Source organism: Thermodesulfovibrio sp. 3907-1M, assembly GCF_040450955.1.
Lineage (GTDB): Bacteria > Nitrospirota > Thermodesulfovibrionia > Thermodesulfovibrionales > Thermodesulfovibrionaceae > Thermodesulfovibrio > Thermodesulfovibrio autotrophicus.
Genome location: NZ_CP144373.1, coordinates 1 through 115,343, shown reverse-complemented (window position 1 = coordinate 115,343; position 115,343 = coordinate 1). Strand labels below are relative to the sequence as shown.

The following is a 115,343-nucleotide window of genomic DNA, read 5'->3' as shown; positions in this document are numbered from 1 at the left end:
TTCAATCTCTTTTTTACCACTGTGACACCTGTTACATACTTCTTTGTTTGCTATCTCTGTCTTAACTGGTGCAATAAAGTAATGACAGCCCTTACAGTCTTTCTTTTCCATTAAACTTCTGTGACAGCCCTGACAGCTCATCTGAGAGCTCTGCGAATGATAGGCAGTAAGGATATTTACAAATCCTCCTTCCTCCCTACCTTTTAGATTATGACATTCTTTGCAACTTTTCAATGTTTCATGATGACAGCTTCTACAGGTTTTATTATTTTTTTCGTGGAATTCGTGATTAAAGGGAACTCCTTTCATTTTTGATTCTTCAATGTTTATGAAGACAGTCTTTGGCTGATCTCTTTCAGGTCTTGGTATGTCTTTAAGCTCTTGCACTGCTTTATATTTTCCCGTATGACACTTTGAACACTGCATTGGTCCTGCTTCCTTAGATTCTAATTTATTATGCAAATGACAGTTTAAACACAGGCTGTGAAAGGCTTTTTCAATTCCCCAATTGCCCTGTTTAGCTATTTTTACTATTTTTGAAAGTTCAGGTCCTCTCTTCTTATTCAGGTCATGACAGTAATAACAGGACTCTTCAGTTCCTTTTTCATAGACCAATGCAAGTTCTTTGTTTTTCTCTTCAATGTCATAGGTATGATGGCAAAGACTACAGTCTTTTTTATTTTTTTCTACGTGTTTGCCATGAAGGGAAAAATCAAACTCCACTGAAGGATATTTAACTGTCATATCCTCATTTCCCTTCTTATGGCATTCTCTGCAGGAGAGAATTACAGGACCTGTTTTTATTTTTTCAAAGCTTAATTTTTGATGACATCTCAAGCACTGCTCATGATAGGCATTTTTAAGCAGTTGAGAATTCTTTCTATCAATGTTTTTAGGAAACTCAAAGAAAAACTCGCCGAATTTGTCCTGAACATGGCACTCCTGACAGAGCATCTCATCAGGCTTTTTAAAAGCCTTTGCCAGAGCTTCAACATGCCTTTGATGTTCAAATAAAACCGTGCCATACTCAAGTCTGCCAAATACTTCTTTATGAGCAATGGCGATGATGTCCTTACCTGCCTCCAGGCTTTTACTGACAGGCTCTGAATGTAGCGAAGTATAGATACCTAATCCAGAGAAAGCTACAAACAGCAAAACTCCTATGAACCCAAAATTCCTCATGCTCTCATCTCTTCAGGAATTTCCATCTGCTCTGCAATCATGTCTGTTAAAAATTTTACATGAACTCCAAGCTTGTAGTAGTCATTCAAATCTTCAATTCCCTTATGACAGGTATGACATGGTGCAATCACTATTTTTGCTCCCGTATCTCTTATCTGCTCTGCCTTTATCCTGCCACCTTCAATTCTTGCCATCTTCCATGGTGGACCAGCATCAATCATTCCTCCGCCGGCAGAGCAACAGTAGTTATGGTCATCTTTTGGTGTCATCTCTATAAAGTTTTCACAGAGAGTGTTTACAATGTATCTAAGTTTTTCTCCCAACCCCCTGTATCTGATTATGTTACAGGGATCCTGTAAAGTTACAGGTTCTTTAATTTTTTGGCTGATTTTTATTTTACCGCTTTTTAAAAGTTCATAGAAAAACTCAACGCCGTGCAGATAGGGAATTGGATTTTCCTTCCATCCCATAAGTCTTGTTCCTTCGTATATGCCTGTTCTGTAAGCATGTCCGCACTCTCCCATAACAATTCTCTTAACATTCAGTTTAAAAGCAACTTCATAGTGAGTTCTCACCACTTTCTGAAGGGTTTCATGATCCTGAGCATAAAAGGCTTTGTTTGTATAATCCCATCCATCACAATCAGGCATTGTCCAGTCAATCTTTGCCACATTCATTATCTTTGCCATATTAGTAAGGAGCCCTGTCATGTATTTTGCCTCAAGCCCATGAGCAAGATAAAGAACTTCAGCGTCCTTTTTGCCAAGAGGAATTCTCGCATTTTTAACTTCTGCCCTTAACTCATCTTCAAGCCATTGAACTGTATCAAGCCATTCATCCTGCCTGAACCATAGCATATTCGTTGTCTGCATGTGACTCAATGCCTGATCCTGAATATACTGAGGCACTGCACCAATCAGGCAGCATATTCTTCTTACAAGGCTTATTAAATAGGCAATATCAATCCCAAAAGGGCAGAACTGAACACATCTTCGGCAGAGATTGCATTCAGAGAAGGCAATTCTTGCATATTTTTTTATCTCATCTTTGCTGACATTCCCCTTTTTATTGAGTATATCCCATATTGTTTGCTTTACTTTTGCTGCAGGTGCATAGGTTGGATCACCTTCATGGGCAAGATAGTGATGACAGGAGTCTGTGCACATGCCACATCTCATACAGGTCTCTACAAAGCTCTTTAGTCTTGCTGAGGCTTCTCTTTTTAAAACCCAATCAATAGCCCTTTTTATCTTTGACTCATCAATTCTGTTCAGTGTTTCATCAATCCCAATGTCTGTTACAGGTTTTCTTTCAAACTTTACCATAACTACCTCAATAATCCCTTGAATGTCTTACTGCACCAAACTCACTTCCTGTGTGAGCTCTTGTAAGGAAAAACATAAAAATGTGACTGAGCCTTGTAAAAGGAATAGTAGCAAGCATGACTTCACCCGTAATCATATGAATTGTGAGCATTAATTTATACTCCAGTAAAAGCTCATAATGGGCAAGAAATCCTGTTATAAAAGTTGAAGCTACAATAACAATTGTCAGATAATCTCCACTTCCAGTTAGAAATCTCACATCTGGTTGAATTATTCGACGAATAACAAGTAGAATTAGAGCAAATATGACAATCAATGTCATGGCATCAGCCAGACCCTGAGGAATACTCCACCAACTAATCTTCCATGAATCATACCACAGCTCAATGTGCCCAGCTAAAAATAAAGGAGTTAAAATAACGCATGTGTGAAAAACAAAACTGAGCAATGTAAACCAAGGATGTCTTCTCATACTTATGCTTCCAAATGGTATGAGCCAGTGAATTAAAGAGCGAAGAGTGTATTTAAAGCTCAGATAGGGATATATAACCTTTTCTTTTTTTGCAAGCTGAATAGTGTTATACACACGATAAAATACTCCTACAAAAAATACTATAAAGGCAAGCCAGACAAGGGGTCCTCTTGCCAGAGTGTAAATTGAAGGATCTCTGAAAAACTGCTCCATTACCTTAAAATCTCTCCAATTGAAAGAATTTTTCTATAATACTTTCCATTTTTAATACATCTCACTAAAATTTTCTCTCCATCAGGACTAAAAACAGGCTCCCACAGCATATCAAAAACATCCTTTCCAATCTTTCCATCAAGCACTATAAAAAAAACTCCTTGCCTTTCTGCTTTTGCAACGATGTGAGAACCATCAGGGCTGAACTGAGGTGTCCATACTCTTTCAAAGCCTTCATTCCATGCAACTCCGTCAACAGCCACTGTCCATAAATTGTTTTCCCTTACTACAGATGCCACTTTTTTACCATCAGGGCTGAATTGGGGAGGCAGAACAGCCTGAGAGAATGTCCTTGTCCATGCAACTCCGTCAACAGCCACTGTCCATTTACCAAACTCTGGTGATACAACAGCAGCAATTTTTTTTCCATCAGGACTTACTGTCTGATGCCAGAGTTGAACAAAATATTTATTCCACAAAGGCTTTCCATTCAAGACAAGACTCCATCCCTTTTCTGTCTTGACTGGCACGCAGATATCACTTTCATTTACAAAAACAGGCTCCCATGCATTGGGAAAAATCTCATTCCATAGATTTCCATCCACTGCCACTGTAAACTCCTGCTGGGAAAGCCTCGCTGTAGCAGCAGCCCTTCCTTGACTGCTAAATGTTAATCCATAAACAGAGATAAAGTTTTTATCCCATGCAATACCATTTACTGCTACAGTCCAGACACCTTCTTTGAAACTGAAAATATCAAGCAGCTGAGGATTTTTTGTTCTTACATAACAGGCGGTTTTGCTGCCATCAGGAGCTATAAACAAATCCCTTGCATCAAAAAAGAGATTATCCCATACCTTTCCATTTACGCAAACTCCATAGGAATCTCCCTTTTTTACATTAAAGGCTACGCATGAGGCGTCTTTGCTGAACTGAAGATTCCATGCATAATCAAAAGTTTCATCAAGCAAAACCTCATCCTTTGCCATTGTCCATTCATAATTCTTCAAAACAAGGCAGGCAACAGAACCATCAGTAATAAGCCTTAGAAAACAAACCCTTTCAAAGGTATCATCCCAAGTTTTCCCATTTATGCAGGGCGTGACCCTTTTGTCTTCTATTTCAACAACAGCAGCTATCTTTTCTCCATCAGGGCTTACAATAAACTCATGGACAAGGCAGAATTTATCATTATATTCACTGACATCACAGACAAGCTTTTCCTTTGTTTCCCAATCCCAGTTGAACATGTTAATCGTTATCTATTAAAAAACAGATTGAAAAAAAAGTCAAGAGTTTTTGATTATTCGGTCTTGAATTTTTTTAATTTTTATGATATGTTTTAATATGTTACAATTAGATAGCCATATTATTATGGCAACTCTTTTTATGCTATTCAAAAGATTATTAAATTCTACCCCCCCCCCCCCCCCCGAAAAAAACACGATAAATCAATAACTTATACTCATAAATTTTATACATTATCTTTTATTTCAATTTTTAAAATTCTGAATATTGTGTCTGCACATCGCTATTTATGGCACGAGTTAATAAAAAACGAAGCTGTTCAATAAAAATGATACGATGACAGGGTATGGGCAGGCTCGGAATAACAGGGCATGTAGCGGTGCGGAATGACAAAAAAGGAGTGACATGACAAAAATTAATGTGGAAGTAATTAAAAATTAGAGAACTTCAAGTTCTTGATTTTCAAGAATTTGTAAGTTTTTAAACAGACTCAAATAAATAAAGAGGAGGTAAAAAAATGGCATTGGTTAAAAAACCATCAACAACAGAAGGAGCAAAAACAGTTACTTTAGCAGCAAAAGAAGCCGAGGCACAGAGAAAAAGAGCAAGAACCTTAGCCAAACAGCAACAGATAGCAGAAAGAATTGCGGCTGCCACAAGCGAGCTTGCATCAGGCATTGCAGAAGCATCCTCGGCAGTGGAAGAACTTAAAAGCTCAGCACAACAGATTGCTGCAGGTGCTGAACAGGCATCAGGTGCAGCTCAGGAATGTCTTTCAGCATTCAAGCAGGTTGCAGGAACTGTTACCAAGCAAATGAAGAATGCAGAGATTTCTCAAGCAAAGGTTGAAAATGCTCAAACACTTGTTTTAAGGGTAAACAATGATGTTGAATCGCTCGTTAAAAATGTTGTTTTAGCCTCTGAAAGACAGATTGAGTCAGTAAAAAAGGTTGCTGAACTTGAACAGCAGTCAGCAAACATAGGTGAGATAGTAAAGACTGTAGCAAAAATAGCAGACCAGACTAATTTGCTTGCTCTTAATGCAGCAATAGAGGCAGCAAGAGCAGGTAAACATGGTAAAGGCTTTGCAGTTGTTGCCGATGAAGTTAGAACCCTTGCTGAAACATCTGAAAAAAGTGCAAAACAGATTCAGGAGCTTGTCTTAGAGATTCAGAAAGATATAAAAACAATTGCTGATGGTATAAACTCCTCTGCCAACAAAGTGAAAGAAGAGGCAGAAAAAGGCAAAATAGTAAGCGATCAACTTGCCCAGATTAGAACTGATATGGCTGAAATAGTCAAAAGTGCTCAGGAGATAGCAACAGGTGCTCACCAATCAGATGTTGCCACGCAGCAGGCTTTGAAAGGAGCAGAGGATATAGCCGCAGCTGCAGAAGAACAGTCAGCAGCTGCAGAAGAAGTGGCAAAAACAGTTGCAGAACAAGCTCAGGCACTTCAGGAAGCTGAGCAGGCAGCCCAAAATCTTTCAGAGCTGGCTGAAGATTTAAAGAGTTCAACAGACATTACAAAGAGTGCAGAAGAGGTGGCATCAGCTGCTGAGGAACTTTCAAGTGCTCTTCAGGAGATAAATCGTTCAGCAGCACAGATTTCAGCTGCTCTTGAACAGGTAAGAAAGGGAGCACAGAATCAAGCAAGTGCTTCAGAGCAATTAAGTGCAGCAGTAACTCAGATTGAAAAGGGTCTTCAGGTTGCTGAGAATCGTGCAAAGGTTTCTCTTGAAAAAATAAACGCCATACAGAGACTTCTTGCTGATAATAAAACCACTGTTGAAGCAATGGTAAAAGGAATCATCCAGTCTGCAGAAGAAGCAAAGATAAATCTTCAAAGAATAAAAGAACTGGAATTATTATCAAGAAAAATAGACAAAATCGTTGATGCCATAACAATGGTTTCTGTTCAGACAAATATGCTTGCTGTAAGCGGTGCAATAGAGGCAGCAAGAGCTGGTGAATTTGGCAAAGGTTTTGCAGTGGTTGCTTCAGACATAAGAAATCTTGCCCAGGATTCAGCCATAAATGCAGAAAAAATTAAAGATATGGTTAAGGCAATACAGGATCAGGTGAATATTGTAATGGAAGACATTGAAGAAATATTGAAATCAGCCGTTGAAGAAACGGAAAAAGCAAAGATTGCCACTGAAGGTTTAAATACAATAGAAAAGGATATAAAGGAAGTAAGAGCCGGTTCAGAGGAAATACTAAGCTCTGCTACTGAAATAGTTGTTGCCATTGGACAGGTTAAGAAAGCTGTAGAGCAGATTGCAGCAGCGGCACAGGAAGCAGAGAAAGCAACAGAACAGGCAGCAACAGCGGCAAAACAGCAGGCTCAGGGAGCAGAAGAGCTGGCAGCGGCAATTGAAGAAATAGCATCTCTTGCCGATGAACTTCAGTCAGTTGCTTAATCAGAGGAGGAAGCTATTATGGAGACAGAGGTCAGTGTTAATGAGTTTGTTACTTTCTTGATTGCATATGAGACATTTGCAATAAATATGGCTCCTGTGCAGGAAATAATCCGTGTGCCACAGATGGTTAAAGTTCCAAAATCTCCTCCATCTCTCATGGGACTTGCCAATCTGAGAGGTAAGGTTCTTCCTGTTATTAATCTTAGAACTGTTTTCAGAATTAATGAAAAGGAGATTGATGAATCAAGTAGGATTATTGTTGTTGATTTAGGTGAGACTCTGGGTTTTCTTGTTGATAGGGTTGCAAGTGTAATAGATGTGGAGGAATCAAAAATAGAAGAATCTTCTGATATACAGAGCATAGTTAAATCAGAGTTCCTTAAGGGAGTTATAAAGGACGTAGCAGGCTTTAATATGGTCATGATTATTGATATTGAAAAGGTTATTGAAAGAGAGTTTTCAGAAATTTTGTCAGAAAAATCAAAGGAATACGCTTTAACCACAGAAAGGGGAAAAAAAGAGGAAGTTTTTGCTGAAGAAAGACAGCTTGTAAGCTTTACAGTAGCAGATGAAGAATACGCTATTCCTATAGAAAACATTCAGGAAATTGTTCAGATTCCTGAGCATATCACTAAAGTGCCCAATGCGGAAAAATCAATAATTGGAATGATGAATCTGAGAGATAAAATTTTACCTCTTGCAAGCCTGAGAGCTTTATTTGGTTTGCCTGAGAGAGAACTTAATGAGCAGTGCAGAATCGTTGTGCTTTCACTTGGAAATCTCTCAGTTGGAGTGGTTGTTGACAGCGTGAGGGAGGTATTAAGAGTTCCTGAATCTCTTATTGAACCAATTCCTTCAATACTCATTAAAGATGAGGTAAGTTCAGAGATTACAGAGATTTGCCGATTAGAGGGAGGGAAAAGACTTGTCTCAATGATATCTGTTTCAAATCTCTTTAAACGAAAGGATATAAAAGAAGCATTGAGTGCTGCAAAGGATGAAAAAGAAATGGAAGAAAAAGACAATATTGAAGAAGAAAGAGAGGATGAGGAGCAGTTCGTTGTTTTTGAACTTGATGAGCAGGAGTATGCAGTGCCAATAGGCAGTGTTCAGGAGATAGTAAGAGTTCCTGAAGAATTAACCCATGTTCCTAAAACTCCTGATTTTGTTGAAGGAGTTATAAATTTAAGAGGAACGGTTCTTCCAGTTATTGACCTTCGTAAAAGATTTGATATTGAAGAGAAACAGAGAGACGAGCATCAACGCATAATGGTTTTTATTATTGATAATGTCTCAGTTGGCTTTATTGTTGACTCTGTAAGTGAAGTCCTGAAGATTCCTCACTCTCTTATTCAGAAGTCTCCTGAGTTATCTCATGAGCAGGCTAAACTTTTCAGCAGAGTTGCAAATCTTGAAAAGCAGGGAAGAATAATACAGATTATTGAACCAAAGGAATTACTTAAAAAGGAGGAAATAGAGGAATTAGAAGAATCGGAGAATAAAGAATGATTAAAATTCTCATTGTTGATGATTCTGCTTTAATGAGAAAACTTTTACGGGAGATTTTTGAAAAAGAGGGAGATTTTCAGATTGAGCTTGCCAGAAATGGAGTTGAAGCAATAGAGAAAAATCTCAATTTTCAGCCTGATGTTATCACCCTTGATATTAACATGCCTGAGATGGATGGCATTACTGCTCTTGCTCACATAATGGCTCAAAGACCAGTTCCAGTTGTAATGGTTTCTTCATTGACAGAAAAAGGAGCCCTTGCAACTTTTGAAGCTCTAAATCTTGGTGCTGTTGACTATGTCACAAAACCAGGAGGAACAATCTCTTTAAATATTGATGAGATCAGAGATGAGCTTGTAGCAAAGGTTAAAACAGCAGCCCGTGCCAGATTAAAAACGAAAGCACTAGTAAGAAAAATCAGGGAGGAGAGGGAAAAGATTATCAAACCTTCTACCCCAAAAGAAATAAAAGCAGATGAAAGGCTCGTGTTAATAGGTGTTTCAACTGGTGGACCAAGGACTCTTGAGGAAATCATTCCAGAACTGTCTGCTGATTTTCCAATTCCCATAATAGTAGCTCAGCATATGCCTCCGACATTTACTAAATCCTTTGCTGAAAGGTTGAATTCTATTTGCGAGCTTGAGGTTTTAGAAGTTGACCGTCCTTTACCAGTTGAAAGAGGCAAAATATACATTGGAAAAGGTGGAACAGATGTTGTCGTTGCAAGAAGGTCTGATAAATTAATTGTCCATCCAAAGCCAGAAAATCCTTCTTTTCTCTGGCATCCCTCTGTGGAAGTTCTTGGTCGCTCTGTGCTTGAACACTGCGATCCCAAAAAGGTCATTGCTGTTATGCTTACAGGAATGGGTTATGATGGAGCTGATGCCTTCACCGAGATTAAGAAGAAAGGAGGAAAAACAATTGCTGAATCAGAAGAATCAGCAGTTGTTTTTGGAATGCCAAGAGAGCTCATTGAAAGAGGTGGAGCTACAGTTATACTTCCTGCTGAGAAAATAGCAAAACAGATTATCTCATGGGCAAAAAACAATGTATGAGGTGAAAAGTTATGCCAATAAAAAAGAGAGAAGAGAATAAAGTATCTGATATAAAAAAAGAAAGAAGAAGTATTGAAAGAAATTTTGATGGTTTAATAGTTCAGCTTTCAAGCTCAAATCCCACAGAAAGGAGATGGGCTGCAAGAGACTTAACTCAGTATGAAGGGGCATCAGGTTATTTAATAGCACAACTCATGAAAGAAAAAGACATCTCAGTTCGTGAGTTAATAATAAGTTCCCTGATTGCAATTGGTGATGAAAAAGCTATAGAAGGACTTATTGACTGCTTAAAAAGTGATGATGCCCACTTGAGAAACTCTGCAATAGAAGCATTAAAACAGATACCTGACAAAGTGGCTCCACATATAGAAAGGCTTCTTAATTCTTCTGAACCAGATGTGAGAATCTTTACCATAAATATTCTTGAGAGTCTAAGACATCCCGATGTAATTAAATGGCTGATTGAGGTTATTGAAAGAGACGAAAATGTAAATGTTTGCGCAACTGCTCTTGATCTGCTTGCTGAGATAGGAACAGAAAAGGCTATCCCAGCTATAAAGAGAGTTAAAGAAAAATTCAAAGATGAGCCATATATTCAGTTCGCAGCAGATTTAGCTTTAAGGAGGATAGGTGAACGCTAATTGTAAATTAAAAACTGAACCTGAAATAACGATATCTGATGATGATTTTGAAAGATTCAGAGAGTTTTTTTATAGAAAAACAGGGATTTATTTTGACGAAAATAAAAGATACTTTGTTGACAGAAGACTTATTGAAAGAATAAAAGCAACTGGACACAACAGTTTTAAAAACTACTTTATCTTTTTAAGATTTGAAGCCTCAGGCAAAGAGCTTCAAACTCTAATAAATAGTTTAACAATTAATGAAACTTATTTTTTCAGAGAAGAGTATCAGTTTAAATGTATGGTAAATAGAATGCTTTCTGAAATTGTATCAAGGAAAAAACCTGGAAGCACTATTAAAATATGGTCTGTGCCCTGCTCAACAGGTGAGGAGCCCTATTCAATTTGCATCTATCTGCTTGAATACTGGAAGGATATTGATAAATGGGATGTGGAAGTTATAGCCTCAGACATTGATACCTGTGCTCTTGAGAAGGCAAGATCTGGTGTTTACTCTGAACGCTCCGTGCAAAATCTTCCTAAAGCAATACTTCAAAAATATTTTAAAAACATTGGCAATGGCTACTATAAAATTTCTGAGGAATTAAGAAGCTCTGTTGAGTTTATGAAAATAAACATAGTTGACAAAATAGAGATGAAAAGATATAGAGAGTTTGACATAATATTCTGCAGAAATCTTCTTATATATTTTGATGATCTATCAAGAAAACTTGCTGCAGAAAATCTTTATGATGCTTTAAATCCTGGTGGATTTATCTGTCTTGGACATTCAGAATCAATGAGCAGAATATCTCCAATTTTTAAAGTCAGAAAATTTCCTGAAGCCATTGTTTATCAGAAACCTCTTGAGGAGGATATATGAAAAAGATTCTGGTTGTTGACGATGCAGGAACAGTAAGAATGTATCACAAAAAAATTCTTGAAGATGTAGGCTTTGAAGTTGATGAAGCTGTAAATGGTCTTGAAGCTCTTGAAAAAGCACTCATAAATGATTATGACCTCTACATCGTTGATATTAACATGCCAAAACTTGATGGTTACAGCTTTGTTAAAAAATTGAGAAGCAGTGAAAGTGTTAGGCAGTCTCCTGTTATTATGGTTACAACCGAGGCAGAAGAAAAAGATATGCATAAAGCTTATGAAAATGGAGCAAACTTTTACATTGTTAAACCTGTTAACCCTGATGAACTTATAAAAGTATGCAAACTATTTTTGGGAGAGACCTATGAGTAATCCATTGCTTGAGCAATTTATCATTGAAAGCAGAGATTTTTTACAGACAATTAGTGAGATAATCATAAAACTTGAAGAAAAAGAAGATGCAGGTCTTCTTAATGAGCTTTTCCGTATTGTTCACACCCTAAAAGGTAATTCTGGCTTATTTGATTTTCCTTCAATGACAAAACTTTTACATGCAGCAGAAGATTTGATGAATCTTGTAAGGGAAGGAAGTTTAAGTTACAGCTCTCATATCGCAGACATTTTACTTGAGGCAATGGATATAGTCTCAATAATGATTGATGAGATAGAGGCTTCAGGTTCACCTTCTTTATCCTCAGTTCAATCAGCTGAAGAAAAGGCTAAGAAAATAAAAGAGAGTTTTCTTAAAACATCTCCCAAAAAAGAGTCAGAAATTAAAGAAAAATCTGAAAAAAAGGAACATATACAGTTAGAGCATGTCTTTGATTTTTCCGTTATTCCTGAAGAATTCCGCATGAAAGCAGTAAAAGAAGCTTTGAATGGTAAAAAGATTATTTTAATTCACTATACTCCTGAAGCTGAATGTTTTTACAAAGGTGAAGACCCATTTTATTTCGTAAGAAATGTTCCTGATTTAATCTGGGCAAGATACTATTTAAGGGAAGAAGTTCCTGATCCATCATTGATGGATATCTACCGTTGCATTACCGACTTTGAGATTTTATCAACAGCAGAAAAAGAAGAGCTCACAGAGTATTTCAAGTATGTGCTGGATCAGGTTAAATTTATTGAGATTGATGTAACTTCTCTCATATTTCCACAGGGAGATAAAAACGGAGGTCCTGTTTATGAAGATTTTATAAATGATGCAAAAACTTATTTAAAAGAGGAAAATACTATAGCACTAAAAAATGCCGTAACAACACTTCTTGAACTTTCCTCCTCCGAGCTTTATTTTGCCTCAGCCTTAAGATGGATATTGCTCCTTATTGAGCATCTACCAGAAACAAAGGATTACATTGAAGCACTTATTGAAGCAATAAAAACTATGTCAATGCCTGTATTCACTTTTAAGGAAAAAACAGCAAAAGAAACAGAGCTTCCCGATGATTTCATAAAGGTTATTAAAATTCAAAAGAAGGTTTTAGAGAAAGCCAGGCTCAGAGAAGACAGAATAATAAGAGACAACATCCTGAAAGCTGTTACGGATGTCATAGAAAACGCTCTATTCTCCATAAAAAATACAAAACTTTTAAATGAGTTTAAAACTATAAAGCAAAGTCAAGAAAACATTGATTCAATCATAAAATGGATAGATGATAAACTCCCCGAGAGTCATTACCAGAAGGAAACAATCTCAATAGCGCCTCCTTTAAAGAAAGAGCAACCTCCAGCAGACAGAACCACTTCTGATGTATCAGAAGCTCCTTCTCAGAAAGAAGCGGCTGTAGCGGTATCAACAAAGGTTTTGAAGGTTGATGAGGCAAAGATTGACAGGCTTATGAATTTAATTGGAGAGCTTGTAGTTGCCAAAAACACTCTTCCCTATCTTGCAAGGAAGGTTGAAGATCTTTATGGAATAACAGAAATTATTAAGGACATAAAAGCATACTATAGCGTCCTTAATCGCATAGCTGAAGATATGCAGGATGCAATAATGCAAGTAAGAATGATTCCTGTTTCATTAGTCTTTCAGAGATTTCCAAGACTTGTAAGGGACCTGTCAAAGAAACTTAATAAAAAAGTGAATCTCATTATTGAAGGAGAAGAAACAGAGGCAGATAAAAATGTTATAGAAGCCCTCTCTGACCCTCTCATTCATTTAGTAAGAAATAGCCTTGATCACGGGATTGAATCCCATGAAGAAAGAACTGCCAAAGGAAAGCCTGAAATTGGAACGATTATTCTCAGAGCAAAACATGAAGCAGATCATGTATTGATAGAGGTTATTGACGATGGGAAAGGCATGGACCCAGAAGAAATTAAGATAAGAGCCTATAAAAAAGGAATTATATCTGAAGAAGAGCTTGAGAAGATGAATGATGAAGAAGCTTTAAATCTCATCTTTCATCCGGGGTTTTCAACAAAGGAGATATCCTCAGAGCTTTCAGGAATAGGCGTTGGTATGGATGTTGTAAAAACAGCTGTAGATAAATTTAGGGGTTCTGTAAAGGTAAAATCTGTTAAAAATCAGGGAACAACTATTTCTCTCTCCTTACCTCTTTCAATGGCAGTTTCTCATGTAATGATAATAGAATCAGGTGAGAGAAGATTTGGAATTCCTATGGATTCTGTTGCTGAAACAGTAAGAGTGCATAAGGAAAGAATCCATACCTTTAAAGGGAAAATGACAACTGTTTTGAGAGATAGAGTCATCCCTCTTTTTTATCTTAATAAACTACTTGATATAGAAAAACCTCACATTTTAAATGAAGATGGAGAATATGCTGTTGCTGTTCTTAACATTGCAGGTCAGTTAACAGGCATAATAGTGGATAGATTTCATGGCACTGCAGACATAATTCTTAAACCCTTTACAGGATACATGGCAAATCTCAGGGTGTTTTCAGGAACAGCAATAATGGGTGATGGATCAGTTTTATTAATAATAAATCCAGAGGAGTTGATACATGGCAGTGGAAATTAAAAACAGCACATTGAAATTTATTGATTTAGTAACAGTTGAAGATGCAGAAGCTATATTTAACAAGCTTTTAGAAAAAAAGAAAATCAAGATTGACATGAGCCAGTGTAAACACATTCATACTGCTATTCTACAGCTTTTAATGGTTTTCACTCCAGAAATAATAAAACTTCCAGAAGATAAGGATCTAAAAAAATGGATAATAAAGGAATGACTATTTTTCTGTCATCCCGAGCCTGCCAGAGGCAGGCGAGGGATCTCCACTTGGTAAAAAAAGAGGTTACGGAAATACAAAAAAGGAGGGATATCGGATGAGTAAAACAGTTCTTATAGTAGATGATTCAGCAACAATGATAATGAGCCTTAAGGCAGCTCTTGAAATGCATGGATTTAAAGTTGAGACAGCCTCAAACGGACAGATGGCGCTTGATAAAATAAAATCAGGGCTTAAACCCAATCTCATAATTACTGATATAAACATGCCTGTCATGGATGGACTTGAGTTTATAAGACAGGTTAAGCCGCTGCTGAGGTTTACTCCTATACTTATTCTTACCACTGAAAGTGAGCAGAAAAAAAGAGAAGAAGCCAAAAAACTCGGTGCCACAGGATGGCTTGTAAAACCTATATCTGGAACAGATTTAATAAATGTAGTAAAAAAAGTGCTACCAGGAGCTTAGAATGAAAACTCTTTTTTTATTAATAGCCCTCTTTATTGGGGGGGGGGGGGGGTAAAATGCAATATTTATTGGGAGGTAAGCGAAAAATGAGAGAAGTCATTAAAAACTACCTCATTTTTACTCTTCCCTTTGCTTTTCTGGTTAGCTTAATAGGGACAATGGTATATGAATATTTCCCATTTTTTGATAAACCATGGAAAATATTTATCACATTTTTTTTCCTTATGCTTCTCTGTTTATTTCTTTGCGGATATCTTACGATAAAGATAGCAGGTCCTATTAAAAAGCTTTACAGCTCAATTGAAAAAGAGTATGGAATCATGCAAAACAGGATTATTAGTCATGAATTTTCAGACAACCAGATGCTAAAGTTAAATGATGTGTATAAACTTTTCTCAGAGCATATTTTTTCAACAATAGAAACTACTGAAAAAAGTAGTATAGAAGTTATAAAAGGACTGGAATATTTATATGAAAATACCAGAAAACAAACAGAACTCATTGAAAGCTCTGTATCTTCAGGGCAGAATCTTCTTACAGTCATTGAAAAACAGATGCAACATAACACTGAAATGATAAAAATTTTACATAGCCTGATTGAATCACATCAGAAAAACTTAGAAGATAATTTGAATCGTGTAAAGTCCTTAGTGAATGAAGTAAACAATGTAACTCCACTTATGGACAGTATAAAGGACATCGCAGAGCAAACCAATCTTTTAGCATTAAATGCAGCAATTGAGGCAGCAAGGGCGGGTGAGCAGGGCAGAGGTTTTGCAGTAGTTGCTGATGAAATAAGAAAACTTTCAATGAAAACAGAGAGCACTTCAAAACAAATTATAAGCCAGATTAAAAAGCTTTCAGAGACAATGAATAAAGAATTTGAAAGCTTAAAAAGACAAATATCTCAAAGTGAGCAATTAAAACAATTACATGATGCCGAAAACACTGTAAAAGAAATGGAATCATCATTCAGCTCTGTTGGAAGCTTGATATTTGATATAATTCAGAAAATTCATGAGCAGAATGAAGTGGTCTTGAAAACTGTTACAGATTTACTGGGTAAGATTCAATTCCAGGATGTAATAAGACAGAAACTTGAGAGAGTGATAGAGGACTTAAAAGACCTTTCTGAGTACAATACAGCAATGCTAAAATGGTTATTAAACCCTGCGGAAGCAGAAAAACCGGTTGAAATACAAAAACTTCTTGATACATTTTATCAGAGATATGTTATGCAATCACAGAGAGAAATTCATGAAGAAGTCGTAAATAATTCTTTGCAGAAAAAGGAAAAAGCTGCCAAGATTGAGTTATTTTAAAAATGTGCACAATAATTACAGTAACAAACAGAAAAGGTGGAACAGGTAAAAGCACTACTGTTGTGAATCTTTCTGCAGAGTTTGCTTTAAGAGGGAAGAAAATTCTTGTCATTGACCTTGACACGCAGGGGCATGCCACTATTGGATTGGGATTGTCTCTTAATAAAAATCTCTATACAATTCATTCTATTTTATGTAACTCTGAAGTTTCTATTTTAAAGGCTGTATTTAAGACAGACTGGGAAAATCTTTTTATTATTCCAGCTGATCCTTTATTTGAACATGGAAGAGTCTTAAATAACAGAGCTTTAAGGGATGTAATTGAAAAAGCAGGGTTTCACAGAGAGTTTGATTTTATCCTGATAGATACACCACCATCTCTTGACAGTTTGTTGATTAATGCACTCGTTGCCTCTGATTATGTACTGATTCCCTTTTTGCCACATTTTTTGTCCACAGAAGGAATAAAAAGTCTTGCAAGATTGTTTTTTAAAATCGCAGTTAGAGAGAATCCGTCCCTTAAATTGCTTGGACTTATTCCTGTAATGATAAATCAGAGAATTCAGCAGCACAGAAAAGTTACTGATTCAGTATCCAATCAGTTTGGAAAAAACAGAGTTTTTCATGGTATCAGGGCAGATATAAAACTTGTTGAAGCTTTTGAAAATCATACACCGGTTAAGTTATATTCCCCTAACAGTCGTGGTGCTTTGGATTATGAAATTCTGGCTGATGAGATATTGTTAGAAATTGAAAAAAGAAAGGGACATAAATAATAAAAACTTAACCCCTTTTAATTAATTCCTTCTTGACAAAATTAGAATTTATGTTCAATAATTAGAATTATCTAATAAAATTGGAATAATATATGTGGCACTTATAGAAAGTGTAAATAAGGAGGCTTATAATGAAAACATTGCTTGATATAAATAACGGTAAACGAGTAAAAATTCTGAAAATTTCAGGCGGAAGAGGGATAAGGCAGCATCTTCAATGCCTGGGCATTCATATTGGTGATATTGTAACTTTGAAAAAAAGCTCTTTTTTGGGTGGTCCTGTTCTTCTGGAAGTAAATGGGTTTGATGTAGCACTGGGGAGAGGAGTTGCTTCAAAGATAGAAGTGGAGGAATTGGAATGAAAATCGCCTTTATAGGACAGCCCAATGCTGGCAAAAGCACAATTTTTAATGGACTCGCAGGATATAAAACAATGACTGCAAACTTTCCTGGGCAAACAGTCCATTATACAGTAAGTAAAGTAAAGGTTGGAGACGAAACCTTTGAAATAGTTGACTTACCGGGGATTTATTCTCTTACAGCTATTGATATGGCTGAACTGGAATCAAGAAAATACATTTTATCAGGGCAGGCAGATGTCGTTATAAATGTAATTGATGCCTCCACTCTTTCAAGAAGCCTTGAACTTACACTGCAACTTACTGAACTTCAGGTTCCAATGGTTATCTGTTTAAACATGATAGATGAAGCTCGTAGAAAAGGTATTGAAATCAACAGTGAGAAACTCTCTCAAATTTTCGGTGTTCCTGTAATTGAAACTGTTGCCAATAAAGGAATTGGGCTTGATGCCATTTTTGTCTCTGCAAAGCAGGCTTATCATAAAAGGCTTATCCCAAAAATTCAACCTTTCCACAAAGACATAGAAGAAAAAATTGAAGAAATTGAACAGATCATTACTGATGAATTTTTAAGAAACATCCCGAGAAGATATATGGCTGTGAAATTACTTGAAGGAGACAGAGAGTTATTTGAAGAAATTGAAAAATTCCCGGAGATTATAGAAAAAATTAAAACTATAAGAGAAGAAATTAAGAAAACCCATGGAAGGCATGCTGATACTGTCATATCCTCTGAAAGACATGCTCTTACAATGAATATATTTGAAGATGTAGCAAAGGTTGGACAACCTTTAAAATCCTTCAGAGAGCGGATTGATGATCTGCTCACAAACAAATATCTTGGATATCCCTTATTGTTTTTAATTCTCTTTGGAATTTTCTTCATAGTTTTTGAAGTGGGAAAAATCATTGAAGAACCTATTACAGATGCTTTTGATTCCTTGAGTCAGAAATTGCCAGGGTTTATTGAAGAAAACACTTTATTATACTTCATTGTTAAAGGATTGATTGAGGGCTTTTCAGGAGGAGTTGGTGTTGCCATTCCTTACTTAATACCATTTTTTATTGGATTAACTGTGCTGGAAGACATAGGTTATCTGCCAAGAATGGCTTTTTTGATGGATACAATAATGCATAGAATTGGACTGCATGGAAAAAGCATTCTTCCCTTTGTTGTTTCATACGGGTGTAATGTCCCTGGTGTTATGGCAACAAGAATACTGGAGTCTCCAAGAGATCGTTTTATTACAGCAACTCTTTCTGTTTTGATTCCCTGTGCAGCAAGAACAACTGTAATATTTGGACTGATTGGAGCATACATTGGAGGACTGGCTGCTGCAGGACTTTATCTTTTTAATCTTTTTGTAATCATGATTTTGGGTGCTGTATTAACAAAATTTATTCCTGAAGTTACTCCTGGCTTAATAATGGAAATTCCTCCATTGAGAATGCCAGCATTAAAAAATGTTTTTATGAAAACATGGCTGAGACTAAAGGATTTTATGCTTGTTGCCTGGCCCCTGCTGATCATAAGCAGTATTACTCTCAGTTTTCTGGAATACTTAAAGATAGATTTAATTTTAAACAAAATATTTGCTCCTTTAGTGAGCTTAGTTCTTGGACTGCCTGAGCAAACAGGAATTACGCTTCTTTTTGGAATTCTCAGGAAAGAACTCTCAATGATAATGCTTTTTCAGGCAATGCATACGACTGAACTTAACACTGTGATGACAGATCTTCAATTAATTGTATATACCATATTTACAATCTTTTACATACCCTGCGTTGGAACAATGGGAGTATTGTTAAAAGAACTTGGATTTAAGAGAATGATTTTAATCTCAGGATTAACTATAGTTATAGCATTAATACTGGCTGTGATTTCAAGAATAATTCTGTCAATGGTCATTTGATAAAAATCTAAAAATTTGGTATCTTTAAATTAAGGAGGCAGCAAAAAATAGCTAAAGTTTACGGCAATACAGCAGGATTAAAAAAAAGCACTATTTATGCAATAGAAAAGCTTTACAGAAAAAAACAGCCTGTAGAAGTCTTTATAACTCCTGAATTAGCAAAATCTCTATGTGCTCTATCCTTTGAAATTAACAGACAGATCGGAGTTTTAATTGACAGAGCAGGTAACATAACCCATGTTATAATTGGCACTGCTCACTCCATCTTAATACCTTCACTTGAAGATTTTAATATAGGTAAAAAACCTTTAAGAGGTTTAAGATACATCCATACTCACTTAAATAAAGAAATGCCTGACAGAGAAGATATTACTGATCTGAGACTTTTAAGATTTGATGCTATGGCTGTTTTAACCCATGAAAAAGGATTGCCTGAGCTCATTCATGTTGTTCATCTTTTACCTTATGGGAAAGAAAATCAAATTGAAGTTATTTCATCAAATTTTTACTCTCTAAGGTTTAATTTTAAAGAATTTATCAATAATCTTGAAGCAGAAATGGATAGAGCAAGGGCTATTGATGTAAACGACCCACGAGAAAAGGCTATTCTTATCAGTGTTTCCACAGCGCCAAAATACATTCTTGAAGAACACATGGAGGAATTAGAAGAACTCGCAAAATCAGCAGATGTGCTCGTAATAGATAAAATCATTCAAAGGGTAAAAAGAGTAAATCCAAAATACCTTCTTGGAGAAGGCAAACTCAGAGAATTGATTATCAAAGCAATGGATATGGGAGCAACTCTTCTTGTGTTTGATCAGAATTTAACGCCATCTCAAATAAGAGCAATAACTGATATGACAGAGTTAAAGGTAATAGACCGTAGCCAGCTTATACTTGATATTTTTGCCAGAAGAGCCCACACAAGGGACGGAAAAGTTCAGGTAGAGCTTGCTCAATTAAGATATATGCTTCCAAGGCTTACAGGTAAAGGAACAGCCATGTCAAGGCTTGCTGGTGGAATTGGAGGAAGAGGTCCTGGAGAGACAAAACTAGAGATTGACAGGCGGAGAATAAAGGAAAGGATTCACCATCTTGAAAATGAACTTGAGAAACTTACACTAGCAAGACTGGAAAGAAAAAAACGGAGAAAGGAGCTTTCAATTCCCATTGTTTCAATCATAGGTTATACAAATGCTGGTAAATCTACACTTCTTAATGCACTTACAAAAAGCAGTGTTTTTGTGGAAGATAAAATGTTCGCAACCCTTGATACATCTTCAAGAAGATTGAAATTTCCCGAAGAAAAGGAGCTTATAATCACTGATACAGTTGGTTTTATAAGAGACTTACCAGAGGACCTTGTTGCAGCATTTAAGGCTACACTGGAAGAGCTGGAAGATGCCTCTTTACTTATTCATCTTGTTGATATTTCCAATCCCCAGTTTGAAAATCACATTGATTCTGTAAATAAAATCCTCAAAGATTTGGGACTTGAGAGAAAACCTGTTATTCTCGTCTTTAACAAAATTGACAAAATTCCGTTTTTTGAGGTTAAGCAAATTTGTAGCAGATACAATGCAATAGGAATCTCGGCAAAAGACAGGAAAACACTTATTCCATTAATAGATGAAATAAAAAACAGGCTCTGGGAGGAAGTTACCTGTAACGCTCCACTTTAAATTTGTAAATCTCCACATCAGAGTCATAGGGATCAATACCTGCCTTAAGTTTGGCTATTCTCAATTGCTCATCAACAGTATTTACACCATCTATGTCAGGAAGAAGTAGTCCCTTCTGCCATCCTTTTACTACAATAACTCCGTATTTTTTAGGGTCAAGTTCATCAAGACTATTTACAGGCTCTGGAGGGCTTAATATATCCACTGAATATTCCAGATCTTCAAGCTCCTGAGGCTGAACAGGAGGGAAACGAGGGTCTTCAGTTGCTGCAGCTATAGCATTCCTCACTATTTCTGTGTATATATTTTCAGTGGCAGGCAAAAATGTTCCGATGCATCCACGAAGTTGACCTTTTTTCTTTATGGAAACAAATACTCCTGCTTTTCTTTTCATCTCAGGAGGAATATTTTCAGGAATAGCAGGCATTTTCCCTTTTCTTACATACTCTTCCACAGTTTTCTTAGCAAGTTCCACATAGGGATGCATAATTAAGTATATACTAAATCATGGATACAAATTCAATGATTTAACCATCAATATAGGTTACAGACCTTAATAGTTTGACAATTTAAACATTTTTATGATATATCAATAAAAGATTGGGGAGTCGTCTAACGGCAGGACGGCAGACTCTGGATCTGCTTGTAGGGGTTCGAATCCTCTCTCCCCAGTATTTTTAAGGTCCCATCGTCTAGCCAGGTTTAGGACGTAGCCCTCTCAAGGCTAAAGCACGGGTTCAAATCCCGTTGGGACCGTTTTAATTTGATAAAATAAAACTAACTATGAAAAAATGGATTGGTTTAATAATTTTATGTTTCCTTTTTCTGAGTTTTAACCTCTCCTATGGAGAGACCTTCTCTATCTCAAAGGATACAACAATTATTGGAAAACTGCAAACACATATAATAAAGAACAAAGAATCACTTATAGAAATTGCAAGACATTATGATTTAGGCTATAATGAAATAGTAGATGCCAATCCTCTACTGGATCCCTTTGTTCCTGGAGATGGAAATAAGGCAATAATTCCAACTTTCTGGATTCTACCTGACAGACCAGATAATTTTCAGGGAATAATTATAAATCTATCTGAAATGAGACTTTACTATTTCCATAAAAAATCCAGAGAACAGATGGTTAGCACATTTCCAATTGGAATTGGCGATGATGGAGTTGAAACTCCTGTTGGGAAGTTTAAAATATCTCATAAAATTGTTAATCCTCCATGGTATGTTCCTGAGTCAATCAGAAAAGAAAGACCAGAGCTTCCAGCAGTTGTTCCTCCAGGACCTGAAAATCCTCTTGGGACACATGCAATGAGACTTTCTGGCTTGAGTTATCTCATTCACGGAACAAACAGACCATGGGCTGTTGGAAGAAAAGTTACTCATGGTTGCATCAGACTTTACCCGGAAGACATTCCAAAACTGTTTGATATGGTTGCTGTTGGAACAGAAGTATTAATTGTAAGACAACCTGTAAAAGTAGGAAAAATTGGCAATGATGTTTATGTGGAAGTTCACAGGGATGACCAGCTGAAAGATTTTGATTATCTTAAAAATGCAATGGAACAGCTTGCTAAAAAGGGACTTCTGAAATATGTGGATACTTTCAAGCTTTATAATGCAGTTAAACAAAAAAGCGGAATCCCCACCTCAGTGAGCATTAAAAATAAAGAGCCACAGATCATACCTTCTGATCTGTGGCTCTAAAAAATTCAAACTATTTCTTCTGCTGAAGCTCAAATGCCTTTCCTGCTTTCTGTGAAGCAGCTTCTGCTCTCTTTGCAGCATCCTCTGCTCTTTGTGCAGCAGCCTCTGCTCTCTTTGCAGCATCGTCAGCCTTTGTGCAGCAGTCATCAATTTTCTTGTCAAGAGCATTAACCTTTGATTCAAGATTGTTTACCTTACTTTCAAGCTTACCTATTCTGTCAACAAGGGGATCAATCTCCTGCTTCACATAATCCTTACTAGCGCAACCAAAAGCAAAAATAAACATTGCTGCTACCATAACAGTTAAAAGCTTTTTCATTCTTTCTCACCTCCTTTCCTGAAAAATATTAATTAATACAACTTTAGCTCAAAATTAAAAATTTTTCAAGCCTTTTTTAAATATCCTTCTATAAGAATATCATCTGATATTTTTTTTATCTTTAAATCCTTTATTTCAAAGGCTTCGTTGAGATTTTTATAAATTTTTCCTCCCACACTTGGATAAGAATCTGCACCACCTATTATCTTTGGGGCAATAAAAATCATTAATTTATCCACTACTCCGCTCCATAAAGCATAACTATTTAATGAAGAGCCTCCTTCAATCATCAAAGAGGTAATCTCTCTTTTACCAAGCTCTTTCATGAGCCATTGAAGATCAACTTTTTCAGAAGAAAAAGAGATAATTTCTACTCCTCTGCTCTGTAGGATTTTTACTTTATTGTCATGTAATTTAGTTTCATGTACTACGGCTATTGTATGTGGTGGAGGGCTGTAAACATGATAATCTAAAGGAATCTTAAGTTCAGGGTCTATAATAACTCTTAATGGATTTTTGCCTCCTTTTATTCTTGATGTAAACATGGGATTGTCTTTCAACACAGTTCCACAGGCAGAAAGCAGAGCATCAACTCTTGAACGTATGAGATGCACAAGTTTTCTTGATTTTTCTGAAGTAATCCATTTAGATTCACCCCGAGGAGTGGCGATTTTACCATCCATTGTCATTGCAATTTTAAGAATTACAAAGGGAGTTCTGGTGGTTACGTATTTTATATAAAACTCGTTTAATTTTTTAGCTTCTTCTTCAAAAACTCCTTCAATAACCTCAATTCCATAATTTTTCAGTAATTCTATACCTTTTCCTGATACCTTTGGATTCGGATCTCTCATTGCAACAACAACCCGTCTGATCCCTGAATTTATTATTGCGTCTGTGCAGGGTGGTGTTTTTTTGTCTCTGTGACAGCATGGTTCAAGCGTTACATAGAGGGTTGCACCATCTAAAGACTCTTTTGCACTCATTATAGCTTCAGCTTCTGCATGGGGTAAGCCTGCTTTTTTATGATATCCCTCTGATATAATCTTTCCATCTTTTACAATCACAGCACCAACCATAGGATTTGGAGAAGTTCTCCAGTTTGCCTTTTTTGCAAGAAACAATGCTCTTTTCATAAAGAATTTGTCATCCAACATATTTCCATTGTAACATATGAGTCATTATTTTTTTCTGGTGCTTGCCATAAGGCATTGATTTTTTTAAAACTGATTCTGTATAATACGGAAGTCATGAATTTATTCACCCAAAGAGAACAGATAAAGGGAATTTTAGAGTCCTTGCTGTTCATCGCAGAAAAACCTCTTTCAATAAAAATTCTCCATACCCTGTTAAACATTCCTGAAAATTATCTTAAAGAGATAATCAATCAACTTGCTGAAGAATATAGAACCAGAAATTCAGGAATTATGATTATCAAAATTGAAGACTCCTATCAGATGGTTACAAATCCCCAGTATGCAGAATGGATAAAAATGTTTAAGCAGCATACAAACAATAAACTCTCCGAACAGGCACTTGAAACACTCGCTATCATAGCTTATAAACAGCCAATTACCAAAGCTGAAATAGAAAGAATAAGGGGTGTAAATTCTGATTATGCAATAAAAACACTGATTGAAAAAAAACTTATAAAAATTGTAGGAAAAAAGGAAGTGCCTGGCAGACCCTTTCTTTATGGAACAACAAGGGAATTCTTGAAAACTTTCGGTATTTCAAGTTTAAGTGAACTGCCAACAGTTGTTGATTTTAATAATGTTAACGCTGCATAAGGAGGTGATTTATGAGTAAAATATTTGTTTTTTTAATAATTTTAATTCTTTTTCCGTGCCTTGTCTTTGCCCAGACTTACGCAGTAAAAAGAGGTGACAGCATTTATAAAATTGCAAAGAAATTTAATGTTTCCGTTGATGAAATAAAAAAGGTAAATAATCTAAAGAGTAATAAATTGCAGACAGGAATGAAATTACAAATCCCAGAAAAAAATAATAAAATCACAAAAAAATCACAACAGACAGACTACCACATCGTTAAAAAAGGTGAAACACTTTTCAGAATTGCAAAAAAATATAACATATCAGTGGAAGAACTTAAGAGACTTAATGGATTAAATAGCAACAAACTCAGCACAGGGCAAAAACTTATTGTAAAAGCTCCAGAAAAACCAAAGGAGAATATTTCAATAAGGGAGGAGGAAAAAGTTCCTGTCTTAGCTTCTGCTAAACCAGACATAGATGAAAAGGTGGAAGAAATAGAGGAGATTAAGGCATCAGAAGACCTTTCTCAGATGAGCATTACTGAGAGATTGCTTCTTTTTGCCAAAAAGATGCTTCATCTACCATACAGATTTGGTGGAAATAGTTTTAGCGGACTTGACTGCTCCTTTTTTGTTAAAAAAGTTTATTCAATGGTTGGAATTGAACTGCCAAGAAGTGCAAGAGAGCAGTTTACTGTGGGAGTTCCTGTAAAAAAAGATGAGCTTCAACCAGGAGACCTTGTGTTTTTCAGAACTTATGCAAAATTTCCATCCCATGTGGGAATTTATCTGGGAGACAACTTATTCATCCATGCATCAACGAGGTCAAAGAAAGTAACAATTGACAGTTTAGAAGCGCCCTACTATCTGAGTAGATTTATTGGTGCAAAAAGAATTCTTGGAATTGATAAAGAATCTATTGAAAAAGCCATTGAAGAAGTTAAAAAGCAGGAGAATTAATTAGAATAAATTATTTTTCCCATATCACGAATATCATATCCACCAAGTAAGCTTACTGCTTTTTTAAACTCTTCGTCTTCCCCTATGACTTTTAAAACTGCCTGAATTATTGGCAATTCAAGAAAGTCCTGAGGAATCAAAATATCGTATCTTTCTTCAGTAACAGGAATAAAATCAAGTCTCAATGCCTCTGCAGCAGAGAGAATTCCCAATCCCACATCAGCTCTTCCTGTAAGCACTGCTGAAGCTACTGCCATATGAGTGTATTCATCTCTATCATAACCTTTAACAGTATCAGGGGAAATTCCGAGCTCTTTTAAATGTTTATCAAGAAGAAGTCTTGTTCCTGAGCCAGCCTGTCTGTTTATGAAAACTACATCTTCACGAGTAAGATCTTCAAATCCTTTAATGTTTTTTGGATTGCCTTTTTTAACAATAAAACCCTGAATTCTATAAACAAGATTGATGAGAACAACTTTTTTCTCTGGCAAAAGCTTTTTTATAAAAGGCACATTATACTCCCCGGTTGCTTCATCAAGAAGATGAGTCCCGGCAATGTGTGCTTCACCTTTTTTAATCGCAACAAGACCACCCATTGAACCAACATGAGCAGAGGAAAGAGTTACATGGGGAAATCTTTTTCTTAAAAAGTTATATAAAACATCAAGAGTATTGTCATGACTGCCAATGCAGACTACGGTATTGTTAATCTCCTCTTTGCTGCGCCATAAATACACTGGTACCTCAGAACCCTGAGAGAATCCTTCTGAGCCTCTGGGAACAACAACATATCCATCAGCTCTCACAACGCTCATTAAAAGTCCAGCACCTCTTCCCATTGGAGTTACAATGTAGTTTTCTCCTACCCTACCCACCTTCACTCTAACGAATTCATCAACCCCTATGCTTGATGATATCTGTCTTGAAAGTAATGCCTTAAGTTGTTCTTGTTTTTTTGTTGATACACCAAGATAAAGCTCTATCAAAGGTTTAACAAAAAGGTCAAAGCATAAAAAGGCTGATACAGGATAACCGGGTATTCCTAAAACAGCTTTCTCTCTAATAAATCCTGCAATAAAGGGTTTACCAGGTTTTATGGCAACACCATTTATAATAACCTCACCGAGTTCATTGATTACTTTATAAGTAAAATCTTCTTTTCCGTATCCAGAACCAGCATTCAATAAAACAATGTGACACTCCTTTAAAGCATTCAAAATTGCATTCTTTATCTTATTTTCTTCATCTGGAATCACTGAATAAATTTTAGCTTCAGCTCCCAGCTCATTTACAAGACTACCAAGAACTGCTGAATTATACTCTATAAGCTCAGGAGGATTTGGCATTCTCTCTTTAATTGTTTCAGCATCAATTAGTTCTGAACCTGTTGGAATGATTCCAATAACAGGCTTCCTTCGTACTTTTATCTCTGTTATTCCGCTTGCAAGCATTGCTCCAATATCAACAGCGCGCACAACATGACTTTCCGGAATAATTAACTCTGTCGCAACAATATCTTCTCCAATAGGTCTTACATCATTGTAAGGAGGCACAGAAGCATAAATCTCTATGTATCCATCCTTTATACTGACATCTTCCACTGGTATTACAGCATCAAAATCCTCTGGAAGTGGGTCTCCTGTTTCAATCCAGTGAGCATCAACACCAATTTTGAGCCTTACTGGTTCTCTCTCAGTTGCAGAGAAGGTATCGCGAGCTTTAACAGCATATCCATCCATTGCAGCAGAATGAAAATATGGTGAAGAAAATCTGGCAAAAACCGGCTCTGCCGTGACTCTTCCTAAAGCAGATTTAACAGAGATGGTTTCTACATCAATGGGAAGACAGCGCCTTTCTTTAAAAGCATTAAACAGTATTTCCTTTGCTTCCTCAAGCGATAAAAGCTCGTGAAAAACCTTTTTCCTCATTATTCAATTATTCTCAATCCAATGAAATTTGGAGAACGCCTTATGTAGCCTCGCTTCTGCACAACTATATCAAGAGGTAAACTGACTATGTCAATCAAAAAGGGATCTCTGTACTTTATATAGTGATTTTCTTTAAAGCTTTTTATGTAAGTATTACACTCAAGACAGAGTTCAGCTCTTATTTCCTCGTCATCAAGAAGAATTTCTATTCTGGTTGAATCTTTATTAAAACAATAGGGACATCCAATTCTGAAAAAGCTTCCTCCATGCTCACAAAGTGGACATATCATTATTTTTTCATTATTCTCTGTAATCATTGCAAGGGATGAATCTGTTCCACAAACTGGGCATTTTCCTGTATCCATAAAAGATACCTGCTCGCCTTCTTTTCTTAAAAAGACAAAAAAGGGTTTACTCAAAATGAAAAGCATTCTTTGAATGTCTTCCTTTGAAAGCTCTTCACTATGAAGCTGAAGAGACCAAAGGGTTGCAGGCTCTTTTAAAGGATTTTTTCCGCTTTTTAAAATTTCATCTTTCAAAAATGAAATTGATTCATAGGGAATCTGAAAAACCGATGAGAAGTTTTTAAGAACAATATCTATCACTGAAGTCCCGCTGTCAAGCTTTAGCACTTCTTTGTCCTTTTTGCATTGCTCGGTTAAATTTTTTATCTTTTGATAAAATTCAAGAGGGCTTTGCAGATGTGGCTTTTCTCTTATTAGTTCTTCTATTTTCATGTATCCTCCATGTTTATGGAATTTCTGGTGGTTTTATATGTAAATCATCACCAGATAAAGCTTCCACAAGAAAGGTTTTAAGTGCTTTCTTTTCATAATCGGTTAAATTAAGGGGTTTCAACAACTTATTCCCCTTTCCTCCGCCTTTATTAAAGAAATCAATTACCTCCTCAAGGCTCTTAAATATACCATTATGCATATAGGGTGCAGTTTTTGCAACTTCTCTTAAGGTAGGAGTTCTAAAAGCTTTGTAATCCTTTCTTTTCTTCGTTTTAAAGTATCTTCCAAGGTCTTCTTTCACATTCATGTAGTCTGGATATTTATTAATTTTAGCCACATAACGCCTTGTGGTTATGAACTTTGGCTCATTAACATATTTTGGATTTTCTGGAACCTCCAGCGCATGAAATTCCTGATCACTGAGATAAGCTCCATAATGACATTCTATACATTTTCCTTTTCCTGTAAAGATTTCAAGTCCTTTTTTAGCTTCTGGGCTCAATGCATTTTCATCTCCCCTTAGATAACGGTCAATTGGTGCATTTCTGGATATCAGAGTTCTTTCAAAGGCTGCAATTGCTTTTGCAATAAGTTTTATATTTACATCTTTGCCAAAAACTCTCTTAAAGGCTTCTCTGTATTCGGGAACAATTCTTATTTCTTCCTCTAAAAAATCAAGATTCTGGTTCATTTCAAAAGCTGACATAATTGGAAATTCTGCCTGTTCTTCAAGAGTCTTTGCCCTTCCGTCCCAGAAAAGATACTTTGCATAGGCTACATTCATCAAAGTTGGTGCATTTCTGAAGTTTCTTGTTGTTGGGTAACTGAGAGATATTTCAGAACCATCGGTAAATGCTTTTTCAGGATCATGGCAATTGGCACAGCTTGTAGTTCCATCTCCTGAAAGTCTTCGGTCAAAGAAAAGCTTTTTACCGAGCTCAATTTTCTCTGTAGTCTGTGGATTGTCTTTTGGAACAGGCACAGGAGGTAGCGATTCAAGTTGTTTTTTCTTTTTGTCAGAGGCAAAGCTGTCAATATGGAAATAGATAAAGAAAACAAAAATAACGCAGAGAAAGTAAATAATGCTATTTTTTAGTAGCACTTTTAAGTTCCTGTAAAATAATTTCCCTGAAATAATCATAGTCTCTTACTCCAAGAATTTTTACTCCATTGATATAAAAAGCAGGAGTTACGTAAAGTTCCATCTCATTGGCGAGTTTCAAATCTCTTTCAATTATTGAAGCACCTTCTTGATTGTCTATTGCCTTTACAAATTTTTCAATATCAAGATTGAGCTCTTTTGCGTAAGCTATTAAAGATTCCCTGTCAAGCTTTGGAGATCTTTTTATTAATAACTCATGCATTTCAGCAAACTTGCCCTGTTTCCATGCTTCAACTGCTGCCTCTGCTGCAATTCTTGAATAGTCTCTGTAGCGATATGGGAAAAACTTAATCACAAGTTTTACCTTTCCTTTAAACTCTTTAACCAATCCTTCAATGGTCGGACCAACCTCAATACAATGCGGTCATTGATAGTCAATAAATTCAACAATGGTAACGGGCGCATTCTCATATCCAATATAAGGTGAGTTTTCCAGAGGCAAACTGTATCTTTTTTCAGCTGCAAAGGCACTGGATAAGAGAGACAAACCTAACAAAACAAACAAAAGCTGTTTAATAATTTTCATATTTTTTCTCCTTAATATTCAATAGTCTGTTCAAAAACTTGCAAGCCCATATTTACCTACATCTTCACCAACGAGGAAACACTGCTCTGCCTCAGGATGACAGAAAAATTGTCATTCCGAGCGAAGCGAGGAATCTCCTCCACTTTTTTCTGTATCGGAATAACAGAATAAAGCTTGACTCATATCAAACAGCCTCACTTAATTATAACACAATATCAGTCTCATAAATTCGCAAAGTTTTATATCTACGGGCATTTATTATCTGGGTCAGGTTAATTGTATCAAAGTTGTCTTCAAGAATCCATGAAAATTCCACTTTTTTAAATCCATATTTTTTTGCACCTCTGAAAGCTTCTCTGAGCATTATTGATTCCACACCCTTGTGTCTCATCTCTTTCTTTACTCCAAAAAGAAGAAGCCTTATTGATTGAATTTTTCTTCTGTAATACAGAGCCTTCATTATTGCCCATGGCGTCAATCTGCCTTTGATTTTTCTTAATACTTCATTAAAATCAGGAATGGCGCCAAAAAAACCTACTGGCTTACCATCTTTTTCAGCAACTATAACCAGTTCAGGTAATGCTACAGGTTTAAGCTTCATAGCCATGTAGTCAATCTCTTCCTTTGTTATTGGAATAAATCCCCAATTTGAAGCCCATGCTTCATTATAAACTTCCATAAATGCATAAAGCTCTTCGGTTAAATTTTTCAATTTCACTGTTCTTGCTTTGATTCCCTGTCTTTCTGCGAAACTGGCAATTCTTTCAATTTTTGAAGGAAGTTTATCAGGAACATCTGCCAAAAAACAATAAAGATCCTTTACTTTTTTCATTCCATATGATTGAGCAAACTCGTTATAATATGGCGGATTATATGGAATCATTATCATTGAAGGAGTATCAAATCCTTCATAAAGAAATCCGCATTCTTCATTTGTTGAAAGATTCATTGGACCACGCATTATGGAAAGATTATTTTCTTTAAGAAACTCCTTTGCTTTATCAAATAAGGCATTGGCAACAGCCTGCTCCTTTATGCACTCAAAAAGTCCAAAAAAACCTGCATTGTCCTTATGATACTCAAGATGAGCATAGTTAACTATGGCAGCGATTCTTCCAGCAGGTTTTCCACCTTTGTAAGCAATATAAAATTTAGCCTTCGCTCTTTTAAAAAAAGGATTTTTCTCAGTAAGATGCTCCATCATATCGTTGATTAATGGAGAAGCATAAAAGGAGTCATTTTTATAAATTTTCAACGGTAGGGTTACGAATTCTCTGAGCTGTTTTTTATTTATAACTTCTTTTATTTCCAAAGCCCTTCATCCAGAAAAACTTTTTAAACCTCAATCCTGCACAGAATATAATTAAAGTGTAAATTCCATTCCCCTTTATTGTCAACATAAAAATTTGAAACTGAGATCTCCCGAGAAATCTCTAAATAAACTAAACCTGGCTTCTTTATCATCAATTTTAGGATTAAAAGTATTTTAAAGAAAAATAGTAAAAAATAACAAAAAACAATAATATTCCATAAAAATAGTTAAAAACTGGCTATAAATTGTTTTATTTAGCCTTGATTGGATATCCAAATTCAGGTTATATTAGCACTCGGTAAGATTAGTTGCTAATAATTCATCAATAAAATAAAAAGGAGGGAGGATATGAAGATTAAGCCACTTAAAGACAGAGTAGTTGTTAAGTTTTCATCTGAAGAGCTTGAAAAAACCCCTGGAGGAATCTATGTGCCTGACGTGGCAAAGGAAAAACCTCAGAAGGGCACAGTTATTGAGGTTGGTTCTGAGGTGAAAGAAGTAAAGGTGGGTGATACTGTTCTTTTTGACAAATATGCTGGTTCAAAAATCAAAATTGACGATGTAGAGTATTTAATTATTAAAGAAGAAGAAATTCTCGGAATAGTAGAAAAATAAAAAAAAGGAGGGGATGATATGGCAGCAAAGCAGTTAATATTTGGTGACTCAGCAAGGCAGGCAATTCTTAAAGGTGTTACAATTCTTACTGATGCTGTAAAAGCAACGTTGGGACCAAGAGGAAGAAATGTAGTAATTGAGAGAAAATTTGGTTCTCCCAATGTAACAAAAGATGGTGTTACAGTTGCTAAAGAAATAGACCTGAAAGATCCCTTTGAAAACATGGGTGCACAGCTTGTAAGAGAAGTTGCATCAAAGACCTCTGATGTTGCCGGTGATGGAACAACCACTGCAACTGTACTGGCTTATGCCATTTACAAAGAAGGTCTTAAATACGTTTCAGCTGGTGCTAATTCAATGGATCTCAAGAGAGGTATTGATAAGGCTGTTGAAGCAGTTGTTGAGGAGCTTAAAAAGATTTCAAAGCCTGTTGCAGATAAAAAAGAGATAGCACAGGTAGGAACAATCTCTGCTAATAATGATGCTTCAATAGGAGAGCTCATCGCTGAAGCAATGGATAAGGTAGGGAAAGATGGCGTTATTACTGTTGAAGAAGCAAAAGGAATGGCAACAACCCTTGACATAGTTGAAGGAATGCAGTTTGACCGTGGATATATTTCCCCATATTTTATAACTGACCCTGAGCGCCTTGAATGTGTTCTTGAGGATGCCTTTATTTTAATTCATGATAAGAAAATTTCAGGCATGAAGGACCTCCTTCCAATTCTTGAGCAGATTGCAAGAATGGGCAAACCTCTTCTTATTATTGCAGAGGATGTGGAGGGTGAAGCCCTTGCAACACTTGTTGTAAACAAGCTCAGAGGAGTTCTTCAGGTTTGTGCAGTAAAGGCACCAGGATTTGGAGAAAGAAGAAAGGCAATGCTTGAGGATATTGCAATTCTTACAGGTGGAACAGTGATTTCAGAGGATCTGGGAATTAAACTTGAAAATGTAAAGATTGATGATCTTGGAAGAGCAAAGAAAATCATCGTTGACAAAGACAACACCACAATTGTTGAAGGTGCAGGAGATCCTCAGAAGATTCAGGGAAGAATTAAACAGATAAAAGTTCAGATTGAAGAAACAACATCTGATTATGACCGTGAAAAACTTCAGGAGCGCCTTGCAAAACTTGCAGGTGGAGTTGCAAGAATCAATGTTGGTGCAGCAACTGAGGCTGAGATGAAGGAAAAGAAAGCAAGGGTAGAGGATGCATTGAATGCAACGAGAGCTGCTGTTGAGGAAGGAATTGTTCCTGGCGGTGGAGTAGCACTGTTAAGATGTCAGAAAGCTCTGGAAAATTTGAAAGCTGAGAATCATGACCAGCAGCTTGGTATTGAAATCGTTAAGAAAGCTCTTGAAGAACCAATAAAACAGATTATTGCCAATGCTGGAGTTGAAGCCACACTGATTGTTGAAAAGGTAAAGGAAAACAGTAATATTAATTTTGGATACGATGCATATCAGGAAAAGTTTGTTGATATGATGGAGGCAGGTATCATTGATCCAACAAAAGTTACAAGAACAGCTCTTCAGAATGCTGCATCTGTAGCAGGATTGATGCTTACAACAGAAGTTTTGGTATCTGAAATTCCAGAGGAGGAGAAGAAACCTCCTATGCCTTCCCCTGATATGTACTAATTTTCATAAAGGAGCAGACACAATGTCTGCTCCTTACCTTCTTGAAAAACCTTCCGATTTAATGTAATATTCAATTGATGAAAATTCTTCTCATTGAAGATGACAAAGCTCTTGGTGAGAGCATACAGGAGTATTTCAAACTTCATGACATTGAAACAGTATGGATTCAAGATGAGAGAAAACTCCCAAATATTCTTAAAGTTTATGAATTTGATGTGATCGTCCTTGATCTTATGTTAAATTTTTCCCGTGGAGAAGATTTAATAACATTCATTAGAGACAATAAAATAAATACGCCAATTTTAATTCTTACAGCCAAAACTGAGCTTTCAAGCAAAGAAGAATGCTTTTTAAGAGGAGCTGATGACTATCTTTCAAAGCCTTTTGAACCAAAAGAGCTCTTACTCAGAGTCAAGGCATTAAGTAAGAGAGTTCAAATAGAAAGTATTCTAAATATTGGAGATGTTACCATCAATATTGATGCAAAAACAATCTGGAAAAATGACAGAGAAATAAAACTCTCAAAAACAGCATGGGATTTATTAACTCTACTAATCAAAAGAAAGGGAGAAATAGTTAGCTCTGAAACAATTCTGAACTATGTCTGGGGCGGAAAAGCAGTGGGTGATGAAGTTGTAAGAACTTATATAAAGGAGCTGAGAAAAATTCTGCCTCATGATAGTATTAAAACCTACAAAGGTAGAGGATACAGATTAGATAATATTAAGGAGAACTAAGTATTGAATTTTCAACTAAAAATATTTCTCACTTTTGCCATAGCAGTGGTGCTTATTTTTTCTGTTATAAACTTCATAACAATCAATTTTTTCAAAGAACAGCAACATAAATATGAAGAAGAAATTCTCTCTTTATACAAGGAAATCTTAAAACAAAATAAAAACTATCAGCTTCCTTATTACATAAAAGCGTATGAAAACGAACTGTTTTTTGAAGAAAGTTATATCAATGATAGATTTCAGAGATTTTCTAAGACCATATTGATATGGGAAGTTTTACTTATTCTGGTTTTAAGCTATCTGTTCTATAAAATTCTGAATATAATAAGCAAGAAAGAACAGGAAGAAGAAGATTTTCTGAGATTTCTCTTTTTTGTTCTGTCACACAAAATCGGTAATTTTCTCTCAACTCTAAATACAAACATTGAAATATTGAGATTGAAACCAGAAAGCAGAGTTCTTGAAAGGATACAAACAAGCTGTAATATTATTGGTGCTGAATTGAAAAAAACAATGGAGACAATCAAACAACTGCCAAAAACTTCCAGATCAAGGCAAAAAATTAATCTGACAGAATTAATTAAAAATGTAAATTCAAAATTTGCCACTGACAAAAAACTCCTTTTTAGTGAGAGAGAAGTTTACCTTTATAAAAATTCAGAAGTAGTGGAAACCATAATCTTTCTATTACTTGACAATGCCTTCAGATATGCCCATAGCAAGATTCATATAAAAATTTTCAGGAATGCCGTTGCAATAAAAAACGATTTCAAAGAGATTGTCAAAGGCTCTGGATTGGGCTTGCAGATCGCAGAATATCTCTGCAAAAGCAATAAACTTCAACTGAAATACAGGGCAAAGGGTGAACACTTTATAGCGGTATTGATTTTTAATTGACAAAGAAAGCTGTTTCAATTTAGATTAAACTATGGCTGAGGCAGTCTTAGAAAAGAAAAAATACACATATCAGGACTATCTTAAACTTCCCGATGAGGTAAGATATGAACTCATTGAAGGAAAGCTAATCATGACACCATCACCAAATATTAAACATCAAAGAATTTCAAGGAAAATTGAATTTATGCTTGAAAAATATGTTACTGAAAATTCTCTTGGAGAGGTTTTTGATGCACCCTGTGATGTATATCTTGATGATGAAAATGTTGTCCAGCCTGATATACTTTTTATATCAAAAGAAAGAGCTTACATAATAGGAGAAAAAAACATTCAGGGCGCACCAGACCTTGTAATTGAGATAGTTTCAGAGGCATCCATATACAGGGATTCAGTTCAGAAAAAGAAACTCTATGCAAAACATGGAGTAAAGGAATACTGGATTGTAGCCCCTGATGATCAAATGATTGAAGTTTACATTTTAAGAGAACCGGGACAGTATGAGCTCAGACGCACCTATTATGAAAACGATGTGGTGGAGTCAGAGATTATAAAGGGATTCAAAATTTCCATGAAAGATATTTTCGGATGAATTATTTTAATTAGAACTCTGCAATTCTTTAAAATCCACCTCTTCAGGATAACCATAAACTTCTATACCATAAGATTCAGCGAATTCTTTTGCACTGCTTTCTATCATGGGTGAGATTATAATTTTCCTGTGTACTTTCTTGCCCTCACTTTTTTCATAGAAATTTATTTTTCTTAAAAAAGTAGCCACATCGCCTTTACTGATTGAAGATTTAATTTCACCAGCAATTACTTCACCATCTCTTATTATAAGGTCAAGCTTTACCTGATCAGGTCTTCCAAAAACTGAACCTTCATTGTCCTTCTGAGAGTACTTTATAACTTTAACTGGAAAACTCTCTTCAAGTATTCCTTTTATAGCTTCTCTGAAAGATGCCTCAGTCCTGAGTCCCCATCTTGCTCCAAGAGCACCAATGGTTGTATCATGCTTTCTGTGAAGAAGCTTTATTTCTTCAAGTATTGAATTAATAACTTTCTGATTTTCTTCCCATTTCTTTTGATTTTCTTCCCATCTTCTTTGATTTTCTTCCCATCTTCTTTCACTTTCTTCCCATCTTCTTTCGTTTTCCTCCCATTTTTTGTTCCATTCAGCCTGAGTTTCCTCCCACTTTCTGTTCCATTCAGACCATTTTCTTTCGCTTTCTTCTCTCTGAAGCTGTATTTCTCTTAAAATCTTTTCAAAGCGATCCTCTGTCTGCTTTTTGTCTGCAAATCGCTCCTGCAAGATATGATATATTGTTTCTCTCATTTTTCTATCTCTTTTCAAAAGTCCTGGAAGCTCAGTGAGAATAATCTGTTTTATCTCCTCTTTTGTAAGTTTTATGTCTGACTTTTTCATAATTAAATTTTCCCAGTATTCGGTTAAAAATGTCAAATTTATATGTCTCACATAACTTTCACGATTTTTATTCATTCACCTGCTATAATATAGTTAAGAAAAAGCGGAGGTTAAAAGTGAGATGCTCTTTTATTGCTATTTTAATAGTTTTCTCAATAATTCTAATTCCAGTTATTGCCACTTCTGTTGATGAACTTTTTCTTACAGGAAAAGTCATCCAATACGAACCTGATACAGGCAAGATAAAAATAGAAGTTTTGAGCTCTTCCTGTAAGGGACTGAGGGAATTTTTAACTGAAAAAGGGCTTCCAAAGGAATTACTTATCAACAGAGTTATAGATTTTGGAATTGATTCAGACCACTGTGATAAATTTAAAATGCATAAGATAAGGACATCTCTTTTAAAGTGATAAATTTATGAAAAAGTTGTTATTCTTTATCTTCATATTTTTTATATCTCTCTTAATTAAGGATAATCCTTCTGTAGAGTCAGTTGATATGGCAGATTACTGTTATGTTCCTCCATCAATAGGACAGATGTTTTCTCCTAATGTTTTACTTGTGATAGATGTTAGCGGTTCTATGTCATGGTGTGCTTATAATCCAACGTCTTCAAAACAAAGCTGCTGTGATAATTCATCAGGTTGTGGGTGGACATATAAAGGCACAGAGGAGGGCTATTTTGAGCCAGATAAAATTTATGAAAGAAGATATATATCCATTCCAAATGTAGGTAATGACTATGTATGGGTAGAAACAACAGGAACGGAAACAGCATGCCCGAAATACTCTAGAGGCATTGATACATCTAAAAAATATAAAGGTGCGTGTCTTAATTTCCTGTATATGAGAAGAATTGACCTTTTAAGGTGGGCAATTACAGGAGGGAAACTTGATTCTTGTACATCTAATGATCCAAAAAGATGTGATCCTGAACTTTACGGACAGCCTGCTACCAATCTCAGCTGTGACAGCTATGGATGTGTTCTTGAATCAGAATCAGGAATAAAGGTAAAAGTTCCATGGGCAAGAATATATGATAGTTTAACTTTTCAGTTCAGAAATTTAACTTTACAGCCAAGACTTGGAGCCATGTTTTTCAGTGGCACAGGAGTAAGAAGTAATAAGGTATATGTTGGTGACTTTACTTCAAGTGCTAATTTTGACGGTGTTAATCCATATAAAAATTTAATTACTGCAATAAACTATGAAGACCCTTCAGGTGCAACTCCTACAGCACCTGCTTTATGGGATGCATATAACTACTTTGCTCAGAATCCTCCCAAATATGGAGGCTTTACTCCTCAGCAGGGTGCAGGAGATAAGTGGCGTAATCCAATGTATCAATGTTTTGACGAAAATAACAACGGAGTCTGCGAAGGTAGCGAACTCAAGCTTATTCCATGTGCAAAAAACTTCATAATTCTCCTTACTGATGGGCAGTGGAATCAAGGTGGATATCCTGTTCAAGGAACATGTAGCATTAATACAGGATATGAAGTAAATTCTGCAGATCCTGTTGTTCCTGCATACTGGCTTCATAAAAAGGGCTTTACCAATTTACCAACAGGAATCTCTTCTTATGTTGAAGCAGTTTACGGAATAGGACTGTGGCTTGGAGGAACAGGAGAAAAATCACTCAAACAGGTTGCCATGTATGGCTCCTTTGATAGAATTAAAACATGGCCTGATAACCTCAGTGGTTATCCAACTGCTACCTGCGGTCCTGTTGATGATTGCTGTTCAGGATACAATTGCGGAAAAGGCAGTGCCTGTGCAAACCTGCCTCCGTCTTCGTCTGATTGGGATAAGGATGGTGATGGAAAGCCTGATACTTTTTATTCTGCCTCTGATGCAACTGAAATAAAAGAAGCAGTGAAGACTGCCATATTTGACATTCTCCGCCGTGCATCCTCTGGTTCTACTGTTGCCACGCTTGCCTCAAGAACCGGTATATCAAGCCTTGTTATTCAACCATATTTTTATCCAAAGTATCAGAGAGAGGATGGGGTGGAGCTTGGCTGGCTTGGATTTTTGCGTAGTTTCTGGGTTGACCTAAAACAGAATTTGAGAGAAGATACTGTAATGAATAAAATTCTTGACATGGCACAGAATGCTTGGGATAAGATTATTCAGTTTATAAGAACAGATGATGAGACAAAAATAGCAGTTTTAGCTGGAGATACTGACAGTGGAAGCAATGCCTGTCAGCTTGAATCTATTAAAGATTTAAATCAGGTTAAAGCAGTTTTTGACAGTGGCTGCTGGCTTGCCCAAAACTCTGCATCAGACAGAACGATAAAATACAACAAAGACGGAACTCTTACAAATTTCACCACTTCTGAGGCATCATATCTTGCTGGTATCTGGCAGACAGTTGACTCAACAATTGATCAAACAAAAGCAAGCTGTATTATCAGATACTTAAGAGGTGAGAATTTATCAGGTGATTCAACATGCGGTTCATTAAGCTATGTTCAAAGGACAAGAGAGCTAAATATAAATACTTTCTGTGGTTCTGGTAGAAGTCAAACATGGAAACTTGGAGATATCATAAATTCAACCCCTTCTGTGGTGTCTGATCAGCCAGTAAACATCTATCACATAAAATATGGTGATTCCACATACGCTGCATTTATCAGAAGCGATAGCTATAAAAATCGGGCAACGATTGCATTTGTTGGAGCAAATGATGGAATGCTTCATGCATTTAGAGTTGGAACAGTGGTAAATCAGATAGACCCTGAGCACCCATCAAAGCTTCAGAATTCGCCAGTTGATACAGGCACTGATAAAATAGGAAGAGAAGAATGGGCATTTATTCCAAGAAATGCTGTTCCTTATTTAATCTGGTATGGAAACTCTGATTACTGCCATGTTCCAACAGTTGATTACAGAACCATTGTTGTGGATGCAAAAATATCAGGACAATGGAAAACTCTTCTTATTGGAGCAATGGGATTTGGAGGCAAAGCCCTTGGCAGTTTCTCTTCAAGTATTTTCGTTCTTGATATAACAGATCCAGTAAATCCTTCTCTTTTATGGGAAAAGAGTCTTCCGGATCAAACCCTTACTCTTTCCTTCCCGGCTGTGTTGAAAGCAGATGATTGGTATGTGGTAGTTGGCTCTGGTCCAAAGGATCCTAAAGGAACGAGCTTTTCCACTGCAAAAATATACTTTTTCAGACTTGCTGATGGATACTTGACCAACACTTTAACAGTAAAAGAAGGAAATCAGACAGTAACAGCAGCAGTTGGTGATATTATGCCAGTTGATTTTGATTTTGATTATTATGACGATGTGCTTTACTTTGGAACATATACAACAAACTCTGGAGATTTTTACAGGATTTATATAAAAGGCAAATCTGTATCTTCGCTGTCAGACAGTGACATTAAGAAAGCTGTTTCAGTTTCAAGACCAGTATTTGCTGCACCAAACTTTACTGTTGACGAATTTGGCAGGCTATGGGTATTCTTTGGAACAGGAAGATATCTTGGAGACTCTGATAAAACAGTTTCATATACAAACTACTTTATTGGATTTAAGGATGAATGCATGGTGAGCGGCTGCAGTTATAGTTTGGGTAGTTCAGGAACGACAAATACAACCAGCAGCCAAGTTTACGCAACAGTAACAGAGGTAAAAAAAATTTGCTCCTGTGATTCTTCTGGATGTAGCCAGGTTGATGTTGTTTATGATACAACGCCTGTGACTACAGGAGTTGAACCTGAACATGGCTGGTATTATCAACTTACTGGAGAGGCGGTGATATCTCAGCCTGCTGTTTTTGGTGGAAATGTTGATGTGCTTGTTTTTGCTCCTCCACAGGATATTTGCGCTTATGGAGGAAATACTGAACTGATGGCGCTATACTATAAAACAGGCACTCCCAATCCACGACCCGCAGTGCTTTCAACTCTTGCAACCAGTGGAACTCAGGGAACTGTAACTGTTTATGCTAAGATTCCTATTGGAAGCGGCGCTCCTCCTTTTGGGAATCCGTTCCAGATTACTCAGGGAACGAGTTCAAGAGAATATACAAAGTTTGTGCAGGTATCAACAGGTATTGTTTTAAAATTACAACAGCAGGTCTCTCCAGGATATGAAAGCAGGTTTGTCTCATGGATAGAAAAGTAGCAGGATTCAGTCTTTTTGAGCTTTTAATTATTATTGCCATTGTTTCATTTCTCATGTATATTGGTTATTCTCAGTATACAAAATACAAAGCTGACAGAGAGCTTATGAGACAGGCAAATCAGCTTGCAGATGATATAGGCTGGATAAAGTCTCAGTCAATCTCCAAAGAGCCTCATGGAATGGTGATAAATTTAGACAACTACACTCTGTTTAAAGACATTGATGGAAACTGTAGCTTCACTGCTCAAGATAAGATAATCAGTGTGGTAAATTTTATGAATGGAATAACAAATTCCAGTATAACAATATTTGTTTTTGACAGAAAAGGTTATCCAAGAGATAGTAATTGCGGAATTGGAGCAAGCGGTGTTACTTTAAAAAATACTAACAATAATCAAAAAATAATAAACATAAATAAATATGGAAGAATTCAAATTCAATAGCAAAGGATTCACACTTATTGAACTTTTAATCGGAATGCTTATTGTGCTTGTTGTTATGATTGGACTTCTGAAGGGAATCCTTGAATACAATAAATTTACAACAAGAGCAAAGATGAAAGACAGGGCAACTGAGATAGCAAGACAGTTTACAGCTTATATTGAAAACCTTCCATATACAAGTGATGGAAGTGGAGTTCGGTCAATACTTTATGCCAACAATTCAGCCTGGAACAATGTTACATGTAGCTCTAATTCGTGCAGTTTTTTTGAAACTCACACGGAATTTTATGAAATTGGTTCTCCAACTCTATCAAATCCTATAGGCAATCTCTCCTCTAATTTAAGGCTTTATCCATCAGTAAATACTCCTCAGTCACAGTGTAGTTGCAGAGGGGACAGTTGTCCTGCCAGTCTTCCAGTTTGCACCTATGAAGGATTTTCTGGCAGAAGAATATATACAGGGGTAAATGTGGCAAAAATAGTTGATGATTATGGAAGAGAAACAGGTAAAGCAGCATCAGTGATGATTTGGTATTTTGAGCCTTTTACAAATGAACTTAAAAGAATGACAACTCTGGTAATCAAGGAGAAGAGATGAAAAGAGGCTACTCAGTTGTTGAAATTCTCATAGTCATTGCCATAATGGGAATTCTGGCAGGTGGCATACTAAGTGCTTATCGCTTTATTGCAAAAGAAAATGTAACGAGGCATCTCGTAGCAAAGCAGGAGCAGGATGTCTCAGTCCTTATAAATCAGCTTTTAAAGGATGTTGACTCTGCCGGATTCGGTGTAGATATAGACAATCTCTGTTCTGAGACAACAATATCCTCAGGCAGTTTACAGTTTCCTTCCCTGGCTTCAAGAGAAGAAAGATGGTCAGGATGCTGGGCAGTATTAAATAGTGGAAATCTTACAATACAAAGTAAGAATTTTATGGGACAGGACTGTCAGTTTCCCAGTGCTTGGTACACTGTTCTTGATCCTGTAACTAAAAAAAGCTTATGCCCGGCAAATACTGGTTATCTATGCAATGATCTAAACAATATGAGTGGAATTGCTTTTTACGCTACAACAGAGAACGATTATACTTATCCTCAATCTTTTATGGTTACCTATGCTCTTAATCAAGAAAATTTACCAAAAGAGTGTGCCCGAGGGACATATAATTTAGTTAAAACAATCGGAACATCAAGATACAGTGGTTATCAGGCAAATCAACCAGTTATCTCCTGTGTTTTTCCCAATGGCTTTAAAGTCAGAGCAGGCATTCAGAGCGGAGGCTCTATAACTTATCAGGACTCTCTTTCTAATTCGGACATTCAGAACCATAATCTTAAGTTATTTCGTATCTGTCTTATTCTTCAGGTTGGTTCAGCTCAGGATACTCCATCAACTCAACCACAGTTCAGTTCAGATTGTGGAGGAGGTCCAACCATAGACAATACATGGTGGAACAATACAGGGAGGTGGTATAGATGGAAAGTTGTAGAACAGGATATTCCATTAAGAAACTATCAATAAACAATAAAGGAATTGCTCTTTTTTCCGCAATTCTGATCGCAGTTTTTGCATTGCTGGCAGTTGCAGGGCTTTACTTTGCCCTTACAAAGCTTCTTGGCTCATCTCAAACAATAAAAACCTACGCATCAGTAAGAGATGCTGCAGCAGGAGGAGTTCATCAAGCTGTGATAATGATACAGTCTGGTTCATTTAATGATTTTGCTGTAGGAGAGTGCACGCCACAGCCAATTGAGATTAATTTTAAGCTTTATGGAAGTGATAAACTTTTTACAAATAAAATCACCGTGTGTCTTAGTGCATACAAAGCTCTTCCAGGATATGAAATAACTGCAGTAGCATATTCAAAATTAGCTGGAGGATACAAAGGATTTATTTATACCATAATCTCCGAAGCTGAAGGACCAGAGGCAACTGGGGAGAAAACACGCTCTCGCATAGAAGCAGTTTATGCAAGATAGTTTTTCAAAGTAAGTAAAATTGATACCAGTTATTATGTTTTGAGTGCCTAAAAGACTGACTGATTTGGCAAAACCTCACAGAAATACAGAGCATTAGCTAATCTCGGCTTAGCATAGTGAAAATGCTTTGCATTTGCAACTAAAGTTGTCTCCTGCAATTAAATCACGCCTAAAGCTTTACCTACTTTTTTGAATGCCTCAAGGACTCTGTCAAGATGTTCATCTGTGTGAGTTGCCATATAGCTTGTTCTTATAAGTGCTTTTCCTGGTGGAACAGCAGGAGATACTGCCACATTAGCAAATATTCCCTCTTGCTGAAGCATCATCACGAACTTAAAGGCAAGCTCATCATCACCGACAATTACAGGGATTATCGGTGTTTCTGCTACTCCGATGTCAAAACCGAGTTCTTTGAATCCTTTTAGCATCTTGTTTGTGTTTTTCCAGAGCTGCTGTCTTCTCTCTGGTTCAGACTCAATTATATCAATTGCTGCTGAAACTGCAGCCACTGAAGCAGGTGGAGGACTTGCACTAAAGATGAATGCTCTCGCAAAATGTTTGATATAGTTTATAACATCTCTCTCTCCTGCAATAAATCCTCCAATTGATGCAAGAGACTTACTATATGTTCCCATAATAAGGTCAACATCTTTTTCAAGTCCAAAGTGTTCAGCGGTTCCACGACCAGTCTGACCAAGCACTCCTATTCCGTGAGCATCGTCAACCATAATTCTTGCTCCATATTTTTTGCATAAAGCTACAACTTCAGGAAGCTTGACTATATCACCCTCCATACTGAAGACTCCATCAACAACAACAAGTTTTGGTCTGCCTTCAGTTTCTTTAAGAACTCTTTCAAGGTCTTCAATATCGTTGTGCTTATATCTTTTAACTTCGCCAAAAGAAAGACGACATCCGTCAACAATGCTTGCATGATCCATTTTATCAATTATTACTACTTCGTCCTTTCCAATTAACGAGGAAATTACTCCAAGATTTACCTGAAAACCTGTTGTAAAGACCAAAGCAGCTTCTTTTCTTGTAAATCTTGCCAGTTTTTCTTCAAGCTCTATATGAATGTCAAGAGTTCCATTCAAAAATCTTGAACCAGCACAGCCTGTTCCATATTTTTTAATTGCATTAATTGCAGCTTCTTTTACTTTTGGATGATTTGTAAGTCCAAGATAGTTGTTTGAGCCAATCATGATCATTTTTCTTCCATTCATTATTACTTCAGGTCCCTGAGCAGACTCAATTACTCTAAAGTAAGGATAAATACCCATTGAATGAATTTTCATTAATTGTTCTTTAAATTTAAAGCACTTTTCAAAAGGATCAGTTTTTCTTATATCCATTGATTCATTCTGTACCACTTTGCTGTCCATTCCATCCCTTCCTTTAACTTAGTTTTTGTTTTGAAGCCGAGTAAGGACTCGGCTTTTTTTGTAGAGCAAACCCAGCATGGCTGGATAAACTCTTTAAGTTTATCGCTATTTATTATACTTTTTTTGTCAAATTTTTGAAAGACTCTTATGAAAAACATGCCTATTGACTGAGGAATTTTTATCTTAACAGGTCTTTTACCTATAGCCTTTGATATAGCTTCAACTATTTCATGAGTATTGTATGGTTGAGCATCTGCAATGAAAAAGGTCTGTCCAGTTGCTTTCTCCATTTTTGATGCAGTAATTATACCTCTTACGAGGTCATCCACATATATCATTGAATATTTACCTTCTGTTAGATATAAAACAAACCCTGTCTTGATCATTTTAAAAAATGTAAGAAAATCACTGTCTCTTGGACCATACACCGCGGGAGGTCTTATTATTGTAATGGGTATTTTATCTTTGAAAAATTTAACAACTTGCTCTCCAAGAAGCTTACTTCTTCCATATTCAGATACTGGAGATGGTGGTGTATCTTCTGTTACAGGAGTTCCATCCACACACGGTCCTGCGGCTGCAAGACTGCTTACATGAATAAATCTTTTGATAGCTGAGTTTCTCTCAGCCACTACTTCCACTAAATTTTTCGTGCCAATGTAGTTTGACTGAAAAAATTCTTCTGGATGGCTTGCCTTTGTTATTCCTGAAAGATTAAAGACATAGTCAAAATTCCATTCAATCTTTTTTAAGCTTTCTTTATCCGAAAGATCAGCCTTAATAATCTTTACATCAAGCCCTTTGAGAAAACGAAGCCTTGACGGATCTCTAACTATGCAGTAAACCTCGTAATTTTCTCTTAAAAGAGCCTCTACAAGATGACTTCCTATAAAACCTGTTCCGCCAGTAACAAGAGCTTTCAAGAGGCTTTCCTCACTATTAAAGTAAGTCCCTGAACTTCTTCAACTATGACTTCTTCATCCTTTTTTATTTCCACACGAGACCGAGCCTGCCAGAGTTCTCCATGAACCATAACCATTCCTCCATGGCTGTCAATATCAGTTTTGGCAATACCCTTAAGTCCAATAAGCTCTTCAACTCCTGTAACAGGCTTTCTTTTGTGAGCTTTATATGCAAGCCTTAGAAGCACACCAAAAAACAATGCCGTTACCAATGTTACAGGTATAATTACTGAAAGAGAAAGCTTGAATAAAGGATTTGCTGTATCAAAAAGCATTATTGAACCAAGTATAAAACATATTACTCCGCCAAGTGTTAGTAGCCCGTGAGAGGTAATTTTGAGTTCAAGTATAAAAAGTATTACACCAAGAAGTATTAAACCTGCTGCCGCATAGTTTATGGGAAGGGTTTGAAGACTGTAAAAAGCAAGAATTAAAGAAATCGCACCAATTACACCTGGTAAAATGCTTCCCGGGTTGCTGAGTTCAAATATAATGCCATATATACCTATCATTAAAAGAATATAAGCAATGTTTGGGTCAGTTATGAAGTTAAGAAGCCTTTCTCTGAAGTTCATCTCAATTTTATTTATTTTTGCTGATTTTGTATTTAAAACAAACTCTCCACGAACTGTTTTTACCCTCATTCCGTGTATATCTCTTATAAGGCTGTCAAGATCATCAGCAATTAAATCAATTACTTTAAGTTTTAATGCCTCTGTTTCAGTAGATGAAATGCTTTTTCTTACAGCTTCCTGAGCCCATTCAGTGTTTCTTCCTCTTTGTTTGGCAATTGATTTAATGTAGGCAACAGCATCATTTGTAACCTTTTCAGCCATAGTCTTATCCATTTTTTCACCAACTGCAACAGGATGAGCTGCTCCTATGTTTGTTCCCGGAGCCATTGCAGCAATATGGGCAGCGAGTGTTATAAATGCACCTGCACTTGCTGCTCGGGCTCCTTTTGGTGAAACATAGACAATAATAGGAATTTGAGAGTTAAGCATTTCTTTAACTATGCTTCTCATGGATGTGTCAAGACCTCCAGGGGTGTCAAGCTGGATTATAACTGCCTCAGCATTGGTTTCATGAGCCATTTTAATTCCCTTTATCGTATATTCTGCATGAGGTGGATTTATAACTCCATTTACTGTAAGAACAATAATATCTTTTGCATAAGCAGAGCTGCAAAGTGAGAGCATAATTAACGAAAGGATAAAGTATTTGATTTTTTCTTTCATGAAAAATTATAACAAACTTTTGATATTTTCTTTTAGTAACGCAATTGCTTTATACACAAAATCTTTATTAATCAATCCTAAGCTTGAAGGTGTCTCAAAAACTCTTTTTGGCAGAGTTAAATTTTCAATATCAAAACCGGCTTTAATTTTAAAGCGATATTTGTTTGCATAGATTTCTCTGCCTGTTTTTAAAAGCTCTTCTTCAGTTAAATTAAATCCAGCAAGTTTTAGACATTTAATTACAATCTCAGGAGTATAAATCTCTCTTCCAAAAAAGCATATTACAAGGCTTGAAAGAATCTGTCTCCACTGTTCTTCATTGAGTATTTTCTCAGCCAGTTGTTCTGGAGATAACTTCTTTGTCATTGCTTCTCTGTCAATGGCATATCCAGCAGAATCAAGATGACTGTGTCTTGCTCCAAAGAGGTATCCAAGATGAGCTCCAGCTCCTGTATGGTAACCCGGCATTTCGTTTTTACCATATGTTAAGGCAAAATCTTTTCCACCGTATTTTGAAGAGGCATAGTCAATTCCTCTGGCAACATCTTTGTAAAATTCTGTTTCACTATAAACGATTTTTCTTACCAGTTCAATAAAGCTGTCAACTTTACCCCATTCTGGAATAATTCCTTCAGTCTGCTTTTGATTTATAACTCCTTTTTTAAAAGCCTCTGTAATCCAAGCAAGAACCACACCTGTTGATATGGCATCAAGTCCCATGTCTTCAACAACTTCTATTAGTTTTAAAACATCTTCAGACTCTGTAATTCCTAACATTGAACCAAGAGCGTATATGAGCTCATAGTCATAGGAAAGATAAACAGTTCTATAAAAATAAGGCTCATCTTCATAGGCTTTTCTTAATGCTGCAAGATGAATACACGCAACTGGGCAGTGAGCGCAGGCAACACGTCTTCCAAGATGTTTCTGAGCAAATTTTTCACCGGAGATGTTTTCAATGCCTTTTAATTCATTTTCCAGCAGATTTTTTACAGGAATTCCCTTTGAAAAGCTTAAAGGTAAAACATTTGTCGGTGTACCAAGTTCATGATACTTTTTCATTTTTTCTGATTCGGAAAGTTGATGTAAAAGTTCAGAATAAAGGTTTCTGTATTCTTTAAAATCAGTAACTGAGAGGTCTTTTTTCCCTGAAATAAGCACGGCTTTAAGATTTTTACTTCCAAATACTGCTCCAAGCCCCAGTCTTCCAAAGTGTCTGTAAGTTTCAAGAGTTACACAGGCAAAACTTATGAGACGTTCGCCTGCAGGTCCAATTCTCATTATTGTTCTTAGTCCAGCACCACCTTCACGGTTTCTGATTATTCTTCCTGCTGATTCTTCTAATCCCCAGAGTGTTGTAGCATCTCTGAAAAAAACCTTATCGCCATGAATTGCAACAAACACTGGTCTTTCACTTTTTCCTTTTATCACAATTGCTCCATATCCTGCCATTCTGATGGCAATTGCGCTTCTTCCTCCTGCATGGGATTCTCCAAGATTTCCCGTGTGAGGTGATTTAAACATAGCAACAGTTTTAGATGCTATTGGGAAAAGTCCGTTTAAAGGTCCAACTGCAAAAATAATTGGATTATCAGGAGAAAATGGTTCAAGATCATTGGGACAGTTTTCCTCAAGAAGTTTTATTGCAACTCCTGCACCACCGATGTATTTTGAGAAAAGTTCATCTCTTTCCTCAATCCAGAATCTTTTCTTTGTAAGGTCAATGTATAAGACTCTTTTTAAACTGTCTCCTTTAATCATTTTCTTACAAACTCCATAACTTTATATGGACAACTTTTAGCACACTCTCCACATTGGATGCATATGACGGGTTTGTTTTTTTCATTGTTCCATCCTATTGCATCAAGTATACAGGCTTTTACACAGTATCCACATCCTGTGCATCTTTCTTCTTTAAGCAAAACACCTCCACCTTTTCTTACAATCAATGCATCTTCAGGACAGGCACGGGCACAGGGAGGATCTTCACATCCACGACAAACCCAGACTGAAAATCCCCTTGATATTCCACCCTGAGAACGCACCTTTATGCAGGAGGATTCAAGCCCTGCAGCTTGATGTGCCTGAGCACAGGTAAACATGCAGATCAAGCATCCAACACATTTATCACTATCTTTTACGAACACGGGCATAATGAAATTATAACATGTTATAATTTTAAACTGAAGATGGAAAAAGAAATATTTTTGTTTTTTCATAAAACTCTCTCAAACAGTTTCTTAGACAGCATTATGCTCTTTTTTACTCAAATAGGCTGGATACTGTGGTTGCCAGTATTTCTTTTGATGATATACAGATACTTCAAAGCAAAGAACTACATAGAAATTTTATATTTAATTACAGCCATCACACTGGTCGTATTTATCTCTGACTGGTTTTCTCTTGAGATAAAAAATCTCGTTCAGAGAGTGCGTCCCTGCCATACAGAGTATTTCAGAGGAGTTGTTGGATGCACAGCTTCTTACAGTTTTCCATCAAATCATGCAACAAATTCTTTAGCAGTGGCAACTGTGTTAATTCTTTTCGGGAGAAAACTATGGAAATCTAAGCTAATTTCAATCTACATCATTTCAGTGGCTTTGTTTATATGTCTGTCAAGGCTTTATCTTGGTGTTCACTGGCTTACTGATGTGCTTGGTGGTGCTTTACTTGGTTTAATTATTGGTTATGGAGTTTTTAATGCCACTTTATCAGTGAATAATCTTAAGAGATTTTTTTATTTTTTTCTTATTATTCTTAGCCTTTTCAGAGTTTATTTTATTCTTCACGGACCATTAGACCTCTCACCTGATGAAGCACACTACTGGGAATGGTCAAGAAGACTTGATTTAAGCTATTACTCAAAGGGTCCTGTGATTGCCTATTTGATTGCTTTTTCCACATGGCTTTTCGGTGATAATCCTTTTGGAGTTAGAATTTTTGCAGTTTTATGCTCCTTTTTAAGCAGTTTTTTTGTTTATAAAATTGGCAAAAAGCTTTTTGATGAAAAAACTGGATACATAAGCGGAGTTTTGTTTCAGCTAATTCCTCTTTTTTCAACATTCGGGATTCTTTTTACAATTGACAGCCCCTTTATTTTGTTCTGGATTGTTTCAATGTATCTTTTTATCCTTACAATAGAAAAAAGAGGTTACTGGCTTGTTTTAGGATTTTTCATAGGGCTTGGACTTCTTACAAAGTACACAATGGCTTTTTTCTATTTTTGTATGATTACTTATTTGTTAGGGAAAAGAAAAAATGCGGTTTCAGAGCACCCTATGTTTTTTACTATGTCATCCCGAGGGGGTCAATGCCCCGAGGGATCTCTCATAAAGAAAAAAACTCTTCACCCGTCCATTAACTTCATTAGGAGTTTTACTTTGATTTTGTCTCTAAATGGCAGAGAGATTTTAAAAAATCCATGGCTTTATGTATGTGTGATAATTTCTCTGCTTGTATTTTCTCCTGTAATAATCTGGAATGCCCAGCATGACTGGGTTACAATTAAACACACAGCAGGGCAGGCACATCTTTATGATGGATTAAAGATTTCCTTGAAATATTTCGCTGAATTTATCGGTAGCCAGTTGATTGTTGTAACTCCCTTGATTTTTGCATTGGGATTTTATTTCCTCCTTAAACCTTCAACCTTAAGTCTTAAGCCTGATACCCGATGGTTTCTTACGTCTTTTTCAATGCCTGTTTTGGTTTTCTTTTTACTTAAAAGCATTCAGGGAAAGGTTCAGGCAAACTGGGCAATGCCAGCATATCTTCCTTTTTTAATTGTTATTGCCTTTGCTTTTGCTCGCAGGCTTTATAAAAAACTTGTTTTATCTGCGATTCTGATAGCAGTTGTTTTTACAATTTTTAGCCATGCTCTACCATATCTAAATCTTCCAGAGAAAATTGATCCTTCAGCAAGGCTTAAAGGATGGCGAGAACTGGGAATAAAAGTATCAGAGATGAGAGAAGAACTGGAAAAGACAGGGAAAGTAGTGATTTTCTCTGACAGATATCAGATTTCAAGCGAACTTGCCTTTTATACAAAAGGCAATCCCTTTGTTTACTGCATAAATCTTGGAAGAAGAATGAATCAGTATGACCTGTGGCAGTCAAAAACCCTGGAAATTAATGGCACAGTTCATGGAGTTTATGTTGTTTATGGAATGAGAAACACGCCAGAGCCTGATGTTTCTTCTGCTTTTGAACACTGTGATTCAGAGCATTTTACTGTTTACAAAAAAAGAGTTAAAATTAGAGATTATACAATTTTTAGATGTTACAACTTTAAAGGTATGGAAATAAACTTACCAGAGAGCTACTGAAGGAGGCAAAAATGGATTTATCAGTGGTTATACCACTTTACAATGAAGAGGAAAACATAAATGAACTTCATAAAAAACTAACTGAAACTTTGAGCAGGCTGCCAATTTCTTACGAAATCATCTATATTGACGATGGTAGTACTGACAGTACCCTGAAACTTCTTGAAGAAATTCAAAAAAAGGACTCCCATGTGGTTGTCTTAAGCTTCAGAAGAAATTTTGGACAGACCGCAGCCTTTGCAGCAGGCTTTGATTTTGCAAGAGGAGATGTGGTTATAACAATGGATGGGGATCTGCAGAATGATCCTGCAGACATACCAAAGTTTCTTGAAGCCGTAAAGGATGCTGATCTTGTTAGTGGCTGGAGAAAAAAAAGAAAAGACCCATTCCTGTCAAGAAGACTTCCTTCCATATTGGCAAACTGGCTCATTGGAAAAGTTACTGGTGTGAGAATTCATGACTACGGATGCTCTTTAAAAGCCTATCGCAGAGAAGTTGTTAAAAATCTCAAGCTTTACGGTGAGCTGCACAGATTTATTCCAGCCCTTGCAAGCTGGTATGGCGTAAAGATAAAAGAGATTGAGGTTCAACATCATCCAAGATACAGAGGAAAGTCAAAATACGGAATAGGAAGAACAATCAAGGTTCTTTTAGACCTTGTCACTGTAAAGTTTTTACATAGCTTTTCAACAAAGCCAATTCAGTTTTTTGGACCAATTGGAGTTTTATTCATGATTGTCGGTGCCGCCATTGTGGGATATCTTGTTTTACTTAAAATTCTATATGGAATTTCCATTGGTGGAAGACCTCTTTTACTGGGTGGATTCTTTTCTGTTTTGATAGGTCTTAATTTTATCGGTATGGGGCTTCTTGGTGAGATGATTGTAAGAGTTTATCATGAAACACAGAAAAAACCCATTTACATTCTGAAAAAAATCCTGGGACCTGGAGATTGAAAAAGCACATAAAATTTTTCATTCGTCTTACAGTAACCTGTTTATTGATTCTTTATCTTTTTAAAAAAATTGAGATTAACCATGTCTTAAACTCTCTTTTTCTAATGAATCCTTTAATCTTTTTATCTGCCTCCTTTTTATACATTCTTTCTTCATACATATCCACTCTGAGATGGAAAATTTTTCTTCCCCGGGAAGATTTAAAGGTTTCAGAGCTATTCTCACTTTATCTCATTGGCTCATTTTTTAATAATCTTCTGCCCGGAATAATTGGAGGAGATGTAATAAAAATTTTCATGATCAAAGAAAAAACGGGGCTTAAAAAGGCTTTAGCATCAGTGTTTATGGAGAGATACACAGGACTTTTTGCTTTATTATTGATAGGCTTTGTATTTTTCTGCCTGTTTTATACAAATCTTCCAAAGCACAGGCTTATATGGAGCGTGCCCTTAAGCTTTTTGTTATTTATTTTAGCAAGCCTTTTTCTTTTATTGCTTGGAAAGATTAAATTTTTTAAAGAATTCCATGATTATGTTTTAAGCTTCAATAAAAAACAGATTTTAAAGGCGACTCTTTACTCTTTACTCGTTCAGTTTACTGTGATCGTCTCAGTTTATGTGATTTTTCTCGGGCTTGATATTTCAGTGTCTTTTTTTGAAGTATGCATTTTTCTGCCAATTATTATACTGATTTCCATGCTTCCAGTATCGGTATCAGGTATTGGAGTGAGAGAGTGGTGCTTTATTTTGTTTTTTGGAAAATCCTTTGGTGAGGCTCAGGTTGTGGCAGTATCATTTTTATGGTTTCTCTCTCAGGTTTTTGCTTCCTTAGTTGGTGGAATTGAGTATTTAAGATTTAAGAAGTCTCTGAATATAAAGCAAAAATAGAAATCTTTTCAAATCCCTGAGATTGTTCGGAAATGGTTCAGTTTTAAGCTTTTCTATAATCTCTGGCTGAGAGAGTTTGTCTTCAATATTGAGGTTATATTTTTTTACAATCTCTCCTGCTATATAAAAAACATCCTCTCTTCTTTCTCTTAATGGAGGGATTTTTAAGAAAAAAGGATTAAGAAGCTTAATAAGAGAACTTGAAAACTCTCCCTGTGCAGCTTTTATCCTTATGTCATCTTTACCGACAAGAATAAATTTTACATCTGGAAAATCAAAGGGATTTATATCTCCAACCCTATAAACCTTTCCTGTTTTAATAGCTTTTTCAAGCTTATCCTGAAAACTTCTTGGCATACTGTCAAACTCTTTTATTACAAGAGTTCCTCCCTCTGCATTTTTTAATACACCTCTTTTACCTTTTTTACCAAGGTATCCTTCTTTAATTCCAAAAAATTCTTCCTCCAGAGTTTCTTCTTCAATGTCGCAAAAAATCATTACAAAAGGTTTTTCTCTTCGGGGATTGTTATCGTCTGTGTAAAGGGCTGCTGCAAGGAGTCTTTTACCAACCGCTCTTTCACCGTAAATGAATATGTTTCTGTCTTTAGCATTTTCTTCAAATAAATTTTTCACCATGTTTGCAAAAACAGGATTTTTCGTTTCAAACTTGAATTTTTTAAGTTCATAAACTGTTTCAGTGGAGAATTGAATCTCTTCAATGACATTAAACTCCTGAGCAATTGAAATAAATCTATCCATAGCGCTCTGAAGAATTTCAAGAGAATCTGACTCTTTTATGCGAAAGTATCTTTTTGCAAGCTCAAGAAACAATTCACGATTGTCAATAACTGAAGGAAACATCAAAGCCTGTGCACCATAGGCAGAGAGGTCTGAAAGCAGTGCTAAGTCATAACAACTCTGCAGTGTAGAGCCTCTTGGAGGAACAGCGGTTTTTATATCCTTTGTGCCGTCTTCTGGAAACATTTTATTTAAAATATTTACAACCTCTTTAAAGGGAGGACATATTATATTTCTTTTAAGAGTCTCAATGTGATTTGTTCCAAAGGTTTTTGTTTCAATAAAAACCCTGTCTTCCAATGGAAGCTTTACAAGAAAATGAATTATGCTTCTGTATCTGGGAAACTCATTTATCATAAAAAGTAATCCAAGACATGGTAAAAGCCCTGCAAAAAATGCTTCATCTCTATGAATATGAGAAAATTTTTCTGATATTAAAGCCGAAATTTCAGCGCTCAGGATCCCATATACCCATATGTATAAATCTTCACTTTCAAGAAAGAGGTCTCTCTGAATAATGATCTCTTCAATTTTTTTTGTTCCAAGATAGTTTACCATCTGGGAGAAGTTTGTTATCTCTACTTTTCCGCATGGCTTGTTAACTTCCTGAAATATAAGATATGCAATTACAGGGTCGTATTTTATTAACTGAGAAACCTTTTGTCCATCTTCCTTTAAAAGCTCTCTAAATCTTGAAATTGTATGTCTGAATACAGGAAAACTCATCACATCTATTATAATAAAAAAGTAAGGAAAATAGAAGAAAAAAATGTATAAAGAAAAAGATTTTGACATAATTGTTGTGGGAGCAGGACATGCAGGCTGTGAAGCAGCGGTAGCCTCAGCAAGAATGGGCTTAAGTACAGCTCTTTTTACAATATATCTTGACACAATAGCTCAACTAAGCTGTAATCCTGCCATTGGTGGACTTGCAAAGGGTCATCTTGTAAGGGAGATTGATGCTCTGGGTGGCATAATGGCAAAGGTAACTGATATGTCAGGTATTCAATTTAGAATGCTTAATCGCTCAAAAGGTCCGGCTGTATGGTCACTTAGAGCACAGGCTGATAGAATCCTTTACAATTTGAACATGAGAAAACTTCTTGAGGCAACTGAAAATCTTGCAATAAAGCAGGCAATGGTTGAGGAGATTGTTGTTGAAAATGGCAGAGTTAAGGGAATCATAACTTCTCTTGGTGTTTTTTACGGAGCAAAGGCTGTAATCGTAACTCCGGGAACATTTTTAAATGGACTGATTCATATTGGACTTGACTCCTTTGAAGCAGGCAGAGCTGGAGAGTTTTCATCCAAAAAGCTTTCAGAGTCAATAAAGAAACTGGGACTTAAAATGGGAAGACTTAAAACTGGAACTCCGCCAAGAATTGATGCTAAAACAATAGATTTTTCAAAGACTGAGGAGCAGTGGGGAGATTTCCCTCCACCAGCATTTTCCTATTCCACAGAAGAAATTACCAATCCACAGGTGCCCTGTTACATAACCTATACAAATGAAAAAACCCATGAAATAATTCTTAACAATCTTGACCGCTCACCCCTTTACAGCGGAAAAATAAAGGGAATAGGTCCCCGCTATTGTCCTTCCATTGAGGATAAGGTTGTAAAATTTAGAGAAAAACCAAGACATCAGATATTTCTTGAGCCTGAAGGATTGAGCAGAAAAGAGTACTATGCCAATGGAATCCCTACATCTTTGCCCTATGATGTTCAGGTTGCCTTTGTAAGAACAATTCCAGGGCTTGAAGATGCAGAAATTATGAGGCCTGGATATGCCATTGAGTATGACTTTGTTTATCCAACTCAGATAAATCACACACTTGAAGTTAAAGGAATTGAAGGACTTTATCTTGCAGGACAGATAAATGGAACAAGTGGCTATGAAGAGGCTGCTGCACAGGGATTAATGGCAGGTATAAATGCAGCCTTAAAGATAAAGGGAAAGCCACCTCTTATTCTTGGCAGGGACGAGGCATATATAGGAGTTTTAATTGACGACCTCGTCACAAAGGGCACACAGGAGCCTTATAGAATGTTTACATCCCGTGCAGAGTTCAGACTTCTTCTAAGGCATGACAATGCTGATCTCAGATTAAGAGACCATGGCTTTCGTGTAGGACTGGTTGATGAGGAAACCTATGAAAGATTTTTAAAGAAAAAAGAAGCTCTTGAAAGGGAAATCAGAAGATTGAAAACTACAATTATAAAACCTTCAGAGCAACTAAATAAAGCTTTGACTGATGCGGGAACAACTCCCATAGAAGAAGCCACATCCCTTGACAAAATTCTTAAAAGACCAGAGATTAATTATGAATTTGTTAAAAAATTTGCACCTTCTCAGGAAAATATTGCAAAAGAGATTGAAGAACTTGTTGAAATTCACATTAAATACGAAGGTTACATTGCAAAACAGATGGAACAGGTTGAAAGAATGAGACAGTTTGAAGAAAAAATTATTCCACCAGATTTTGATTTCAATCTTCCAGGGCTCTCCAAAGAAGTTATACAAAAGCTAAATGAGGTAAGACCAAGAACAATAGGTCAGGCGATGAGAATCCCCGGTGTCACTCCAGCAGCAATATCAATACTTATGGTAGCTCTGCAGAAAGGCAGCAAAAAATAATCTCATGGAAGATTCAAAAACTTTTATAAAACAATGTTTAAATCTCAATGAGGAAGCAGTAGTTGATAAATTTTTGCTTTATACTGCAGAGCTTAAAAAATGGAACAAAGCTTACAATCTCACTTCTATTGAAGATGAGAGAGAAATAGTGGTGAAACATTTTTTAGACTCTCTTTTGTATCTGTATTTCATTCCTGAAAAACCATTGAGTATTGCAGATGTGGGAAGTGGTGCAGGTTTTCCAGGTGTGCCGATTGCTATTGTGAGAGCTGATTTAAAAATAGCATTGATTGAGCCTTCATGGAAAAAGTGTGCTTTTTTGAAAAATTTAAAGAGAAAGCTTGAGCTTTCCAATATTGAAATTTATCATGCAAAGGCTGAGGAGGTTAATGAAAAATTTGATATTGTTATGTCAAGAGCACTGTGGAGCATAAAAGAGTTTGTCCAGAGATGTAAGCATTTAGTGAAAAGCGATGGATATTTTTTAATAAGTAAATCCTTGAAAGTAGAAGATGAAATTAAAGAATTACCCAAGGATAGGATACAGACAAAGGAGTTTGACCTTCCCTGGGTAGATGGTAAAAGATATATTATTAAGATTGAAAAATGCGCATTTTAGGAATTGATACATCAACGAAATATGCAGGTTTGGCTGTTATAGAGGATGGTAACCTCATTGCTCAGTCAATTATGGAGTTTAAGGCTGCCCATTCTGAGAAGCTTCTTCCAGAGATTGCCCATATTCTTGAAGTTATGAAAATTCCCATTGAAACAATTGATTACTATTCTGTGACTGTTGGACCAGGTTCTTTTACAGGACTGAGGGTTGCAGTAAGTACATTGAAAGGATTAAGCTTTGTAACTCAAAAAAAAGTGATTCCTGTGTCCACACTTGAAGTTATTGCATGGGGAGTGCCTTGCTGTAAATATCAAATATGCCCTGTTCTTGATGCAAGAAAAAAAGAAGTCTTTACTGCTTTATTCCGATGGAATGACAACGAAATTCAACGAATTAAAGAAGATTCAGTAATGAATGTAGAGGCTTTAGCTGAGTGGATTAAAGAGGAAACATTATTTGTTGGAAGCGGTGCAGAACTGTATAAAGAAAAGCTGATAGAAAAATTTGGTAGCAATGCCCTATTTTTAAACTTCATATATTCAGTGCCGAATCCAGCAGTTGTAGCCTTTATAGCATCACAGAGAATAAATGAAGCAATTCATGCAAGAGATTTGAAACCTGTTTATCTAAGGAAATCAGAAGCAGAAATAAAGTTTGGATGAAATTAATAATAAGAAAGCTTAAAGAAGAAGACTTTCCAGCAGTCATTGAAATCTCAAAACAGAGTTTTTCTCTTCCGTGGTCTTTAAAATCCTTTATAAGCGAACTTTTAAATCCTCAATCCATTCTTAAAGTTGCTGAATTTAATGAAGAAATTGCAGGATATATAGTTTTGCGAAAAATACTGGATGAAGCAGAACTGCTTTCAATTGCTGTAAAACCTGAACTGAGAAGACGAGGAATTGCAACGGAACTTATAAGGAATGTTATGGATGAGATAAAACACTCTGTAAAATCCTGTTTTCTTGAAGTAAGGATATCAAATACACAGGCAATCAGTTTTTATGAAAAAATGGGATTTAAAAAGGTGGGAGTAAGAAAAAAATACTATGTTTTACCTGAAGAAGATGCCGTTATTATGAAAATTGATTTAAATCAATAAAACTCTGGCTTTAAAGTTCTATTCATCAGATCCCATGCTGCCTGTTGGGGTGATTTGCCTTCATAAATAACCTGATATACTTCAGAAGTAATTGGCATCTCCACATCAAGTTTTTTTGAAAGCTGCATCAAGGAAAGGCTTGTCTCAACCCCCTCTGCAACTCCTCGCATGCTTTTTGAAATCTCTTGCAATGATTCTCCTCTGCCAAGCCTGTATCCAACAGTGAAGTTTCTTGATAGCTTTGATGTGCATGTGAGGAAGAGGTCTCCAAGTCCGCTTAATCCTGAGAAGGTTATTTCTTTTGCTCCCATTTTTTTACCAAGCCTTATGATCTCGTGTAATCCCCTTGTAATAAGCGCTGCTCTTGCATTATTGCCAAGTTCAAGAGCATCACATATACCAGCAGCAATTGCGATAACATTTTTTACAGCTCCTCCGATTTCTGCTCCAAGAGGATCATCGTGTTCATATACGCGAAAATAAGGAGTGCTGAAGATTTCTTGTAAAAGCAGTCTCAGTGTTTTGTCTTCACCAGAGATTGTTACAGCTGTGGGTTTTTCTTGAGCAACTTCAATTGCAAAGGAAGGACCTGAAAGTACATAAACGTTTTTATTCAGAATTTCTTCAAGAATCATTGAAGGTGTTTTTAAAGTTTCTTTTTCTATACCCTTTGAGGCACTTACAATTATATTTTCATCGTTTAATTTACCTTTTAAAGGAGCAAAAACAGACCGTATATGCTGAGTTGGAACAACATTTACAATAAATCGGGCTTTTTTTATCGCTTCAAATATATCATCAGTGGCAGTTAAGCTATCTGGTAGCTTAATCTCAGGTAAATACAGAGGATTTTCTTTTTTATAATTAACAGCATCGGCAATCTCTTTTTCTCTTGCCCAGATTATTACATCAAATCCTTTTTTAGAGAGAAGACAAGCAAGGGTTGTTCCCCAGCTTCCCGCTCCTATGATTGCTATGTATGACATAATTTATTTTAACTTACCAAACTCTTTCAGTTTGAGCTCCTTTCTTTTTATTTTACCACTTATTGTTTTTGGGAGTTCATCAACAAACTCTATTTTTCTCGGATATTTGTATGGTGCGGTCTCCTTTTTTACAAACTCTTGGATTTCTTTAACAAGGCTCTCAGAAGGTTCATAATCCTGCGTAAGAACAATAAATGCTTTAACTACCTCTCCTCTAACTTCATCAGGACTTGCCACAACAGCAGCCTCTTTTACAGCAGGATGTTTAATAAGAGCGCTTTCAACTTCAAAAGGACCAATACGGTATCCTGCACTTATAATAACATCATCTTCTCTGCCCACAAACCAGAAATATCCATCTCTGTCTTTATATCCACGGTCTCTTGTATAGTACCATTCACCTCTAAATGCAGCAGCCATTTCTAATTTGTCACCGATATATTCCTGAAAGAGTCCAACAGGTCTTTGAGGACTTATCTTAATTGCAATATTTCCCTCAGTATCAGGAGGAAGAGGCTTACCGTCGTCATCAACTATATCCATTTCAAAACCTGGTGTGGAAAGTCCTGTTGCTCCTGGTTTCATGGGAATAAATCTTAGCATGGCAAGAGTATTTACTGTTTCTGTTTGTCCGTATCCGTTGTAAATATACTCTCCTGTTGCTTCTTTCCATAAATTAATTATTTCAGGATTTAAAGGCTCACCAGCCGCAACAAAGTGCCTTACTGTCTTAAATTTCAATTCATTCAAAGGAATTTCCTTAACAATCATTCTATAAGCAGTAGGAGGTCCGCACAGAGTGTTTATCTCATATTTTTTTAATGTTTCCACAATCAGTGATGGTGAAAACTTACCCTTTCTGTAATAGCTAAAAACTGTGGCTCCCATGTTCCACGGTCCAAAAAAGCTTGACCATGCTGCTTTTGCCCAGCCTGTGTCAGAGATGTTCCAGTGAATATCACCGGGCTTTAAATCAAGCCAGAACTTTCCTGTTATTATATGGGCAAGAGGATAACTTACCTGAGTATGAAGAACCATTTTAGGTAATCCCGTTGTGCCAGAGGTGAAAAATATAAATGCCGGGTCACTGGAGAATGTTCTTTCGCCAATAAAGGCATCACTACTTAAAAGTTCTCCATATTTATGCCATCCTGGTTGATTATCTGTATTTATTAAAATTACATCTTTCCCATATTTATTAACAGCTTCTTCAATCTTTGGTGCATTCTCACTATCTGATATAACAGCTTTAATCTGAGCCGCACTGAGTCTGTATTCAATATCTTTTGCAGTAAGTAGCGTTGTTCCAGGAATTGCAACAGCATTAATTCTCATAGCTGCAAGAACAATTACCCACCATTCAGGTTTATTGGGAAGAAGTATTAAAACTTTATCTCCTTTATTTATTCCAAGCTTTTTAAAGCCTCCTGCGAGTTTACTGGAAAGCTGGGTTAAGTCATTAAAGCTGAAAGTTTTCACCTCGTTGCCGTCTGTCCATACCAGAGCTTTTTTATCGCCCCATCTGTCAAAGACATCAAGAGGAAATGAAAATTTCTCTGGAACATTGAGTTTAAAGTTTTTGATTTCTTCGTAGTACTTTTTCATAGCTTCTTGCATAGTAACCTCCATTGTAGTTTATATAATCTAAAATCATAAAATAAAAGAGCTAAAAGTTTCAAATGGTTTTACTGACATCTGAAATTGTAGTCAGAGTTAACAAAACATTACATCTGCTGTCAGAATGACAAATTATGGCAGGCTAATAATTTTGATTTGCAAATACAATCGGTTTCATAATATTATAAAAATAAAAATGGGAATACATGGATATTTTGAATTTTGATGAGACAAAATAATAAAAAGTGATTATCATTTATGGATAAAAAGGTTGCATTTATTTATGATGAAATTTTCTTAAAACATGAGACTCCTTCAGGTCATCCTGAATCAAAGGATAGACTCGTTGCAATTGTTAATCATCTTAAAAACGAAGGAATATGGAATAGATTAATTCACATTAAACCAAGAAAAGCAACTGAAGAAGAACTTTCTCTGGTTCACGAATCTCACTATATTGAGCGAATAAAAAATTCTCCACCAGGTTATCTTGATCCTGATACTTATCTCAGTGAATACACCTATGAAGTTGCCTGTTATGCAGTGGGTGCTGTGCTGGATGCTGTTGACGGAGTTTTAAATAAAGATTTTGACGGAGTATTCTGTGCAGTAAGACCACCCGGACATCATGCTGAGATTGACGCTTCTATGGGATTCTGTATTTTCAATAATGTTGCTGTTGGTGCAGCCTATGCAAAAACAAAGGGAATTAAGAAGATTTTTATAATTGACATTGATGTTCATCATGGAAATGGAACTCAGCATATATTTGAGGATGACTGTTCTGTGTTTTATTTTAGTTCCCATCAGTTTCCTTTTTATCCTGGAACTGGTAGAGAGATTGAAAGAGGAAGAGGTGCAGGAGAAGGATGCACTTATAATGTACCTTTAAGGTCTGGTTCAGGCACAAAAGAGTATATGACTGTTTTTCAGGATATACTTCCGCAAAAAATAAGAGAGACAAAACCTGAACTTATTCTTGTTTCAGCAGGTTATGATATGCATAAGGATGACCCAATGAGCTATATAAATGTTTCCACTGAGGGCGTAAGAAGTATAATCAAAAGCATTCTCAGGTCATCTTATTGTCCAAAGATATTTGTTCTTGAAGGTGGTTATAATCTCAATGCTCTTTCAGAATGCGTTAAGGTAACCCTTGAAGAAATGCTGAGTTAATTTTTCCATAAAAAAAGCCCTGTTTCTTCATCAAAACCTCTGATAAAAGAATTCCCCTCCATTTCTATGATCTCAAATTCAAAAGCAAAAACTTCCGCTTCATAAAGATGTCCACCAATACATGAAAAGTCCTCTTTTGAAAGAACAATGTGAATGTGAGGAAATGGTTCACCATCTTTTATTGAAATATTTCCTTTTAATGAGACTATTTCCATTGGTTCGTTAAACTCCTGAGAAACATACTTCTTTTCACTCTGGTCATAATAGCCTATGCTGGCTTTTTTAACAGCTCCTATTCCACTTATTAGCCCAGAGGTTATCGCATTTTCTTTTAATAACTTTACAATACCTGATACAATCTCCTCACCAAGAAAAAGTCTGCCCTGTAAAACTCTTTTAACACTGAATTTTTTGATCATCCTATTCCTCCTTTATAGCTTTGTGAATTCCTATTGCAATATTTAAATCTTTACCGAGTTTTCTTATGTCAGATGCTGTTTGAGACGTCTGTTCCACTGTAGTGGCAATCTCTTTTATTCCCTCTGCAATACTTCCAATGTCCTGAGTAATATGGTCTGTAACTGAGCTCATCTCCTCTGTTGCTGAGGCTATCTGCTGTATCATGCTCTGCAGTTCCTCTGCCTTACTAAGTATCTGTCCGAGTATATTTGCAGCTTTCTGACTCAGCTCAACTCCACTTGCCACCTTCTTTGTAGCATCTTCCATCGAACCCTCTGCCACATCTACCTCTGTCTGTATCCCCCTTATCATCTCCGCTATCTCATCTGTCGCCTTTGCTGTCCTTTCTGCAAGTTTGCGAACTTCATCTGCTACAACCGCAAAACCCCGACCCTGTTCACCTGCCCTTGCTGCCTCTATTGCTGCATTCAATGCAAGCAGATTCGTCTGGTCTGCTATGTCTTTTATCACTGTAACAATCTCTCCAATCTGACGGGAACGGTCTCCTAAAACATTGATTACCTCTGAAAGCTTCTGTATGGCACCTTCTATTACTTTTATCTCCTTTGCAGTATTAAGTGTCATGTCTCTTCCATCTTTTGCCACACTGGCTGTTGTAACAGAAACTTCTGCTATCTGTGATGCATTCTTTGCTATGTCAACCACTGTCTGGCTCATCTCCTCAGCAGCAGATGCAATCTGACTTGCACGCTCTGTCTGGGATTTGAGATTTCTGGATATCTCTTCTGTTTTTGCTGAAAGCTCTTCAGATGATAATGCAAGAGAATCGGATATCCTTTTTGATTCTGCAAAAAATTTCCTGCGTTTTAGAATAATCTCTTGTAAAATCTGACAGGCATTACCGAGTTCGTCTCTACAGTAGACATTAATATCTACTGTAAAATCGCCTTTATTAAGAGTAGCAAGAACTGATTTAAGCTCTATCGCTGATTTTCTAATGGATTGAGAAATGGAAATAGCAAGGAAAAATCCAATTAATGTCGTAAATAATGCAATTCCTGTAATTAAAAGGCAAATTGTTTTTATTGTAGTTAAAACATTCTCATCTTTCAATGATTGAATTTGAACGAAACCAACCAAACCTAAAACCGCAATTAAAATAAGAGAAGTAATGACAATTCCGAATCCAATACCGAGTTTTTTACCAATTGAGAGATCTCCTAACATATACATCCTCCTGTGGTTGTTTTGAGCGTTCTATTATAAATTTCTCATTTAATTCTTTCAGCAAGAACTACCAGTGAGTGTTTTACTTCTATCTGAAGTCCCTCTTTATCAATTCCTCCTCTTATTTGCATGACACAGCCAGGGCAATCTGTGCAAACAAGCTTTGTTTCCGTTTTTTTGATATTTTCAAGCTTTCTTCTAAGTATGGTGCCTGATATTTCAGGAAATTTCAGTGAATAACTTCCACCCATTCCACAACATGTGTCAGACTCAAACATTTCAACGAGTTTAAGCCCTGCTGAAATAAGGCTCTCTCTTGGCTCCTGAGATATATTAAGACTTCTTATAAGATGGCAGGGATCATGATAGGTGAAGGTGATTTCAGGAAGTTCTTTAAATTTAATTCTGCCACCCTTTATGAGCTTATTGACTAACTCAGAGGCATCAAATACCTTTTCCGCAAGCCTTTGAGCGGAGCTTATTAATTTTTCATTATAGTTCTGTTCCTTTATGTCCTTAATAAACTGTTTTTTAAGTGCCACAGTGCATGTTGGGCAGGCAGATACAACATAGTCTGCATCCACACTTAAAAGTGCTTCCACATTCTGTTTTGAATTGTTTGCTGCCACATCCATTACACCAGAGTATCTTGCAGGTGCACCACAGCATGTTTGCTCATCTGGAAACAGAACTTCTATGCCTGCAGCATTAAGCAGTTTAACAAGGGCTTCTCCAACTTCAGGATAGGCAAAATCAATAAGGCAACCTGCAAAGAATACAGCCTTGATTTTTGATTCTGGCTGTTTCATTTTTTTGAATCTATCTCTGAAAGGAACATCCGCAATAGCAGGCAGGCTTCTTTCCTGAGTTAATTCTGACAGAAAGAATGGAAGATGCCTTATAAGTCCCTTTGATTCAAAGGGTTTTTGAAGTTTTGATGCCGCTCTCAGTATGGAATGAAATAATTTTCTGTTGTTTACGACAGAATATATTGCTTTTGTTTTAAAACTCAATCCCTCTTCTTTTGCAAGTCTCTTCCTTATCTCTAAGATAAGTTCTGGAATATTTATCTTACCTGGACATACCTTAACACAGTTTCCACATTGAATACAGAGTCCCTGAATATCCTTTGAAGCTCTGAGCCCTTCTGTCCATGCTGTGAGAATTGTTCCAATTCCACCTGTATAAACCTTTCCAAAAACATGTCCACCAATAAGTCTAAATACAGGACATACATTGAGACATGAGGCACAGCGTATGCATTGCAGAGTTTGTTTAAAAATCGGGTCTTTTGCTATGGCACTACGGTTGTTGTCAAAAAGTATTATATGAAACTCCTTCTGAGAGCCATCTATGTGCGTATAGGGTCTGCTAACAAAGGAGATGTAACTTGTAATAAGCTGGGCAGTTGCACTTCTGGGAAGAGCTTTTATAATTGGAAATATATCCTCCATTTTTGCCACAAGTTTTTCCACGCCAACCACAGCCACATGAATCTTAGGTAAAGTCATTGTAAGACGACCGTTACCTTCATTGGTGAATATAACAATCGTTCCTGTTTCTGCAATAGCTATATTTGCTCCTGTAATACCCATATCTGCAGCAAGAAATTTTCTTCTTAAATGTTTTCTTGCGAATTTAACCATCTGGGCAATATCTGGCTCAACAGGTTCAACCTTCTTTGTAAAAACATCGGAAACATCATATCTTGTAAGGTGTATTGCAGGAAGCACCATGTGAGAAGGTCTCTGACCTGCAAGCTGAATAATCCACTCTCCTAAGTCTGTTTCATCAACTTCAATGCCCTCTTGTCTTAGATACTTATTAAGATGAATCTCCTCTGTTGCCATTGATTTTGATTTTACAATGCTTTTTACATTGTTTTTCTTTGCCAGTTCAATTATGTAATTTCTCACCTCATCCGGGCTTTTTGTATAGAAAACCTTTGCTCCGTTTGCCTGAGCAGATTTAATAAAAGTTTGCACAACTTTATCAAGATGCTCTGCCACATAGGCTTTGGCAGAGGCTATTTTTTCTCTTATTTCCTCAAAATCAAGTCCCTCATAGGCTTTACGCCTGCTTACAGCATAGGCTTCTGAAAATCTCGTTAATGCTCCACCAAGGTTTGCGTTGGATAGAGCTTTTCTTATCTCCTCCTTAATCACTTATAAACCTCCTAAAAATTTTCAACACAAAGAATAACAACCCTTTCAGGTCCATGTACCCCGATTGTAAGAACTCTTTCTATATCAGCAGTTCTGCTTGGACCACTTATTACTGTCATATATGGAATTTTGTTAATTTCTATCTGTTTAAATACTGACTCCATGTCAGGTAAAATCTTCTTCATTGGAAGGATTGCTATATGAATTTCAGGTAAAGTGGAACAGAGTCTTTTTGAGACATTCTCTGATATTTCAACAAGGCTTCCTGTCTCTGCAATTCCAAAATCAGCCTGATTTATCCCTATTTTTGCTGATGTTGCTGAATTGAGATCTATGTTGAACTCAATTTGAGGAAGCTCTTTTTGCAATGTATCTTTATCAACTCCTTCAAGGAATTCGGAATCACACCATACCACTCCCTTTGAAATTTTATTTGGAGTATTCTGCTTAATAAAATCCTTTATGAAATCAAGAGCCTCTGCTTTACTGCTGAATTTGTGTACTTCTGCATTTATTGCCTCTGCCTTTTGTTTAAAAAGCTCAAACACATTATGCCTCCTCTTTTTTATATGCCTTAGCCAGCAAATTAACTGTATGCAAAACTTTACAGTTTCCATTCCATCTTCGGATTCCTTCAAAAAGTTCCATCATACAGGCAGGACATCCTGTGCAGACCACATCTGCCTGAGTCTGCTTTATATCCTCTGTCTTAGCCTGAGCAATTTTTAAAGCAGTCTCAGCATGAGTTAAATGATAACTGCCACCACTACCGCAGCAGGCATCAGGTTTTTTCATCTCTACAAGACTCACACCCGGTATCATTTTAAGTAACTGTCTTGGCTCATTAAATACCTTCATTGATTTTTTAAGGTGACATGGATCATGATAGGTAACTTTTAGCTCCACTTTCCCCTTTGGTGGCTCAAATTTAATGACTTTCAAAAGAAATATTGAAATATCGTAAACTCTCTCAGCCCATTTTTTTGCCATTTCCTCATATTCTGTTGCTTCAAGAATAATTGGATATTCATGCTTAATGGCGCTTCCACAGGAGCCACATACTGTGACAATATACTGGGCAGCAGTTTTTTCAAAGACATCAAGATTTTTCTTTGCAAGCTGTCTTGCTGTTTCAATATCTCCGTGAACCATTACAGGCATTCCACAGCAGTTCTGATTTTTTGGAGTTATAACTGTAACATTGTTTCTCTTAAGCACATAAATCAGGTCTTCACCAACCTCTGGATAAAAATAGTTAACAGAACAGCCTGTGAAAAATATTACAGTTGCCTGGGGATTTTCTACATTTATGACTTCAGAGACCTTATCCCTGAAGCTTTCTTTGCTGAGTTCTGGTAAGACGAAATCACTATCAAATCTCTTCCCGAACTGTTTTAAAAATCCTCTTGGTGCACGTATTTTTTCTCCTTCTTTTGTAAGAAAAAATCCCTGCATGGCTGCAAAGGCTTTCATGCCTCTGTCAAAAAGCTCTGGATTTTTCAACAATCCAAAAAGAGCTTTTTTCACAAAGGGAATTCCTTTTTTTCTTGCAATAGCTGCTCTAAGTCCAAGAATAATTCTGTCAAATCTTACGCCAGAAGGACATGCAAGCATGCAGGATTTGCATACAAGACAGTTGAAAATGAGTTTCACAAGGGTTTCATCATCTATATTAATTTTGTCATCAATAATTGCCTCTCCAAGGGCAATTTTACCGCGAGCAACAGAGGATTCCTTTTTTTCCACATTGTAAACGGGACATACGGACATGCAATTGCCGCATTTCATGCATCTGAGCAGCTCTTTTTTTAAAGTTGAGATATCATCAAAGACTGTTTTAGCCACTTTATTCCTCCAGAGGAACAAGCTTTCCGGGATTTAATATATTGTCAGGATCAAGTGCCTGCTTGATTCTGCGCATTGTTTCAACGCCGGAGCGTCCGATTTCGTTTTTGAGATACTTGATCTTTGCCACTCCAATTCCATGTTCTCCAGAAAGAGTGCCACCAAAAGACAGCGCCACTTCAAATATTTCATCAACTGCTTTATGAAGTCTTTCCATCTCATCCTTATCAAGGGGATCTATCAGAATTGTTGGATGAAGATTACCATCCCCTGCATGACCAAATGTTCCAATCATTAAATTGTACTTTTTGGCAATATTTTGAATTGAAACCAGCATGTCAACAATCTTTGTTCTTGGAACAGTGGCGTCTTCAAGCACTGTTGCAGGTTTTACCTGAGCAAGGGCTGGTAATGCTGCTCTTCGGGCTGCCCAGAGGGCGTCTCTTTCTGCATCAGTTTCCGCTATTTTATATCTTCCATTGTTCTGTTTTATTATTTCAACGCATTTTTGCGCTTCCCACTCAACAGAATCTTTACCCATGCCATCAACTTCTATGAGTAGCAGAGCTTCCACATCAGTGGGAAGTCCTACTTTTGCATAGTTTTCCACAGTCTGAATGGTGACTTTGTCCATTATTTCAAGAGTTGCAGGAATTACATGATTTCGAACAATATCAGTAACAGTTTTTCCAGCATCTTCAAGCCTGTCAAAGAATGCAATCATTGATTTACGATATTTTGGTGCAGGAATGAGTTTGCATATTATTTCAGTAATTATTCCAAGTGTTCCTTCAGAGCCAACAAAAAGACTTGTAAAATCATAGGCTGTAACATTTTTTACTGTTTTTCCACCATAACGGAAAACCTCTCCTGTTGGAAGCACAACTTCCATTCCCATTATGTAGTGCTTTGTCACTCCGTATTTCAATCCTCGTAATCCTCCAGAGTTTTCAGCCACTGAGCCACCAACTGTTGCAGTTGCCATAGAGCCGGGATCTGGTGGATAAAGAAGTCCATATTTTGCAACAGCATTGTTCAAATCAGCGATAATAACTCCGGGCTGAACAGTTGCTGTTAAGTTGTCAGGATCAATCTCCAGAATTTTATTCATCTTTTGAAAGGAAATAACAACTCCTCTGCTTAGAGGCACAGGTCCTCCACTTAGGCATGTTCCTGCACCTCTTGGATATATTGGTGTTTTTGTCTGCCTTGCAAGAAATATGAGTTCCTGAATCTGTTTTGTATTTTCAGGGAAAACAACCACCCCGGGGATTTCCCGAGGAATCCCGGGGGTGGCATCATAGCTATAAGTTATCAATTCTGCTTTATCAGTGATAACATTTTCCGGACCGAAAATATTTCTACACTTATTTATGAAGTTGCTATCAATCATTTTACAGCTCCTCTTCCAACAACTCTTGAAATTATCACAATAAATATTGAAACTGCAAATGTAATAATAAGGTAATTAATTCCTTGTGCAGGAATTCCTGTGGAAGCAGCAGGTTTTGCTGCTGCAGCTGCTTGTACGACCTGCTCCCAGTGAGGGATCATCCATGTAAATACATATGCCTGAAGCATTGCAAGCACTCCCATGATGAAGGTAAGGATTATGGAGTGTTTGAGAGTAAATCTAAAAATATCACCTTCATGTCCAACATATCCAGTTGCTGCAGTTGCTACTGCTATTGATTGAGGAGAAATCATCTTTCCAAAAACACCACCGGATGAGTTTGATGCCACTGTAAGAACAGGATCAACTCCAATCTGGCGGGCAGTAACTTCCTGAAGCTTTCCAAAAAGAGCATTCGACGATGTATCTGAACCTGTCATGAAAACTCCAAGCCAGCCAAGAAATGCTGCAAAGAATGGGAAAATTGCTCCTGTTGATGCAAAGGCATAACCAAGAGTAATCGCCATTCCTGAGAAGTTATAAAGATAGGCAAATCCAAGAATTGTTCCAATTGTTACGATAGGCCACTTAAGCTGATTAAGAGTCCGTCCAGCAACCCTGAGAGCTGTTCCAATTGATGCTCCCATTACTGGAATTGAAAGAATTCCTGCAAAAAGAATTGCAGTTCCTGCTGCTGAAAGAATATTAAATACATAAACAGCAGCCTTTGGTTTCCCAAGATGATCTATAACTTCTTTATCAAGACCTGTTATCGGGAATTTTATTGTTAAAAGTTGATCCAGTGCTGCTTTAATTGGCTTTACTCCCCATGCAGCAACGAAAATTGAAAGAAGAATAAAGGGTGCCCATGCTCTAAAGACCTGTCCTGCAGTAAATTCAAGTTTTGCTCTTCCTGTTGCTGCTGCTTCATGTTCAAAGGTCCAGGATTCCTTTGGATGCCATATTTTAGCAAATATTACTGTCGCAATAATAGAAACAATTGATGAAAGAATGTCTGGTAGATAAGGACCAATATAATTGGATACTAAAAACTGTGTTAATGCAAAAGAACCACCACTTACTAAAAGAATAGGCCAAATTTCAACAGCTTTTTTCCATCCAGCCATAACAACAGCCATATAAAATGGAACAATAATGCTGAAAAATGGAAGCTGTCTTCCCACCATCTTACTCATTGCCATCATATCAACGCCAGAGACTGCTGAGCCAACAACAATAGGAATTCCAATTGCACCGAAGGCAACAGGTGCTGTGTTTGCAATAAGACAGATACCTGCAGCATAAATTGGATTGAATCCCAATCCTGCAAGCATTGCAGCTGAGATTGCCACAGGTGTTCCAAATCCTGCAGCACCTTCAAGAAATGCACCAAAAGAGTAAGCAATAATTACTGCCTGAACTCTTCTGTCATCGGAGATCGCAGCCAGCGAGTTCTTGATAACTTCAAACTGTTTTGTTTCAACGGAAAGATTATAAATATAAACTGCTGTAACAACGATCCAGCAAACAGGCCACAGACCGAAAAGAAAACCATTAAAAACTGAAAGAACAGAAAGATTCACTGGCATTCCATAGGCAACAATTGAGATCAAAACAGCAATGGCTACAGCTGAGATTGCTGCCCAGTGCCCTTTCATTCTCTTGTAGGCAAGTGCCCAGAAGAGATAAAGAATAGGCACTGCCGCAACCAGAGCACTTAAGGCAAGACTACCCAATGGATTGATGTCCATTTTCCAGGGCATAGCTTAACCTCCTTAAAAAGTTTTTAATAAATTATCTACAATTTATAGGAGGTTGTAAATCAGAAAAATCTTACACAATTGTAGGAAAATTCCTACATGATAAGCAAAAATTCAAGAATTGCCTTTGAGGTATGGAGTCTATTTTCTGCTTGCTCAAGGACAACGCTCCGAGGTCCGTCAAGCACTTCATCAGTGATCTCTTCTCCTCTGTGAGCTGGTAGACAGTGCATCACAATGGCGTCAGGTTTTGCATGTTTTAATAGCTCGTTGTTTACCTGAAAATCTTTCAATTTTCTTTTCTTTTCAATGTTTTCTTCTTCACCCATACTAAGCCATACATCAGTATATATTGCATCAGCCATTTTAACAGCCTCTTCTGGATTGTTAAAGATTTTTACTTCAGTATAAGCTTTTGCCTTTTCAACTACTTCTTCTGAAGGCTCAAACCCTTCAGGTGTTGCTACATGAATTTTCACTCCCGTTAAAGCACTTGCTTCAATTAAAGAGTTTGCCACATTGTTTCCGTCTCCCACATAGGCAAGCTTAATTCCTTCAAAACTTCCCTTTTTTTCCAAAATTGTCATCATGTCTGCCATTGCCTGACAGGGATGGTGTTCATCTGTTAAAGCATTTATCACTGGAACAGTTGACCACTTTGCAAACTCTTCAATTATACTATGAGAAAATGTTCTGATTACTATGCAGTCAAGATATCTTGAAAGCACCTCTGCAGTGTCTCTTATCGTTTCTCCTCGTGAAAGCTGCAGTTCCCTTGAGCTTAAACACACAGAATGTCCACCAAGTTGATACACCGCAACTTCAAAAGAAACCCTTGTTCTGGTGGATGGTTTTTCAAAAATCATTCCTACGCTTTTTCCAATGAGAGGACATTTTGAAAACTCTTTATTTGATTTAAACTCAATTGCTCTATTTATCAATGAAATAAACTCATCTCTGTTTAAATCAAAAACTCTGAGATAATCTCTTTTCACTGTGAGACCTCCCTCAATGCCTTATCAAAAATAGAGATTGCTTCATCCACATCATCTTTTTCAATTATTAAGGGTGGAGTAAATCTAATAACAGAACCATCTCCTGCCAGTCCTACTAAAAGTCCCTTTTCCATACATTTTTTAACAATCTGAGCTCCATTCTGTGTTAACTCTATGCCAATTAAAAGTCCCATGCCTCTTATTTCTTTAATCATTTCCGAATATTTTTCTTTTAATACACTCAGCTTTTTCATGAAATACTTTGCAATTCGCTGGCAGTAGTCAAGAAGATAACCATCTTCAAGCAATGTCTCAAGAGTTGCCACTGCAGCCGCACAGGCAACAGGATTTCCACCAAATGTGGAAGCATGGGTTTTTGGAGCAAAAGCCTGAGCAATTTCTTCTCGTGCAAGTATTGCTCCAATAGGTATTCCTCCCCCAAGACCTTTTGCAAGAGTCATTATGTCAGGTTGCATTTCAAAGTGTTCATAGGCAAATAGTTTGCCTGTTCGCCCAATTCCTGTCTGAACCTCATCAAGAATAAGAAGAATTTGATGTTTATTACAAATCTCCCGAACTTTCTTAAGATAGCTCTTATCTGCAATGTTAACTCCTCCTTCTGCCTGAATCGGCTCAAGAATTACAGCACAGGTTTTCTCTGTAATTGCTTTTTCTATGGCTTCTGCATCATTAAAGGGAACAAATTTTACTCCAGGGAGCAATGGCTCAAATCCATGATGATATTTTTCCTGTCCTGTTACACTGAGACTTCCAAAGCTTCTTCCATGAAAAGAATTTTCTGCTGCAATAAATTCGTATCGCTGCTCACCAAATTTATTTTTCATGTATATTCTTGCAAGTTTAAGAGCACCCTCATTTGCTTCAGTTCCAGAATTGCAGAAGAAAACCCTGTCTGCAAAGGAGTTTTCAATTAAAATTTTTGCAAGTTTTATCTGAGGCTCTGTATAGTAAAGATTTGATACATGTATCAATCTCTGCACCTGTTTTTGAACTGCAATTACGACTTTTCTCGGACAGTGTCCAAGCACATTGACAGCAATACCAGCAAGACAATCAATGTATTCTTTTCCATTAACATCCCATACTCTTACACCCCTGCCCTTTCTTAAAACAACAGGAAATCTTGCATATGTTGGCATTAAAAATTTTTCAGTGAATTCTATGATTTCTCTGGCTTCCATAAAGCTTTATAATACCATAAAAAAGCCTGTTAATGGTATAATTTTAAATTATGAAAAAAGAAGTCAGGAAAAAAATGCTGGAGCTGAGAAACAAAATTCCGCAAGATTTAAAAACCAGAAAGGATGAAAAAATTGCTTTAAAATTCATTGAGTTTTTGAAAGAAAGACATATAAAATCTGTACTTCTTTATGCATCCTTTGGAAGTGAGGTTGACACATGGAGAATTTTTGAATACTGTAAAAAACTCTCAATAAAAACCGCTTTTCCTAAGGTAAAGGAAAAAATTTTAGAAATCTACTGGGTAAAGGAACGCTCTGAACTGACTAAGGGTTATAAATCAATTCTTGAGCCCTGTAATGCTCAAAAAGCTCAGCTTGAAGATGTTGAAGTTATTGCCGTGCCCGGGTTGGCTTTTGATAAAAACTGCTTCAGAATTGGATATGGCGGAGGATTTTATGATAAGCTTCTTTGTAGAAAAAAAGGTATAGCAGCAGGATTGGCATATGAAGAGCAAATCATAGATAAATTACCTGTAGAATTACACGATGTAAAAGTTGACTTAATAATAACTGATGAAAGGGTGATAAACTGTGTTTGACAGAGAAAAAATAAAAAAAGGCGTCCGACTTATTCTTGAGGGAATTGGTGAAAATCCTGAAAGAGAGGGACTTATTGAAACTCCTGAGCGCATTGCAAGGATGTGTGAAGAAATCTTTAAAGGGCTTGAACCTCCTGAGGAAGAATTGCTCAAATGCATTGAAGGAGCAACACACGATGAAATGGTTCTTTTAAAAGATATACCTTTTTACTCCGTTTGTGAACATCATTTTTTACCATTTTTTGGATATGCTCATATTGCCTATATTCCAGATGGCAGAATAGTTGGATTGAGTGAGCTTCCCCGGGCACTGGATTACTTAGCAAAAAAACCCCAGGTTCAGGAAAGACTGACCAAAGAACTGGCAGATTTGATAATGGAAAAATTAAAGCCAAAGGGATGCATGGTTGTTATTGAAGCAGAGCACCTTTGCATGAGCATGAGAGGAATAAAAAAACCTGGTGCAAAAACAACTACCTCTGCTGTTAGAGGTATTTTTAGAAAAAACCAGACAACAAGACAGGAAGCTCTGGAATTAATAAACAAGGATAAATAAATGAGTGCAGAGATTATTGATGGGAAACTGCTTGCCAGTAAGATTAAAGAGGAATTGAAAAAAGAAGTCCATAATCTGAAAGATCAAGGTATTAAGCCATGCCTTGCTGTTGTGCTGGTTGGTGAGAATAAAGCCAGTCAAAAGTATGTCTCTTTTAAAGAAAAAACATGCAAGGAATTGGGCATTGAAAGCCTGGTTTATAGACTTCCTGAAAATACTGATGAAGCAAACCTGATTAAAATAATTGATGGATTAAATGATAATCCTCAGGTAAATGGAATTCTGGTTCAGTTACCTCTTCCAAAACATCTAAATCAACAAAAAATTTTAGAAAAAATAAATCCCTCTAAAGATGTTGATGGCTTTACTCCGTACTGTCTTGGAAAACTTTTAATGGATACTCCTCTGTTCATTCCGTGCACACCAAAAGGAGTTTTAAGAATGCTTGATGAATATAAAATCAATTTAGAAGGTAAAAATGCTGTTGTTGTTGGAAGAAGTATTATAGTGGGTAAGCCTCTCTCTTTGCTTTTATTAAAAAGAAACTCCACAGTTACAGTCTGCCACAGTAAAACAAAAGAGCTTCGTGAGATAACAAAAAAAGCTGATATTTTATGCGTTGCCATAGGTAAAGAAAAGTTCATTAATGCTTCAATGGTAAAGGAAGGTGCCGTTGTAATTGACATTGGAATAAATGTGACAGCTGATGGAAAAGTGGCAGGAGATGTGGCTTTTAATGAGGTAAAAGAAAAAGCTTCTTACATAACTCCTGTTCCAGGAGGAGTGGGACCAATGACAATAGCAATGCTAATGGAAAATACAATCTATGCAACTAAGCTTCAACGAGGTTTACTATGATTATAACCAGAAAAAAGGACCTCAAAGAGATTGAAGAATACATTGAAAATTTTGATAAATTTTTTCTCATAGGATGCTCGGAATGTGCAACCCTGTGCGGGACAGGCAGTGAAGAGGCAATTTTAAATTTAAAACAGTGGCTTGAAAACAATAATAAAAAAGTAACTGGTTGGATGATTGCAAAAACAGGCTGTCAGATTCTGGGAACAAAAAGAGAACTTTCTCAATACAGACAGGATATTGAGGAAGCTCAATGCATAATGGTTTTATCCTGTGGTGCTGGAACTCAGAGTATTACAGAGCTTTTTGAAGAAAAACCTGTTATTCCAGTAAATGACACACTTTTTATTGGCAACATGCGAAGACTGAGAGAATTTGAGGAAAGATGCCGTGCGTGTGGTGAATGTTTTCTTGCTATTACAGGAGTTTGCGTTGTCACCCTCTGTCCAAAATCAATGCTCAATGGTCCCTGTGGAGGATATAAAGATGGTAAATGTGAGGTGAATCCTTTGAGAAAGTGCGCATGGATTGTTGCCTACGAAATTCTTAAAAAAAGAGGGCTCATAGAAAAATTCTATGAAAATATTTTAGGTCCAAAAGACTGGTCAAAGGCTAACTCACCAAGAATGTTTAAGGAGAAGTAAGTTGAGCAATCTCAAGAAAAAGTTAATAAATGGAGATTTTGTAATCACTGTAGAAATAACTCCACCTAAGGGAACTGAAATATCGCAAATGGTAAATAAATTGCAGGAGTTGAAGTTGCTGGTTGATGCTGTAAATTTTACTGACAATCCATCTGGTAAAATGAGAATGTGTTCTCTGGCTGCGTGTAAAATTTCTCTTGATTTAGGTTTTGAACCGGTGCTTCAGATGACATGCAGAGACCGAAACAGAATTGGCATTCAATCAGATCTTCTTGGTGCACATGCATTGGGGATCAGAAATCTTCTGGTAATGACAGGAGATCATCCTGTCATGGGAGATCATAAAGAAGCAAAACCTGTTTATGATATAGATTCTTCAATCCTTTTGAAATTGGTAAATAATCTTAACAATGGATTTGACCTGAATGGAAATAAACTAAATGGGAAAACAGAATTTTTTTATGGTGCTGTGGTAAATCCTAACGCGGAGCCTTTAATACCTCAGCTAAAAAGATTTGAGCAAAAACTTAAGATGGGTGCAGAATTCTTTCAAACACAGATGATATTTGAAACTGCACTGCTTGAGAAATTTATGGAACATGCAGGAAAATTCAATACAAAGGTAATTGCAGGTATAGTTATTATAAGAAGTAAAAAAATGTTACACTATCTTAACAGTAAAGTTCCGGGTGTCAGTGTGCCGGGCTGGTTAATAGATAAAATTGAGGGATTAAAGGATGAGGATGTTGAAAAATTCGGAGTTGAGCTTGCAGGAAAGTTAATACTAAATATAATGGAGCAAAAGCTCTGTCATGGAATTCATATAATGGCATTTTCAAAAGTGGAAGAAGTGAAAAATTTACTTAATTTTATTAAAATCAAACTATAATGGGAATTGTTGGTATAACTTCCTTAGGAGAATATCTGGTTAAGAAAGGAACTATCACGGAGGAACAGCTTCTTCATGCATTAAAAGTTCAAAAAGCAGAAAAAAGTAAGATTGGCGAAATTCTTACTCGCTTAGGATATGCCTCTGAAGACCAGATTTTCTCTGCACTAAGTGAAATATATGGCTATCCTCTGATTCATCTTACTGTTCAATCAATAGACAAAAGCGTTTTTAAGTTAGTTTCAGAGGAGTTCATAAAAAAGTATAAATTTATTCCCTTCAGCAAAACAGAAAACACTATAAAAGTAGCAACTTCTGAAGTAGCAAATTTAAATTTTATAAAATCCATCCTAACTGGATTTAATCTACAAGTTTATCTTATAAAAAACTCTGAATTAACAGAACTCATATACAGTTTAATTAAAACCAACACTGAGGAGAAAGCTTTTGTGAATTTAGTAGAAAGTGCTGCTGCAACTGCTGAAGATGAAACAGAGATAAAAGAGGAAACTGTACAGCCAGAAGCTCCCATTATAAAACTTGCTGATAAAATCCTTCTGGATGCTTTAAAAATGAGAGCATCTGACATTCATATTGAACCCTATGAAAAAGGAGTCTTCGTAAGATACAGGATAGATGGTGTTCTTCATAATGTCTTAAATCTTCCATCTCAAATAAAGGGACCACTAACAACAAGATTTAAAATAATGGCTCATCTTGACATCTCTGAAAAAAGACTTCCACAGGATGGAAGAATCAAGTTAAAAATTTCAGGTAAAGAAGTTGACTTCAGAGTATCAACTCTTCCAGTTATTCATGGAGAAAAGGTTGTCTTAAGAATACTTGAAAAAGGTTCTCTTCAGCTTGACCTTACACGCCTTGGATTTGAAAAAAAATCCTTAGATTTTTTCCTTGAAGCTTTGAGCAAACCCTATGGAATGATTCTTGTCACAGGACCTACAGGTTCGGGGAAAACAACAACCCTTTACTCAGCATTGTTGAAACTTAACAAGCCTGAGGTTAACATAATGACCGTTGAAGACCCTGTAGAGTATAGTTTCCCGGGAATAAATCAGGTTCAGGTAAAAGAGGAAGTCGGGCTTACCTTTGCATCCGCGCTTAGAGCATTCCTGAGGCAGGACCCTGACATCATAATGGTGGGTGAGATAAGAGATTTTGAAACTGCAGAGATCGCAGTAAAAGCAGCTCTTACAGGGCATCTTGTTCTTAGCACACTTCATACAAACGATGCTGCAAGCACAATAACAAGACTTATAAATATGGGAATAGAGCCTTTTTTAATATCCTCTTCCGTAATTCTGATTGTAGCCCAGAGGCTTGTAAGAAAATTGTGTCCCCATTGTAAAAAAGAGGAAAAGCATTCAAAAGAATACCTTCTTAAAGCAGGATTGCCGGAGGACAAAATTGAGCAGATTAAAGTTTATGGGCCACAAGGTTGCACTAATTGTAGTAAAACAGGATACTCAGGAAGAGTTGCTTTATATGAAGTTATGCCCATTAAAGATGAAATAAAAGAGCTTATTTTAACAGGTGCTTCAGCATCAGAAATAAAAAAAGAAGCAGTAAAACTCGGAATGATAACATTAAGACAGAGTGGAATATATAAAGTGATGCAGGGTATTACATCAATTGAAGAAGTGCTTAGAATAACCTTTGAGGATTAGTATGTCTGAAAAAATTTATACTGACTATCTCATCATTGGAAGCGGTGTGGCAGGACTTAGAGCAGCAATTGAACTTGGCAGTCATGGAAATGTTATTGTGGCAACAAAGGATTTACCCACTGAGAGCTCCACTGAGTATGCTCAGGGTGGTGTAGCTGTTGCATTAAGCGATGAAGATGAGATAGGAATTCATTTTGAAGATACAATCAAAGCTGGCGATGGATTATGCAATGAAGAAGCGGTTAAAATCCTTGTAAGTGAAGGACCTCAGAGAATTATAGAACTTATTAACTGGGGAGCTGAGTTTGACAAAGAAGGCTCTAAGCTTGCTTTTACCTTAGAAGCAGCTCATTCAAGAAAAAGAATTCTTCATGCTCATGGAGACTCAACAGGAAGAGAAATAGAGAGAGTTCTGATAAACAAAGTTTCAACCTTAGAAAGAGTTACTAAAGCCTCATTTACAATGGCTGTTGATCTTATCGTTGAAGAAGGCAGATGTTATGGAGCACTCCTTTTAAGGGGAGACAAAATTATAAAATGTTTTTCTAAGGCAACTGTGCTTGCCACAGGTGGTGCAGGACAGGTTTACGCAAGAACAACCAATCCAAAAGTTTGCACTGGAGACGGAATGGCAATGGCGTTTCGGGCAGGTGCTTATTTAAAAGATATGGAATTTGTCCAGTTTCATCCAACAGCACTTTATGCTCAGGGTATTCCTGCCTTTCTTTTAAGTGAGGCTATGCGGGGAGAAGGCGCTCGTTTGAGAAATATTTACGGAGAAGAATTTATGAAAAATTATCATCCACTTGGAGAGCTTGCACCAAGAGATGTTGTTTCAAGGTCTATAATATCTGAAATGGTAAGGACTCAGGCAACACATGTATATCTTGATATGACCCATCTTAATGAGGATTTTATTAAAAAAAGATTCCCCTACATATACTCAACATGTTTGAGATTCAATTTTGACATAACAAAACATTGGATTCCTGTCTCTCCAGCAGCCCACTTTATAATGGGAGGAGTTGAGACAGATATCTGGGGCAGAACAAATATTGAAGGATTATTTGCAGCAGGCGAAGTAGCATGCACAGGAGTTCACGGAGCTAATAGGCTTGCAAGCAATAGCCTTCTTGAAGGACTTGTTTATGGTTATCGTGCTGCACGGGGAGCAATACAATACGTTGAGGGTTCACAGGATAAATCCAGCTTCATTAATTTTGAGCCTCATATAGAGGGACTAAATAGGGCAGAAATAAACAAAATGAGAGAACAACTGAGACAAACAATGTGGGAAAAGGTAGGTGTAATAAGATGTGGAGAATCCCTCAGTACAGCAAAAGTTAAAATTATTCCATTTTATGAAGAACTTGCTGGAAGATTTTTTATTGATCCCTATGCTATAGAGCTTAAAAATATGGTAATGGTTGGCTTAATAATTACAGAGGCAGCTTTAGAGAGAAAAAACAGTGTTGGTGCCCATTACAGAACCGATTATAAAGAAAAGCTTCAGGGATGGCAAAACCATCTGAGAATTAGAAAAAAAAATACAACAGTTGAGGTGTTTTAATTTTATGAGAAAAGCCAAAATTGTCTGCACAATAGGACCTTCTTCTGAACATAGAAAAAGGATACATCAGATGATAAAAAATGGAATGGATGTGGCAAGGCTTAATTTTTCCCATGGAAACTATGAATGGTTTGAAAGTGTTGTAAAGACAATTCGCGAAGAAGCAAAAAAATTAAAAAAAGCAGTAGCAATTCTCGGAGACCTTCAGGGAATTAAAATCAGAATAAGTGATGTTGAAAATAATGAAGTTCTGCTTCGGGAGGGAGAAACAGTAGAAATTTATCCTGGCAGTGAATTTTCAAATAATAAAAGAATTTTCATTTCCTATCCTCTTCTACTTGAAGATGTTAAACCTGGCGAGGATGTTTTAATAGATGATGGAATACTAAAAATCAAGATAATTGAAAAACTAAAAGATAAATTGATTGGTAGAGTTATTGAAGGAGGAGTTCTAAAGTCAAGAAAGGGAGTAAATCTTCCATTTACAAGAACTTCTATAGGTTCATTTACTGAAAAGGATAAATCTGATCTTGCCTTTGCAATCAAACTTGATGTTGACTACGTTGCTTTATCCTTTGTAAGGACTGCCCATGACATTGAATTAATTAAAAAATGGGCAAAGCAGCAAAATATTACGCTGCCACCATTGATTGCCAAAATAGAAAAAAGAGAAGCACTTGAAAACATTCATGAAATTCTTGATATTACAGAGGGAATTATGGTTGCAAGAGGAGACCTTGGTGTTGAATTGCCTCCAGAAGAAGTTCCCTTTTATCAAAAAATGCTTATAGATATTGCAAATCAGAGAAAAAAAATTGTTATAACAGCAACCCAGATGCTGGAATCAATGACAGAACATTCAAGACCAACAAGAGCAGAAGCAAGTGATGTAGCAAATGCTGTGCTTGATGGAACAGATGCCCTGATGCTGTCTGCAGAAACAGCTACTGGAAGATATCCTGTTGAGTCAGTTAAGACAATGAGTTCCATTATAAGTTTTACTGAAAAAAATCTATCAGATAAAATTATAACAGCCTTTAAGGTAAGTAAATATTTCCCTGAAGCGATTGCTTCAGGTGCAGTTAAAGTAGCTCAGGACATAGAAGCAAAAGCTATTGTTGTTTTCACACACTCAGGATTTACAGCATTGCTTATATCTAAACTTAGACCTTCAATGCCTGTGATAGCTTTTACCCCGGATGAAAAAGTATGGAGAAGACTTTCTCTTCTGTGGAGCATTATTCCCAAACACATAACTCAAAAAATTGATATGATAGATAATCTATTTTTGAAAAAAACCGAAACAGAATTAAAAAAGTTGAATATTGTCAAAAATGGTGAGGCAGTTGTATTTGTTGCGAGTTCACCTTTCTTAGGCAATAGAAATGTGGTGAGACTTCATAAAGTAGGTGACCCTCTATAAAAGCATGTCTGAATAAGAATAGTTTTTAAGATATGTGATAAATTCTTCAACTGCTGGAGAAAGAATCGTATTTTTAGGCAAGACAATATAAAAATCTCTGGTTATCTTGCCTTCTTTCAGTTTAAGAATTCTCAGATTGCCACAGGATACTTCTTTACGAATAGCCCACTTTGATACAATAGACAGTCCTATGCCTCTTTCAACTGCTTCTTTAATTGAACCTGTGCTTCCAAGAATAAGTGATATATGCAAATCAGAAATACTGATACCATGCTCTGCAAGAAATTTTTCAATTATAACCCTTGTGCTTGAGCCTTCCTCCCTTATTACAAAAGGCTCTTTCACAACATCATATATGGAGACTGATTTCTGGTTATTCAAAGGATGATCAGAAGAGCATATTACACATAACTCATCAGATATAATTGATTCTACAGCGAATTTGCTTTTCCCGGGCATCTCAGAGATAATTCCAAAATCTATCATGCTTGAATTGAGCATTTCCAGAACTTTTTTTGCATTACCGATTGATACACTTACTCTGATTTTTGGATGCCTTTTTTTAAAGTCCACAGCAACTGCTGGCAGGATATAGTTCCCCACAGTTGTGCCAGCTCCTATTTTAACACAGCCTTTTATTAATCCAGTTATCTTGCTTATTTCTTTTGCAGCCTCAGCATATAAACTTAAAATCTGCTTTGCGTATTTATAAAGTATCTCACCTGCTGGAGTCAGAGTGATGCTGCCTGAGGAACGGTCAAACAATTTAGTTTCATACAATTCTTCCAATGCTTGAATCTGAAGACTCACTGCCGGCTGTGTAAGATGAATAATCTCTGAAGTCTTGGAAAAACTCTTTGTTTCAGCTACTGTACAGAATACTTTTAATTTATGATCTTCCATGGAACAAAGTTATTTTAGCATAAAAATTTTTAATAGGCAAGATAAAATATACCTTCATGCTTGACAACAATTGTATGCTTTGTTTTATTATAAAAATAAAATTATAGGGGGGTTAGGTATAATGGAGAAAGATAAAACTAAACTTATCCAGAGATTTAGAAGAATTGAAGGGCAGATTAGAGGGCTTCAGAGAATGATAGAAAGCGGGAGAGCCTGTGAAGAGATTATAACCCAGTTTGCTTCAATTAATGGAGCTCTGAAAAGTGCTGGATTTTTAATTGTAATGTATTATCTTAATGATTGCTTAATGCGTAATGCCGATTCTGTGCAAAATCTTGAAAAGGAAATTGAAAAAGTTATTAAAACCTACATCTCTTCAATATAGGGAGGTGCAGACTATGCCTTTTTATGAGTATAAGTGTAAAGATTGCAAATTAACCTTTCAGGTTCTAAAACCTGTTCGCAAAAGAAACGAACCTGAGAAGTGTCCAAACTGCGGAAGCAGTCAAACAGAAAGATTAATCTCCCAATTTATGAGTAATACCCTATCCTGTAATTCCTTCAATTATGCAGGTGGTTGAAAAATAAGATAATCAGCAGGTTGCTGAAGGAGGGATAAAATGAATATATCAAGAAGAGGATTTTTAGCTCTGTCTGGAGCAATATGTGGCTCATTAATCCTGGGGAATGATGTAGAAGCACGGGAAGGTAAATATGCTATGCTCGTTGATCTTACAAAATGTGATGGATGTAAAGATGAACCCATTCCAAGATGTGTAAAAGCATGCAGAGATTACAACAAAGAAAGATTTCCAGAGCCTGAAAAACCGATTCAGCCATACTGGCCCAGAAAAACCTATGAAGACTGGTCTGACAAAAGAGGAAAAATTGACACTTTAACTCCCTATAACTGGATTTTTGTTCAGAAGGTTAATATTGATGGGGAAGAACTCTACATTCCAAGAAGATGTATGCACTGTGATAATCCGCCATGTGTTAGAGAATGCCCTTTTGGAGCACTTACAAAACAACCAGAAGGCAATTCTGTAATCAATGACAAACTCTGCTTTGGTGGAGCAAAATGCAGAGATGTGTGCCCATGGCATATTCCGCAAAGACAGGCTGGAGTCGGAATATATCTGAAAATTCTCCCCAAGTATGCAGGTGGTGGTGTTATGTATAAATGCGATTTATGTAAGGATAAAATAAAAAAAGGCGAAGAGCCAGCCTGTGTGGTTGCCTGTAGAGAAAGATTGGGACAGCAGGCAGTTTTTACATTTGGTGAGAGAAAAACCATTTATGAACTTGCATACAGGAAAGCTAAAGAAGAAGGACTTTACATTTACGGAGACAAACAAAATGGAGGCACTTCAACCCTTTATCTTTCAAAAATCCCATTTGAAAAAATAGATAAAGCATTAAAAAAGAATAAAGAGAGATTTCAGATGCCTGTAAATGTGGAAAATAAGATAGAATCGAAATTTAACCCCATTGGCAAACTGGTTCTGGCATCAGGATTTCTTTCAGCTGCTGTAGCCAGCATAGCAGCCTTCTCATCTAAAAAACCAAGAAAGGAGGAACCCAATGAAAAATAAGATAAAAAGACACAGTGTCATTGAACTTATTGAACACTGGAGCATTGCCTTGTCTGGAATAGTTTTACTCTTTACAGGGCTTGGCTGTCTTCCTCTTTATAAAAGGTACTACATAACGGAAATTCCAGGATTTGCATGGACTGCTGATTTTTATAATGTCACTGTAGTTCATTATATTGCATCCATTGTTTTTGTGGCAGGGGTGATTTTTCACATCTTTTATCATGGATTGAGAAAAGAGTTTGCTCTTTTACCTAAAAAAGGAGATTTATCTCAAAGTATAAAAGTGCTTGCAGCAATGATAGGAATTGGTAAAGAGCCTCCTTCAGACAAGTATTTGCCTGAGCAGAGAATTGCCTATGTGGGAATTGGAGTAGTAATTTTAATCTTAACAGTAACAGGCATTATAAAAATTCTTAAAAATCTTCAATGGATTGTGCTTTCACCCACAGTGGAGTCAATAAATACTCTGATTCATACCCTTACTGGATTTTTATTTATGATAGCTTTCATTGTTCATGTAGGAACAGTTCTTTTATTTAAATCAAACTGGCCTCTTCTTAAAAGCATGTTAACAGGATGGATTGATGAAGAATATGTAAAACACAGGCATTCAATATGGTACGAAAAAATTAAGATGCACTGATTTTAGGCAAAGAGTAAATTTTTCTGTTTTTATCTGAAGTTTCCTGAAGGATTAACAGAGTTTTTAACAAATTTTGTTTAAAACTGAAAATCTTAATAAATTTCAAGGAATTTCTTTTTTATGACCTCTCTGATTCTTTCATCAGAGGGGTCTGGCTCTGATAGAAATAACTCAATCAGTCTCACAGAGTTATTTGAAAGACAGTTTGGACACCTGTCCTGCACATGAATTGTAAAACAATCCATACAGAAACGAGCCAATCTAAAAGGTATAAGACATTTACCAAACTTTTGTTTCAATGTGCATTTTTCTTCAATCTCGTAAACTTTTGTTTCCATAAAACATTATAGCAGAGATATTGCAATAAAACAATTAAAATTTATAAAATATATTTATCCTGCGCCTGTAGCTCAGTCGGATAGAGCAACTGCCTTCTAAGCAGTGGGCCGGGGGTTCGAATCCCTCCAGGCGCGCTGGCGGATGTAGCTCAACGGTTAGAGCACTGGACTGTGGCTCCAGGTGCTGCGGGTTCGAGTCCCGTCATCCGCCCCAAAAATTTTTTAAAGGGGCTCTTTTAATCTTCTATTATGAAAGTTAAAGAAATAATGAGTTCTTGTCCTATCACTTTAAACCTTTCTAATAAAATTCAAGAGTTATTAAAGCTATACTTAAAGCATACAATAGGAAGTGTTGTTATTGTAGATGATAATAAAAGACCTTTCCAAATCATAACTTTACGAGATTTACCAAAAATATTTTTTTTTCAGCCCCCTCCTGAAAACATCTCTGAACTATTAAAAAAATTAAATAAAGAGCAAAATCAGTTAATTACTATTTTCTCTGAAAACTCTTTAAATACCGCTCTCTATATGATGAAACAATTTAATATAAGTCATTTACCTGTTGTTGATAAAAACAGAAAATTATCAGGAATTTTAAGCTTGAAAGATATAATAAAAAAATTTCCAGAAATTGTTTATATAGATCCTCTTACAGAGACTCATAATAGAGGTTATTTGAATTTTTTAAAAACTAAACTCAAAAGATTAAAAAGTCCCACTGCTATTTTGATGATTGATTTAGACAATTTTAAAAATATAAACGATATGTATGGACATCCAACAGGTGACATTGTTCTCAAAAAAGTTGCCCAGACTTTAAGAAATAATATCAAAACTACCGATGAATTAATAAGATACGGAGGAGAAGAATTTGTTATTATAGCTTATAGATGTGGCTTTATAGAAAGTAAAAATTTAGGGGAAAGACTAAGAAAAAGCATTAAAAAAATAAAACTTAAAAACATGCCTGAAATTACAATTACTGCAAGCATAGGAATAGCATCTTATAATCCGGAAAAAGAAATCTCAGAAATTATAGAACAAGCCGACAGAGCAATGTATAAAGCTAAAAAACTCGGTAAAGATAGAGTGGAATTTTACAATAATTAATCTTACAATGGATAAGATAATCTAAATATTGAAGACAGTGGCAATATTTCTTTTGGTAAATCCTGCTCTACCCATAAATCAAAAGAGTTTTTCGTTCAAGTTTTGCTCTTCAAAACACAGCAGGATAATTTCTCTTTATTCCTAATAAAAACTGTGCAACTCCGCAGGTCGGCTCTAATAAAGTGATAGTTGCACTGTTTCTATTTCATGTAAAATAAAACATGTATAAAAAAGTTCTTGTAGAGATTGATGAAGGTATTACTGCTTCAGTTTCTGCCCGTTATGCTTTGAAGTTTGCAAAGTTAAATAATGCCTCACTTTATCTATGTTTTATTCATAAAAAGGATGCAAAGTTTGAAAAAGCTGAGACTATATTGAAAAGAGTTTTCATTGAAGCAGAAAAAAACAATCTCAAAGCTGAATGCATTATAAAAGAAGGAGAAAGGTTTGCGCAACTGAAAGATATTATAAAAAAAGAAAAAATTGACATTGCTTTTTTACTCTCCGATGATTTTAAAAGACTCTCAAAACTTCCATGCTCAGTAGCTGTTGTAAAGATTATAAACATGGGTAAAATCACTCCCAAGAGAATTCTCTTCATTCTAAGAGGGAGGCTTGATTATTTAAAAGAGAAAACAGATTTTATAATGAATATTTCAAAGATTTTTCATGTAAAGGTCTTTATCATTTATTTTGGAAAGGATAAAAATATTGAGAAAATTTTTTCATCTTTAAGAAAGCATGATATAAAGATCGAAAGCAAAGTCTTGCCAAAATTTTCTTATAAACTTGGGATGTTTCAGTCTCTTTCAAAAAAAGTTGAGCTTCTTGTTGTTGAGCAAAAAAGAGCAGGATTTCTTGGAATTTTCAAGCCCGATTCAGTAAGTAAATTAATTGAAAACCCACCTTGTAATTTAATTGTTTTCAAACCATACCATAAAAAATGAAAATAACAGAGGCTACCACAGAAGAAGTCTTTAAACTGCTTGATACATCTGAGTCAGGGCTTAAGGAAGATGAGGCAAAGCAGAGGCTTATTCATTTCGGTTACAATGAAATTAAAGAGAGCAAAAAGATTCCTCTTGTTTTGAGATTCCTTCGTCAGTTTACGCACTTCCTTGCAATAATTCTATGGCTTGCTGCTGTTTTAGCCTTTGTTTCTGACTACCTTCATCCTGGTGAAGGAATGAGGCATCTTGGATTTGCAATCATTGGAGTTATTTTTATAAACGCAGTTTTTGCCTTTGCACAGGAATACAAAGCTGAAAAGGCAATTGAAAAGCTGAGACTCATGCTGCCCTTTTATGTAAAAGTCGTGAGGGATGGAACTCAGAAGGAGATTGCTGCAAAGGATATTGTCCCTGGAGATTTGATTATTCTTTCAGAGGGAGACAAGGTTCCAGCAGACTCAAGGGTTATTGAGTCAAACTTTCTTACAGTTAACAATGCACCTCTTACAGGTGAATCTCAGCCTGTTACACTAACTCATGAACCACTGCAGGAAGAGTTGATTGAAAGTAAAAACATTGCCTTTGCTGGCGCAACTGTGGTTTCAGGAAATGGCAGAGCAGTTGTTTTCGCAACAGGAATGAATACAGAGTTTGGAAGAATTGCCCATCTTACAGAAACTGTTCAGATTCAGGAAACTCCTCTTCAAAAAGAGATTGCAAGAACATCAAAGTTTGTAGCTGCTTTTGCCACGCTGATTGGAGTTGTATTTTTTATTATCGGACATACAATTGGAAGAAGCTTCTGGGAAAACTTCATCTTCGCAATTGGCGTAATTGTTGCACTTGTTCCAGAAGGAATGCTCCCAACAGTCACCCTTTCACTTGCCATAGGAAGTCAGAGAATGCTTAAAAGGAAAGCTCTTGTAAGAACTCTCACTGCAGTTGAGGCACTTGGCTCAATCACAGTTATATGCACTGATAAAACTGGAACAATTACCCAGAACAAAATGGAAGTTAAAAAAATATGGACAGTTGACTCCCAGGCATTAGAGATGCTCATGAAAATTGCATACTTATGCAATAATGCAAAGTTTGTTGACAATCAATACAAGGGAGACCCTACAGAGGTAGCACTTCTAAAGTATGTAAAAGAAAATACAGGAGATTTTGTAGCAGAAAGGGTATCAGAAATTCCATTTGATTTTGAGAGAAAAAGAATGACAACTGTAAACATCATAGATGGTATTAAAGTTTCCCTTACAAAAGGTGCAATAGAGACTGTTTTACCTTTATGCAACTATGCAATGATAAATGGAGAAAAAGTTGAAATGAATGAGGAGATAAAAGAAAAAATAAACACTGTCAGTCATTCACTGATGGATGAGGGATTAAGGGTTCTCTGTTTTGCATACAGTCAGGATGAGCCTGAAAAAGATATGATATTTACAGGACTCATAGGACTTGAAGATCCGCCAAGACCTGAAGTAAAGGATGCAATTAAAAAATGCCATGAAGCTGCAGTAAGAATAATTTTGATTACAGGAGATGCAAGCAGAACAGCGGTTGCGATATCAAAAGAAATAGGACTTGTTAAAAATCCTCTGGTCATCGAAGCAGAAGAGTTCCATAAGATGAGTGATACAGAGCTTAAGGAAAAGCTTAAAGAAAAAGAGCTGCTTTTTACAAGAATGACGCCAAAGGATAAACTGAGGATTGTTACACTTCTTCAGGAAGTGGGAGAGAGGGTTGCAGTTACAGGAGATGGTGTGAATGATGCACCTGCACTTAAAAAAGCAGACATAGGAGTTGCCATGGGAAGCGGAACAGATGTTGCAAAAGAATCTGCAGAGATAATACTTCTTGATGACAACTTTGCAACAATTGTAAATACCATTGAAGAAGGAAGAGCAATCTATGAAAATATAAGAAAATTCATATCATACTTTTTCACATCAAATGTGGCTGAGCTTGTTCCTTATATTGCCTATGCTCTCTTTAAGATTCCTCTTCCTCTCACTGTAATGCAGATTCTTTCAATTGACCTTGGAACAGATATACTTCCTGCACTTGCACTGGGAGCAGAAAAACCAACAGCAGAGGTAATGAAAAAACCACCAAGAAGCCATAAAGAAAGACTTTTAAACTTAAAGCTTCTTTTACGGGTATTTTTAGTTCTCGGACCAATTGAAGCAGCTGCAGGGCTTTTTGGATTCTTTTATGTTTTACACTCCGGTGGATGGCAGTGGGGTCAGGCTCTTTCATCAAAAAGCATTCTCTATATGCAGGCAACAACTGCATGTCTTACTGGAATAGTCCTTGCACAGGTTGCAAATGGCTTTGCATCACGCTCTTTCAGTGAATCAATCCTGAGCATAGGAATATTTTCAAACAAGTTTTTGCTGGCTGGGATAGTCTTTGAGATTGCTTTGCAGCTTTTTATTGTCTATTATCCACTGGGAAACATTATATTTTCAACACATCCAATCCCATTAACTGCGTGGCTCGTTTTAATACCTTTTGCAATGGTATTATTGGCTGTGGAAGAGATAAGAAAACTTACAAGCTCTCTGCCAAGATAAATATACTCAAATCCTTCGTTATTCAAAACCTCTGTTAAACAATCTTTACTGAAATGGGGAAACTTCTTTGAGATGGGAAAACTTCGCACATCAATTACAGTTTTTATTCTGTAAGTTTTTAGAATCTCAATGAATTCTTTAATTGAACGATTGCTTGTGCCAGCTGTATAAATAAGCTTTTCAGACAATTTTTATAATGGCTTCATCAAGGGATTTTACTTTTTTGGGTGAGGGATTCTCATCAGGATAGCCTATCCCGATACATGAGATTATCCTTAAATTTTCAGGGATATTAAGAATTCCTCTTACATAGTTTTCCCTTTCTCTGTTTTCAGGATTGTAAATAGCACCCCAGCAGGCACCCAATCCAAGACAGTGAGCCTCAAGTAAAAGAGCCATAATAGCACATCCCATGTCTTCAAGCCAGTGGTTGCTTTTCTTTTCATCAGCCAATGCTACAATTACATATGGTGCGCCTTCAAGAAATTTTGTAAAAGGCTGTGCTTTGCTTAGTTTTTGAATTGTTTCTCTATTCTTAACAATAATAAAATACCATGGCTGGGAGTTTCTTGCAGAGGGAGCATAAAGAGCTGCCTCAATGCATTTTTTAATTAACTCTTCTGATGGAGCCTCAGTTTTGTATTTCCTTATGCTTCTTCTTGATTTTATTATTTCAAAAATGTCGTTCATAAAAATATTATAGCACAGCTCATCAAAAAGTGGAGCATTAAAGAGGAGATTCCTCGCCTGCCTCTGGCAGGCTCGGAATGACAGAAAAAAAGCTCGGAATGACACCTTTTTGTCGTTCCAATGGAACTTTGAATTAGGCTAAAGCTTTCTGCCCTTCGGAGGATTCAAGGTTTATTAAAGTTCAATTTTTATTTAGTTTATTGAACAGGCTCTTTAAACTGATAATTAATAAGATTCCTGGAATTCCTACAAGGAAGGTCAAAAAATAAAAAGCTGTCCAGCCAATGTTGTCCACAACAAAACCAGCTGTTGGACTTATGATTACTCTTCCAACAGATGCCAGTGATGAAAGAAGAGCATATTGTGTTGCAGCAAAACTGCGATTGCACAATCCCATTAAAAGAGCTAAAAAAGCCGTTGTTCCCATACCGCCAGTAAAGTTTTCAATGATTACTGTCAAGAAAAATAAGATAAAGTTTTTACCTGCTATTGATAGAACCATAAACATGAGATTTGATGCTGCCTGAAGTATTCCAAATGAAATCAAAGCGTTATAAAGACTTATTTTTCTGAGCAAAAAGCCACCAACTATTGAACCAGCAATTGCTGAAATAAGTCCGCCTATTTTATTAACTGTTCCTACCTCAGTGAGAGAAAATCCTACTCCTCTTATGAAAAATGCTGTGCTTAATGAACTTGCGTAGGCATCACCAATTTTATACAGAACAATGGATAACAGCAAAATAAAGCTTTTTTCTCTCTGCAGTAAATCCCTGAAAGGTTCAATAAATGACTCTTTCAGGGTAGCTGGTTTTTTTATATCATCTGGTTCATCTGCCCACAGAGTTGTAATTATTCCAAAAATTAACAGTGAACTTATTATTGTAAGAGCAGTCTGCCATCCAAGGTGGTCTGCAACTAAAAGGCAGAGTCCTCCTCCAACAATTAATGCAATTCTGTATGCAGTTACTGCAAAGGATGCGCCGAGTCCTCTGTCCTTGGGTTTGAGAATCTCTGTTCTATAAGCATCTATTGAGATGTCCTGAGATGCTGAAACAAAAGCAACCGTCGCTGCCACTACACTGAAAATTAAAAGATGCTCTGGAGTGAATGCTATCATTAAAAATAGCCCAAGTAAAATCAATATCTGGCAAATAATAATCCAGCCTCGCCTTCTTCCAAGTCCTGCAATGCTGAATCTGTCAAATAAAGCAGACCATAGAAACTTAAAACTATAAGGAAATGTGAGGACTGTTAAAATACCAATTGTTTTTATGTCAATCCCTTCAGTGGTAAGCCATGCCTGAAGTGTTCCACTTACGAGAGGGAAGGGAAGTCCTGAAGCAAATCCAAGAGCTGTCACAACTGCTATATCTTTTGAGCGTTTATTCATCAATCCATTCAATCTTTACAGGTAGCTTGCCCCTTATTTTAAAACCTTCATTTAATGCATCAAGAAAAGCAAGCACAGCAAGTTCATGGGAGTCATAAACAGTGATTATTGCTTTTGCTTTTTTAAAAGGTCTTACAACATAAGGATTACCAAAAGAAACAACAATTGCTTTATTATTTGATATAATTTTTCTGATCATTGTGTTTTGATTTTCACTTAGTAAGTATTCACTTCCTGCTGCTTTGATGTTTGTGAATGCTGCAATTAAAGGCATTGCATTTGATGGTTTATAATCCTTTAAATCATACGCAGAACCAAAATAATTCTGAAATGCCTTTTTAATCTCCTCATTATAAGCTCCTGCAAGATAAGGAACGATTTGCCCGGAATTTAAATCATCTATTTCATTTTTTACAACAGTAACTGTTTTTTTAAATGCCCTGTGAATTAAAGAAATGTTTTCTTCGTTAACAATCCGGTATTTTCTCTTTATCTTTTTTCTTAATCTACTAATTCTTCTTTGAGCTTCTTTTATTCTCATGTCAGTAATCAATCCCTGTTTATAAGCTGTTTTTATTTCTTCCATGGCAGTATATGGTTCTTCAGGATGTAGAATTATATCTGCTCCTGCTAAAAGGGCAAGGGCATGAGGATTTTTATATTCCATTAAAGCTTTCATATTCATTGCATCTGTAAGAACTGTCCCTTTAAACCCGAGTTTCTGCTTAAGCAATTCATTAATTGTTTTTTCTGAAAGTGATGCAGGCTTTATGTCAGAAGTAACTATGTGGCCAACCATAATTGAAGAAACTCGGGCTTTAATTGCTTCTTTGAAGGGTTTTATGTGTGTTTCAATGTCATCTGCAATATGTGGCAGACCGAGATGAGAGTCTGTTTGTGTTGCCCCATGACCGGGGAAATGTTTTGCGCATGTTAATAATCCGTGAGATTCAAAGAATTTTATAAAAAATCTGCCGTATTCTGAAACAACTTCAGAATTATCCGAAAAAGCTCTTGTGCAAATTATTGGATTTTCAGGCTCTGTATTGACATCAAGCACAGGAACAAGTGCAAGATTTATTCCCACAGATAGTGCTTCTTTTATCACAATTAAATATAATGTCCCAAGCTCAGTTCTTTCTTTACTTAGATCAAATCCTGCCGCAATTCCCATCTGAGAGGGAATCAATGTTGCACCTTTTAGTTGTTGTCCAACACCTCTTTCAATATCAGAAGCAATAATTAATGGCTCTGATGCCATGCTTTGAAGATAAGCAATAAAATTTTTTATTTCCTCGTATTCCCCTCCAAATACTATAAAGCCACCGATTCCGTCTCTGACAAGTTTTTCAATGTAATGTCTGTATCTGAGATAATTTATTTTTTTACCATCAAGCCTTGCTATGATTAGATTCATTAAATTATTCATACAATTGAATATTATGAATTAAAGACGATTAAAGATTCAATCATCCTAATATATCCATTTTTTATTGAAAAGCCTCTCTTTAATTTTTTTGTGGAACAAATCAAAAAAGATTGCAAGTTCTTGATTTTTTAAGAATTTGCAAATTTTTTGAGTAACCTTACTCCCCTTTAACAGGTATTCTTATTATAAATGTGCTGCCTACACCTGGTTCGCTTTCAACTGAAATAAAACCTCTGTAATACTGAATAATTGTAAGAGCCACTGTGAGTCCAAGACCAGGACCGTATATTTTTGATGTGAAAAAAGGGTCAAAAATCCTCTTGATCAACTCCTTAGGGATTCCTTTACCTGTATCAGAAATCTTTATTAATATCTCATTTCCAGCCTGTTCAAGTGAAATCCTTAATAGTCGCTTTTCTGATTTTTCCATTGCTTCTATAGCATTCTTTATTATATTGCGGAGAACAATCTTTAAATGTTCTTTATCTATATAAACATTTGATACATCCCTGAAATCTGTTTCCACTTCAATCGCTTTGTCTTCTATTTCTCTGCCAAGTTCACCTAAAACCTCTTCTGTGGCAACTTTTGGATCAACATTTTCCATAAAGCCAATTGCTATCATCTTAAGATTCAGGATTTCTTTTAAAAGTCTTTCCAGTCTTTCTGACTCCTGAAGTATGGTCATCAGATAGGGTTTATTTGGATCACCTGGAGGAAGACTATCATATACTTTTTTGGCAAATCCTGCGATGCTTACAATAGGATTTCTTATTTCATGAGAAAGACTGTCAATAAGTTTTCTTACTGCTTCTGTTCTTTTTTCTTCAATAGCTTTTTCAGAAGTCTCTTTCCTGGCAAGTAAAGAACGGATTCTTGCTGATAGTTCTCTGTAATCAAATGGTTTAGGAACATAATCATCTGCACCAATATCAAATCCTTTAACTTTGCTTTCCACATCAGTTTTCGCTGTAAGCATAATCACTGGAATAAACCTGGTTCTTTCATCAGTTTTAAGTCTCTCACAAACCTCATATCCATCCATCTTTGGCATCATAACATCAAGAACTATTAAATCCGGGGAGCTTTCGTATACCTTTTTTAAAGCTTCTTCACCATCATAGGCTTCTTCTGTATTGTAACCTTCTGCCCTTAATCTCTTTCTTAAAAGTTCCACTGTATCTATATTGTCATCAACAATTAAAATAGTTCGCTTCTGGTTGTTCATTTTCCCTTCAAGTACATCTTTATTTGCTCTGGAAACTCTCTCACATTAATGGGTTTTGAAATATAGCCATCACATCCAGCCTCCAGTGCTTTTTCCTGATCGCCTCTCATTGCATGAGCAGTAAAAGCTATTATCGGAGTGTCTTTAAAATCAATTCTTGATTTTAGCCTTCTTGTTACTTCGTAACCATCTATCTTTGGAATTGATATGTCCATAAGTATAAGGTCAGGTCTGTATGCTATAGCCTTGGCTAAAGCATCTTCACCATCTACTGCCTCAATTATCTCAAAGCCTTGTTTTTTCAAAATCTTTTTTACAAGCTCTCTTGAATCTTCATTATCGTCAACAACAAGAATTGTGTTCACATTTAACCTCCTATTTTCTTTAAACTACTCTTCAGTTCTTTTATGAGTTGTTCTTCTGAAAAGAGAGCCTTGTTTATTATTTCTTTTATTCTACCATTGAGAGCTTCTTTTTCTTCCTCTGTTAATTCTTTATTTGTAAGAGCAATGATTGGGACTTCCTTTAATTCAGAAGACCCCTTTATAAAATCAAGAAAATCAAAGGCACTGCTGTCTGGATCTGTGATATTAATTATCAAAAGGTCTGGTTTCTGGAGTTTAACAAGATTTATTGCTTCTTTGCTGTCTCTTGTAGCTGTAACATCATAGCCTGTTTCTTTTAGAATACTAATCAAATCTTTTGAAGTTTTTTCGTCTCTTTCAAGGACAAAAACTTTTTTAACTGGACAATATGTCTCAATGGATTTTATCTTTCTAAGCAAAGAATGCCCGTCAAGAGGTTTTACAAAATAGTCTGCTGCTCCAAGACTGAATGCCAAGGTTTTATTGTCTATTATTGAAACAATAATTACTGGTATATCCCTTGTTTCTTCATCCTCTTTCAGTTCCTTTAAAACCTGCCAGCCATCTTTCTTTGGCATCATTATATCAAGAGTTATTGCAACTGGTTTAATCTCTTTAACCTGATTAACTGCCTCCTCACTGCTGAGAAGTCCTATAACTTTGTAGTCCTTTTCAAGATATTTTCTGATTAAATCAATTGCATCAGGGTTGTCATCAATGGCAACTACAACTTTTTCTTTTTCCGATGGTTTGAGCTCTACCATTACTGGCTCTTTATGTAAAACAAGGTCACGAACAACCTCACAGATTCTGCAGGCTTCAACTTTTTCTGGCCATGAGGCTATTTTCATACCTTTACAATGAGTCCCAAGAACAAGCCAGCATCGCTTTTCAGGACAACCGTATTCAGGGCAGTTAACATGCCCACACTGAGTATAGTCCCAGCATCTTACAGATTTACCTTCATAAGAGGGCTCCTCAAGAAAAACCTCCTTTGGAACTTCAAAATACTGAGCCAGGGCTTCAGCCATTCTCTCTTCAATAACAGGACCAGGTGCATCAAAAACTTCCTTTTTAAAAGGCAAAAGAACATAAAAAGTGCTTCCCCTTCCAACTTCGCTTTCAGCCCAGACCATCCCTTTATGGAGTGCTACAAGTCCTCTTACAATGCTCAGACCAAGACCTGTTCCCTCATACTGTCTCGTGGTGGATACATCAGCCTGAGCGAATTTATCAAAGATTTTGTCAAGGTCTTCTTTTTTAATTCCAATTCCAGTGTCAGCCACAGAAATCTCAACAAACTGTGGATTTCCCTCTTTATCCAGTCCTCTTTCTGAAATTCTTGCTCTTAGTGTTATTACACCCTGATGCGTGAATTTTACAGCATTGGATATTAAATTTATAAGAATCTGTTTAGTTTTATCCTCATCAACATAGAGTTTTTCCGCTCCTTTTTCTATATGCATGTGAAAGTTTAATCCTTTTTTGGCGATCAATGGTTCAAAAGTAACCATGATGCTATCAATTAATGCTTTCAGGTCAACCTCATTAGGTCTCAACTCAATCTTTCCCGATTCAATTTTTGAAATATCAAGAACATCGTTTATCAACTGCAATAAATGTCTTGCATTCGCAGCCACTTTTTTCAATGAAGCTTTCTGGTCTTCATTCAATGGACCATCAACTTCATCAAGCAGTAAATCTGTATATCCAATTATTGCATTCATTGGTGTTCTTAGCTCATGAGACATATTGGCTATAAAAGCAGATTTAAGAGTATCAAGCTCCTTTAATTGTTTATTTGCTTTCTGAAGCAATGCTACAAGTTCATCTCTTTCTTCAAGAAGTTTTGCCCTCCGTGTAAGTTCCTTTTCAAGTTCCATCTTTGATTTTGCCACTTCATTAACCATGTAATTAAATGTTTCGCACAAACTGCCTATCTCATCCTTTGGATAGCCTGTTATGTTAACCATCTCACCTTTTGCAAACTTGTGAGTTGCCTCAACTAAACTATTAAGAGGATTTTTAATCAACTTCTTCACAAATAAGTTAACAATAATTGCAGCAAAAACAAAGGCAAATATTGTAAGAATTAATGATCTTCTCATCTGGTATATAACAGTTCTATATACATCTTCTACATCTGTTTTCATTATCATGGCACCCAGAATTTTTCTTGATGAACCATGACAGTGAAAGCATTCTGGTGAGTTTTTTATTGGAAAAATAGAGATTAAACTTCTTTTACCCTGAACTTTAAAAACCTTTGAAAAAACAGCCTCATTTTGCTCTTCCGTAAAAGATTTATTAATTGTTTTAGAAAAATCTTCGTTATCAATCACATAGTCAATTTTCTTATTGATGCTCTTTTTATCAGTTGAAAAAGAAATCAGTTTATTAAAGTCACATAAATAAACATCTATTTTTTCGTATTTATTTCCAATTTCTTCAAGGTCTCTGTGAATTGTTTCACTGTCTCCAACTGTAAGAGGATGCTTTATGGTGGCAAAAATCGTATCCATTACTTCTTTACTGCCTGCTTCTGCTATTTTAAGCCTGTCTGGCAATCCAAAATAAATTCTGAAACTTATCTCTATCAGCATGACTAAAAATAATATACCTACAAAGGTAACCAATAACTTATTTCCAATTTTTCTGGTTATAAACTCAAACATCAGTGAGCTCCTCCATAAAGAAGAGGTTTAAATCTAAAAGCTCTAACTCTTTCCTCAGTATGACAGGATTCACAGATCTGAAGATTAAGCTTTTTCTTAATAAATTTAGGATCTTTTGTCTCTGCGTGTTTTTTGCCAGGACCGTGGCAGACTTCACAGCCTGTATTTTTAAGGTATGGTGTTTTTTCTACTGAAACAAACCCTCCTTTTTTACCATACCCTGTTGTATGACATTGAAAACAGCCTTTCAGCTCTTCCTGGGTAAGTTTGTTCTTCATTTTCTCTAATGCATCAAAGGAACGAGACATTCTTGAATACTTAATAAAATTTTCGTATTGCTTGATATGGCACTTTTTACAAACTTCTGTTCCCACATACTCAGAAAATACATTGGTGGGAAAACTCAAGATTAAAATAAGAATGATTAAATTTTTCATACTTTAAGATTATCAAAACCAAATAAAAATGTAAACTGCTACTGTCTTAGTCTTAGTCTTATAATATTTTTTGCAGCAGCTGTAACTTTATCAACTTGAATTACAACAGCAGAAAATATTGATGGAGTGGAAGGAACGTCAAATTTTTTAGGCATCTGGGTAAGAAACTTCTCTATAACTTCTTCTTTCTTAAACCCTATCACAGAGTCTTCAGGACCTGTCATCCCAACATCAGTAATATAAGCAGTGCCTTCTGGAAGTATTCTTTCATCTGCTGTTTGCACATGGGTATGAGTTCCAATTATAGCGCTTACTTTGCCATCAAAGTAGTAGGCAAAGGCTATCTTTTCAGAGGTTGCCTCTGCATGAAAATCTATAAAAATAAATTTTGTTTGCTCTTTGATTCGTTTTATTTCTTCTTCTGTGCTCCTGAACGGGCAATCAAGCAAATTCATAAAAACTCTTCCTGAAACATTTATTACAGCTATAACATTATTTTTTCTTGTTTTTGTAACAGCACTGCCAGAGCCTGGAACACCTGGTGGATAGTTCAAGGGTCTTAAAATCCTTGACTCCTTTGCAATATATGCAGTAGCCTCTTTTTTATCCCATACATGGTTTCCTGTTGTTATTAAGTCAATTCCACAGGAGAAAAGCTCCTGTGCTACATTCTCTGTGATTCCAAATCCTCCAGCAGAATTTTCTGCATTTGCAATTACAAATTCAATTTTATACTGTTCAACAAGCCTGGGAAGTACTGCTTTTACAATCTGTCTGCCTGACTTACCAACTATATCACCGATAAAAAGAACATTTAATGTTTCGTTATTTTGCATATTCTATGAATCTTGATTCTCTTATTACAGTTACTTTTATCTGTCCTGGGTAGCTGAGTTCCTTTTCTATTCTCTTACTTAACTCTTTTGCAATTAAAGCACACTCCTCATCTGAAACCATATCAGGTCTTACAATTAATCTAATCTCTCTTCCTGCCTGAATTGCATAGCAGTTCTGAACTCCCTGAAAAGACATTGCAAGTTCCTCAAGTTTAGTAAGTCTCTTAATGTAGCTTTCTATTGTTTCTCTTCTAACTCCCGGACGGGCTGCTGAAAGAGCATCTGCTGCTGCTACCAGCGCAGACTCAACACAGCTGAACTCCACATCTTCATGATGGCTGAGAATTGCGTTTATTACTTCTTCACTCTCCCCATATTTTCTTGCAAGCATAGCACCTATTTCCTGATGTGAACCTTCCATCTCATGGTCTACTGCCTTTCCAATGTCGTGTAGAAGTCCGGCTCTTTTCGCAAGTTTTACATTTGCTCCGAGTTCACCAGCCATAATTCCACTAAGCCATGCAACTTCTTTTGAATGTTGCAAAACATTCTGTCCATAAGAAGTCCTGTATTTTAATCTGCCTATAAGTTTTATAATTTCAGGATGAATTCCACTAAGCCCAAATTCAAATACTGCTTTTTCTCCTTCCTCTTTTATTGCCATATCTACATCTCTCCTGGCTTTTTCCACTACTTCTTCTATCCTTGCTGGATGAATTCTACCATCCATAATTAATCTTTCAAGAGCTATACGTGCAACCTCTCTTCTTATTGGATCAAATGATGAAAGAATAACAAGTTCTGGTGTATCATCAACAACAAGATCAACACCTGTAAGTGCTTCAAAAGCCCTAATGTTTCTTCCTTCTCTACCAATTATTCTTCCTTTCATTTCATCATTAGGAAGGCTTACTGCAGTAACAGTAGCATCAACAACATAATCACTTGCATATCTCTGAACGGCAAGGCTTAAAATTTCTTTTGCCTTTTTATCAGCTTCCTGCCTTGCTTCATCTTCTATCTTTTTAATAAGTTTTGCTGCCTCAAAACGAGTTTCTTGTTCTATTTTTCTGAAAAGCTCCTGTTTTGCTTCTTCTTCTTTCATTCCTGCTATTTTTTCAAGAAGTTGTTGTTGCTCAGAAATGAGTTTGTTATAGTAATTCTCCTTTTCCTGTAAGAGTTTCTCTTTTGAAACTATTTCCTTTTCTCTTTTATTTAGTTCAATTTCTCTCTTTTCAGCCTGCTCAATTTTGCGGTCAAGAACTTCTTCTTTCTGCCTCAGTCTTTTTTCCTGATAGCTAATTTCCTTTGTTTTTTCTTTTATTTCTTTTTCTGCTTCAAATTTTAATTGATATACAACCTCTTTTGCTGCAAGATGGGCTTCTTTTTTTATTGTTTCTGCTTCTTTTTTGGCATCTTCAAGAATTCTCTGTGCTTCTTCATGAATTTTTATCTTTTCTTCTTTAAGTCTATTTTTTTGGACAAAATAAACTAAATATCCCGATACAGCACCAATGACAATTGCGATGAAAATATATAAAAGTTCCATCAGAAGACCTCCGAAAAATATATTTTAAAGGCTTGCAGGGTTATGATGATGGGACAGAAATTAGCTATAAAATCTATTTAAAATTTACATTAAAAATTTAAATAACTTTACATCTATCTAAAGTGGAGCTCTCCACCATCATCATAACCCCGCCCTGCCGTGTGATAAGGAAAGTTAGATCCCCCTCAGACAAGTGGGTGCCTTGTAGGTAGGTTAGGCTTCCTCCGAAGAGGCATGCACACCGCTACCTACGCTGGCTCCCTAACGGATCTAACTGCCGGATCCCCTTTCCCTTACATCACGAGCAGGGCAGGAAGCCTTTAATTATTTTATAACAAAAACTCGTCAACATATGCAATCTTTATTTTTGAATGTCAATCCTTAATTTTTTCAGGTATAATTAAAGTAATGCTACTTTATCTTATAGACATAGACGATTCTTCTGATGGCATTCTTCTCTTTGGAATAACAGAGGATGGGAAAAGACAAAAACTTATTGATTCATCATATCGTCCTTATTTTTTAGTGCTTCCCGCAGATAAAAATAAGGCTATTGAAGAAATTGAAAAAATCATTAAGGAGAATTCTCTTGCAGTTACTGAAATGACTGAGGAGAAAAAAATCTTTTATGGTCAGCAAAAGGAGTTTATAAAAATTTACACAAAAAGGCATCAGGATTTACAAAAGGTAAGGGATGCAATAAAAGTTCTTGAAGCAAAAAGAGGTGGCTCAGGTTCCATAGTTGATGAGTTTGAATATCAGCTGTCACCATATAGAACATATCTTGCTGAAAGACAATTGTCCTGCCTACAATGGCTTGAAATTGAAACTCATGGCAATCAGGTTAAATCAATTAAAAAAGCTGCTGCAGCTTCACCAAAACTTAAAATTCTTGCTTTTGATATGGAAGTTCTTGAAGTGCAAAGAGGAACTCCATCTATTGTGATGATTTCCGTATTCGGAGAAGGTTTATCAAAGGTAATTACATATCAGGAAGCAAAATACACTGTGGAGACAACGGTTGTTAAAGATGAAAAGGAACTTATAAAAAACTTTATTGAAATTGTAAAGGATTATGATCCTGATATAATTGTTGGATACAATACAGATTTGTATGACATGCCAATACTGAGAGAAAGGGCAAGACAACTTAAGGTGGACATTAGTATTCTTTCAAGGGATAACTCTGGAATAACTCTTTCAAAAAGAGCACGATTTACAACTGCAAGACTTATTGGAAGAGTTCATATTGACATATTTAATTTTGTCTTTAATATTCTCTCTGCAATGCTTCAGAGTGAGCAGCTTACCTTAAAAAATGTCGCGCAGGAGCTTCTTGGTGATACAAAGCTTGATATGGAGTATGAAGATATCCTGCAGGCATGGGATAAAGGGCATGAGCTTGACAAACTTGCAAGATACTGCTTAAAAGATAGTGAACTTGTTTATGAACTTACAAAAATGCTTTTACCTGATATTGAGGAACTGACAAGAATCACGGGACAGTCTCTTTTTGACACATCAAGAATGCCCTATAGCCAGCTTGTAGAATGGTATTACATTAAAAAGGCAAAACAACAAAACAGAGTGATTCCAAATCAGCCAAAATTTGATGAAATAAAGGAGCGTCAGAAAACAACATATGAGGGAGGATTTGTAAAAGAACCAGAAGTAGGGCTTCATAAAGGAATTGCTGTTGTTGACTTTGCTTCTCTTTATCCATCAATAATTGCAACATACAACATATCAATTGATACTCTTAACTGTAGTTGCTGTAAAGACAATGGATACAAAATTCCTGATTTTCCTTACTGGTTCTGTAAAAATAAAAAAGGCTTTGAATCTCAGGCAGTTGAAGAACTTTTAATTGAAAGGCTTGAACTAAAAAAACAATTAAAAAAACTTAACCCAGAGTCTCATGAATACTTAGAGCTTGATACAAAACAGAGAGCACTGAAAACAATCATAAATGCCTCATATGGTTATTATGCCTATCCTGCAAGCAGATGGTATTCAAAAGAATGTGCCGAGGCAATTACAGCTCTTGGAAGATACTGGATTAAAGAAGTCTTAAAAAAAGCTTCTGAGAAAGGATTTCATGCTATATATGGAGATACGGATTCAGCATTTTTGAAAATTGACAATAAAGAAAAAGTTGAAGAGTTTATCAAAGAAATAAATCAAAGTCTTCCAGGACTTATGAGGCTTGACCTTGAAGATTTCTATGTTAAGGGGCTTTTTGTTTCAAGAGAAGCCGGAGGTGTGGCAAAGAAAAGATATGCTTTAGTTGATGAAAAGGGAAAGCTGAAAATAAGAGGGCTTGAAGTAGTAAGAAGAGACCTCTGTAAGTTTGCAAGAGCTACCCAGCAGGAGATTCTTAAAATATGCCTCATTGAGGAAGATATTCCAAAAGCCTTTAAATACCTTGATGAAAGAGTTAAAGCTTTACGGGAAGGCAATTATGATTTAAAAGAGCTGGTTGTTTACGAGCAGCTTTCAAAGCCTGTGTCAGAGTATAAATTAATATCTCCTCATGTAGTAGCTGCTAAGAGGTTGCTTGAAAAAGACATTCCAGTGGGTGAAGGAAGCGTAATAGGATATATAATTCAGAAAGGTTCTGGCTCAATAAGTGAAAGAGCCTATCCAGTAGAGCTTGCAGATCCATCAAAAATTGATATTGATTATTACATTGAAAATCAGGTTTTACCTACAGCAATGCGAATTTTGAAGGTTTTTAAAAAAGAAAATAAGTTATTTTAGGCTTTGTAAAATATCTTTTTTCACTTCATCAATTTTCTCCTTATGTGTTCCCTCCCAGTAAATCTTACCACAGGATTTGCACATGATAAATTCATGACTGGAAAACAAAACATAATCAGGTAGTTGTCCTTTAATTTCTTCTTTTTTAATTCTCTCAGTCTCTCCATTGCAAACGGGACATCTTGGTTTGAGATTTAAAAGTTCTAATTTCGGATAAAAGGACAGCAAAACCTCTTTAATCTGCTCTCTGATTTCCTCTGACTGGATCAGTAAAACTTTTTTTAATAACTTTGATTTAGCAAGAGCATTATCTCTGGTCAAAAGCACTCTGTCTTCCTGCAAAGAGAGCTTTATAAGCTGCTTGTCTGTAAAATCATTCCTGTACAATGTATCAAAACCAAAAAGCCTGAGCCAGCGGCTCAGGCTTCCGAGCATTACATCTGCTATAAAACGAGGTAAATCAGTTTTCTTCAAGCCTTTCTTCACTTGAGTGTTCTATCTGCATAGTGTAAAACTCACCTTTAATCAAGGTATCTTTATACACCGGAGAGCCTGTTCCAGCAGGAATAATTCTTCCCATTATCACATTTTCTTTTAATCCTCTCAACTCATCAATCCTTGCTTCAATTGCTGCATCAGTAAGAACTCTGGTGGTTTCCTGGAATGAAGCTGCTGATACCCATGATTCCGTTGAAAGAGCTGCTTTTGTAATTCCAAGTAAAAGCGGTCTTGCCTGAGCAGGTCTGCCTCCCTGGGCTATAACTTTTTCATTTTCCTCAATGAATGTGAATCTATCAACCTCATCACCTATGAGAAAAGATGTATCGCCCGGATCCTCTATTCTTACCTTTTTCATCATCTGCCTTACAATCACTTCAATATGTTTGTCATGTATTGAAACGCCCTGGAGTCTATAAACTTTCTGAATCTCATCTACAAGATATCTCTGAAGTTCTGTGGGACCCAAAATTTCAAGTATACTGTGAGGATTAATAGATCCATCAATTAATGGCTCGCCTGCTTTAACCCAGTCTCCATCGTGAACTATTACATGCTTACCCTTTGGAATAATATACTCTCTTGTTTCATCTGCTCCTCTGACAACTATAACTCTTGAGCCTTTCTGACTTCCTTTGAATTCCACTATGCCATCTATCTCACTTACAATTGCTGCTTCTCTGGGTCTTCTTGCTTCAAAGAGTTCTGCTACTCTTGGCAGTCCTCCTGTTATATCCTTCGTTTTAATTGTTTCTCTTGGAATTTTTGCAAGTATATCTCCTGGCTCTACTACATCTCCTTTGTCAACTACTAAAATTGCTCCTGCTGGAAGAAGATACCTTGCAGGCGATCCTGAAGGAAGGCGAGCTGTTTTTCCATCTTTATCCTTTATAGTAACACGAGGTCTGTAAGTTGCTGGATAATCAATTATTATCTTGTGAGAAAGACCTGTGGTAGGATCTGTCTCTTCTTTAAATGTAACACCCTCTACCATATCACCAAGAGCTATCTTACCACCTATTTCAGTGATAATTGGTGTTGTATAGGCATCCCACTCAGCCAGTCTCTGCCCAGCCTCTACAATCTGTCCTTCCTTAACAATAATTTTAGCACCGTATACAAGATTATATTTTTCCCTTTCTCTTCCTGAGGTGTCTGTGATAGCAATCATGGCATTTCTGTTAAGAACAACCAGTGAGCCATCTTTTCTTTCTACATAATGAATGTTTTTAAATACAACTGTTCCTGAAGTCTTGGCTTCCAGTACAGCCTGCTCAACTATTTTGGTTGCTGCTCCACCTATGTGGAAGGTTCTCATTGTAAGCTGAGTACCTGGCTCTCCAATAGACTGAGCAGCAATAACTCCAATTGCCTCACCTATTTCAACAGGTTCACTCCTTGCGAGATCCATTCCATAACATTTTGAACAAACACCGAATTTTGTTCTGCATGTGAGCACAGAGCGAATTTTTACTCTATCAACTCCTGCATCTACAATCTTCTTCGCAACCATCTGGTCTATTAAAGTATCCCTTTTTGCAATTATTTCACCAGTAAGAGGATCCTTAACATCTTCTGCCAGCGTTCTACCATAGATTCGTTCTTCAAGAGGCATTACTATTTCACCACCTTCTATCAAGGCAGTGATATATATTCCTTCTTTTGTTCCACAATCATTTTCTGTAAGAAATATGTCCTGAGCCACATCAACAAGCCTTCTTGTTAGATAACCAGCATTTGCTGTTTTCAGTGCTGTATCTGCCAGACCTTTTCTTGCACCATGCGTGGAGATAAAGTATTGTAACGGAGTAAGTCCTTCTCTGAAATTGGCTGTAATTGGGGTTTCTATAATCTCACCTGAAGGTTTTGCCATAAGTCCTCTCATACCAGCAAGCTGCCTTATCTGTGCTATGCTGCCACGAGCACCTGAGTCAGCCATCATGAAGATGCTGTTAAAGGACCTTCTTTCAGCAAGTTCTTCTGGTGTTAACTCTTTGCCCTTTTCTGCTCCAAGCTCTTTCATCATCTCATCAGCAACTTTCTCCGTAACATTTGCCCATATGTCTATAACTTTGTTATATCTCTCACCCTGCGTAATCAATCCTTCAGCATACTGCCTCTGAACTTCCATTACCTGAGCTTCTGCTTCTTTAATCAACTCTGCTTTCTTTGAAGGGATGTGCATGTCATCAATGCATATAGAAATTCCTGACTGAGTGGCAATCTCAAATCCTAATTTTTCAAGCTTATTCAAAAATAAAACCGTATCCCTTTTGCCAAAGTTATAATGAATATATTCAATCAGTTTTCCAAGCTCCTTCTTTGTCAACTCCTTATTAATCATTTGGAAAGGAACACCCTCTGGCACAATCTCTCTAAAAAGAACTCTTCCTACGGTGGTTTCAACAAGCTGTCCATTTATTTTGACTTTTATTGGAGCGTGCTTTTCCACTACCTTGCTCTGATAAGCGAGAATAACTTCTTGCACGTCGGAGAAAACTTTACCCGCACCTTTTGCGTCCTTCTTTTCCTTTGTAAGATAATAAATCCCCAATACCATATCCTGTGTTGGCACAACAATAGGTTTACCATTAGCAGGAGAGAGAAGATTTCCCACTGACATCATTAGAACTCTTGCCTCAATTTGAGCTTCATAGGACAGAGGAACATGAACAGCCATCTGGTCACCATCAAAATCTGCATTAAAGGCTGTACATACAAGTGGATGAAGCTTGATTGCCTTTCCTTCTACAAGCACAGGGTCAAAAGCCTGAATTCCCAGCCTGTGAAGTGTTGGAGCTCTGTTTAAAAGCACAGGATGTTCCTGAATCACCTCTTCAAGGGCATCCCACACTTCAGGCTTTTCCTGCTCAACAAGTCTTTTTGCCTGTTTTATTGTTGTTGCATAACCCTTTTCTTCAAGTTTATTGAAAACAAAGGGCTTAAAAAGCTCAAGAGCCATTGTTTTAGGTAATCCGCATTGATGCATATCAAGTTCAGGACCAACAACAATTACTGATCTACCGGAATAATCAACTCTTTTACCAAGAAGGTTCTGTCTGAACCTTCCCTGTTTGCCCTTTATCATGTCACTTAAGGATTTAAGAGGTCTGCGGGTGCCTGCTTTCAGAGCTTTTGAACGCTTGGTGTTGTCAAAAAGTGTATCAACCGCTTCCTGAAGCATTCTCTTTTCATTTCTGATAATTACACTGGGAGCTTTAAGCTCCATCAGTCTTTTTAATCTGTTATTTCTATTTATAACCCTCCTGTAGAGATCATTTAAATCTGAAGAGGCAAATCTTCCACCATCAAGAGGCACCAGTGGTCTAAGCTCTGGAGGAAGCACAGGAATAATATCAAGAACCATCCATTCAGGGCGATTACCCGAATTTTTAAAAGCTTCAACAACCTTGAGTCTTTTTGTAAGTTTTCTCTTAATTCCCGTGGAGGTGGCAGTCTCTATCTTTTCTTTAAGCTCCTTTGCAAGAACATCAAGATCAATCTTTTTAAGAAGTTCTCTAATGGCCTCTGCTCCCATTCCAACTTTAAATTTGCTACCATATTGAGAAACATACTTTTTGTATTCCTCTTCAGTGAGAATATCTTTTTCCTTTAAAGGCGTATCTCCAGGGTCTATAACAATGTAGTCTTCATAGTAAATAACTCTTTCAAGCTGTCTGACAGAAAGGTCAAGCAACAGTCCCATTTTACTTGGAACTCCTCTGACAAACCATATATGTGCCACAGGAGCAGCAAGTTCAATGTGACCCATTCTTTCGCGTCTGACCTTACTCTGAATTACTTCAACTCCGCATTTATCACATATAACGCCTTTATGCTTCATTCGTTTGTATTTGCCGCAAAGACATTCCCAGTCTTTTATAGGACCGAAAATTTTAGCACAGAAAAGTCCTTCAGGTTCTGGCTTAAATGTTCTGTAATTAATGGTTTCAGGCTTTTTTACTTCTCCATAAGACCATTCCCTTATTTTTTCAGGTGAAGCAAGTTTTATTCTTATCGCATCAAAATCTCTTGGATTTTTAGGTTTTTGAAAAAGTGAATAAATATCTTCTGTCAAGGTTTATACCCCCTTTAAAATTAATTCAAAGTTCATATCTTAAGTTTTTTTCTTTTTCTCCAGAAGATCAACATCAAGACAAAGACTCTGGAGTTCTTTCATTAAAACATTAAATGACTCAGGAACTCCCGGCTCCAACACAGGATGTCCTTTAACAATAGCTTCATACATGCGGGTTCTACCTGTTATATCATCGCTTTTTACAGTTAAAAACTCCTGAAGTGTATAGGCTGCTCCATATGCTTCCAGTGCCCATACTTCCATCTCTCCAAGTCTCTGCCCACCAAACTGTGCTTTACCTCCAAGAGGTTGCTGGGTTACAAGGGAATAAGGACCTATGGAACGAGCATGAATTTTATCTGCCACAAGATGATGCAGTTTTAGCATATACATATAGCCAACTGTAACAGGCCTTTCAAAAGGTTCGCCTGTTCTTCCATCATAAAGAGTTACCTGACCCGTTGCTGGAAAGCCGGCTTTCTTAAGCATCTCTTTTATCTCATCTTCTTTCGCACCTTCAAAAACAGGACTTGCCACATAAAGACCCAGGGCCTTGGCAGCCAATCCTAAATGAGTTTCAAGAATCTGTCCTACATTCATTCTGGAAGGAACTCCTAAGGGGTTAAGCACAATATCAACAGGTGTTCCATCTTCAAGATATGGCATATCCTCTTCAGGCAGAACCATAGAGACAACGCCTTTATTTCCATGTCTGCCTGCCATTTTGTCTCCAACCTGAATTTTTCTTTTCATGGCAATGTAAACCTTAACTATCTGATTGACACCAGCAGGAAGCTCATCTCCTTTACGGATTCTTTCAATTTTTTCATTGTATTTTGCATAAATCTGCTTTATATGCTGCTCTACTTCTTTATTAACTCTGTTTACTTCTGCCTTAACATCAGGGTCTTCTACCTTCAGTTTGAGTAGTTGATTTACATCAAGAAGATTAACAACCTTCTCTGTAAGTGCTTTTCCCTTTGGGCACAAGACTTTTTCACCTTTACGGACATCCTCAAGAACAATTTTACCCTGAAGTATTTTTCTGATTCTACTTGCCTTTGTCTCTTTAAGAATTCTTATTTCATCTTCTCTGTCTCTTTCTATTCTATTTATCTCTTCCTCTTCTATAGCAAGGGCTCTTCTGGACTTTTCTTTGCCCTTTCTTGTTAAAATTTTTACATCAATAACAACTCCTTCAATTCCTGGCGGGACATAAAGACAGCTTTCTTTAACATCTTCTGCCTTTTCACCGAATATGGCGTAAAGAAGCTTTTCTTCAGGTGTATAGACTCTTTCTCCTTTGGGTGTTACTTTTCCAACAAGGATATCGCCTGCTTTTACCTTTGCACCTATTCTTATAATTCCATCTTCATCAAGATTTTTAAGAAGCTCTTCATTCACATTTGGAATTTCTCTCGTAATCTCTTCAGGACCAAGCTTTGTATCTCTACATTCAATCTCAAATTCGTCAATGTGAATAGATGTGTAAACATCTTCTTTTACAAGTCTTTCACTGATCAGTATAGCATCCTCAAAGTTATATCCACCCCAAGGCATGAATGCAACGAGAACATTTCTGCCAAGAGCAAGCTCACCTCTGTCCATACTTGGACCATCAGCTAAGATTGTTCCTCTTTCTACAACCTGTCCCACTTTAACAATGGGCTTCTGAGTCATGCATGTTCCCTGATTGGATTTGTGAAACTTTATAAGATTGTATATATCAACTCCTCCACCTTCTTCAGTAACTCTCACAACGATTCTTGTAGCATCAACATTTTCTACTATTCCTGCCCTTTTTGCAACAACAAGCCAACCACTGTCCCTTGCTGCATACAACTCCATTCCTGTGCCAACTACAGGAGCTTCAGTTTGAATTAAAGGAACAGCCTGCCTTTGCATATTAGAACCCATGAGTGCTCTGTTAGCATCGTCATTTTCAAGAAATGGAATTAAAGAAGCAGACAAACTAACGATCTGTTTTGGAGAGACATCCATATATTCCACTTCATCGCGTGATACCATTTTGAAGTCTCCCTTAACTCTTGCTGAAACTGTCTCTCCAATAATATTTCCATCTTTATCTACAGGAGTTGTTGCCTCTGCAATAACATAGTTCTCACTTTCAAGGGCGCTTAAATAGTGAACCTCATTTGTAACTTTTCCATTAACCACTTTTCTGTAAGGAGACTCTATAAAACCAAACTCATTTATTCTTGCATAAGTGGCTAAAGAGGTTATAAGTCCAATGTTAGGTCCTTCCGGGGTCTCAATAGGACATATTCTTCCATAATGAGTTGGATGTACGTCTCTCACTTCAAATCCTGCTCTTTCACGGGTCAGTCCTCCAGGTCCTAATGCACTGAGCCTGCGTTTGTGTGTAATTTCACTTAATGGATTTGTCTGATCCATAAATTGGCTGAGCTGACTGGTGCTGAAAAACTCTTTAACTGCTGCCATTACAGGTTTTGTATTTATCACATCATGAGGCATTGCTGTTTCAACCTCTGTAATTGTCATCTTCTCTCTGATTGCCCTTTCCATTCTAACCAATCCTATACGGAACTGGTTTTCAAGAAGTTCACCAACTCCTCTTACTCTTCTGTTTCCAAGATGATCTATATCATCAACCTCTCCTTTGCCTGTTCTGAGATTGAGAAGATATTTAACAATTTCTATAATATCTTTGTCAGTAAGCACTCTTACATCAAGGGGTATGTCAAGTCCCAATTTTTGATTTAATTTAAGCCTTCCAACTGCTGAAAGATCATATCTTTTTGGATCAAAAAACAATCCATAAAAGAGTTCCTCTGCTGCCTCCTCAGTAGCAGGCTCTCCAGGTCTTAATTTTTTGTATATTTCTCTTAAAGCATCCTTTTTGCTCGTAACCCTGTCAGTAAGCAATGTTTCCCGTAATGATGGGAGATAGTTGACATTGTCTATAAAAAGCAAGTCTAATTTTTGAATTCTGGCAGCTATAATTCTATGGAAAGCTTCTTCTGTAATCTCTTTATTACTGTCAACTATGACTTCACCTGTTTCAGGATCAACAATATCTGAAAGAGTTATTCTCCCGATGATTTCACTTTTTGAAATTGGTATTTCCTGAATTCCTGCTTCTTTAATTTTCTTCAGTGCATACCTTGTAATCTTACTGCCTTCCTTTACTATAATCTCGCCATCAGGACCAACAATATCTATTTTTGTTCTAACCCCCACTAAAATATCACTTACAACTCTGGTATAGGTATTTTCGTCTTTAATTCTTATTTCCTCTATTGGATAAAAGATTTTCAACAGATCTTCGTTTGTATATCCCAGTGCTTTAAGAACAATTGTGGCTGGTAATTTTTTTCTCTTGTCAATTCTCACATAAAGAAGATCCTTTGAATCAAACTCAAAATCAAGCCAGGAACCTCTTACAGGAATAATTCTTGCAGAGTAAAGAAATCTTCCGCTTATTCTGCTTTTACTTCTATCTGGCGCAAAATAAACGCCAGGAGACCTGTGTAGCTGGCTGACAATGACTCTCTCAACTCCGTTTATTATAAAGCTACCGGTCTCTGTCATCATTGGAAGGTCGCCAAGAAAAACTTCCTGCTCTCTTGATTCTTTAAGAAACTTTCTTCCTTCTTCATCCTTATCCCATATATTTAAACGAACCTTCATTTTTATAGGAACTGAATAAGTTAATCCCTTAACCATGCATTCATATGGGCTCAGCTTTGGTTCTCCAACTGAGTAGGAAATAAACTCTATTGTGGTTGTACCATTGTAATCACTTATTGGAAAAACACTGTTTAAGGCTGACTGAAGTCCCTCATCAACTCTTTCTTCAGGTGGAACATCTTTCTGAAGAAACTTCTCAAAAGATTTTTTCTGAAACTCTAAAAGATAAGGCACCTCCACAAGTGGAGGTACCTTTCCGAAGTTTATTCTCTCTCTTAAAGGCTTTATCATGGTTCTCCTTCTTTTTTAAGATTTTTTACTGTATTTCTACAGTTGCTCCTTCAGCTTCAAGTTTTGCCTTGATTGTCTCTGCTTCCTCCTTAGAAACACCTGTCTTAACTGGCTTTGGAGCACCATCAACCAGATCTTTAGCCTCTTTAAGACCAAGTCCAGTAAGCTCTCTTACCACTTTAATTACTTGAATTTTCTTGTCTCCTGCTGCCTTTAAGATTACATCAAAACTTGTTTTCTCTTCAGCTGCTGGTGCTGCTGCTTGAGCTGCGGGTGCACCTGGCACTGCTGCTGCAACTGCCACTGGTGCTGCTGCTGTCACTCCGTATCTTTCCTCAAACTCTTTAATAAACTGACTGAGTTCAAGAATTGTTAAATTGTCAAAAAATTGAAAGACCTCTTCTTTTGTAATTGCCATAATTCTTCCTCCTTTTATTGAGCTTTCTTATTTTTCAATGCTTCTAATGCATAAAGTAATTTAAGAGTAACTCCATGCATTGCATAAGCCATTTTTTGCAGTGGAGAACTCATTCCACCAACGAGCATACCGAGCAAGACATTCTTTGAAGGTAACTTTGAAATCTCTTTAAGTTCTGCTGGAGAGTATACCTTACCTTCAACAACACCCTGTTTAATCTTAAATTTTTCATTCTTTTCAGAAAAATCAAGGGCTTTTTTAACTGTAACCACCGGGTCATCGTAACCAAAAACAACGCCGGTGCATCCCTTTAAGGAGCTTTCCAGCTGCTGCCTTAAAGAAGCATCTGTCATGGCTATCCTGAAAAGAGTATTTTTACATACTTTATACTCTCCACCAGAGTCTTTAATCGCCTGCCTTAATTCTGAAATTTCAGCAACAGTCAAGCCCTGAAAATCAGTTAAAATAAAAGACTTAGCTCTGGATAGCCTCTGAACAAGCTCTTCAACTCTTTTTTTCTTTGTTTCTTTTGTAGTGCTCAGATTATACCTCCTTTCCCGGACAGCGGTGCAACTGAAGGCTTCATAAATCTATTACCCTTCTAATCTCGGCAGGCGGCTGTACCATTAAGCCTCATGGCACCTGCTGTCTCAGATTATTAATAACAGGCAAAGCCTGTTTTAAAGTTTAAGCTTTGATATATCTATTTTCAAACCAGGTCCCATTGTAGAAGAAAGAACTACTTTCTTAATATATTTTCCCTTTGAGGTTGGTGGTTTTGCTTTAATTACTGATTTTAAAACCGCTATAGCATTTTCAACGAGCTTTTCTTTATCAAAGGAAAGTTTACCTATTGGAACATGGACAACACCGCCTTTGTCAGTTCTGTATTCAATTTTTCCTGCCTTTGCTTCTTTGACCGCTTTTGCAATGTCAAAAGTTACTGTGCCAAGTTTTGGATTTGGCATTAATCCTCTTGGACCAAGGATTTTACCGAGTTTACCAACCTGTCCCATCATATCAGGAGTTGCAATAGCCCTATCAAATTCAAGCCATCCCTGCTGAATCTTCTCTATTAAATCTTCTGCTCCTACATAATCAGCTCCAGCCTGTTCTGCTTCTTTTTCTTTTTCACCTTTAGCAAAAACCAGAACCCTAACCTGTTTTCCCGTTCCATGGGGAAGAACTACAGTACTACGAACAACTTGATCTGATTTTCTCGGATCCACTCCTAAATTTATTGCCATCTCAACAGTCTCATCAAATTTAGTAAAGCTGTTTTCTTTTAGAAAATCAATTGCTTCCTCAAGCGTATACTCCCTTGTAGTATCTAATTTTTCTTTCACAGCAGCTAATTTTTTACCCATCTATGTTACCCCCTTATCTCCACACCCATGCTTTTTGCAGTGCCAATAATCATTTTCATTGCTGCCTCTAAGGACTTTGTATTTAAATCTGGTAGTTTTGTTTTTGCTATTTCTTCAACTTGTTTCATTGTTAATGTGCCTACCTTTTCCTTTCCTGTTGCACCAGAACCTTTAATAATTCCAGCAGCCTTTTTAATGAGCTCACTTGCAGGAGGAGTCTTGAGTATGAAAGTAAAGGACCTATCCTTATAGATAGTTAATACAACAGGAATGAGAGTGTCTCCCATATTCTGTGTCTGGGCATTGAACTGTTTGCAAAATTCCATAATGTTGATACCATGTGGACCCAGTGCAGGTCCTACCGGCGGAGCAGGATTTGCTTTACCTGCAGGTATTACAAGTTTTACCTGTGCAGTTACTTCCTTTTTTGCCATAATTTATTCCTCCTTTAAACCTTTTCAACCTGTGAAAAATTAAGTTCTACAGGTGTCTGCCTTCCAAAAATACTTACCATAACTTTAACTCTTTCATGTTCAGAATCTACTTCATCAATGTATCCTGTAAAATTAGTAAATGGACCATCGGTAATTCTCACTGTTTCTCCCTTTTCAAAATGAGTTTTAATTTGTGGAGCCTTGCCTTTCTCCAATTGCTGCAGAATCATTTCCACTTCTTCTTCTGGAATAGGTGCAGGTTTTTTACCGCCCACAAATCCTGTTACTCTCTGAGTGGTTCTTATCAAATGCCATGTATCTTCATTCAGTTCCATCTCTACAAGAATATATCCCGGATAAAATTTCTTTTCCTGCTCTTTTTTCTTTTTCCCTTTGACTTCAATTATCCTTTCAGTTGGAATCAGGATTCTTGAAATTTTATCCTCAAGCCCCTTGCTCTTAACTCTTTCTTCAATTGAAGCTTTCACCTTTTCTTCAAAACCTGACATTGTATGAACCACATACCACTGTTTTGCCATATTTTCACCTGATAAATGCAGTTACAATTCTTGATAAAACAAAATCTATTAAACCGAGAAAAAAGGAGATTAAAACCACTGTTACAATTACTACCCAAGTAGAGGCTATTACCTCGTGTTTTTTAGGATAATTAACCTTTTTTGCCTCTATTTTTACTTCATTAAGAAAATTCTTAAGCTTTGATATCATCTCTCACCTCAAAAAAACATAATGAACAGGCCAGGAGGGATTTGAACCCCCATCCCCCGGATTTGGAGTCCGGTGCTCTATCCGTTGGAGCTACTGGCCTATTCTTAAGCTTTTGTTTCTTTATGTAATGTATGTCTTCTACAATGCTTACAATATTTTTTTAATTGTAACTTATCAGGCGTAGTCTTTTTATTCTTGGTTGTGGAGTAGTTTTTACTTTTACATTCTGTACACTGAAGTAGGATTATATCTCTCATTTTTTACTCCAGCACCTCTGTGACTACACCTGCACCTACTGTTCTTCCACCTTCTCTTATTGCAAACCTTAGTCCCTCCTCCATCGCTATCGGCGCTATCAGCTCCACTGTCAGATTAACATTGTCCCCAGGCATTACCATCTCCACTCCCTCAGGTAACTTTATCACTCCTGTTACATCCGTTGTCCTAAAGTAAAACTGCGGCCTGTATCCATTGAAAAAGGGTGTGTGTCTCCCCCCTTCTTCCTTCGTCAATACATAAACTTCTGCCTTAAACTTTGTATGCGGTGTGATGCTCCCTGGCTTCGCCAACACCATCCCACGCTCTACTTCATCCTTGCCTATCCCCCTTAACAGTACTCCTATGTTGTCTCCTGCCCTTCCTTCATCAAGTATCTTACGAAACATCTCTACCCCTGTGGCTACTGTCTTCCGTGTCTCCCTTAATCCCACTATCTCTACTTCATCTCCTACTTTTATTATCCCTCTCTCTACTCTACCCGTCACTACTGTCCCACGACCAGAGATGCTGAATACATCCTCTATGGGCATTAAAAATGGCTTGTCTATCGGCCTCTCAGGCTCTGGTATGTAGTTGTCCAGCGCATCAAGTAGCTCCTGTATGGGTTTGTACTCAGCTGCATTCGGATCTCTGCTGCTGCTTTCCAATGCCCTCAATGCACTGCCCCTTATTATCGGTATCTCATCCCCAGGAAATCCATACTTGCTCAACAATTCCCTCACTTCAAGCTCTACTAAGTCAAGCAACTCAGGATCATCTACCATGTCTGTCTTGTTCATAAATACTACTATGTACGGCACTCCTACCTGCCTGGCAAGCAGTATGTGCTCCCTTGTCTGTGGCATAGGTCCATCATTGGCTGCCACTACAAGTATGGAGCCATCCATCTGCGCCGCACCCGTTATCATGTTCTTTATGTAGTCTGCATGTCCAGGACAGTCTACATGTGCATAATGCCTCTTGTCTGTCTCATACTCTACATGGGCTGTGTTTATCGTTATCCCCCTCGCTTTCTCCTCAGGTGCATTGTCTATCTGGTCATAACTCCTGTACTGCGCCAATCCCTTAAGTTCCAGATACTTCGTTATCGCTGCTGTAAGTGTGGTCTTTCCATGATCAATGTGCCCTATCGTTCCTACATTTACATGCGGCTTCTTCCTCTCAAATTTTGCCTTAGCCATCGTCTCCTCCTTAAAATCTTATAAAACTTTATTTT

At 36.6% G+C, this 115,343-nt stretch carries 105 protein-coding genes, 5 tRNA genes and 1 other RNA gene (1 of these 111 running past the window's edge); 56 read left to right on the top strand and 55 right to left on the bottom strand.

Annotation, left to right across the window (positions count from 1 at the left end; all coding sequences use genetic code 11):
- The 4 genes in view from hmcA to tmcD are tightly spaced (at most 7 nt apart) and all read right to left on the bottom strand, a layout consistent with a single transcriptional unit that may run on beyond the window.
- Positions 1–1,182 carry the 5' portion of a sulfate respiration complex hexadecaheme cytochrome HmcA gene (gene hmcA, locus V4D30_RS00555; protein WP_353684306.1) on the bottom strand. The gene continues 399 nt to the left of window position 1, outside the view, so 1,182 of the gene's 1,581 nt are visible here — the first part of the coding sequence; the start codon lies at positions 1,180–1,182; its stop codon lies off the left edge, out of view.
- Positions 1,179–2,507, bottom strand: coding sequence for a (Fe-S)-binding protein (locus tag V4D30_RS00550; RefSeq protein WP_353684305.1), 1,329 nt, complete (start codon positions 2,505–2,507; stop codon positions 1,179–1,181). The genes hmcA and V4D30_RS00550 overlap by 4 nt, the downstream gene beginning before the upstream one ends.
- 7 nt (positions 2,508–2,514) lie before the next feature.
- Entirely contained in the window at positions 2,515–3,192 is a 678-nt protein-coding gene (tmcC, locus tag V4D30_RS00545) for a TmcC family electron transfer complex membrane anchor subunit (RefSeq protein WP_353684304.1), read from the bottom strand.
- On the bottom strand, positions 3,192–4,442 hold the full coding sequence (tmcD, locus tag V4D30_RS00540) for an electron transfer complex subunit TmcD (RefSeq protein WP_353684303.1): 1,251 nt from the start codon (positions 4,440–4,442) through the stop codon (positions 3,192–3,194). The genes tmcC and tmcD overlap by 1 nt, the downstream gene beginning before the upstream one ends.
- A 515-nt stretch (positions 4,443–4,957) precedes the next feature.
- Here tmcD and V4D30_RS00535 point away from each other — a divergent pair.
- The 14 genes from V4D30_RS00535 (at position 4,958) to hflX (ending at position 20,646) form a co-directional block, all read left to right on the top strand.
- Entirely contained in the window at positions 4,958–6,862 is a 1,905-nt protein-coding gene (locus V4D30_RS00535; protein WP_353684302.1) for a methyl-accepting chemotaxis protein, read from the top strand.
- 18 nt (positions 6,863–6,880) lie between these two features.
- Positions 6,881–8,371 carry a chemotaxis protein CheW gene (locus V4D30_RS00530; RefSeq protein WP_353684301.1) on the top strand — a complete coding sequence of 497 codons (1,491 nt, stop codon included), beginning with the start codon at positions 6,881–6,883 and terminating at the stop codon, positions 8,369–8,371.
- Entirely contained in the window at positions 8,368–9,426 is a 1,059-nt protein-coding gene (locus tag V4D30_RS00525) for a chemotaxis response regulator protein-glutamate methylesterase (protein WP_353684300.1), read from the top strand. Before V4D30_RS00530 ends, V4D30_RS00525 begins: the two co-directional genes overlap by 4 nt.
- Before the next feature lie 11 nt (positions 9,427–9,437).
- Positions 9,438–10,067 (top strand): HEAT repeat domain-containing protein, encoded by a 630-nt coding sequence (locus tag V4D30_RS00520; protein WP_353684299.1) that lies wholly within the window; start codon positions 9,438–9,440, stop codon positions 10,065–10,067.
- Entirely contained in the window at positions 10,057–10,932 is an 876-nt protein-coding gene (locus V4D30_RS00515; RefSeq protein ID WP_353684298.1) for a protein-glutamate O-methyltransferase CheR, read from the top strand. The genes V4D30_RS00520 and V4D30_RS00515 overlap by 11 nt, the downstream gene beginning before the upstream one ends.
- Positions 10,929–11,303, top strand: a complete 375-nt coding sequence (locus V4D30_RS00510; RefSeq protein WP_353684297.1) for a response regulator — start codon at positions 10,929–10,931, stop codon at positions 11,301–11,303. The genes V4D30_RS00515 and V4D30_RS00510 overlap by 4 nt, the downstream gene beginning before the upstream one ends.
- Positions 11,296–13,917, top strand: coding sequence for a chemotaxis protein CheA (locus tag V4D30_RS00505; protein WP_353684296.1), 2,622 nt, complete (start codon positions 11,296–11,298; stop codon positions 13,915–13,917). Before V4D30_RS00510 ends, V4D30_RS00505 begins: the two co-directional genes overlap by 8 nt.
- A complete protein-coding gene (locus V4D30_RS00500) occupies positions 13,901–14,128 on the top strand; it encodes a hypothetical protein (RefSeq protein ID WP_353684295.1) in 228 nt (75 codons plus the stop codon). Before V4D30_RS00505 ends, V4D30_RS00500 begins: the two co-directional genes overlap by 17 nt.
- Positions 14,129–14,225: 97 nt before the next feature.
- Positions 14,226–14,594, top strand: a complete 369-nt coding sequence (locus V4D30_RS00495) for a response regulator (protein ID WP_353684294.1) — start codon at positions 14,226–14,228, stop codon at positions 14,592–14,594.
- An 86-nt stretch (positions 14,595–14,680) separates the two neighbouring features.
- A complete protein-coding gene (locus tag V4D30_RS00490; RefSeq protein WP_353684293.1) occupies positions 14,681–15,916 on the top strand; it encodes a methyl-accepting chemotaxis protein in 1,236 nt (411 codons plus the stop codon).
- Positions 15,917–15,918: 2 nt separating this feature from the next.
- The gene (locus V4D30_RS00485) at positions 15,919–16,692 is read left to right on the top strand and encodes a ParA family protein (RefSeq protein WP_353684292.1); all 774 of its coding nucleotides are present in this window, start codon (positions 15,919–15,921) and stop codon (positions 16,690–16,692) included.
- Between the two features lie 131 nt (positions 16,693–16,823).
- A complete protein-coding gene (locus V4D30_RS00480) occupies positions 16,824–17,054 on the top strand; it encodes a FeoA domain-containing protein (protein WP_353684291.1) in 231 nt (76 codons plus the stop codon).
- The gene (gene feoB / locus V4D30_RS00475; RefSeq protein WP_353684290.1) at positions 17,051–18,964 is read left to right on the top strand and encodes a ferrous iron transport protein B; all 1,914 of its coding nucleotides are present in this window, start codon (positions 17,051–17,053) and stop codon (positions 18,962–18,964) included. Before V4D30_RS00480 ends, feoB begins: the two co-directional genes overlap by 4 nt.
- A gap of 350 nt (positions 18,965–19,314) precedes the next feature.
- Positions 19,315–20,646, top strand: a complete 1,332-nt coding sequence (gene hflX / locus V4D30_RS00470) for a GTPase HflX (RefSeq protein ID WP_353684289.1) — start codon at positions 19,315–19,317, stop codon at positions 20,644–20,646.
- Here the strand turns inward: hflX and amrA are convergent.
- Positions 20,624–21,133 (bottom strand): AmmeMemoRadiSam system protein A, encoded by a 510-nt coding sequence (gene amrA / locus V4D30_RS00465; RefSeq protein WP_353684288.1) that lies wholly within the window; start codon positions 21,131–21,133, stop codon positions 20,624–20,626. The two genes, hflX and amrA, sit on opposite strands and share 23 nt — an antisense overlap.
- A 114-nt stretch (positions 21,134–21,247) precedes the next feature.
- Between amrA and V4D30_RS00460 the strand changes: the two genes are divergently transcribed.
- The 3 genes from V4D30_RS00460 to V4D30_RS00450 all read left to right on the top strand — a co-directional run bounded on the left by V4D30_RS00460 (position 21,248) and on the right by V4D30_RS00450 (position 22,359).
- A tRNA-Gln gene (locus V4D30_RS00460) sits at positions 21,248–21,318 on the top strand.
- A 9-nt stretch (positions 21,319–21,327) separates the two neighbouring features.
- Positions 21,328–21,402, top strand: a tRNA-Glu gene (locus V4D30_RS00455).
- Between the two features lie 27 nt (positions 21,403–21,429).
- Complete coding sequence (locus V4D30_RS00450; protein ID WP_353684287.1) at positions 21,430–22,359, top strand: L,D-transpeptidase family protein; 930 nt, start codon at positions 21,430–21,432, stop codon at positions 22,357–22,359.
- A gap of 10 nt (positions 22,360–22,369) precedes the next feature.
- Here V4D30_RS00450 and V4D30_RS00445 read toward each other — a convergent pair whose 3' ends face one another.
- Together V4D30_RS00445 and ribD are read right to left on the bottom strand one after the other, a co-directional pair.
- Complete coding sequence (locus V4D30_RS00445; protein ID WP_353684286.1) at positions 22,370–22,678, bottom strand: Lpp/OprI family alanine-zipper lipoprotein; 309 nt, start codon at positions 22,676–22,678, stop codon at positions 22,370–22,372.
- A gap of 65 nt (positions 22,679–22,743) precedes the next feature.
- Positions 22,744–23,835 (bottom strand): bifunctional diaminohydroxyphosphoribosylaminopyrimidine deaminase/5-amino-6-(5-phosphoribosylamino)uracil reductase RibD, encoded by a 1,092-nt coding sequence (gene ribD / locus V4D30_RS00440; RefSeq protein WP_353684285.1) that lies wholly within the window; start codon positions 23,833–23,835, stop codon positions 22,744–22,746.
- A 93-nt stretch (positions 23,836–23,928) separates the two neighbouring features.
- Here ribD and scpB point away from each other — a divergent pair, with 93 nt between their 5' ends.
- Positions 23,929–24,468 carry an SMC-Scp complex subunit ScpB gene (gene scpB, locus V4D30_RS00435; protein ID WP_353684284.1) on the top strand — a complete coding sequence of 180 codons (540 nt, stop codon included), beginning with the start codon at positions 23,929–23,931 and terminating at the stop codon, positions 24,466–24,468.
- Positions 24,469–24,479: 11 nt separating this feature from the next.
- Complete coding sequence (locus V4D30_RS00430; RefSeq protein WP_353684283.1) at positions 24,480–25,412, top strand: LysM peptidoglycan-binding domain-containing protein; 933 nt, start codon at positions 24,480–24,482, stop codon at positions 25,410–25,412.
- On the opposite strand, the gene V4D30_RS00425 is transcribed toward V4D30_RS00430, so the two are convergent.
- The 6 genes from V4D30_RS00425 to V4D30_RS00400 all read right to left on the bottom strand — a co-directional run bounded on the left by V4D30_RS00425 (position 25,409) and on the right by V4D30_RS00400 (position 31,077).
- On the bottom strand, positions 25,409–27,340 hold the full coding sequence (locus V4D30_RS00425; protein WP_353684282.1) for a molybdopterin biosynthesis protein: 1,932 nt from the start codon (positions 27,338–27,340) through the stop codon (positions 25,409–25,411). The two genes, V4D30_RS00430 and V4D30_RS00425, sit on opposite strands and share 4 nt — an antisense overlap.
- A complete protein-coding gene (gene fdhE / locus V4D30_RS00420; protein ID WP_353684281.1) occupies positions 27,340–28,077 on the bottom strand; it encodes a formate dehydrogenase accessory protein FdhE in 738 nt (245 codons plus the stop codon). The genes V4D30_RS00425 and fdhE overlap by 1 nt, the downstream gene beginning before the upstream one ends.
- 13 nt (positions 28,078–28,090) lie before the next feature.
- On the bottom strand, positions 28,091–29,179 hold the full coding sequence (locus V4D30_RS00415; protein WP_353684280.1) for a cytochrome c peroxidase: 1,089 nt from the start codon (positions 29,177–29,179) through the stop codon (positions 28,091–28,093).
- A complete protein-coding gene (locus V4D30_RS00410; RefSeq protein ID WP_353685146.1) occupies positions 29,163–29,594 on the bottom strand; it encodes a thioredoxin domain-containing protein in 432 nt (143 codons plus the stop codon). The genes V4D30_RS00415 and V4D30_RS00410 overlap by 17 nt, the downstream gene beginning before the upstream one ends.
- Before the next feature lie 9 nt (positions 29,595–29,603).
- Positions 29,604–29,765: a hypothetical protein gene (locus V4D30_RS00405; RefSeq protein WP_353684279.1), complete on the bottom strand. Its 162-nt coding sequence runs from the start codon at positions 29,763–29,765 to the stop codon at positions 29,604–29,606.
- A gap of 202 nt (positions 29,766–29,967) precedes the next feature.
- Positions 29,968–31,077 carry a GNAT family N-acetyltransferase gene (locus tag V4D30_RS00400; RefSeq protein WP_353684278.1) on the bottom strand — a complete coding sequence of 370 codons (1,110 nt, stop codon included), beginning with the start codon at positions 31,075–31,077 and terminating at the stop codon, positions 29,968–29,970.
- 348 nt (positions 31,078–31,425) lie between these two features.
- Between V4D30_RS00400 and V4D30_RS00395 the strand changes: the two genes are divergently transcribed.
- From V4D30_RS00395 to V4D30_RS00375, 5 genes are all read left to right on the top strand, one after another.
- Positions 31,426–31,692 carry a co-chaperone GroES gene (locus V4D30_RS00395; RefSeq protein WP_353684277.1) on the top strand — a complete coding sequence of 89 codons (267 nt, stop codon included), beginning with the start codon at positions 31,426–31,428 and terminating at the stop codon, positions 31,690–31,692.
- A gap of 18 nt (positions 31,693–31,710) precedes the next feature.
- On the top strand, positions 31,711–33,333 hold the full coding sequence (gene groL / locus V4D30_RS00390; protein WP_353684276.1) for a chaperonin GroEL: 1,623 nt from the start codon (positions 31,711–31,713) through the stop codon (positions 33,331–33,333).
- 77 nt (positions 33,334–33,410) lie between these two features.
- Entirely contained in the window at positions 33,411–34,070 is a 660-nt protein-coding gene (locus tag V4D30_RS00385) for a response regulator transcription factor (protein ID WP_353684275.1), read from the top strand.
- A gap of 3 nt (positions 34,071–34,073) precedes the next feature.
- Complete coding sequence (locus V4D30_RS00380; RefSeq protein ID WP_353684274.1) at positions 34,074–34,967, top strand: hypothetical protein; 894 nt, start codon at positions 34,074–34,076, stop codon at positions 34,965–34,967.
- A 31-nt stretch (positions 34,968–34,998) separates the two neighbouring features.
- Positions 34,999–35,556 carry a Uma2 family endonuclease gene (locus tag V4D30_RS00375; RefSeq protein ID WP_353684273.1) on the top strand — a complete coding sequence of 186 codons (558 nt, stop codon included), beginning with the start codon at positions 34,999–35,001 and terminating at the stop codon, positions 35,554–35,556.
- A gap of 6 nt (positions 35,557–35,562) precedes the next feature.
- Here the strand turns inward: V4D30_RS00375 and V4D30_RS00370 are convergent, their stop codons facing one another.
- Positions 35,563–36,393 (bottom strand): DUF3782 domain-containing protein, encoded by an 831-nt coding sequence (locus tag V4D30_RS00370; protein WP_353684272.1) that lies wholly within the window; start codon positions 36,391–36,393, stop codon positions 35,563–35,565.
- A gap of 116 nt (positions 36,394–36,509) precedes the next feature.
- Between V4D30_RS00370 and V4D30_RS00365 the strand changes: the two genes are divergently transcribed.
- Genes V4D30_RS00365 through V4D30_RS00340 form a run of 6 tightly spaced genes read left to right on the top strand, consistent with a single transcriptional unit; the run spans position 36,510 to position 42,955 of the window.
- On the top strand, positions 36,510–36,803 hold the full coding sequence (locus V4D30_RS00365) for a hypothetical protein (RefSeq protein WP_353684271.1): 294 nt from the start codon (positions 36,510–36,512) through the stop codon (positions 36,801–36,803).
- A gap of 7 nt (positions 36,804–36,810) precedes the next feature.
- Positions 36,811–40,533 (top strand): PilC/PilY family type IV pilus protein, encoded by a 3,723-nt coding sequence (locus V4D30_RS00360; RefSeq protein ID WP_353684270.1) that lies wholly within the window; start codon positions 36,811–36,813, stop codon positions 40,531–40,533.
- Positions 40,518–40,976, top strand: coding sequence for a prepilin-type N-terminal cleavage/methylation domain-containing protein (locus tag V4D30_RS00355; protein WP_353684269.1), 459 nt, complete (start codon positions 40,518–40,520; stop codon positions 40,974–40,976). Before V4D30_RS00360 ends, V4D30_RS00355 begins: the two co-directional genes overlap by 16 nt.
- Positions 40,954–41,574 carry a prepilin-type N-terminal cleavage/methylation domain-containing protein gene (locus tag V4D30_RS00350; RefSeq protein ID WP_353684268.1) on the top strand — a complete coding sequence of 207 codons (621 nt, stop codon included), beginning with the start codon at positions 40,954–40,956 and terminating at the stop codon, positions 41,572–41,574. Before V4D30_RS00355 ends, V4D30_RS00350 begins: the two co-directional genes overlap by 23 nt.
- Complete coding sequence (locus tag V4D30_RS00345; protein WP_353684267.1) at positions 41,571–42,497, top strand: type II secretion system protein; 927 nt, start codon at positions 41,571–41,573, stop codon at positions 42,495–42,497. The genes V4D30_RS00350 and V4D30_RS00345 overlap by 4 nt, the downstream gene beginning before the upstream one ends.
- The gene (locus V4D30_RS00340) at positions 42,452–42,955 is read left to right on the top strand and encodes a hypothetical protein (RefSeq protein WP_353684266.1); all 504 of its coding nucleotides are present in this window, start codon (positions 42,452–42,454) and stop codon (positions 42,953–42,955) included. Before V4D30_RS00345 ends, V4D30_RS00340 begins: the two co-directional genes overlap by 46 nt.
- 158 nt (positions 42,956–43,113) lie before the next feature.
- Here the strand turns inward: V4D30_RS00340 and V4D30_RS00335 are convergent, their stop codons facing one another.
- Genes V4D30_RS00335 through V4D30_RS00315 form a run of 5 tightly spaced genes read right to left on the bottom strand, consistent with a single transcriptional unit; the run spans position 43,114 to position 48,759 of the window.
- Positions 43,114–44,253 (bottom strand): pyridoxal phosphate-dependent aminotransferase family protein, encoded by a 1,140-nt coding sequence (locus V4D30_RS00335; RefSeq protein ID WP_353685145.1) that lies wholly within the window; start codon positions 44,251–44,253, stop codon positions 43,114–43,116.
- A 47-nt stretch (positions 44,254–44,300) separates the two neighbouring features.
- Complete coding sequence (locus V4D30_RS00330) at positions 44,301–45,263, bottom strand: NAD(P)-dependent oxidoreductase (RefSeq protein ID WP_353684265.1); 963 nt, start codon at positions 45,261–45,263, stop codon at positions 44,301–44,303.
- Positions 45,260–46,540, bottom strand: coding sequence for a nodulation protein NfeD (locus V4D30_RS00325; protein ID WP_353684264.1), 1,281 nt, complete (start codon positions 46,538–46,540; stop codon positions 45,260–45,262). The genes V4D30_RS00330 and V4D30_RS00325 overlap by 4 nt, the downstream gene beginning before the upstream one ends.
- Before the next feature lie 6 nt (positions 46,541–46,546).
- A complete protein-coding gene (locus V4D30_RS00320) occupies positions 46,547–48,301 on the bottom strand; it encodes an aldehyde ferredoxin oxidoreductase family protein (protein WP_353684263.1) in 1,755 nt (584 codons plus the stop codon).
- Complete coding sequence (locus V4D30_RS00315; RefSeq protein WP_353684262.1) at positions 48,298–48,759, bottom strand: 4Fe-4S binding protein; 462 nt, start codon at positions 48,757–48,759, stop codon at positions 48,298–48,300. The genes V4D30_RS00320 and V4D30_RS00315 overlap by 4 nt, the downstream gene beginning before the upstream one ends.
- Positions 48,760–48,828: 69 nt before the next feature.
- On the opposite strand from V4D30_RS00315, the gene V4D30_RS00310 reads away from it, so the two are divergent.
- From V4D30_RS00310 to V4D30_RS00300, 3 genes are read left to right on the top strand one after another with little or no spacing between them, the layout of a single operon-like run.
- Positions 48,829–50,865, top strand: coding sequence for a glycosyltransferase family 39 protein (locus V4D30_RS00310; protein ID WP_353684261.1), 2,037 nt, complete (start codon positions 48,829–48,831; stop codon positions 50,863–50,865).
- Between the two features lie 11 nt (positions 50,866–50,876).
- Positions 50,877–51,821 (top strand): glycosyltransferase family 2 protein, encoded by a 945-nt coding sequence (locus V4D30_RS00305; RefSeq protein ID WP_353684260.1) that lies wholly within the window; start codon positions 50,877–50,879, stop codon positions 51,819–51,821.
- A complete protein-coding gene (locus V4D30_RS00300) occupies positions 51,818–52,708 on the top strand; it encodes a lysylphosphatidylglycerol synthase transmembrane domain-containing protein (protein ID WP_353684259.1) in 891 nt (296 codons plus the stop codon). Before V4D30_RS00305 ends, V4D30_RS00300 begins: the two co-directional genes overlap by 4 nt.
- Here V4D30_RS00300 and V4D30_RS00295 read toward each other — a convergent pair.
- Positions 52,670–54,232 carry a sigma 54-interacting transcriptional regulator gene (locus tag V4D30_RS00295; RefSeq protein WP_353684258.1) on the bottom strand — a complete coding sequence of 521 codons (1,563 nt, stop codon included), beginning with the start codon at positions 54,230–54,232 and terminating at the stop codon, positions 52,670–52,672. The genes V4D30_RS00300 and V4D30_RS00295 overlap by 39 nt on opposite strands.
- 43 nt (positions 54,233–54,275) lie before the next feature.
- Between V4D30_RS00295 and mnmG the strand changes: the two genes are divergently transcribed.
- Genes mnmG through rimI form a run of 4 tightly spaced genes read left to right on the top strand, consistent with a single transcriptional unit; the run spans position 54,276 to position 57,865 of the window.
- The gene (mnmG, locus tag V4D30_RS00290) at positions 54,276–56,144 is read left to right on the top strand and encodes a tRNA uridine-5-carboxymethylaminomethyl(34) synthesis enzyme MnmG (RefSeq protein ID WP_353684257.1); all 1,869 of its coding nucleotides are present in this window, start codon (positions 54,276–54,278) and stop codon (positions 56,142–56,144) included.
- A gap of 4 nt (positions 56,145–56,148) precedes the next feature.
- Positions 56,149–56,763 (top strand): 16S rRNA (guanine(527)-N(7))-methyltransferase RsmG, encoded by a 615-nt coding sequence (gene rsmG, locus V4D30_RS00285; protein ID WP_353684256.1) that lies wholly within the window; start codon positions 56,149–56,151, stop codon positions 56,761–56,763.
- Positions 56,751–57,425 (top strand): tRNA (adenosine(37)-N6)-threonylcarbamoyltransferase complex dimerization subunit type 1 TsaB, encoded by a 675-nt coding sequence (gene tsaB, locus V4D30_RS00280; RefSeq protein ID WP_353684255.1) that lies wholly within the window; start codon positions 56,751–56,753, stop codon positions 57,423–57,425. The genes rsmG and tsaB overlap by 13 nt, the downstream gene beginning before the upstream one ends.
- The gene (gene rimI, locus V4D30_RS00275; RefSeq protein ID WP_353684254.1) at positions 57,422–57,865 is read left to right on the top strand and encodes a ribosomal protein S18-alanine N-acetyltransferase; all 444 of its coding nucleotides are present in this window, start codon (positions 57,422–57,424) and stop codon (positions 57,863–57,865) included. The genes tsaB and rimI overlap by 4 nt, the downstream gene beginning before the upstream one ends.
- Here the strand turns inward: rimI and V4D30_RS00270 are convergent.
- Together V4D30_RS00270 and V4D30_RS00265 are read right to left on the bottom strand one after the other, a co-directional pair.
- Complete coding sequence (locus tag V4D30_RS00270; RefSeq protein ID WP_353685144.1) at positions 57,859–58,854, bottom strand: NAD(P)H-dependent glycerol-3-phosphate dehydrogenase; 996 nt, start codon at positions 58,852–58,854, stop codon at positions 57,859–57,861. The genes rimI and V4D30_RS00270 overlap by 7 nt on opposite strands.
- Complete coding sequence (locus V4D30_RS00265; protein WP_353684253.1) at positions 58,855–60,468, bottom strand: acyl--CoA ligase; 1,614 nt, start codon at positions 60,466–60,468, stop codon at positions 58,855–58,857. It abuts the gene before it with no gap.
- Positions 60,469–60,726: 258 nt separating this feature from the next.
- On the opposite strand from V4D30_RS00265, the gene V4D30_RS00260 reads away from it, so the two are divergent.
- Positions 60,727–61,644 carry a histone deacetylase gene (locus V4D30_RS00260; protein ID WP_353684252.1) on the top strand — a complete coding sequence of 306 codons (918 nt, stop codon included), beginning with the start codon at positions 60,727–60,729 and terminating at the stop codon, positions 61,642–61,644.
- On the opposite strand, the gene V4D30_RS00255 is transcribed toward V4D30_RS00260, so the two are convergent.
- The 9 genes from V4D30_RS00255 to V4D30_RS00215 form a co-directional block, all read right to left on the bottom strand.
- Positions 61,641–62,063 carry a PPC domain-containing DNA-binding protein gene (locus tag V4D30_RS00255; protein WP_353684251.1) on the bottom strand — a complete coding sequence of 141 codons (423 nt, stop codon included), beginning with the start codon at positions 62,061–62,063 and terminating at the stop codon, positions 61,641–61,643. The genes V4D30_RS00260 and V4D30_RS00255 overlap by 4 nt on opposite strands.
- Before the next feature lies 1 nt (position 62,064).
- Entirely contained in the window at positions 62,065–63,291 is a 1,227-nt protein-coding gene (locus V4D30_RS00250) for a methyl-accepting chemotaxis protein (protein WP_353684250.1), read from the bottom strand.
- 44 nt (positions 63,292–63,335) lie between these two features.
- Positions 63,336–65,456 carry an L-lactate dehydrogenase (quinone) large subunit LdhH gene (gene ldhH / locus V4D30_RS00245; RefSeq protein WP_353684249.1) on the bottom strand — a complete coding sequence of 707 codons (2,121 nt, stop codon included), beginning with the start codon at positions 65,454–65,456 and terminating at the stop codon, positions 63,336–63,338.
- 11 nt (positions 65,457–65,467) lie between these two features.
- Positions 65,468–66,004 carry a lactate utilization protein gene (locus V4D30_RS00240; RefSeq protein ID WP_353684248.1) on the bottom strand — a complete coding sequence of 179 codons (537 nt, stop codon included), beginning with the start codon at positions 66,002–66,004 and terminating at the stop codon, positions 65,468–65,470.
- 1 nt (position 66,005) lies between these two features.
- Positions 66,006–67,301 (bottom strand): (Fe-S)-binding protein, encoded by a 1,296-nt coding sequence (locus tag V4D30_RS00235; protein WP_353684247.1) that lies wholly within the window; start codon positions 67,299–67,301, stop codon positions 66,006–66,008.
- Position 67,302: 1 nt separating this feature from the next.
- Complete coding sequence (locus tag V4D30_RS00230; RefSeq protein ID WP_353684246.1) at positions 67,303–68,694, bottom strand: FAD-linked oxidase C-terminal domain-containing protein; 1,392 nt, start codon at positions 68,692–68,694, stop codon at positions 67,303–67,305.
- Complete coding sequence (locus tag V4D30_RS00225) at positions 68,691–70,457, bottom strand: lactate permease LctP family transporter (RefSeq protein WP_353684245.1); 1,767 nt, start codon at positions 70,455–70,457, stop codon at positions 68,691–68,693. The genes V4D30_RS00230 and V4D30_RS00225 overlap by 4 nt, the downstream gene beginning before the upstream one ends.
- Positions 70,458–70,549: 92 nt before the next feature.
- Positions 70,550–71,449 carry an ornithine carbamoyltransferase gene (argF, locus tag V4D30_RS00220; RefSeq protein WP_353684244.1) on the bottom strand — a complete coding sequence of 300 codons (900 nt, stop codon included), beginning with the start codon at positions 71,447–71,449 and terminating at the stop codon, positions 70,550–70,552.
- On the bottom strand, positions 71,446–72,651 hold the full coding sequence (locus V4D30_RS00215) for an acetylornithine transaminase (protein WP_353684243.1): 1,206 nt from the start codon (positions 72,649–72,651) through the stop codon (positions 71,446–71,448). Before V4D30_RS00215 ends, argF begins: the two co-directional genes overlap by 4 nt.
- A gap of 50 nt (positions 72,652–72,701) precedes the next feature.
- Here V4D30_RS00215 and V4D30_RS00210 point away from each other — a divergent pair, with 50 nt between their 5' ends.
- Genes V4D30_RS00210 through pyk form a run of 8 tightly spaced genes read left to right on the top strand, consistent with a single transcriptional unit; the run spans position 72,702 to position 80,875 of the window.
- Positions 72,702–73,250, top strand: a complete 549-nt coding sequence (locus tag V4D30_RS00210) for a 5-formyltetrahydrofolate cyclo-ligase (RefSeq protein ID WP_353684242.1) — start codon at positions 72,702–72,704, stop codon at positions 73,248–73,250.
- A complete protein-coding gene (gene folE / locus V4D30_RS00205) occupies positions 73,243–73,806 on the top strand; it encodes a GTP cyclohydrolase I FolE (RefSeq protein WP_353684241.1) in 564 nt (187 codons plus the stop codon). Before V4D30_RS00210 ends, folE begins: the two co-directional genes overlap by 8 nt.
- Positions 73,807–74,664 (top strand): bifunctional methylenetetrahydrofolate dehydrogenase/methenyltetrahydrofolate cyclohydrolase FolD, encoded by an 858-nt coding sequence (gene folD / locus V4D30_RS00200; protein ID WP_353684240.1) that lies wholly within the window; start codon positions 73,807–73,809, stop codon positions 74,662–74,664.
- Complete coding sequence (locus V4D30_RS00195; protein ID WP_353684239.1) at positions 74,661–75,308, top strand: methylenetetrahydrofolate reductase C-terminal domain-containing protein; 648 nt, start codon at positions 74,661–74,663, stop codon at positions 75,306–75,308. The genes folD and V4D30_RS00195 overlap by 4 nt, the downstream gene beginning before the upstream one ends.
- A gap of 1 nt (position 75,309) precedes the next feature.
- Positions 75,310–76,197 (top strand): methylenetetrahydrofolate reductase, encoded by an 888-nt coding sequence (locus V4D30_RS00190; protein ID WP_353684238.1) that lies wholly within the window; start codon positions 75,310–75,312, stop codon positions 76,195–76,197.
- Complete coding sequence (gene pilB, locus V4D30_RS00185; RefSeq protein ID WP_353684237.1) at positions 76,197–77,882, top strand: type IV-A pilus assembly ATPase PilB; 1,686 nt, start codon at positions 76,197–76,199, stop codon at positions 77,880–77,882. Before V4D30_RS00190 ends, pilB begins: the two co-directional genes overlap by 1 nt.
- 1 nt (position 77,883) lies before the next feature.
- Positions 77,884–79,452 (top strand): L-aspartate oxidase, encoded by a 1,569-nt coding sequence (gene nadB, locus V4D30_RS00180; protein WP_353684236.1) that lies wholly within the window; start codon positions 77,884–77,886, stop codon positions 79,450–79,452.
- A gap of 4 nt (positions 79,453–79,456) precedes the next feature.
- On the top strand, positions 79,457–80,875 hold the full coding sequence (pyk, locus tag V4D30_RS00175) for a pyruvate kinase (RefSeq protein WP_353684235.1): 1,419 nt from the start codon (positions 79,457–79,459) through the stop codon (positions 80,873–80,875).
- On the opposite strand, the gene V4D30_RS00170 is transcribed toward pyk, so the two are convergent.
- Positions 80,870–81,778: a selenium metabolism-associated LysR family transcriptional regulator gene (locus V4D30_RS00170; protein ID WP_353684234.1), complete on the bottom strand. Its 909-nt coding sequence runs from the start codon at positions 81,776–81,778 to the stop codon at positions 80,870–80,872. The genes pyk and V4D30_RS00170 overlap by 6 nt on opposite strands.
- 121 nt (positions 81,779–81,899) lie before the next feature.
- On the opposite strand from V4D30_RS00170, the gene V4D30_RS00165 reads away from it, so the two are divergent.
- From V4D30_RS00165 to V4D30_RS00150, 4 genes are read left to right on the top strand one after another with little or no spacing between them, the layout of a single operon-like run.
- Entirely contained in the window at positions 81,900–82,163 is a 264-nt protein-coding gene (locus tag V4D30_RS00165; protein ID WP_353684233.1) for a metal-sensitive transcriptional regulator, read from the top strand.
- A 13-nt stretch (positions 82,164–82,176) separates the two neighbouring features.
- Positions 82,177–82,359 carry a zinc ribbon domain-containing protein gene (locus V4D30_RS00160; protein ID WP_353684232.1) on the top strand — a complete coding sequence of 61 codons (183 nt, stop codon included), beginning with the start codon at positions 82,177–82,179 and terminating at the stop codon, positions 82,357–82,359.
- A 39-nt stretch (positions 82,360–82,398) separates the two neighbouring features.
- On the top strand, positions 82,399–83,373 hold the full coding sequence (locus V4D30_RS00155; protein WP_353684231.1) for a 4Fe-4S dicluster domain-containing protein: 975 nt from the start codon (positions 82,399–82,401) through the stop codon (positions 83,371–83,373).
- Positions 83,363–84,019 (top strand): cytochrome b/b6 domain-containing protein, encoded by a 657-nt coding sequence (locus tag V4D30_RS00150; protein WP_353684230.1) that lies wholly within the window; start codon positions 83,363–83,365, stop codon positions 84,017–84,019. The genes V4D30_RS00155 and V4D30_RS00150 overlap by 11 nt, the downstream gene beginning before the upstream one ends.
- Positions 84,020–84,111: 92 nt before the next feature.
- Here the strand turns inward: V4D30_RS00150 and V4D30_RS00145 are convergent, their stop codons facing one another.
- Positions 84,112–84,357, bottom strand: coding sequence for a hypothetical protein (locus tag V4D30_RS00145; RefSeq protein WP_353684229.1), 246 nt, complete (start codon positions 84,355–84,357; stop codon positions 84,112–84,114).
- Between the two features lie 61 nt (positions 84,358–84,418).
- Here V4D30_RS00145 and V4D30_RS00140 point away from each other — a divergent pair.
- From V4D30_RS00140 to V4D30_RS00120, 5 genes are all read left to right on the top strand, one after another.
- Positions 84,419–84,492, top strand: a tRNA-Arg gene (locus V4D30_RS00140).
- A 3-nt stretch (positions 84,493–84,495) separates the two neighbouring features.
- Positions 84,496–84,571 (top strand) — tRNA-His (locus V4D30_RS00135).
- A gap of 35 nt (positions 84,572–84,606) precedes the next feature.
- The gene (locus tag V4D30_RS00130) at positions 84,607–85,470 is read left to right on the top strand and encodes a GGDEF domain-containing protein (RefSeq protein ID WP_353684228.1); all 864 of its coding nucleotides are present in this window, start codon (positions 84,607–84,609) and stop codon (positions 85,468–85,470) included.
- 221 nt (positions 85,471–85,691) lie between these two features.
- The gene (locus tag V4D30_RS00125; RefSeq protein ID WP_353684227.1) at positions 85,692–86,417 is read left to right on the top strand and encodes a universal stress protein; all 726 of its coding nucleotides are present in this window, start codon (positions 85,692–85,694) and stop codon (positions 86,415–86,417) included.
- Complete coding sequence (locus V4D30_RS00120; protein WP_353684226.1) at positions 86,414–88,999, top strand: cation-transporting P-type ATPase; 2,586 nt, start codon at positions 86,414–86,416, stop codon at positions 88,997–88,999. The genes V4D30_RS00125 and V4D30_RS00120 overlap by 4 nt, the downstream gene beginning before the upstream one ends.
- A 180-nt stretch (positions 89,000–89,179) precedes the next feature.
- Here the strand turns inward: V4D30_RS00120 and V4D30_RS00115 are convergent, their stop codons facing one another.
- The 10 genes from V4D30_RS00115 to ssrS all read right to left on the bottom strand — a co-directional run bounded on the left by V4D30_RS00115 (position 89,180) and on the right by ssrS (position 99,920).
- On the bottom strand, positions 89,180–89,689 hold the full coding sequence (locus V4D30_RS00115) for a nitroreductase family protein (RefSeq protein ID WP_353684225.1): 510 nt from the start codon (positions 89,687–89,689) through the stop codon (positions 89,180–89,182).
- A 181-nt stretch (positions 89,690–89,870) separates the two neighbouring features.
- A complete protein-coding gene (locus V4D30_RS00110) occupies positions 89,871–91,082 on the bottom strand; it encodes an MFS transporter (protein ID WP_353684224.1) in 1,212 nt (403 codons plus the stop codon).
- Complete coding sequence (locus tag V4D30_RS00105) at positions 91,075–92,499, bottom strand: glycoside hydrolase family 3 N-terminal domain-containing protein (protein WP_353684223.1); 1,425 nt, start codon at positions 92,497–92,499, stop codon at positions 91,075–91,077. Before V4D30_RS00105 ends, V4D30_RS00110 begins: the two co-directional genes overlap by 8 nt.
- A 169-nt stretch (positions 92,500–92,668) precedes the next feature.
- Positions 92,669–93,739: a response regulator gene (locus tag V4D30_RS00100; protein WP_353684222.1), complete on the bottom strand. Its 1,071-nt coding sequence runs from the start codon at positions 93,737–93,739 to the stop codon at positions 92,669–92,671.
- Positions 93,736–94,104, bottom strand: a complete 369-nt coding sequence (locus V4D30_RS00095; RefSeq protein WP_353684221.1) for a response regulator — start codon at positions 94,102–94,104, stop codon at positions 93,736–93,738. Before V4D30_RS00095 ends, V4D30_RS00100 begins: the two co-directional genes overlap by 4 nt.
- 2 nt (positions 94,105–94,106) lie before the next feature.
- The gene (locus tag V4D30_RS00090) at positions 94,107–96,779 is read right to left on the bottom strand and encodes a response regulator (protein WP_353684220.1); all 2,673 of its coding nucleotides are present in this window, start codon (positions 96,777–96,779) and stop codon (positions 94,107–94,109) included.
- Positions 96,779–97,216 carry a cytochrome c family protein gene (locus V4D30_RS00085; RefSeq protein WP_353684219.1) on the bottom strand — a complete coding sequence of 146 codons (438 nt, stop codon included), beginning with the start codon at positions 97,214–97,216 and terminating at the stop codon, positions 96,779–96,781. The genes V4D30_RS00090 and V4D30_RS00085 overlap by 1 nt, the downstream gene beginning before the upstream one ends.
- A gap of 38 nt (positions 97,217–97,254) precedes the next feature.
- Complete coding sequence (locus V4D30_RS00080) at positions 97,255–98,052, bottom strand: TIGR00282 family metallophosphoesterase (protein WP_353684218.1); 798 nt, start codon at positions 98,050–98,052, stop codon at positions 97,255–97,257.
- Positions 98,042–99,601 (bottom strand): ribonuclease Y, encoded by a 1,560-nt coding sequence (rny, locus tag V4D30_RS00075; RefSeq protein ID WP_353684217.1) that lies wholly within the window; start codon positions 99,599–99,601, stop codon positions 98,042–98,044. Before rny ends, V4D30_RS00080 begins: the two co-directional genes overlap by 11 nt.
- Before the next feature lie 142 nt (positions 99,602–99,743).
- Positions 99,744–99,920: non-coding RNA, 6S RNA (gene ssrS / locus V4D30_RS00070), on the bottom strand.
- A gap of 89 nt (positions 99,921–100,009) precedes the next feature.
- Between ssrS and V4D30_RS00065 the strand changes: the two genes are divergently transcribed.
- Positions 100,010–102,361, top strand: coding sequence for a DNA-directed DNA polymerase (locus V4D30_RS00065; protein WP_353684216.1), 2,352 nt, complete (start codon positions 100,010–100,012; stop codon positions 102,359–102,361).
- Here V4D30_RS00065 and V4D30_RS00060 read toward each other — a convergent pair.
- The 12 genes from V4D30_RS00060 to tuf all read right to left on the bottom strand — a co-directional run bounded on the left by V4D30_RS00060 (position 102,353) and on the right by tuf (position 115,308).
- Positions 102,353–102,847, bottom strand: coding sequence for a Mut7-C RNAse domain-containing protein (locus tag V4D30_RS00060; RefSeq protein ID WP_353684215.1), 495 nt, complete (start codon positions 102,845–102,847; stop codon positions 102,353–102,355). The genes V4D30_RS00065 and V4D30_RS00060 overlap by 9 nt on opposite strands.
- Positions 102,822–106,937, bottom strand: a complete 4,116-nt coding sequence (rpoC, locus tag V4D30_RS00055) for a DNA-directed RNA polymerase subunit beta' (RefSeq protein ID WP_353684214.1) — start codon at positions 106,935–106,937, stop codon at positions 102,822–102,824. Before rpoC ends, V4D30_RS00060 begins: the two co-directional genes overlap by 26 nt.
- Before the next feature lie 39 nt (positions 106,938–106,976).
- Positions 106,977–110,900: a DNA-directed RNA polymerase subunit beta gene (gene rpoB / locus V4D30_RS00050; RefSeq protein ID WP_353684213.1), complete on the bottom strand. Its 3,924-nt coding sequence runs from the start codon at positions 110,898–110,900 to the stop codon at positions 106,977–106,979.
- Between the two features lie 25 nt (positions 110,901–110,925).
- The gene (gene rplL, locus V4D30_RS00045) at positions 110,926–111,318 is read right to left on the bottom strand and encodes a 50S ribosomal protein L7/L12 (protein WP_353684212.1); all 393 of its coding nucleotides are present in this window, start codon (positions 111,316–111,318) and stop codon (positions 110,926–110,928) included.
- Positions 111,319–111,332: 14 nt separating this feature from the next.
- The gene (gene rplJ, locus V4D30_RS00040) at positions 111,333–111,860 is read right to left on the bottom strand and encodes a 50S ribosomal protein L10 (protein ID WP_353685175.1); all 528 of its coding nucleotides are present in this window, start codon (positions 111,858–111,860) and stop codon (positions 111,333–111,335) included.
- A 138-nt stretch (positions 111,861–111,998) separates the two neighbouring features.
- Entirely contained in the window at positions 111,999–112,685 is a 687-nt protein-coding gene (rplA, locus tag V4D30_RS00035) for a 50S ribosomal protein L1 (RefSeq protein WP_353684211.1), read from the bottom strand.
- Positions 112,686–112,690: 5 nt separating this feature from the next.
- Positions 112,691–113,119, bottom strand: coding sequence for a 50S ribosomal protein L11 (rplK, locus tag V4D30_RS00030; protein ID WP_353684210.1), 429 nt, complete (start codon positions 113,117–113,119; stop codon positions 112,691–112,693).
- 14 nt (positions 113,120–113,133) lie between these two features.
- Complete coding sequence (gene nusG / locus V4D30_RS00025; RefSeq protein ID WP_353684209.1) at positions 113,134–113,658, bottom strand: transcription termination/antitermination protein NusG; 525 nt, start codon at positions 113,656–113,658, stop codon at positions 113,134–113,136.
- A 4-nt stretch (positions 113,659–113,662) separates the two neighbouring features.
- On the bottom strand, positions 113,663–113,848 hold the full coding sequence (secE, locus tag V4D30_RS00020; RefSeq protein WP_353684208.1) for a preprotein translocase subunit SecE: 186 nt from the start codon (positions 113,846–113,848) through the stop codon (positions 113,663–113,665).
- Between the two features lie 26 nt (positions 113,849–113,874).
- Positions 113,875–113,948: transfer RNA gene (locus V4D30_RS00015), tRNA-Trp, on the bottom strand.
- A gap of 4 nt (positions 113,949–113,952) precedes the next feature.
- Positions 113,953–114,105 carry a 50S ribosomal protein L33 gene (gene rpmG / locus V4D30_RS00010; protein ID WP_353684207.1) on the bottom strand — a complete coding sequence of 51 codons (153 nt, stop codon included), beginning with the start codon at positions 114,103–114,105 and terminating at the stop codon, positions 113,953–113,955.
- Positions 114,106–114,108: 3 nt separating this feature from the next.
- Positions 114,109–115,308, bottom strand: coding sequence for an elongation factor Tu (gene tuf, locus V4D30_RS00005; RefSeq protein ID WP_353684206.1), 1,200 nt, complete (start codon positions 115,306–115,308; stop codon positions 114,109–114,111).
- Positions 115,309–115,343 lie beyond the last annotated feature (35 nt).

What these genes read in the sequence shown, in the direction of transcription:
- V4D30_RS00550 (WP_353684305.1), bottom strand. Translation starts at nt 2,507, where the DNA reads ATGGTAAAGTTTGAAAGAAAACCTGTAACAGACATTGGGATTGATGAA.
- tmcC (WP_353684304.1), bottom strand. Translation starts at nt 3,192, where the DNA reads ATGGAGCAGTTTTTCAGAGATCCTTCAATTTACACTCTGGCAAGAGGA.
- tmcD (WP_353684303.1), bottom strand. Translation starts at nt 4,442, where the DNA reads ATGTTCAACTGGGATTGGGAAACAAAGGAAAAGCTTGTCTGTGATGTC.
- V4D30_RS00535 (WP_353684302.1), top strand. Translation starts at nt 4,958, where the DNA reads ATGGCATTGGTTAAAAAACCATCAACAACAGAAGGAGCAAAAACAGTT.
- V4D30_RS00530 (WP_353684301.1), top strand. Translation starts at nt 6,881, where the DNA reads ATGGAGACAGAGGTCAGTGTTAATGAGTTTGTTACTTTCTTGATTGCA.
- V4D30_RS00525 (WP_353684300.1), top strand. Translation starts at nt 8,368, where the DNA reads ATGATTAAAATTCTCATTGTTGATGATTCTGCTTTAATGAGAAAACTT.
- V4D30_RS00520 (WP_353684299.1), top strand. Translation starts at nt 9,438, where the DNA reads ATGCCAATAAAAAAGAGAGAAGAGAATAAAGTATCTGATATAAAAAAA.
- V4D30_RS00510 (WP_353684297.1), top strand. Translation starts at nt 10,929, where the DNA reads ATGAAAAAGATTCTGGTTGTTGACGATGCAGGAACAGTAAGAATGTAT.
- V4D30_RS00505 (WP_353684296.1), top strand. Translation starts at nt 11,296, where the DNA reads ATGAGTAATCCATTGCTTGAGCAATTTATCATTGAAAGCAGAGATTTT.
- V4D30_RS00500 (WP_353684295.1), top strand. Translation starts at nt 13,901, where the DNA reads ATGGCAGTGGAAATTAAAAACAGCACATTGAAATTTATTGATTTAGTA.
- V4D30_RS00495 (WP_353684294.1), top strand. Translation starts at nt 14,226, where the DNA reads ATGAGTAAAACAGTTCTTATAGTAGATGATTCAGCAACAATGATAATG.
- V4D30_RS00490 (WP_353684293.1), top strand. Translation starts at nt 14,681, where the DNA reads ATGAGAGAAGTCATTAAAAACTACCTCATTTTTACTCTTCCCTTTGCT.
- V4D30_RS00485 (WP_353684292.1), top strand. Translation starts at nt 15,919, where the DNA reads ATGTGCACAATAATTACAGTAACAAACAGAAAAGGTGGAACAGGTAAA.
- V4D30_RS00480 (WP_353684291.1), top strand. Translation starts at nt 16,824, where the DNA reads ATGAAAACATTGCTTGATATAAATAACGGTAAACGAGTAAAAATTCTG.
- feoB (WP_353684290.1), top strand. Translation starts at nt 17,051, where the DNA reads ATGAAAATCGCCTTTATAGGACAGCCCAATGCTGGCAAAAGCACAATT.
- hflX (WP_353684289.1), top strand. Translation starts at nt 19,315, where the DNA reads ATGCCTGACAGAGAAGATATTACTGATCTGAGACTTTTAAGATTTGAT.
- amrA (WP_353684288.1), bottom strand. Translation starts at nt 21,133, where the DNA reads ATGCATCCCTATGTGGAACTTGCTAAGAAAACTGTGGAAGAGTATGTA.
- V4D30_RS00450 (WP_353684287.1), top strand. Translation starts at nt 21,430, where the DNA reads ATGAAAAAATGGATTGGTTTAATAATTTTATGTTTCCTTTTTCTGAGT.
- V4D30_RS00445 (WP_353684286.1), bottom strand. Translation starts at nt 22,678, where the DNA reads ATGAAAAAGCTTTTAACTGTTATGGTAGCAGCAATGTTTATTTTTGCT.
- ribD (WP_353684285.1), bottom strand. Translation starts at nt 23,835, where the DNA reads ATGTTGGATGACAAATTCTTTATGAAAAGAGCATTGTTTCTTGCAAAA.
- scpB (WP_353684284.1), top strand. Translation starts at nt 23,929, where the DNA reads ATGAATTTATTCACCCAAAGAGAACAGATAAAGGGAATTTTAGAGTCC.
- V4D30_RS00430 (WP_353684283.1), top strand. Translation starts at nt 24,480, where the DNA reads ATGAGTAAAATATTTGTTTTTTTAATAATTTTAATTCTTTTTCCGTGC.
- V4D30_RS00425 (WP_353684282.1), bottom strand. Translation starts at nt 27,340, where the DNA reads ATGAGGAAAAAGGTTTTTCACGAGCTTTTATCGCTTGAGGAAGCAAAG.
- fdhE (WP_353684281.1), bottom strand. Translation starts at nt 28,077, where the DNA reads ATGAAAATAGAAGAACTAATAAGAGAAAAGCCACATCTGCAAAGCCCT.
- V4D30_RS00405 (WP_353684279.1), bottom strand. Translation starts at nt 29,765, where the DNA reads ATGAAAATTATTAAACAGCTTTTGTTTGTTTTGTTAGGTTTGTCTCTC.
- V4D30_RS00395 (WP_353684277.1), top strand. Translation starts at nt 31,426, where the DNA reads ATGAAGATTAAGCCACTTAAAGACAGAGTAGTTGTTAAGTTTTCATCT.
- groL (WP_353684276.1), top strand. Translation starts at nt 31,711, where the DNA reads ATGGCAGCAAAGCAGTTAATATTTGGTGACTCAGCAAGGCAGGCAATT.
- V4D30_RS00385 (WP_353684275.1), top strand. Translation starts at nt 33,411, where the DNA reads ATGAAAATTCTTCTCATTGAAGATGACAAAGCTCTTGGTGAGAGCATA.
- V4D30_RS00375 (WP_353684273.1), top strand. Translation starts at nt 34,999, where the DNA reads ATGGCTGAGGCAGTCTTAGAAAAGAAAAAATACACATATCAGGACTAT.
- V4D30_RS00370 (WP_353684272.1), bottom strand. Translation starts at nt 36,393, where the DNA reads ATGAAAAAGTCAGACATAAAACTTACAAAAGAGGAGATAAAACAGATT.
- V4D30_RS00360 (WP_353684270.1), top strand. Translation starts at nt 36,811, where the DNA reads ATGAAAAAGTTGTTATTCTTTATCTTCATATTTTTTATATCTCTCTTA.
- V4D30_RS00355 (WP_353684269.1), top strand. Translation starts at nt 40,518, where the DNA reads ATGGATAGAAAAGTAGCAGGATTCAGTCTTTTTGAGCTTTTAATTATT.
- V4D30_RS00350 (WP_353684268.1), top strand. Translation starts at nt 40,954, where the DNA reads ATGGAAGAATTCAAATTCAATAGCAAAGGATTCACACTTATTGAACTT.
- V4D30_RS00345 (WP_353684267.1), top strand. Translation starts at nt 41,571, where the DNA reads ATGAAAAGAGGCTACTCAGTTGTTGAAATTCTCATAGTCATTGCCATA.
- V4D30_RS00340 (WP_353684266.1), top strand. Translation starts at nt 42,452, where the DNA reads ATGGAAAGTTGTAGAACAGGATATTCCATTAAGAAACTATCAATAAAC.
- V4D30_RS00335 (WP_353685145.1), bottom strand. Translation starts at nt 44,253, where the DNA reads ATGAAAATTCATTCAATGGGTATTTATCCTTACTTTAGAGTAATTGAG.
- V4D30_RS00325 (WP_353684264.1), bottom strand. Translation starts at nt 46,540, where the DNA reads ATGAAAGAAAAAATCAAATACTTTATCCTTTCGTTAATTATGCTCTCA.
- V4D30_RS00320 (WP_353684263.1), bottom strand. Translation starts at nt 48,301, where the DNA reads ATGATTAAAGGAGACAGTTTAAAAAGAGTCTTATACATTGACCTTACA.
- V4D30_RS00315 (WP_353684262.1), bottom strand. Translation starts at nt 48,759, where the DNA reads ATGAAAAAACAAAAATATTTCTTTTTCCATCTTCAGTTTAAAATTATA.
- V4D30_RS00305 (WP_353684260.1), top strand. Translation starts at nt 50,877, where the DNA reads ATGGATTTATCAGTGGTTATACCACTTTACAATGAAGAGGAAAACATA.
- V4D30_RS00295 (WP_353684258.1), bottom strand. Translation starts at nt 54,232, where the DNA reads ATGAGTTTTCCTGTATTCAGACATACAATTTCAAGATTTAGAGAGCTT.
- mnmG (WP_353684257.1), top strand. Translation starts at nt 54,276, where the DNA reads ATGTATAAAGAAAAAGATTTTGACATAATTGTTGTGGGAGCAGGACAT.
- rsmG (WP_353684256.1), top strand. Translation starts at nt 56,149, where the DNA reads ATGGAAGATTCAAAAACTTTTATAAAACAATGTTTAAATCTCAATGAG.
- tsaB (WP_353684255.1), top strand. Translation starts at nt 56,751, where the DNA reads ATGCGCATTTTAGGAATTGATACATCAACGAAATATGCAGGTTTGGCT.
- rimI (WP_353684254.1), top strand. Translation starts at nt 57,422, where the DNA reads ATGAAATTAATAATAAGAAAGCTTAAAGAAGAAGACTTTCCAGCAGTC.
- V4D30_RS00265 (WP_353684253.1), bottom strand. Translation starts at nt 60,468, where the DNA reads ATGCAAGAAGCTATGAAAAAGTACTACGAAGAAATCAAAAACTTTAAA.
- V4D30_RS00260 (WP_353684252.1), top strand. Translation starts at nt 60,727, where the DNA reads ATGGATAAAAAGGTTGCATTTATTTATGATGAAATTTTCTTAAAACAT.
- V4D30_RS00255 (WP_353684251.1), bottom strand. Translation starts at nt 62,063, where the DNA reads ATGATCAAAAAATTCAGTGTTAAAAGAGTTTTACAGGGCAGACTTTTT.
- V4D30_RS00250 (WP_353684250.1), bottom strand. Translation starts at nt 63,291, where the DNA reads ATGTTAGGAGATCTCTCAATTGGTAAAAAACTCGGTATTGGATTCGGA.
- V4D30_RS00230 (WP_353684246.1), bottom strand. Translation starts at nt 68,694, where the DNA reads ATGATTGATAGCAACTTCATAAATAAGTGTAGAAATATTTTCGGTCCG.
- V4D30_RS00225 (WP_353684245.1), bottom strand. Translation starts at nt 70,457, where the DNA reads ATGCCCTGGAAAATGGACATCAATCCATTGGGTAGTCTTGCCTTAAGT.
- V4D30_RS00215 (WP_353684243.1), bottom strand. Translation starts at nt 72,651, where the DNA reads ATGGAAGCCAGAGAAATCATAGAATTCACTGAAAAATTTTTAATGCCA.
- V4D30_RS00210 (WP_353684242.1), top strand. Translation starts at nt 72,702, where the DNA reads ATGAAAAAAGAAGTCAGGAAAAAAATGCTGGAGCTGAGAAACAAAATT.
- folD (WP_353684240.1), top strand. Translation starts at nt 73,807, where the DNA reads ATGAGTGCAGAGATTATTGATGGGAAACTGCTTGCCAGTAAGATTAAA.
- V4D30_RS00195 (WP_353684239.1), top strand. Translation starts at nt 74,661, where the DNA reads ATGATTATAACCAGAAAAAAGGACCTCAAAGAGATTGAAGAATACATT.
- pilB (WP_353684237.1), top strand. Translation starts at nt 76,197, where the DNA reads ATGGGAATTGTTGGTATAACTTCCTTAGGAGAATATCTGGTTAAGAAA.
- nadB (WP_353684236.1), top strand. Translation starts at nt 77,884, where the DNA reads ATGTCTGAAAAAATTTATACTGACTATCTCATCATTGGAAGCGGTGTG.
- pyk (WP_353684235.1), top strand. Translation starts at nt 79,457, where the DNA reads ATGAGAAAAGCCAAAATTGTCTGCACAATAGGACCTTCTTCTGAACAT.
- V4D30_RS00170 (WP_353684234.1), bottom strand. Translation starts at nt 81,778, where the DNA reads ATGGAAGATCATAAATTAAAAGTATTCTGTACAGTAGCTGAAACAAAG.
- V4D30_RS00165 (WP_353684233.1), top strand. Translation starts at nt 81,900, where the DNA reads ATGGAGAAAGATAAAACTAAACTTATCCAGAGATTTAGAAGAATTGAA.
- V4D30_RS00160 (WP_353684232.1), top strand. Translation starts at nt 82,177, where the DNA reads ATGCCTTTTTATGAGTATAAGTGTAAAGATTGCAAATTAACCTTTCAG.
- V4D30_RS00155 (WP_353684231.1), top strand. Translation starts at nt 82,399, where the DNA reads ATGAATATATCAAGAAGAGGATTTTTAGCTCTGTCTGGAGCAATATGT.
- V4D30_RS00150 (WP_353684230.1), top strand. Translation starts at nt 83,363, where the DNA reads ATGAAAAATAAGATAAAAAGACACAGTGTCATTGAACTTATTGAACAC.
- V4D30_RS00145 (WP_353684229.1), bottom strand. Translation starts at nt 84,357, where the DNA reads ATGGAAACAAAAGTTTACGAGATTGAAGAAAAATGCACATTGAAACAA.
- V4D30_RS00130 (WP_353684228.1), top strand. Translation starts at nt 84,607, where the DNA reads ATGAAAGTTAAAGAAATAATGAGTTCTTGTCCTATCACTTTAAACCTT.
- V4D30_RS00125 (WP_353684227.1), top strand. Translation starts at nt 85,692, where the DNA reads ATGTATAAAAAAGTTCTTGTAGAGATTGATGAAGGTATTACTGCTTCA.
- V4D30_RS00120 (WP_353684226.1), top strand. Translation starts at nt 86,414, where the DNA reads ATGAAAATAACAGAGGCTACCACAGAAGAAGTCTTTAAACTGCTTGAT.
- V4D30_RS00115 (WP_353684225.1), bottom strand. Translation starts at nt 89,689, where the DNA reads ATGAACGACATTTTTGAAATAATAAAATCAAGAAGAAGCATAAGGAAA.
- V4D30_RS00110 (WP_353684224.1), bottom strand. Translation starts at nt 91,082, where the DNA reads ATGAATAAACGCTCAAAAGATATAGCAGTTGTGACAGCTCTTGGATTT.
- V4D30_RS00105 (WP_353684223.1), bottom strand. Translation starts at nt 92,499, where the DNA reads ATGAATCTAATCATAGCAAGGCTTGATGGTAAAAAAATAAATTATCTC.
- V4D30_RS00100 (WP_353684222.1), bottom strand. Translation starts at nt 93,739, where the DNA reads ATGAACAACCAGAAGCGAACTATTTTAATTGTTGATGACAATATAGAT.
- V4D30_RS00090 (WP_353684220.1), bottom strand. Translation starts at nt 96,779, where the DNA reads ATGTTTGAGTTTATAACCAGAAAAATTGGAAATAAGTTATTGGTTACC.
- V4D30_RS00085 (WP_353684219.1), bottom strand. Translation starts at nt 97,216, where the DNA reads ATGAAAAATTTAATCATTCTTATTTTAATCTTGAGTTTTCCCACCAAT.
- V4D30_RS00080 (WP_353684218.1), bottom strand. Translation starts at nt 98,052, where the DNA reads ATGCAAAATAACGAAACATTAAATGTTCTTTTTATCGGTGATATAGTT.
- rny (WP_353684217.1), bottom strand. Translation starts at nt 99,601, where the DNA reads ATGGAACTTTTATATATTTTCATCGCAATTGTCATTGGTGCTGTATCG.
- V4D30_RS00065 (WP_353684216.1), top strand. Translation starts at nt 100,010, where the DNA reads ATGCTACTTTATCTTATAGACATAGACGATTCTTCTGATGGCATTCTT.
- rpoB (WP_353684213.1), bottom strand. Translation starts at nt 110,900, where the DNA reads ATGATAAAGCCTTTAAGAGAGAGAATAAACTTCGGAAAGGTACCTCCA.
- rplL (WP_353684212.1), bottom strand. Translation starts at nt 111,318, where the DNA reads ATGGCAATTACAAAAGAAGAGGTCTTTCAATTTTTTGACAATTTAACA.
- rplA (WP_353684211.1), bottom strand. Translation starts at nt 112,685, where the DNA reads ATGGGTAAAAAATTAGCTGCTGTGAAAGAAAAATTAGATACTACAAGG.
- rplK (WP_353684210.1), bottom strand. Translation starts at nt 113,119, where the DNA reads ATGGCAAAAAAGGAAGTAACTGCACAGGTAAAACTTGTAATACCTGCA.
- nusG (WP_353684209.1), bottom strand. Translation starts at nt 113,658, where the DNA reads ATGGCAAAACAGTGGTATGTGGTTCATACAATGTCAGGTTTTGAAGAA.
- secE (WP_353684208.1), bottom strand. Translation starts at nt 113,848, where the DNA reads ATGATATCAAAGCTTAAGAATTTTCTTAATGAAGTAAAAATAGAGGCA.
- rpmG (WP_353684207.1), bottom strand. Translation starts at nt 114,105, where the DNA reads ATGAGAGATATAATCCTACTTCAGTGTACAGAATGTAAAAGTAAAAAC.
- tuf (WP_353684206.1), bottom strand. Translation starts at nt 115,308, where the DNA reads ATGGCTAAGGCAAAATTTGAGAGGAAGAAGCCGCATGTAAATGTAGGA.